Origin of the sequence: Gordonia sp. ABKF26, assembly GCF_041103195.1 — a bacterium.
In the GTDB taxonomy this organism is placed as follows: domain Bacteria; phylum Actinomycetota; class Actinomycetes; order Mycobacteriales; family Mycobacteriaceae; genus Gordonia; species Gordonia terrae.
This window is the reverse complement of sequence record NZ_JBGCVZ010000003.1, coordinates 515864-631206: the sequence shown is the minus strand read 5'-3', so window position 1 is coordinate 631206 and position 115343 is coordinate 515864. Positions and strand designations below refer to the sequence as shown.

The window sequence follows — 115343 nt, the reverse complement described above, 5'->3', positions numbered from 1 at the left end:
TGCTGCTGCCCACCCTGACCCCCACCGCGCCGGACGACCCTGCCGTGATCCGCGTCGGCGACGACAAGCTGTCGCGCGAAGACCTGGTCGGGGCGGCGACCGCGGTGGCCGAACGGATCGCCGGCGCGCGCACCGTCGCAGTCCTGGCCACGCCGACCGTGGAAACCGTGCTCGCGGTGGTCGGCGCCCTGATCGCCGGAGTCCCGGTCGTCCCCGTTCCGCCCGACTCGGGTCCGCGCGAGTTCGAGCACATCCTCGCCGATTCCGGCGCCCAGGCCTGGCTCGGGCAGGCCCCGGCCGAGCCGACCCTGCCGGTCATCCCGGTCCGGCGGTACGCGAAATCGTGGCACCGACACCCCGAACCGCACGCCGACTCAACGGCGCTGATCCTCTACACGTCCGGAACGACCGGCCTCCCCAAGGGCGTGCCGATCACCCGCCAGAACATCGCCGAGGGGCTCGATGCACTCGCCGACGCCTGGCTGTGGACAGCCGATGACACTCTGGCGCATGGCCTTCCGCTGTTCCACGTCCACGGACTGATCCTGGGGGTCCTCGGCCCGCTGCGGCGCGGTGGGCGACTGATCCACACCGTCGCGCCGACGGCCGACGCATACGCCGCCGCTGCCGGTGCAGGCGCGAGCATGTTCTTCGGGGTGCCGACGGTCTGGAACCGCGTCGCCGCCGAACCTGCTGCCGCGCAGTTGCTCTCGTCGGCACGGGTGCTCGTGTCGGGAAGCGCCCCGCTACCCGTTCCGGTCTTCGACCGCATACGCGAACTCACCGGGCACCAGATCGTCGAGCGCTACGGCATGACCGAGACGCTGATCACCGTCAGTACCCGCGTCGACGGGGAACGACGCCCCGGGTGGGTGGGAGTGCCTCTCGCCCATGTGGAAACCCGACTCCTGGACAACGGCGAGCCACTACCGCACGACGGCGAGAGCGTCGGCGATCTCCACGTCCGTGGGCCGATGTTGGCGTCGGGGTATCTCAATCGCCTGGATGCCACCGCCGAATCGTGGCTTCCCGACGGGTTTTTCGCGACCGGGGACGTCGCCGTCATCGGCGCGGACGGGATGCACCGGATCGTCGGCCGACGTGCGACCGACCTCATCAAGTCCGGCGGGTTCCGCATCGGAGCCGGTGAGATCGAGACCGTGCTGCTCGCCCACCCGGCGGTCCGCGAGGTGGCCGTGATCGGCGTACCCGACGACTACCTGGGACAGCGCATCGTCGCCTATGTCGTCGGCGACGAGGTCGCCGACACCGAACTCATCGAGTTCGTCGCCGGCGAGTTGTCGAATCACAAACGGCCGCGCGAGATCCGGTTCGTCGAGTCCCTTCCGCGCAATGCGATGGGCAAGGTGCAGAAAAAGCTGCTGGACTGAGCCACTCGTCTCTGAAAACCGCCCGGTGGGCCCGACCCGGCAACGCGCTGCGGGGTGTCCGTTTTCCAGGGGTGGTTTTCAGATCGCGATGCAGTTGTCCACAGGCGCCGCCGGCCCCGATCGCTGACCGGCGACATGATCGACACTGTCTCGCATGGACTTCGACGAGCTCATCGAGCGGTTCGGCGGCGTGGTCGCCACCCACCAGCTCCTCGCCGCAGGTGAGACCACCGCGTCGATCCGAGATGCCCACCGTTCCGGCACGCTCACGTCCATCCGGCATGGGTGGTACCGCACTCCCGCCGCCGATCCGGAAGTGGTCGGCGCCGTCGCGGATGACGGCGTCGTGTCCTGTGCGAGTGCGCTGCGGCGCCATGGCCTCTGGATACCCGAACATCCCATAGCGCTCCACTCTCGTGTGACACGCCATCAGCGTCGACGGTCCCACGACCGATGCCGCCGATACGGCCGGCCCACCCCCGCCCGCGGCGCCGTCGACGATGTGGCGACAGCACTGCAGTACGCCGCCCGGTGTTTCGACGTCGAGGGTTTCGTCATTCTCTGCGACTCCGCGCTCAACAGCGGCAAGATCACACCCGAACGCCTCCGTGCCGAATTCGACGACGCGCCGATGTTCATCCGGCGCGCGATCGGCAAGACCAATCGCCTCGCGGCGTCGGGAACCGAGACCGCGGCCCGACTACGGCTCGAGAGTGCCGGACTGCGGGTCGCTGTCCAGCATCGGGTACCCGGGGTCGGTTGGGTCGACCTGGTGGTCGGACAGCGCCTCGCGCTCGAGTTGGACAGCGTCGAACACCACACCGGTGTCGAGAAGTACGAAGAGGATCGTGCCCGAGATCGCAAGTTGATCGCGCACGGTTACTTTCCGTTGCGACTCACCTACGCGCAGGTGTTCAGGGACTGGGCCACCACCTACGCCGACATCGCGCAGATCATCGCGGGCGGTTATCACCGCAGCCGATCACCGGCCTGGCGGACGCCCCACTGAACTCCGCCCGTCAGAAACGGACAGTCTGCGATGTGTCGCCGAGAGCCTCCCGCCGGGCGGTTTTCAGAGGCCCCGACGTCACTGAGCCCACGACCGTTCTGCCAGCCACTCCGTGATGATCGCGACCGCCTCCTTCAGGTGCGGGATCTGTTCGCGCCCCGAGTAGTAGTGCGTCGCACCGACTATGGTGTGCAGCGTCTTGTCGGGATGACCGACCGCGTCGAACAGGCGGCGGGTGTGACTGGACGTGCACGCATTGTCGGCGGAGTTGCCGATGACGAGTGTCGGGATCGCGAGGTCGGCCGCGCAGCGCGGGCCGTCGCCGTAGGCGTCATCGAAACTCCACTGCGACAACCAGCTTCGCAGGGTGGTGAACCGGGCGAGGCCGACGGGACCCATGTTCACGATCCGCGGATCGCCCAGGTAGCAACCGAGCTCGCGGTCGTTGGGGTCGACGGTGAGATCCAGCCACCGCGGATCGGCCATCGTTCCGTGGACGATGAACCCGCGCTCCATCAGCGGTTCGCCGTGATCGCGGAGGTCGGCGAGTTGTTCCTTGACCCAGGCGGTGATCCGGCGGTTGCGCGCGATCTGCGCAGCGCGGTACCGGTCGAGGAACTCCGCCGAATACGGCGGTTGATTCGGATTCGACGGATCGTACAGATCCAGCTCCGGGTCGCGGTGGTGCGGATCCGACTCGTCGAGAATCGACGGATCCATCCACTCGGTCAGGGTTCCGTGTCGCGACACGTGCGCGGCGAGCAACATCATGCCGTCCGCGGCGGGCAGGTCGAGGGCGGTCAGGTCGGGCGGTTCACCGGCAGGCGTCTCGGTCACCGTCGCGTGCTGGGCCTGCTGCTGGTAGTAGAGCGACAGCGCCCCACCACCGCTCCAACCGGCGAGGATCACCTTCTCGTAGCCCAGCCGTTCGCGCGCATCCCGTACACAGGCACCGAGGTCCTGTACGACCTTCTCCATGATCAACGCACTGTCGACGCCGCGATACCGGCTGTTGCAGTAGATGACGTGATGGCCGGCGCGGGCGAGCGCATTGGTCATCGGCAGGTAGGCCCCGCCCCCGATCGGATGCATGAAGACGATGACGTTCTTCGACGGCACACCCTTGGGCCGGAGCAGGTAGCTCTCGAGAACCACGCTCTCGGTGACCCCGCCATAGGTGTCCTGGTATGCCGAGAGGTCGTCGAAGACAACCAGATAGGGGATGCGGTCGTATTCATGCCGGGTCGGGTCGGTAGCGGTGCTCATACTCGCGACCCCTCGCCGGACTGAGCGGCGTCAGGCAGGGCGGAGGCGAGCATTGCCGGTGCGGCGATGAGTCGACGACGCGTGTCGATCGAGATCACCTGCCATTCCACCCGATCGAACTCGTCGAACTTGCGACGGGACCGTTCCCGCGCCCGCTCGGGGATGCCGTGGTGCATGCCCTGGGGTGCGTGGGAGATCAGCCCCGGCGGCATGCCGACGCCGAACATGCTGCCGCCGTGGAAGAATGCGATCTCGTCGAAGTCGGTGTTGCGGTGGTACCAGGGCAGTCGTTCGGCGCCCTTGCGCGCCTCGGCCGGGCGCGGCAGGAAGTTCATCACGTACACCCCGGTCGCCTGCATGAACAGATGGACCGTCGGCGGTAGGTGCACGGTCTCGGAGGTGATGACGTCGTAGTCCTCGATGTTGAAGGCAAACGGGAAATTGTCTCCGCGCCAACCCTCTACGTCGAGCGGATGGAAGGGGTAGAACAGCGAGGTCTGCCCCTCACGCTGGCGGAAGCGCACCTCGTACTCGTCTCGACCGTCACCGTCGAAAGCCTCGGCTTCGGGAACGACGACGAGCGACGAATCAAAGGGAAAGAACCTGCCGAGGACGCCGGGCTCGGGGACCCGGAACTCGTCGACCGCCTCGATGACGAGGAGCAGCGACGGGCCATCGGGTATCTGGCGGTAGGTGCATCCCTTCGGGATGTACACGTAATCACCGGGGCGGTAGGGCAGTCGGCCGAACTCGGTCTCGAAGTAACCGGCGCCCTCGTGGACGAAGACGAGTTCGTCGCCGTCGACGGTCCGAAACCAGAATGGAGCGGCTTCGTTTCGACGACTCACCGAGATTCGGCAGTCCTCGTTGTGGAACATCAGGAGCGGTTCGCCGGCGGGGTCGGACTGATCGGTGGGTGTGAGGTCGGTGACGATCCGGTCGACGCCGGTGTGGGTGCCCACCGCGCGGAACTGCGTCGGGTCGTTGCGGCGGTACAGGTGCGCCGTGCGGCCGGTGAATCCATACCTACCGAGCTCATCGTCTTTCAGGTCGTCGACATCTCGGTGCACCTGCCGAGGCGTGCGCCCCTTGCGGTGCTGGATGAACGATTCCATGCCGAACTCCTGTCTCTGCGATTTTCTGATGCTAGATTCAGTTTCAGGGGATGACAAGGGTCACACTCGTTCGAGATCCACGTGCCGCGACCGTCGGACCACGTGGTTCGATGAGGAACCGGTGCGTGGAAGGAGCTCACGGTGCCGCCGACCAACAAGGGACGCCAGACCGAGGCCGCGTTTCTCGACGCGGCGCGTCGGACGTTCGCCGAAAAGGGCTACCTGAACACCAAGATCGCCGACATCTCCGCGGCCGCGGGACGTTCGACGGGTTCGTTCTACAACTATTACGACAGCAAAGATCGGTTGCTCGAAGCCCTCCTCGACCAGTTCTCCGAGGAAGTGGTCGAGCAATCGCTCGCGACCAGACACACCGACCCGGAGGCGAGCGTCCGCGCGGCCGTGACCGCGTACTGGACGACCTACAAGAAGTACCTGCCCGAGATCATCGGGCTGTTCCAGATGTCGATGCTCGACGACGACTTCCGCGCCCGATGGCACGCCAACCGGGTGTCCGGCGTCAAACAGGTGCTGTCCGGACTGCGCGGCGCCGAACGCGCGGGCTACGCGGTCGGTCTCCCGCTCGAGCCGCTCGCGTCCGCCCTCGTCGCGACCCTCGAATCCACCTGCTGGACCTGGCTCGCGGTCCGCGGGGACGAGGCCGGACCCGTCCCCGACGACGACACCGCCATCGACATCCTCACAGCCATCTGGTACCGGACCGTGTTCGGGGCCGGCCCCGCAACCTCTGCTCCACTGGCCCGCCCTGCTCCCTGATCCGAAGGAGCACAAAACCGCTGGTCCCCCATCCGAGAGAACCACACCCACTGCTCCCCGAGGTGCGAGGAGCGATAGCCGCCGGGCCGAGCAAGCGACGAAGGAGCGCGTCGAGGTCGACGAGATGGTCCTATAGATTGTCAAGCGCTCCGAGGTCGGTGGTGAAGGCTTTGTAGAGTTCGCGGGCGACGTAGCGTTTGAGGCATCGGATGATTTCCTTCTTCGTTTTCTCGTTGCCGCGTCGGGCGAGGTAGGCGCGGGTGGGGTCGTGGGATTTCATCCGTCCGACGACGATCATGTGCAACGCGCTGTTAGCCGCCCGGTCACCGCCACGGTTGAGGCGGTGACGCACGGTCTTGCCCGACGATGCCGGTAACGGCGCGACACCGACGAGTTTGGCGAAGGTGGCTTCGGTGCGCATGCGTTCGGCATTGTGCCCGATCGTGATCAATAGCCGTGCGCTGGTGATCGGGCCGACCTGAGGCAGGCCCAGCACGGTAGGCACCAATGGTTTCAACAGCTTGTTGAGTTCGCGGGTCAACGTGGTGACCTCGCGGTGGGTCTGCCGGTACCGCCCGGCGATGGACTTCGCCGCGAACACAAACGCCGCGCGCGGATCGGTCAACGACGCCGGGGCCGTGAATGATTCGACCAGTGCGAGTCGTTGAGGCGTGGTGGTGCGGGTTTTGAGTTGATCAGCGAACTCATCGGGTGCCGTGGTGCACAGGTCACGGAGTTGGTCACCGAGTTCGGTGCGGTGATCGACCGCCATTCTCCTTGCCACGTACAGCATTCGGATCGACTCGACAACGCCTGTGGTGTCTTTGGCGTGGCCAGTGGCCCGCCCGGTCAGCACAGCCATCGCCGCGGCGTAAGCATCGAGCTGGTCGGACTTGCCCTGGGCTCGGCGGGCCCGCACGTCCGGGGCGTTGACCTCGATCACCTCGATACCGGCGGCGGTCAACTCGCGGGTGAGTCCCGCGCCGTATGAGGCGCTGGATTCGACCCCGGCTTGTTCGAGGCGACCGTGGGTGCGGGCCCAGTCCAGCAGCTGCTGGTAGCCGGCAGCCGAGGCGGGGAATTCGAGATCGGCCAACGGCAGGCCGAGGGTGTCGATGATCGCTGCGTGGTGGGTTTGCTGATGGGTATCAACCCCGAGTACGACCACTTGCGTAGCCGTTGCTGTCTCGGTCATTCTGGCGGTGTCTCCTTCACTGCGGTGATGGATGACCTCGCCGGGGCGGGTGGACACGACAGTGAGGAGTCACGGGCTCAAGCCCGAACACGGCCCTTATTAGGTCACACCCGCCCCGGTCTCCCAAGGTCGTTGTGTTGCGGTGATCGCCAGCGCAGTGAGGCCGACAGATCTCGTCCATGACAGCACCGTCAGCCACGAAGCAGGTCAGGCCTCAACCCATGACGACCACCACACCCATTCTCACTGCCACGAAGGGCCTGGTGAGGCGGCGGATTCTAGGGGTCCTCGCAACACCGGTTGGTTAGACTGGCACAAGTAAATCACGCAGACGCTCGGCTGGGGTTCTCCAGTCGAGCGTTTTGCGTGGTCGGCCGTTGAGTCTGTGGGCGACGAGTTCGAGGTCCTCGGCGCTGTGTACCGACAAGTCGGTTCCTTTCGGGAAGTATTGGCGCAGTAAACCATTGGTGTTCTCGTTAGAGCCGCGCTGCCATGGTGAATGCGGGTCGCAGAAGTAGACCGACACACCGGTGGTGACGCTGAACTGCTTGTGCGCCGCCATTTCACAGCCCTGATCCCAGGTCAACGACCCCCGCAGATGCTCGGGTAGAGAACCGATCAGCGGGATCAGCACGTCGCGAACCTCCTCGGCTGTATGCCCGCCAGGCAGATGCCCGAGCAGGACGTAGCGAGTCGTGCGTTCGACCAGCGTCACGATGGCCGATTCCGAACGGGTACCGACAATCAGGTCACCCTCCCAGTGGCCCGGTACCGCCCGGTCCTCGACCTCAGCCGGCCGATCGGAGATCATCACCATCTCGTCGACAAACCGGGCTGCGCGGCGCTCTGGAGACCGGCGAGGCTTACGACGTGTGCGTCTGGTGCGCAACGCGTCGGCGACTTCACGGCGCAACCCGCCGCGGGCCTGAACGTAGATCGCCTGGTAGATCGTCTCGGTACTCACTCGCATTGCCTTGTCATCGGGGAACTCGACGATCAAAGCGTGACAGATCTGTTCGGGAGACCACTGCTGGGCAAGTTTGTCACGGACGTAATCCCGAAGCGGCCCAACGGTGACGAGTTTGGACTCCTTCGGCCGTAAACATGTACTCGCCCAAGCCGTTTGAGCCCGACAGGGACGGTATACCCCTGACACCGAGTACGCATCGATCTCGCGTTTGATCGTCGACGCCGCCCGCCCCAACCGGCGTCCGATCTCGCGCAACGAGTCGCCGCCACGGTGCATATCAGCGATCTGTTCACGCTCAGACAAGCTCAGGAACCGAGGATGCAGCTGGGCGTCGATCTTGGCCACCGACGGCCGTTGCCCCGCTGAGTCGTACGTCGTCATACCGGTCTTGTAGTCGATGCGGCGACCATCGGGATGAAGGCGCGCGTGAGCACGTTTGCGTATCCCTTGATCCCAATCCTGCGCAGTCCGGATATTGACGCCCACCTGCTGGGCGGCGTCGCGACGACGAACACCAGTCGCCCGCAACTCGTCATAGCGAGCGCGCCCGGGATGCCCAGAGGTCCCCGGCTTGCCACGCCCGCGTAACCCGGCTCGACGGACCCAGCCAGACGCAGTACTGCGATTGACACCCACACAACGAGCGGCAACCGTGACACTCCCGCCTTCGCGATCCAGCGCCTCGAAGAACCGATCCTTCAACTCTGCAGAAACCACGATCCCCGCAACTCCCTGAAAAGCCAGGGTGTTGCGGGGATCGCTAGAACCCGCCAGGCCTTGCGAGGCCCTTCGAGGCTCGCTTCGCTCGCACCTCAGGGAGCAGGGAGTGGGCCCCGCTTGCCGTCCCGGACCGAGCCGACGATGCTGGAACGCATGCCCATCGAGGTCCGTCCCGCGGAGAACTTCGACGACATCGCCACGATGGTCGGTCCGAAGAAGCCGACGTCGAACGTCTGCTGGTGCCTGAGCTACCGCATTCCCAGCGCCCAGAATCAGCAGCTGGTCCGCGAGCAGCGCGGCGAGTTCGTCAAAGAGTTGTGCGACACCGGGGTTCCGCTGGGTGTGCTCGCCTACGACGACGCGGGCGAGGTCGTCGGTTGGGCGGCCGTATCGCCGCGCGCGGACACGACCTTCGCACGGAACCGGAAGATCCCACACGTGGACGACCTCCCGGTGTGGTCGGTCTGGTGCATCCGCGTCCGCCCCGGCCATCGCAAACAGGGAATCTCGCACGCGCTGCTCGCCGGGGCCGTCGACTACGCGCGGTCGAACGGTGCGCCGGCGATCGAGGGATACCCCGTCGACAACAAGGGCGCCAAAGTCGATCTGACGATGGCGTACGTCGGGACCCGCGGCCTGTTCGAGAAGGCCGGCTTCGTGCGGGCCGCCGACACCTCGTCGGTCCTCGCCGGGTTCCCGCGCGTGCTCATGCGGTTGTCGCTGGCCTGATCGAGGCCACCACTCAGATCAGGTCTGCCAGTTCGGCGGTGGGAACGTGGATCCAACCCTCCCGCGCGGCGACCGGCCGGTCGGCGGCGGCGGGTCGCGTGGTCCGGCCGAGCTCTGCGGCGCGCGCGATCAGCGCGGTGATCACGGCGTCGAACGCGTCGTCGTCGCGGGCCATCCGCTCGGCGTGATCGCCGAGTTCGAGCCACGGTGCCGCCGCCTGCAGGGCGAGCACCAGGTCGGCGAGAACCGGTGCGTTGGCGGCGCGTTTGTATCCCCGTGAGGTCAGTCCCCAACGCTTGAGTGCCCCGGCGGGATACGCCTCGACCGCCCACCCGTCGACGCGGTTGTCGACACCCAGGTCCGCGAGCAGGCCGGCGCATCGGAACGCGACATGCGCGATCTGGTCGGCCGACACACTGAGCGGGCGACCCGCGCCGTCGTCGATGATCCGAAGATCGGTGCGACGCAAAGCAAGTGGACGACGACGAGCGATGTCGTCGAGCCCCCTCCCCGGCGACAACCGGTTACCGTGATGCGCGACGACGAAGTCGACGAACTCATCGGGCCAGCCGAAGGGCGAGTCGATCCCGATCCGGGTCGCCCCGTCCGTGCGGCGCCGGATCGCGGCGTCGTCCGCGCCCACGACGAGCTCGGTCAGCACCGCCCGGCCAGAAGACCAATCCACGCATGCGACAGCAGTTTTCGCCGGTGACGCGGACAGGTCGACGCCGACCGTCCGCATCACCGGGATCACTGCGCCGGGTCGACTCAGAAGTTGCCCTCGAGGAACTCGGCGTAGGCGGGCAGATCCAGCTGTCCATGACCCGACAACCCGATCACGACGACCTCTTCCTTGTCGCTGTCGGCAACGTGCGCGGCGCAGGCCGCGATCGCGTGCGTCGACTCCGGGGCCGGGACGATGCCCTGGGTCCTTGCGAACTGCACACCCGCGGTGAACGCGTCGTGCTGGGAGATGGCGACGCCCTGCACCAGTCCGAGCTCCACCGTGTGACTCAGAGCCGGGGCCATGCCGTGGTAGCGGAGACCACCGGCATGGATCGGATCGGGCACGAAATCCATTCCGAGCGTGTGCATCTTGAGCAAGGGTGTCAACCCGGCCACATCGCCGTGATCGTAGCGGTACTCCCCCTGCGTGATCGACGGACATGCGGCGGGCTCGGCGGCGACGACCCGCGGATTCGAGCGCCCGTGCAGCTTCTCCCGCAGGAACGGGAACGACAGCCCGGCGAGGTTCGAACCGCCCCCGGCGCAACCGAACACGACGTCGGCGCCGTCGGGCTCCACAGAGTTCAGCTGGTCGACGGCTTCCTGCCCGATCACACTCTGGTGCAGCACCACATGGTTGAGCACGCTGCCCAGCGCGTACCGGGTGTCGGGATTCGCGGCGGCGACCTCGACGGCCTCACTGACGGCCATGCCGAGGCTCCCGGTCGTGTTCGGATCCTTGGCGAGCATCGCACGCCCCGACTCGGTCAGCTCCGAGGGACTCGGGTGGATGGTGCCACCGTAGGTGCGGATCAGGAACCCCCGGTAGGGCTTCGAGCTGTAGGAGGCGCGGACCTGCCACACCTCGACATCGATGCCGAACTGCGCGCCCGCGAACGCCAGCGCGCTGCCCCACTGACCGGCCCCGGTTTCCGTGGTCAGTTTGGTCACGCCGTCGAGGCTGTTGTAATACGCCTGTGCGACAGCCGAATTGGTTTTGTGGCTGCCGACCGGGCTCACGCCCTCGTACTTCACGTAGATCCGCGCCTTGGTGTTCAGCGCCTCTTCGAAACGGCGCGCGCGGATCAACGGCGACGGCCGCCACATGCGGTAGATCTCGCGCACCGGCTCGGGGATCTCGATGTAGGCCTCGGTGGAGACCTCCTGCGCGATGAGTCCGCTCGGGAACAGCGCGGCGAGATCGTCGGGACCGACCGGCTCCTTGGTGCCCGGATGCAGGTGCGGTGGGATCGGGGTGTCGAGCTCCGCCGCGAGGTTGTACCAATGCGTAGGGACGCCCACCGTGATCAGATCCGGATTCTCGGCACCGGTTCGAACATGCGTTGTCATGGGTCACCACTCTAATCCTCGCGCCCACGCCGGTGACCGGTGCCGAACGATCCCCGCGCCTCACGCCCCGGGAAGCCGATACTCCTGCCGCGGCCTGCCCGTGGTGCCGTACTGCAGCGACATCGTCAGGCGCCCGGCGGCGACGAGGTTCGCCAGGTGCCGGCGCGCGGTCGGTGCCGCGATGCCGATCTCGCGGGACACGTCGTCGGCGAACAACGACGTACCGGCGTCGAACAACGCCAGGATGCGCTGTTCGGTCGACGAGCCACTCTCCGCACGGTCCGCGGCGCGGGTGCCGAAGCGCAGTGCCGACAGCGCGGAGTCGACGGCGTGCTGGTCGACGTTCGCCCCCGCCAGCACCCGCCGGTACTGGGCGTAACCGGCGAGGCGGCGCGCGAGGTCGGCGTCGTCGAAGGGTTTGATCAAGTAGGCGAGCGCACCGGCACGCATCGCGGTGCGCACCGCTGACGCGTCGGTCTCGGCGCCGACGATGAAGCAGTCGCAGTCGAGCTCGGCGACCAGGTCGATGCCCGAACCGTCGGGCAGATAGACATCGAGGAGCGCGAGATCGATGTCGGGGTGCTCGGCCACCGCCTGCCGGGCGGCACCGATGCTCCCCGCACGCGCCCGGACGGTGAACCCCCGCACCGCGTCGACGATCATCGAATGCAGTGCGGCGACCCGGAAGTCGTCGTCGACGATCAGGACGCCGAGGTCATCGGTCATGAGAGGCCTCCCGGCTTGTCGGTGTCGTTCGATCCAGCGGTGGCGCCGAACTCGTCGAGGCCTTCGAATGCCTCGGAACCGTCCGTCGGCGCGAGGACGCCCGGCAGTCGAGCGACGAACACGGCCCCGCGCGGTCCCGCGTCACCGTCGTGAGCCGCCCCGCCCGCATCGGCGACCCACACGTCACCACCGATCCGACGCGCGATCTGGCGGGCCAGGGCGAGGCCCATCCCGCGGCCGCCGGGGACGAGCGCGCCCGACTTGGTCGTGGCGCCCTCGGCGAAGACGTCGTCCGGCTCGTCGAAGGAGATGCCCGGCCCGGAGTCCCCGACGGTGACCAGGATGGTGTCGCCGTCGGCGATCACCTCGACCTCGACCTCGCCCGTAGCGGGGCCGGGCCCGACTGCATCGACCGAACCTGCAGCCTCGATGGCGTTGTCGACGAGGTTGCCGAGCACGGTGGTGACGACGACGGGCTCGGTGAGGAAACCCTGCAGCCAGGTCTGGTCACCCAACCGCAGGGTGACCCGGCGTTCGCGTGCCTGGGCCGCCTTGGCGTCGAGGAAGGCGTGCAGATGTGGTTCGCGCACGTTGTCGAGCCCGGCGAGCAAGGGCCCTCCCGGCCCGGTCCCGGTGACCTCGTCCAGGTAGGCGAGCGCCTCGTCGGCGTGCCCGTGCCGGAGGAGGCCCGCGAGTACGTGCATCCGGTTGGCCGTCTCGTGGCGCTGCGCACGCAGGGCGGTGCTCATCGATCGGATCGAGTCCACCTCGCGGCTGAGCGCCTCGACGTCGGTGCGGTCGATCACCGACAGCACCATGCCGAGGTCGCGTCCGTCGGCGCGCACGCGATGTGAGCTCACCAGGACGACCCGCTCGCCGACACTCGCGGCGAGTGGCTCGTCGGTCGGTGTGGCGAGGACTGCGGCCACCCGCGGAGTGAGGCCGAGTTCGGCGGCCGGGGTGCCGACAGGCGCATCGATGTCGAGCAGTCCGCGTGCTCTGTCGTTGACGACCCGGACGATGCCGTCCGCATCGACGGCGAGCACGCCGTCGGCCATCGAATGGAGCACCGCACCCTGCTCCCGGACGAGTTCGGCCAGTTCGTCAGACTCCAATCCAAGGGTGAGCCGACGCCAGCGCCGGGCCAGCAGTGCCGAACCCACTGCGCCGATGCCGAGTGCCGTGAGTGCGAGGAGCGAGGTCGCGATGATGTCGCTCCGGGTCTCGGAGCCGAGCCGTTCGGTGGAGACCCCGACGCTGATGAACCCGACGACGGTGCCGTCTGCACTCAGCACCGGGACCTTCGCGCGGACCGACTCACCGAGGGTGCCCCGGTCGGTGTTGACCTCGTCCGATCCGGACAGCACCTTCGACGGGTCGGTGGAGACCGTCTTGGCCAGCTCCGACGCCTCCGGATGAGCGAGACGAATGCCGCGATCGTTGCCGATGACGACGAACAGGGCCCCGGTTCGGGCCCGCACCGCCGCGGCCTGCCGCTGGAGGGGTCCGTCGAGCAGGTCGGCCGCATCCACCTGGGTGCCGGGATGGGCGGCCACCTCGCTGCGGACCTCGGCGTCGGCGGCGACCGACTGGGCGATCGCCAGCGCGCGCTGGGCATACTCGTCGCGCACCCGGTCGTCGGCTCCGGCGATGAGCAGACCGAACCCGACCACGAGGCTGACCGCTATCACCGCCAGCTGCAGGAGCAGCACCTGCGTCCGCAAACGCATGACGTCAGCCTAGTGCTGTGTCGTCGGGCATGGCGGGCGCGCCGACACGGCGACCCGTCGGGGACGGATCGCCGTGTGCGGGTGGAGGTGGACCCTCGTCACCGGATGCCGGGTCAGAACGGGACGGCCCCGACCAGGACTCCGACGGCCAGCATCACGAGGGAGACGACCGTGGCCCGCCACAAGACCTTCTTGTGATGGTCGGCGAGGGTGACCCCGGCCAGCGCGACCAGCAACAGGATCGCCGGGACGAGGGGGCTCTGCATGTGCACGGTCTGACCGGTGATCGACGCGCGGGCCATCTCCGTGGGGTCGATGCCGTAGCGGGTCGCGGTCTCGGACAGCACGGGCAGCACTCCGTAGTAGAAGGCGTCGTTGCTCATCAGGAAGGTGAGCGGGATCGACAGCACGCCGATCACGATGGCCATGTGGGGGCCCATCCAGTCGGGAATGCCGTCGGCGAGCCAGTGTGCGATGGCATTGACCATTCCGGTGCCGTTGAAGACGCCGGTGAGCACGGCGGCGGCGAGGACCATGGCGACGACCGACACGATGCTCGAGCTGTGCCGGGTGATGGCCTCCTGCTGCTGCTTGATGTGCGGGAAGTTGATGGCCAGGGCGATGCCGGCGAAGACCATGAACAGTACGGGGATGGCCACGATGTCGGCGCCGAGGATGGCCAGCAGGGCGACGGTGAGGCCGGCGTTCACCCAGAAGAGCTTGGGACGCAGGGTTTCCCGGTTGGGGTCGAGGACGCCCGAGAAGGATGCGTCGCGGTCGTCGTCATCCGGGTTCGCGACGGGGCGGCGGAGGTCGTGGTCACCGGTGGGGGCGTCGTCGTGACCGGCCGAGCCGGTGCCCGCCGAACCCGAACCGCGTGCCCGACGACCTCTGGGCGGCAACCCGGTTCCGCCACCGGCGGCGACCAGCGCCTCTTCCTTCGGGGCGAGCAGCGAGTCCCTGATCTCCAGCTTGCCGATGCGGCGACGTTCGAGGACACCGAGGTGGTACGCGAAGAGCAGCACGACGACGAGGGCAGCCGCCAGCGCAGGGATCATCGGGACGAACACATCGTTGGTGTCGATGTTCAGCGCGCTCGCGGCGCGGGCGGTGGGACCGCCCCACGGCAGGATGTTCATCGTGCCGTTGGTGAGTCCGGCGACGACGGTGAGGACGACGGGGCTGACACCGAGCTTCAGATAGAGCGGCAGCAGTGCGGCCGTCGTGATGATGAAGGTCGTCGAACCGTCACCGTCGAGGGATACGACGCCGGCGAGCACCGCGGTGCCGACCACCAGACGTGCCGGGTCGTCGTGCACCGCGCGGACGACCGCCCGAACCACCGGGTCGAAGAGCCCGACGTCGATCATGATGCCGAAGAAGATGATCGCGAAGAACAGCATCGCCGCCGTCGGGGCGAGGTCCTTGATGCCGTCGGTGATCATGTCGCTGATGTCGAGACCGGCACCGGCGAACAGGCCGAATGCGACGGGGACGAGGATCAGCGCCACGACGGGCGTCGCCCGCTTGGTGATGATCAGCACCATGAAGGTGGCGACCATCCCGAGGCCGAGTGCTACCAACATTGTCTTGCTCGTTTCTGAAGCGGATGTGAGGACGACCACATCGGTGGTCACAACAGAAGTGTTGGCGTAGCGGCCATCACAGTCACGCTTGAGCGCATAAGAATCGTTGTGCGCTTTTCGCGCGCCCCCGATCCGTGACTGCGATGCGTGGTCACCATGCGGACATGGCGCGCTCTGTTGCCACGAAATCCTCAGTCGGGCAGCATCGGCGCGTCGTCACCGTGGTTGCGACCGATCAGGACCGCGCGGGTGACCGAATCGCGCCCGAACCGGTCGCGCAGGAGATCCATCGTCGCGTCGAGTTCCTCGGCATGATCGGTGTCGAAGGGCAGGGCCAGCTGGATGTTGTCGTGGTCGTCGAGGTTGGTCAGCGACAGCCCGACCAGGGTGCAGCCGCGCTCGCGGATGATCGGCATGGCGTCGGCGAGGAGTCCGCGCGCCGAGGCCATGACGATGTCGGTGCGGTCGGTCGGCTCCAGCAGCGTCCGGGATCGGGTGGCACGGGTGAAATCGTCGAAGCGCAATCGCAGAATGACTGTCCGACAGACCCGTTCGGCCGATCGGAGGCGTTTGCCCAGACGCTCGACGATCGCGGTGACCGTCGCCTCGAGGTCGGCCTCGGATTTCGGGCGCCGGCCGAGCGCACGTTGCGACCCGATCGAGCTGCGACGCTTGCCGGTTTCCACCCGGCGCGGGTCCTGGGCGAGCGACAGGGCGAAGAGATGCCGTCCGGCCCCTGAACCGACGATGCCGCGCAACGACCGCTCCCCCAGCTCGGCCAGCTGACCCACCGTCTCGACTCCGGCGTCGTGCAGCTTGGCCTCGGTCACCGGACCGACTCCCCAGAGCCTGCGGACCGGAAGCGGATGGAGGAAGTCGAGCTCGGTTCCCGGTTCGACGATCAACAGGCCGTCGGGTTTGCCCACCGCACTGGCGACCTTGGCGAGGAACTTGCTGCGTGCGCCGCCGACCGTGATGGGCAGTCCGGCCTCGTCCCGGACGCGGCTTCGGATCGTCGTCGCAACGTCGCGTGGCGTACCGCTGATGCGACCCAGCCCGCCGACGTCGAGGAACGCCTCGTCGACCGAGATCCCCTCCACCACCGGTGTCGTGTCGTGGAAGATGTCGAAGACCTCACGGCTGGCCTCCATGTAGGCCTCGAATCGTGGGGCGACCACGACCGCATCGGGGCAGAGCGCACGCGCCTCGTGGCCGGGCATCGGCGACCGCACACCCCGGGCCTTGGCCTCATAGCTCGCGGCGAGGACCACACCGCCGCCGACGAGAACGGGCCGACCACGGAGCGAAGGGTCGTCCCGCTGCTCGACTGACGCATAGAAGGAGTCGAGATCGGCGTGCAGGATCGACGCGTCACGCCGCTCCCGCCGCTCGATGTGCATAGAACACATGTTCGCATGGCCGTCGGACACGCACCAGCGTGGTGACTCACAGACCCGCCACCTGGGGCTCACACCCGAGCGGGCTGCGTCGTCAGAGACGCAGAGCATCGGACGATGCCGTGAGAGGAGTAGTGAGACGTGAGGATCTTCATCGCCGGAGGCCGTGGCCGCGTGGGCGGACCGTTGGCAGAGGTGCTGCAGCAGAGGGGCGTCGACGTCGTCCTCGGTGGCCGCAACGACGGGGTCGATGCCGTCACCGGTCACGGACTGGCCGAAGCGCTCGTCGGGGTCGACACGATCGTCAACGTGCTCAACACGAACCAGTTCGACGCCGAGGCGGCCATCGACTTCTTCGAGACGACGACACACAACCTGACCGCGGCGGGCGAGAGCGCGGGAGTCGGACGCCACGTCGTGTTGTCGATCGTCGGTGTCGGTGCGGGGGACGCTTCGGCGAACGGCTACTACGCGGGCAAGGTCGCGCAAGAACGAGCCCTGCGGGAGGGACCCATCCGCTCGACGATCGTTCGGGCGACGCAGTTCCACGGTTACATCCCGGTTCTCGCCGAGCAGTTCGTCCACGACGGCAAGGTCGTGGGGTCGCCGTCGCTCATACAACCGGTGGAGCTCTCCGAGGTGGTGGCACTCCTCGCCGAGGTCGCGACGAGTCCGGAAGTCGACGACGTCGTCGAGATCGCGGGACCGGACCGCTTCCACCTCGACGACCTGCTGCGCGCCACGCTCGCGGCGAACGGTGACCCACGCGAGGTCATCACCGCGGACGACGACGGCGCACCCGATGCTCTGGTCCCGCGCGGTCCGCATCGCACGGGGACCGTTCGCTACCCCGTCCCGGGCATCCCGACGGTCGACTGACCGCGAATGACGTTCCCGAGCCCGTCGCGGACAGTCCACGACGGGCTCGGCGAACGGTCCGCGCAACCGGTGGGTGGGCCGCTCACACGGCTTCGTGCATCCAACTGGTGAGTTTGTCCGGGTTGACGACGAACCAGACGTCGGCGATCCGGTCGGCGACGACACGGAAGTTCACCACTCCATACAGCATGTCCTCGGAGAACAATCGGTATGCGAGACCGTCGGGGGTCGCCACCGGATCGAACCGCAGGTCCGGTTGTTTGACGAGGACCCCGAGGATGAAGCGCGCGACGTTCTGTGGCCCGAGCACGGGACGACGCGCGGCGTTGACGACACCACCACCATCGGTCCGCAACTCGACGTCGGGTGCGAGCACCTCCAGCAGTTCGATGAGGTTTCCGCCGCGGCTGGCCGCCAGGAACTTCTGCACAGCCGCGTCGTGGGCGGACCTCGGCACGGCCACCGACCGCTGGGCGCGAACGTGCCGTCGCGCGGTCGATGCCAACTGACGGGTCGCGGCGGACGACCGCCCCACAATGGCAGCGACCTCGTCGAAAGGCATCGCGAAGACGTCGTGCAGCACGAAGGCCACGCGCTCCGCGGGTGTCATCGCCTCGAGCACCACGAGCAGGGCCGTGCTCACCGATTCGTCGAGGGTGACCCTCTCGGCGGGGTCCGTCAGTGGGGCGGTCCCGGCGAAGAGGTCTGCCGGGACGGGTTCCGGCAGCCACTCTCCGACGTAGCGTTCACGCCGGACTCGCGCGGAGCCGAGCAGGTCGAGGGCGACCCGGCTGCCGACTCGGGTCAACCAGGCCGCCGGATTCTCGATCTGGGCCCGCTCGTCCTCGGACATCCGATACCACCGCAGGTACGTCTCCTGCACCACGTCCTCGGCGTCGGCGAGCGTGCCCGTCATCCGATACGCCATCGCCTGCAACCGTCGACGTTCGTCCTGCACATCGCCCAGATGTGCCGGTACCGCGTCGATCCCGTCGCTCATGACCGGATCATGCCACCTCGGCGGCCGGCTGCCTCTGCCACGACGCGCCGGCCAGGCCGGTGAGGTGGGGCTACTCACAACCGCGAGGCCTCACATCCACATGCCCCACGTCGTCAGAAGTGTTGAGAACGATTCGAGGAGGGTCACAATGAAGACCAGGGAACATCAGTTGTCGACGTCGGTGCTCGTCATCGGTACCGGGGGTTCGGGTCTGCGGGCGGCCATCGAACTCGCGGAGAACGGCGTCGATGTGATCGCCGTCGGCAAGCGACCGCGGATGGACGCGCACACGTCCCTGGCGGCGGGCGGTATCAATGCTGCACTGGCAACGATGGACTCGGCCGACACCTGGCAGCAACACGCGGCCGACACCATCAAGGAGAGCTACTACCTGGCCGACCCGCAGACGGTGGAGATCGTCACGCGTGGCGCCGAGCGCGGCATCCGGGACCTCGAGCGCTACGGGATGGGGTTCGCCCGCGAGGACGACGGCCGGCTCTCGCAACGGTTCTTCGGCGCACACACATACCGCCGGACCGCGTTCGCCGGCGACTACACCGGTCTGGAGATCCAGCGAGCGCTCGTCCGCCGCGCACGGCAACTCGACCTGCATATCCTGGACACGGTCTACATCACCCGAATCCTGGTCCGCGACAATGTCGTGTTCGGCGCCTACGGCTTCGACCTCGAGGACGGGACCCGGTACCTGATCCACGCCGACGCCGTGATCCTCGCAGCCGGTGGGCACACCAGGATCTGGCGGCGGACCTCGTCGCGGCGCGACGAGAACACCGGCGACGCCTTCCGGCTCGCGGTGGACGCAGGCGCGCGGATCCGTGATGCGGAACTGGTGCAGTTCCATCCGTCGGGTCTCCTCGAACCGGAGAATGCCGCGGGCACACTGGTTTCCGAAGCAGCTCGCGGCGAGGGCGGCATCCTGACCAACGCTGTGGGCGAGCGGTTCATGGCGCGGTATGACCCGGAACGAATGGAGCTCTCCACCCGAGATCGGGTCGCGTTGGCTGCCTACACCGAGATCCGTGAGGGCCGAGGGACACCGAACGGTGGTGTGTGGCTGGATGTCTCACACCTGCCCCGGGAGACGATCATGACCCGCCTGCCCCGCGTCTATCAGGCGCTGCTGGAACTACAGATGCTCGACATCACCGAATCGCCGATCGAGATAGCGCCGACCGCCCACTACTCGATGGGCGGGGTGTGGGTACGTCCGCAGGACCACGGTACCGGGGTGGACGGTCTCTACGCCCTCGGCGAGGCCGCCAGTGGTCTGCACGGAGCCAATCGGCTCGGCGGCAACTCGCTCATCGAACTCCTGGTCTACGGGCACCTCGTCGGTCGTGCGGCAGCCGCGTACTCGGCCGGGCTCGACGCGCAGCGGCGCTCGCCGGAAGCGGTTGCCGAAGCCCGGTCCGAGATCGACGCGCTACTCGCCGCCGACGGGCACGAGAACGTGCGGGCACTGCAGCGGGCGATCCGCACGACCATGACAGACCACGCCGGCGTCGTACGAGACGAGACGGGGCTGCGAAAGGGACTGACCGAACTGGACGAGATCGAGACCCGGATGAGCGACGTCGGTGTGCATCCCGACATCGCGGGCTTCGCAGACCTCGCCCACGCCTTCGACCTGAAGTCCGCGGCACTCGCCGCGCGCGCCACGATGGAGAGCGCGATCGAACGCCGTGAAACGCGCGGGTGTCACAACCGCAGCGACTACCCGGACCTCGATCCGAGCCTCCAGATGAACCTGGTCTGGTCGCCCAATGGGATCGTGCGCGAAGCCATCGCACCGGTTCCCCCAGAGATCGCCGACCTGATCGGCGAGGTGTCCACCGTCGGCAAACTGGTCGAGTAGCGCACCCACGGAGGAACCGGGAATCCCTGCCGGCTCACACCCGGCAGGGAACGACCCTCATCCGGTCAGGTCCCCCTCGATGTAGCGCTGGAGATTCGGCGCGATTGCCGCGACCGCCTCATCAGGGGTCATCGACGCCATCGGTTCGACGGCCCAGATGTACCGCATCATCGCGAAACCCGTGATCTGCGTGGCGATCATGCCACTGCGGAGGCGGAGCTCCTCGTCGTCGGCGCCCAGACCCGACACACCCATCAGGCTTCGTTCGACGATCATCCGGAGTTTGGCCCGGGTGGACTCTTCGTGCGCGGCCGTCTGCAGCACCGCCCGAAGGATCGGTCCGATCTCCTCGTCGGCCCAGCTGTCCATCATGTAGCGCAGCAGCGTCGCCCCGAGTTCGTCGCGCGGCGCCTCCCAGGTCCGGGCGACCCCCTCCAGCCACACCGCGGGCGGGTTGGTACACGCGTCGAGCAGGCCCTCCTTGGACCCGAAGTAGTGGTACACCAGCGCGTGATCGACGTCCGCGTCCCGCGCGACTCCACGGATCGTCGTCCCAGACCAACCGGTCGTCGCGAACGCGTTGCGGGCCGCCGCCAGGATCCGGCCCGAGAGCACCCCGCGCTCGTCCCGCGGCCCGGGTGTCGCCCGGCTTCTCGACTCCGCCTTAGCCATGAGTCTCACCATAGCGTGAAATTTCTCTTGCCCCTCGTCAGAGTTTCACCGTATGGTGAGACAATCTTCCGCAACGACCACCTCCGAGGTATCCCATGGCAGAGACAGCGCGGGACAGCGCCGGTACACCGTTCGCCGGGGCAGCCCCGCAGCCGGCCGACGCCGCGGCACCCGACAGACCGTGGCGCCGCCCGGGCGCCGGGCGCTACGCACTCACGCGGCTGCGTGGAATCGCCTGGCCGCCGGTCGAGGTCGTCGAGCCCGATGCACAGTCCCTGGTGGTCGAGCGGGATGTCGAGGTCGGCACACGAGACGGAACAGTGCTGCGGGCCAACGTCCACCGCCCCGTCGGCGATGGGCCGTTTCCGGTCGTCCTCTGCGCGCACCCGTACGGCAAGGACAATCTCCCGACGAGGAAGCGGTTCGTCAGGGGTTACACGTTGCCGTTCCAGTACCGCGCCCTCCGGCAGACCGCGCCGGTGCGCTTCTCTGCGCTGACCAGTTGGGAGTCACCGGATCCCGCGTTCTGGACCGCGCAGGGATATGCGGTGGTGAACGCGGACCTGCGTGGCTGCGGTCATTCCGACGGCGTCGGCCGCCCCTTCGCCGACCAGGAGGGCGAGGACGTCCACGACCTCATCGAATGGGCCGGCATCCAGCCGTGGAGCACCGGCCGGGTGGCGATGATGGGGGTCTCGTATCTCGCGATCACCCAGTGGAAGGCGGCGGCGACCCGGCCCCCTCATCTGGTCGCCATCGTCCCCTGGGAGGGCTTCTCCGATGCGTACCGGGATCTGTTGCGTCCCGGCGGAATTCGTGAGACGGGCTTCGTCAAGATGTGGAGCCGGGGCGTGAAGAGCAACCGCCTGGCCTACGACATCGGCGCCGAGTCCGCCGAACATCCCACCCGCGACGATTACTGGCGTTCTCTCGTACCCGACCTGGCCGCCATCGAGGTACCGGCACTGATCTGCGGAAGCTTCTCCGACAACAATCTCCACAGCCCCGGATCGATGCGCGCCTTCGAGAACATCAGCTCCACCGAACGACACCTGTACACCCACCGCAGCGGCAAATGGGCCACTTTCTACTCCGACGAGGCGCAGCGATCTCAGATCGACTTCCTGGCACGACATCTACGCGCAGATGACACGGCGCCTGCGTTGCCGACCGTCCGGCTCGAGGTCCGTGACAGCCGGGACTCGGTGGTCGAGGTCCGCGACGAGTCCCAGTGGCCACCGGCCTCGACGCAGTGGACATCGCTGCACCTCGGCCACTCCGGACTCACACCCGATGCGCCCGAGGCCGGTTCGATCTTCTTCGATCCGGCGAAGACCGGAGTGCGATTCGGAATCACGTTCGATGCCGACACCGAGATCTGCGGATCGGCAACTCTACGCCTGTTCGTCTCCGTCGACGACGCGGACGATGTCGACCTGTACGTCGGCATCGAGAAGTGGCGCGGCGCAGAGTATGTCCCGTTCGAGGGTTCGTACGGGTTCGGCCGCGACCGAGTGACCACCGGCTGGATGCGAGCCTCCATGCGGGACCTCGACCCCGAGCTGTCGACACCCACCGCGCCTGTCGCCGGGTACGAGCAGAGGCGCCCACTCGCCGCCGGTGAGGTCGTGCCGGTCGACATCCCGCTCGGCCCGTCCGCCACCCTGTTCCGCCGAGGCGAGCAACTGCGACTCGTTGTCGCGGGACGGTGGTTGTGGCCGCGAAATCCGCTGACCGGGAACGCACCCGCAGCGTACGAACGCGGATCGCGCGGACGGACCACGGTCCATTGGGGTGGCGATACGCCATCACGACTGCTGGTTCCGGTGACGGCGGTCCGGCCCGCGCACTGACACGACATGCGGCATATGACGTCGACCACTTTATCGGGAATCGTTCTCAACACGGCTACGCTGACATCATGGCCCGACCCAGCATCGCCGAGACCTTCAACTCGGCCAGTTCCGACTTCGATCTGGTGACGCCACTTGTCTGGGGCCCGGCCGGCGAGACGTTGGTCGCGCGGGGGCGGACCGCCCTGGGCGACCGGGTACTCGACGTCTGTTCCGGCACCGGAGCGAGCGCACTGGCCGCGGCGCGCGTGGTCGGCCCCGACGGACACGTCACAGCAGTCGATTTCGCCGCGGACCTGGTCGACCGCGGGCGGATCAGCGCCTTTGCGGCGGGACTGCGCAACATCGATTTCCGGGTCGAGGATGTGACGACCCTCGCCGGTCGAGGTGACGACACCGGTGGGTACGACGTTCTCACCTGCGGTTTCGGGGTCTTCTTCCTCCCGGACATGGACGCGGCCGTGCGCGATCTCCTGACGCTCCTGCGCCCGGGTGGGCGGATCGCGGTCGCGGTCTGGCACGACGATGCCCTCTATGACTTCACCGGGGCCTACTTCGACGAGGTTGCGCGGGTGACCAAGACGCCTCCGCCGCCCGGGCCGCGCGCACCGTCGGATGGTCCGCCGCACCCGATCACGCGCATCGACACCGAGGAGAAGATCACAGCGTGGTTGGAATCCATTGGTGCCGTGGAGGCTTCAGCATCCGTTCTGGAGTTGCGCATTCCGCGCACCGACGAGTTCTCGTGGTCGATGGTCCTGGGCAGCGGGTTGAGGGGTGCGCTGACAGGTATGGACGCCGACGCCATCGCCGACGTCCGGGCCGGCTTCCTGCAGCGTCTGGTCGACGAGGGCATCACCGAAGTCGACTGCGACACGCTGATCGGAGTCGGCCGGCGCCCCGAGAACTGATCTCGACGCGCACCGTTCCTGCCGCCCCCCCGCCGGCCGAGCAACGTCGGAGCCGGCTCAACCAGCAGAGAGCGACTCGGCGCAACCAGTGGGGGTAGGGCCGGCTCAACCGCAGATCGTGTCACTCCGTCATGGCCGCGAGGTCCATGTAGGAGACCTCCCATGCGTGACCGTCGAGGTCGCGGAAGCTCCGCCCGTACATCCACCCGTGGTCCTGCGTCTCCTGCCACGGACTGCCACCGGTCGCCAGCGCCTTGTCCACCAGAGTGTCGACGGCGTCCCGCGACTCAGCCGAGATCGCCATCAGGACTTCGCGTTCGGTTGCGGTGTCGCTGATCCCACCGGTGATGAAGCCCTGGAACTTGTCCGGGGTCATGATCATCATGAATGACGATTCGTTGACGACCAGGCACAGCGTGGTGTCGTCACAGAAGTCGTCGTTGAACGCGAACCCGAGGCCGGCCCAGAACTCCCGCGTGGCCGGGATGTCGGTGGCGGTGGTGTTGACGAACAGCATGCGGGACATCGGATCTCCGTTTCGTTGGGGCGGCGCCCCGAGGTGGGACGGTCAGAACGGTAGACAGGTGCAGCGTCGAAAACTCATCGGCGGGGTCATCGACGCCGGGTTCACCGTGAGCGGCGGTGCCGCGATCAGATCTCGGGCCAGGAGTGCTCCAGGCCCACCAGGATGAAGTCGACCTTCACGTCCACCGCACCGCGTTCCAGCCAGGCCTCGCGGGGTTCGATGATCGAACCGGGCTCCACGACCTCCTTCACCTGGTCGAAACCCGAGACGCCGCCGTCGTCACGGTTCCGCCAGGATTCGACGCCCAGGTAGCAGGCGAAGACCGTGTCGCCGACGAAGTCGAGCGCGAACATGGCCTGTTTCGGTGATTTTCCACTCCGTGCGAGACACCGCGCGTACTCCGCGATGACGTGTTCGATGCGGGTGAACGCGGGCGCATAGCTGTACACGACGCGACTGAGGCCCGGGAAATCATCACAGAGCCGCCAACACTCGTCGGCCCACAGCCGCAAAACCGCCTGCCAGTCGGCGTCGGCATCGGGAACACGGAAGGTCGCGGCGATGTGATCCAGGGTGGCGACGACGATGTCCTCACGCGAACCGTAGAGCCGGTAGATCGCGGCGGTCACGACGCCCAGGCGCTTGGCGACGCCGGCGAGGGTGAAGCGGTCGATGCCCTCCTCGAGCACCGCGGCTATCACGTCTTGTTCGGTGAAAGCCGGCTTCCGGCCGACCTTCTTGCCGGCGGTCTTGACGCCGGTGGTGGTCGTTCGGGCCTGTCGATCCATGCTCCAACACTAATCGGTCAGCTGTCACTGATTGGTCAGCTGCCAACCCTGCGCCCGCTCCAACCGCTGCCAGAACTTCGCGTAGGTGCCGCCCCCGGCGAGCAACTCCTCGTGCGTGCCCTGCGCCTCGACACGGCCGTCGGCTCCGAGCGCGACGATCCGATCGGCCCGCGCGATCGTCGAGAGCCGATGAGCGATCACGACGACCGTCGCCGTCTCCCGAAGCTTCTCGACCGCCGCCACGATGTTCGCCTCGTTCTCGACGTCGAGCGCCGACGTCGCCTCGTCGAATACGACGATCGGGGCCTTCTTGAGCAGCGCCCGGGCGATCGCAACGCGCTGGCGCTCGCCACCCGACAGTGCGCGGCCGCCCTCACCCACCCGGCTGGACCAGCCGTCGGGCAGACGGTCGGCGATCTCGGTGACGCCGGCGAGATCGGCGGCGGCCCGGATCTCCGACGTCGTGGCATCGGCGCGACCGACGCCGACGTTGGCCTCAAGAGTGTCGTCGAACAGATAGACATCCTGGAACACCATCGAGAGCTGACCCATGAGTTGCTCGGTCTTCTGCCCGGTGACGGGCACGCCACCCACGAGCACACGCCCGCTGTCCACATCGTAGAAGCGGCAGATGACCCGCGCGATCGAGGACTTCCCACTGCCCGAAGGTCCGACCAATGCGACCATCGAACCCGCCGAAACCGTCATGGACACGTTTCGCAGGGCGGGCTCGGCATTCGGGCCGTAGGAGAAGGTGACGTCGTCGAGCTCCACCGTCGCCGGCGCGGAAAGAACAGGGGCCGTGCGGGGTTCGGGCAACGCCACGGCGGTGAGGACTTCGTCGAGACCGTCGAGCATCGGTCGTCGCGATTCCAGGGCCATGGCACTGGTGGTGATCGCCTGCAAGGTCGAGGTGAAGCGCAGAGCGAGTCCCATGAAGGCCAGCGCCGGGATCGGTTCCAGATCACCGTCGACCGCGAGCGACCCCGTGACGGTGATGAGAAGGACGATCACACCTTGCGTCACGACCCCGCTGAGCAACATCCCGATGGTCTCGAGCCACAACCCCCGCATCTTTGCCGAATACGCCTGGCCCAGGGCATTCTGCAGCGGCGCGTGGTCGTCGCTGCGTCCGCACGATCGGATGGACCCTTGGCACTGCGCGTATTCCACCACCTGGTTCGCGAGGAACACCTCGCGAGACTCGTGCATCGAACGTCCCCGCCGCATGAACGCGGTCGAGGCAAGGGTGATCGCGGCGAAGACAGGCACGGCGACGGTGAGGATCGCTCCCAACGCCGGACTCCACAGCCACGCCGCGACGATGATCACCGCGGCGGACGTACTGCGAGACACCAACGGACCGAACATGTGCGCGAAGATCTCGCCGGCCGACATCAGCTCGGTGGACACCATCCGGGAGAGCGCCCCGGCCAGCGGACGCGCGAACCAGCCGAGTGGTTGCTTTGCGACCTGGTCGCCGACGAGCCGGTGCAGGCTTCTCAGGAAGTCCAGTGCCACCGCGTAATTCGCCTTCTCGGCGAAGTAGTTGAGACCGAAACTGGCCACCGAGAGGACACCGAGGACCCATAGCCAGCCCGCCAAGCCGAGTCCCCACACCGCTGTCCCCTGGGCGAGTGCACTGACCGTCGGCAGCAACGATGCCAGCGCGAGACCTTCGACCGCGCCGACCATGACGCTCGCCGCGATCGCCGGGCGCATGTTCTCGGGGCGAGAGACCATCCGCTGCATACGCGGGACTATGTCGAGCAGAGGCAGACTCATGACCGGGCTCCTTCGATGGTGTCGGCGTCGGTGGTGTGCGTGTCGTCGAGTCGGGCCTGCGCACCGGTGGCTCGCCAGAGGTGCGCGTACGCCGGGTCGTCGAGCAGCTCCTCGTGCGTGCCGGTGGCAACCACTCGGCCGCCATCGACCACCACGATCTGGTCGACGCCCTTGATGACCTCCGGTCGGTGCGCGATGACCAGGACGGTGCGGCCGCGCGCAAGCGATGAAAGCGCCTGCTGGATCTGATGTTCGGACTCGGGATCGGTGAGAGCTGTCGCCTCGTCGAGAATCAGAACCGGCGCGTCGACGAGCAGTGCCCGCGCGATCGCCACACGTTGCGCCTGACCTCCGGACAACCCGGAACCGGCACCGTAGACGGTGTCGAAACCGTGTGGCAGTGAATCGATGTCGTCGAGAATCCGAGCCGCCGCCGCGGCCTCTCGAATCTCGGCTTCGGAAGCACCCGGACGCCCGAGCGCGATGTTGTCCCGAATGCTGATACTCATCAGCTGCGGATCCTGGAGCACGAAACCCACATGCGCGTACAGGTCCGTGACCTCCCGGATCGGGATACCGCCGAGCGTGATGCTGCCCGATCGAGGGTCGTCGAATCGCGCGAGCAACGTCGCCAGGGTCGACTTGCCGGAGCCGGATGGTCCGATGAGGGCAGTGACCGAGCCCTGCCGAAGCGTGAAACTGACGTCGTCGACGGCGAGCGCCGCATCCGGGGCGGAATCGTACGCGTAGCTGACGCGATCGAAAACCACTTCGTGCGAGGCCGGTTGGCGACCCTCCTCGTCAGAGGCCGACGGCAGTGTCGGGGTGTCCAGCAGTTCGACGAGGCGGAGCGCGGACGCACCCGCGATCTGCTGCGACCACGTCGAGTGCATGATCGTCTCGAGTGCGTACGGGATCAGCAAGGCGATGAGAGCGGTGGCGAGGACGTCGGCGGTGGTGACGACATCGTGATGGACGAGCACGGCCCCGACACCGAGGTTGACCAGTAACACGAGCGGCACCGCCAGGAACGAGGTGCCCAGTGCGGCCACGCGAATGAGCGGGCGGACCCAGTCGACGTAGAAGTCGTAGAACTCATCCGCCGACTCCTGGTAGCTGCGATGCGCACGTCCCACACGACCGAAGGCCTTCACCACGGCGATGCCGGTCACGAACTCGACCATCCGCGCCGACACCGAGGACAACCGTTCGTCCATCTCGACCGTCTTCTCCCCCATGCCGCGCATCGACAGCATCATCGATGCGGCGTACAGCGGCAGCGTCGCGATGGCGAGCAGACCGAGTCGCCAGTCGATCACGAAGGCGTACACCATGAGTGCAGCAGGCATCACCACGGCGTTGGTCCCGTCGACCGGCTGGTGGGCGATCAGGTGATGAATGGTGCCGATGTCGTCCTGAACCGCTTTGCGTACGCGGCCGGAGTTCGTGGATGTGAACCATGCCAACGGCACTCGGGCGAACCGTTGGATCAACCGGCGTTGAACCCGGTGGCCCAACTTGATGTCCGCGACGTGGGTGACGAGAAGCGCGACGAAGTACACGAACAGTCGCAGTGCGAAGGTGACGACGAGGATGCGTACCCACCTGGCGACCTCGTCGCCGTCCACCGCGACACCCGAGTTGTACGCGTCCAGAAGGACGTCACCGATGTGCACGAGCGCGATGTAGGGAACCACGGCGAGGATGCCGGACATCGCGGCCAGTACACGGCCCATGGTCAGGTACCCCGCCACCGGCCGCAGCAGGTCTTTCAGCGCACGGGACCCGGCCTTGAGCTGGTCTTTCTGTGCTGCTGCTGTCGGTGGCTCGCGGGGCGGATCGTCCGAAGTCATGGCTTCGGAGAACGCGGTGGTCGTCATGGCGGTCCCGTCGACGCGGCAACCCGACGCAGCTCCGCGGCGTGGCCGCGTCCGCCGAAGTTAGGGTTGCCATACTTATTAGTGAACGCCGTTCACAATAGGGGGCACGGGTCGGCGACGCAAGACCTCGAATCCACGAACTCGTAGCGAGGCCGCGGGGACGGCGCTCGGCGCTTGCGGGAACGGTGCGCGTCGGCGCTGTGAACCGCGCGGGTCAGGGAAAGCGGATGAGGCCGGGGACATCCGACGGTGCGGTCCACCCGTCGCGGGCGAAGTCGGCCCAGATCCGACGCAGCCGGCTGCCGTCCGCCGCGGCCCGTTCGGCGTCGTGGCCGGCCAGGATCGGGGCGCCGGTCCAGATCTCCGGGGTCCCGAACAGCAGCGGGATGTCCACCGTGTGCCCTGAGCGCAGTGGGTGATCGGCTGCGCCCCAGTCGATGACGTACTGGGCGGCCTTTCCGCCGGCCCGTCGGTGACGCCGCGCGAAGCGATCGGCGGCCGACGTGTAGATGGCACGGGTGAGTTGCTGGACGAGGCACTCGTACAGCCGGGTGCCGACCACGGGTATCGCAGGCAGCGACGACACCCCACCGATCGCGGCGGTGAAGAACGCGGCCTCGCGGCTGTTCCACCCGATCAGGAGCTCGACGTCGCGGGCGCGCTGCTCCCACACCGCGTCCACCTCGCCCTCGGGCGGCAAGGGATGGTGGCCGTACTGCGGACCGAAGGACATGAACGCGGGAAGGCCGTGCTGCAGCACCGCTTTGAGGCCCATCATCGATTCCTGGACGGCCAGGACCTCGTCGACGGTCGCCGACTCCGACACCTGGTGCGACGCGGCGAACATGTCCGCATGCAGCCGCTCGCGCCGGCGGGTGATGCCGAGTGGCGCACTCTGCACGATGGCGCGGTGGAACAGACCCGACACGCCGTCGGCCGCCATCAGCTGTGCGATCGCGTCTCCGCCCGCCGACTCGCCGAAGACGGTGACGGTGTCGGGATCGCCGCCGAACGATGCGATGTTGCGCTGAACCCAGCGCAGGGCCTCGATCATGTCGAGCAGGCCGAGATTCGCCGGGCGACTGACACCGTCCCCGAGGAATCCGAACAACCCCAGGCGGTAGGTCACCGATACGACGATGACCCGCTGCTCGGCCACCAGCGCCGCCGGATCGTGGCACGGCGCATCGGCGGCGCCGATGATGTACGACCCACCGTGAATCCAGACCATGACCGGAAGCACCTCGTCGGGGCGACGATCGGCCGGCACGGTGACCGAGACATATTGCGCATGCTCGTCGCCGACCATCTCGCCGAGTGCGGCGTCGCCGAAGGTGCTGTGGACGATTCCCTCACCGTCGCGCTGGGGACAGGCCGGCGACCACGACGTCGCGTCGATCGGCTCGTCAGCGGGCGGCTGCGCCGACGGCGCTTCGAAGCGCGCCGCGTGCGCGTAGCGGATACCGGTGGCGCGCAGGACGTCTCCGTCCACACGAGCGATGATCGTCCCCGCGGGACACTCGACGGTCGGGCTGGTCAGCGGTAGGTCAGGCACGGTGGGACTCCTCGGTGCGGCGTGGGGTCGCCTCGACCTGGTAGCGGATGAGTCGAGAACTGTTGAGCACCACCACAACCGACGACGCGTTGTGCAACACTGCGGCCAGTACCGGGGACAGTGCGCCGCCGGCACCGATCACCAGCCCCAGCGCGTTGACGGCGATCGACATCCCGTAGTTCTGGCGGATCACCTCGACCGTGTGCGTGCCCAGGTCGCGGATGTCGAGCAACTTGCGCAGATCGTCACCGGCCAGTGCGACATCCGCGGTCTCGACCGCGACGTCCGTACCCGCCAGGCCCATGGCGATGCCGATGTCCGCAGCGGCCAGTGCGGGGGCGTCGTTGACGCCGTCCCCCACCACGGCGACCACGTGACCGAGCGCCTGCAGTTCACGCACGACCGCGAGTTTGTCGTCGGGCGTGACCTCGGCGGCCCACCGCTCGATGCCGAGCTCTGCCGCGATGGTCGCGGCGGTGACCGGGTGATCGCCGGTGAGCATGGCGATCTCGGTGACTCCATCGGCGCGCAGCGCGTCGAGGACCTCGCGCGCCTCGGGACGCAGCTCGTCGGACAGGCTCACCAACCCGACCAGGGTGCCGTCGACGGCGAGCAGGAGCGGGGTCTCGCTCGCATGTCGCAGTCGATCCACCCAGTCGATGGCGGCATCGGAGATGGCGACGCCGTGCCGGTCGAGAAGCGACGGGTTGCCGAGCAGGAGCACGCGCCCGTCGTCAGCGCGGGTGCGCATGCCGAGTCCGACGATGACCTCGCACTCGGCGTGCGTCGGGATCTCGATCCGACGCTCCTCCGTGGAGCGGATGACCGCTTCGGCGAGCGGATGACGCGAATGGATCTCGGAGCTGGCGGCATACGCGAGGATCTGTTCGGGCTGCCAGGCGTCGGAGAAGGACACCACGTTCGTCACGACCGGACGGCCGACGGTCAGCGTGCCCGTCTTGTCGAAGACGACCGCCGAGATCCGCCCCGAGATCTCCAGGTGCGATCCGCCCTTGATCAGGATGCCGCGGCGGGCACCGTTCCCGATGGCCCCGCTGATGGCGGTCGGGGTGGACAGTCCCACGGCACACGGGCACGCGATGAGCAGCATCGTCATCGCTCGACGGAGATCGCGCGTCGCCAGCAGGGTCAGCGCCGACAACGCGAACGACGCGGGTACGAAGCGTCGGGAGAAGTTCTCCCCGACCGTCTGGATGGGAGCGCGGTCGCGCTGTGCTTCCTCGACCCGGCTGATGATGCGACCGATCGACGTGTCGTCCCCGACGGCGTCGGCCTCGATCACGACGCGGCCGGTGAGCACCACCGAGCCCGCCTGTACGCGATCACCGACGTGCTTGGTCACCGGAAGGTTCTCGCCGGTGAGCGCGGACTGATCGACCACCGCCTCGCCGTCGACGACCACGCCATCGACCGCGACGGCGACCTGCTCGTGCACGATCACCGCATCACCGACGTGAAGGGCGTCGATCGCCACCTGCACCTCGGTGCCGTCGGCGAGGCGCACCCACGCGGTGTCCTGGGTGCCGCGAAGCAGGTCGGTGATGGCGCGACGCGTGCGGCGCAAGGTGAGGTCCTGGAGAAACTCGCCGATGTTGAGCAGCCACAGCACGGTGAGCGCGACCACGTTCTCACGAAGCAGCAGGCTCGCGATGGTCGCCGCCGAGACCAGCGCATCGGTACCGGCCCGGCCCCCGCGCAGGGATCGAAGCGCACCCCGGAGGAACGGGTAACCAGAGAAGATCGTGACACCGGTGGCGACGGTGCGGGATGCCGGACCGAGCAGCGGCGGACGCCGGAAACCGTAGCGACGAAAACCGAGCAGGACCAGTGCCCCGGCGCCGATGCCCATCCGCAACAGGTCGGCGTTGGTGACGTCAGCCGAATGCGGCGCGCGATCGGGCACATTGGCGAAGTCTGCGTGCGTGGCCGCCGCGATCGCGTGATCGATGGCTTCCGGGTCGGTGTCGGCTCGGAACCACACGACGACCGAGGCCGTCCGCGGATAGGCGTGCACGGCCCGTACGCCCGTCACCCGGGCGACACTCTCCTCGACGGCCACGGCACGACGGTCAGCAGCGGCCCGATCGGGAATCCGCAGCCACGGGACCGTCATGCGGACCCGTCCCGCCGCCGACGACCGGACGACGATGTCGATCGGTGGCAACTCCGGCGAGTACGTCGGCGCAGACGTGCTCACGACTCAGTGATCGTGATCGTGGTCGTGCGCGACCGCCGTTCCCGGCGGGGTCGACTCCTCGCCCAGGCGTTCCTTCGCCTCGGCGACGATGTCGGCGGTGTTGAGCCGCATCGACTCGGCGACCTCTTCGGCCTTACGGGTTCCGCGGATACCCCACGTGGTGGCGACGACCGCGCCTTCACGCAGCGGAGCGCGCCGGGCGACGCTGCGGACGGCGTCGTAGGCAACGGCGCCGACGAATCCCGTCGCGACCGTCGCGCCGGCCTTGGCGAGCAATGCATGAAGGGCCATGTGGAGTCCTCGCTATCCGATGTGCAGCGCACGTGGTTACCGGACACCACGCTACATGCGTGCACCGACGCTCGCCTGCATGAAGGAAATGGTTGCAAGACATGCACATTCACTTATCGATACGTGAGCTAAGCCCGGTTCGAGAGCCGGCCGCCAATTCGATGTGCACGCCCGACTGCCGCGTGCGCCCGTTGCTGCCGATGCCGCCATCGGCCGCGCAGTTGATTCTCGCACCTGCCGTGACCATCTCAGTGAGTATCGGAACGGAGCAAAAGACTCCGCAACCATCCGTCCGTTCCGGTGCGGACTCCGACCGCGTTCGAACGATCACCACTACTCTTGCCCTCATGACCAAGCGAACCGAACCGGACGCCGAGATCGACATCAAGCCCCGTAGTCGCGACGTCACGGACGGCTTGGAGAAGACCGCTGCCCGCGGCATGCTCCGCGCGGTGGGGATGGGCGACGACGACTGGGTGAAACCGCAGATCGGTGTCGGTTCGTCGTGGAACGAGATCACGCCGTGCAATCTGTCGCTCGACCGGCTGGCCAAGGCCGTGAAGGAGGGTGTGCACGAAGGTGGCGGATATCCGCTCGAGTTCGGCACCATCTCGGTCTCCGACGGCATCTCGATGGGCCATGAGGGCATGCATTTCTCGCTGGTCTCCCGCGAGGTGATCGCCGACAGCGTGGAAACCGTGATGAGTGCCGAACGACTCGACGGCTCGGTCCTGCTGGCCGGATGCGACAAGTCCCTGCCGGGCATGCTCATGGCCGCGGCCCGCCTCGATCTCGCGTCGGTGTTCCTCTATGCCGGGTCGACCCTGCCCGGTTACGCGACGTTGTCGGACGGCAAAGAGCGTCAGGTCACGATCATCGACGCGTTCGAGGCCGTGGGTGCGTGCTCGCGCGGACTGATGAGCCGCGAGGACGTGGACACCATCGAACGCGCCATCTGTCCCGGTGAGGGTGCATGCGGCGGCATGTACACCGCCAACACGATGGCCAGCGCCGCCGAGGCACTCGGGATGTCCCTGCCGGGCAGCGCCGCTCCCCCGGCCCCCGACAAGCGCCGCGACCAGTTCGCACGGAAGAGCGGGATCGCCGTGGTCGAGATGCTGCGCCGCGGGATCACCGCGCGCGACATCATGACTCGCGAGGCCTTCGAGAACGCGATCGCGGTGGTGATGGCGTTCGGCGGCTCGACCAACGCGGTGCTTCACCTTCTCGCCATCGCCAACGAGGCCGAGGTCGAACTGTCTCTCGACGACTTCATCCGCGTGGGCAGCCGCGTACCGCACCTCGCCGACGTCAAACCCTTCGGCCGACACGTGATGACCGACGTCGATCGCATCGGCGGTGTGCCGGTGGTGATGAAGGCGCTCCTCGACGCGGGGCTCCTGCACGGCGACTGCCTGACGGTGACCGGATCGACGGTGGCCGAGAACCTGGCGCACATCGCGCCGCCGGATCCGGACGGTCAGGTCCTGCGCGCCACGAAGTCGCCCATCCATCCCACCGGCGGCATCACGATCCTCAAGGGTTCGCTGGCTCCCGAAGGCGCCGTGGTGAAGTCCGCAGGCTTCGACTCCGATGTCTTCGAGGGAACGGCACGGGTGTTCGATCGGGAACGCGCCGCGATGGACGCGTTGGAAGATGGCACGATCACCGCCGGGGACGTCGTGGTCATCCGGTACGAAGGGCCCAAGGGCGGACCGGGGATGCGGGAGATGCTCGCGATCACCGGTGCCATCAAGGGCGCGGGCCTCGGCAAGGACGTGCTGCTGATGACCGACGGACGGTTCTCGGGCGGCACCACCGGCCTGTGCGTGGGTCACGTCGCACCGGAAGCGGTCGACGGTGGACCGATCGCGCTGGTCCGCGACGGCGACCGCATCCGACTCGACGTCGGCCGCGGACTCCTCGACCTCCTGGTCGACGACGACGAACTCGCGTCACGTGCACAGGAATTCACTCCCCTGCCGCCGCGCTACACCCGCGGGGTGCTGGCCAAGTACTCCAAGCTCGTCACCTCCGCGTCGCAGGGGGCCGTCTGCCGCTGAGACGGTGGAGCCGGCGGGCGGGACCCTTTGGTCTCCCGTCAGCCGGCAATCGTGCTCGTCTGCGTGTGGCCACCGGCCGGCCTACGCGGAGCACAGACTCAGGCCGTGTGCGGGATTCGATAGGGCGCGGTGCCGCCAGCGTCGACCACCTGAGTGGTACCTGTCACGTAGCGAGCCTCATCGGATGCGAGGAACAGTACTGCGTTGCTGATGTCTTCGGGCTCCACCCATGGCACTCGGAGGCCGTTCATGTGGATGAAGCCTTCGGCGGCCTTGTCCTTGTCCATGTCTTCCACCCCTGGGAAGAAGAGGTTGTAGATCGCCTCGTTGTTGATCATCGGCGTGTTGACCGTGGTGGGATGGACTGAGTTGACCCGGATGTTGTGCGGCGCCAACTCGACCGACAGGACTCGCATCAATCCCGTCACCCCGTGCTTGGCGGCGGTGTAGTGCGCGAGGTTCGCATAGGCGATCAGGCCGGCAACCGAGCTTGTGAGGATGATTGAACCGCCCTGCCCCCGTTCGATCATCGACGGGATCGCGGCCTTGGTGGTCTTCCATGTTCCGGTCAGGTTGATGTCGAGCATCTCCTGCCACTGGTCCTCGGTCAGCTCCCACGCCGGGCCGTAGCTGGCGATTCCGGCGTTGGCGACGAGACTCTGCAAGCCGTCGAGATCGCGGATATCGGCCTGGCGATGGAGGATTCGACGATCGTGTTGCTCGACCAGCTTCGCGGTCTCTTCGAGATCGCTTAGCTCGCCGGTCGCGTACGGGGCGGAAGTCACCGGTGCGCAGATGTCGGCGGCGATGATGTCCGCACCTTCTTGCGCCAGTCGGATCGCATGCGCGCGGCCCTGGCCGCGGGCGGCGCCGGTCACCAGTGCCACTTTGTTCGTCAGTCGTCCCATCGTGGGTCCCTTCGAGGATTGAGAGCGAATGCGCCTGCGGCGCACGACACGACGCGACGATAACGTGATGCTCATCACCAACAATGTCCCATTCTGGGACAGACTGCTGCCCTTCGAAGGCACATAAACACAGCGGCGGACTGTAGCGGGATGGGACAACTTGCCATCGAGTCCGGCTGCAATTCTGATCTCGCCATTCGGTGACAGGCATCACATCCTCCGTAGATGTGAGCACTCACTCGCCGCGGTCACCCCTGAGATCGCGCGATTCGATACAACACAACCCGGCGCACGCGCCGCTTTTCGACAAGGAGTGCATGTGAAGATCCACATGACCAACCTGATCCAGAACTACAACATGGCACGTCCGGACTACGACGTGTTCAAAGATCAGCTCGAGCTGTCCATCCGTGCCGACCAGGACGGCTACGAGAGCATTGGCTGTGTCGAGCATCATTTCGACCCCGGATACTCGATGTGCCCGGACAACACCCAATTCCTCTCCTACCTCGCCGCAGTCACGAAGAACGCGAAAATGCATACGACCGCGGTGATTCTGCCGTGGAACGACCCGATGCGTGTGGTCGAGAAGATCGCCCTGCTCGACAACCTCTCAGACGGCCGTGCGATGTTCGGTATGGGACGCGGGCTGGCACGCCGCGAGTACGAGGGATTCGGCCTGGACATGAACGAGTCCCGGGAACGATTCGACGAAGCGGCCGAGTTGATCATGCGTGGTCTGGAAGAAGGGTTCGTAGAGAACGACGGGAAGTTCTACAAGCAGAAGAAGGTGGCTGTCCACCCGAAGCCGTTGGGCACCTTCAAGGGTCGAACCACCATGGTTGCCATGAGTCCCGATTCGGCGGTCGCCGCCGGCAGGCTCGGAGTTCCGATGCTGGCGTTCATCCAGGGGCCGATGGAGACCATGCACATGCCGATGATCGAGGACTACCGCAAGGCGTTCAAGGACACCCACGGTGGTGAGGCTCCGCCGCCGATGATGATCGATCTCACCTACTGCCACAATGATTCCGAGGAAGCCCGCCGCGTCGCGTACGAGGCCTGCGTGAACTATTACATCACCTGCGTCGAGCATTACGAGTTCGGTGGACGCCACTTCGAGAACACCAAGGGTTACGCCTCCTACGCCGCGGCCAAAGAGGCCATCGACGCGATGGGTATCGAGGGCGTCGCCGACGTCTACGCCAACGGACAGATCTGGGGCACACCGGAAGAGCAGATCGTCAAGCACGAAGAGCGCAAGGCCATCGTCGGCGACTACGAGATCATCTCGGTGTTCCAGTACGGCGGTATCCACGGCAAGACCGCAGCCGACAGCTACGACCTGTTCACACGCGAGGTCAAGCCGAAGCTTGAGAAGCTCTGACCATCAATTCGAGGAGGAATACAATGCCTAGTCCTGAACTGACTCGCGCACGAGACCTACTCTCGCACTTGGTTTCCGAACCCGAAGCGACGATGGACGACTTCCGTCGGCTCTACGAGGAAGTGCTGGCCAACTTCAAGGTTCCTGCCGACGGCGAGGTCGAGGCGGTCGACGCCGACGGTGTTCCCTCGTACTGGGTGAGTGCCCCTGGGGCGGCGCCGGATCAAGCGGTGCTCCTCATCCACGGCGGCGGCTTCTGCATGGGCAGTGCATCCGGCTACCGGGAGTTCGGATACCGCATCTCCCAGGCCTCCGGAGCGCGCGTCCTGGTCGTCGATTACCGACTGGCGCCGGAGCATCCGTTCCCCGCACCCCTTGATGACGTCGTCACCGCGTACCGGTGGGTACGTCAGCAACCGGGCATCGCCGGCGTCGCACTCGTCGGCGATTCCGCCGGCGGTAATCTCGTCGTTGGCGCTCTGGTCAAACTGCGCGAGGATGGTGACGTTCTTCCCAGCGCGGCGGTAACCTGCTCCCCCCTCGTCGATCTGGCAGGCGAGGGCGCGTCGCTGACCGAGCGCGCTCATCTCGACCCGCTTCCGGCGGCAACCCTCGTCGAGGCGATGGGAGGCGCATATCTGGCCGGCAAGGACCCGAAGGCCACACCGTTGGCGTCGCCCCTCTATGCCGATCTGCGCGACCTGCCCCCGCTGCGCGTGCTTGTCGGCACCGACGAGGGACTTCACGATGATTCGATCCGACTCGTGGAGAACGCTCGGTCGGCGGGGGTCGACGTGGAATTCGAGATCGGTGAGGAGATGGTGCACATCTGGCCGCTCTTCGGCTTCCTGCCGCAGGCGCAGGAATCCACCGCCAAGTTCGGGCAGTTCCTACAGAAGCACCTCAGCTCGTCCACCGCGAAGGTCTAACGCCCAGATCGGCCCCGGACCCGCGGGTTCGGGGCCGATCTGCGTCCGGAGCGGGTCAGAGCCGCTCCCCCGTTCCTCCGATGGACTGACAATGGTCAGGTCACGGAAAGAACCGGTACACCGCGCGCGCTACGCAACCGGGTTTCGTGGAACCTTCGACCTCGATGATCGCGTCGGCGACGAGCTGAATGGCACCCTTGATCTCGGTGACCTCGGCGACCGAAGCGGTGAGCCGGACCTGCTTGCCGACCGGGACCGGGGCCGGGAACCGCACCTTCTCTAGCCCGTAGTTCACGACCATCGACACCTCGCGTACCCGGAGCAGCTCAGCGAATAACGGCCCCACCAACGACAGCGTGAGGTAGCCGTGCGCGATCGTGCCGCCGAACGGACCCGCCTGGGCTCGCTCGGAGTCGACGTGAATCCACTGCTCGTCGCCGGTCACCGCACCGAAGGTGTTGACGTCCTCCTGACTGATGGTCTGCCACGGCGTGGCACCCAACGACGAACCCACAAGGGCCACAAGACCGTCGGGCGAATCGATCACCGTTGTCATCGAATGCTGATCCTTTCTCGAAACGGGTCAATCAGATCTCAACGGGCGGTATAACCGCCGTCGACCGGCACGACTGCTCCGGTGATGAACGACGCGGCCGGCGAGGCAAGGAAAGCGACTGCCGCCGCGACCTCATCAGGAGTTCCAAGGCGGCCCATGGGATGCAACGCTTCCAAGTTCTTCCGCACGTCGTCTTTGGGATTCCGGAGCAGCGGAGTGTCCACGAAGCCCGGCGCGACGACGTTCACCCGGATTCCCTGGCTTGCATAGTCGAGGGCAGCCGTTTTGGTGAGCCCGATCAGACCGTGTTTGGACGAAACATACGGACTTGCGCCGGCGATGCCGATCAGGCCGGTGACCGATGCAATGTTGACGACGCAGGCGCCGGCCGACATGACCCCGAGCTCCGCACGCATACAGAGAAAAGCCCCGTCGAGATTGACCGACAATAGCCGGCGCCACTCCTCCACATCTGTTCCCGCCACCGGCGCCTTGACCGGCATACCTACACCGGCGCTGTTCACCGCGATGTCGAGCGACCCGAAGCGCGCGGATACTTTCTCGACCATCCTGGTGACCTGGTCAGGATCGGTGACGTCGACGGTGATGGACATGGCCTCGTCGAGATCGTCGGCGTCGGCCGGCCTCGGCCGGAGGTCGGCTAGCACGACGTCAGCTCCTAGTGCGGCCAGGTGCCGTGCGCTGGCAGCGCCAATACCCGAACCACCACCGGTCACCAGGGCTACCTTTCCGGCAAGGTCGAGATTCATGCTGCTCCTAGTCGTCGATCGAAGCGCGTCGCGGGGCGCGCGGCGCACTGGTCCGCGGACACGGTAAATCGCTGAGGCAGGCAGAGGTTGTAGCAACGTGCGACGGTTTTCGCCCGGATCGAGAGATCGCGCATGTATCGCGATCGCACCCTGAGCTGGGCCAGCGCTCCTTGAACCAACCCTTCTTGACACTGGGGTCAGTAGTGGGCCACTCTGGGTCCGGCAGGTGACCGCCATCACTTGCGCATGTATCGACGCCGACGATGCGGAGGGCTGGGTCGTGAGGACTGCCGCGAGAGACACCCACAACGACGACGCGGTCTGGACAAAGACCGAATATCCACGAATGTCGCGCCCCGCCAGCCCGGACTCCGCGGTCTTCAAGCGCGTTCGGGAGACCGTTCTCTCGCGCGGCTCTGCGGACGCAAGGGATGTCGAGGCAGCCGGGATCGCCCCCCGCGTGCTCGACTCGTGGCGGCGCTCGCTGCGGTACGGCCTCGACGCGACCTCGCCCAGGCCCCCTCTGTCCGTCGGCGCCCGGGACCTGAACACCTCGTTCATCGACACCGTCGACACGGTGTTGAGCAAGCGCGAGTCCGTGTTGGAACAATCGATGTGTGGGCTCTCCCTTACTGATGCCGACGGCATGATCCTGCGACAGTGGGTGCGTGACCCGCAGCTCTCGGCGTGGCTAGAAAAGCGCAGCATCGTGCCCGCCGTCCAGGTCGACGAGACGTCGATCGGCACCAGCAGCGGGATTTGTCTCCTAGACGCACGGCCGGCCGTGATTCGAGGTCTCGAGCACTTCGCAGAGGATTACGCATCGGTCACTTCCGTCGGCGCCCCGGTGATTCATCCGGTCACGCGCCGAGTTGTCGGGTCCCTGAACCTGACCAGTCGTTTCGAGGACACAAGTCCCGTCCTGCTCTCGTGGGTGATGGAGATCGTGCAGGACATCCAGCACACGTTTCAGGAGTCGGCGTCGCGTCGTGAACGAGTTCTCCTCGACGCCTACCTGCACGAAAATCGCGATGCTCGGCATCCGGTTGTCGCCCTGAACGATCAGACGATCATCACCAACGCGACGGCGGCTCGCCTGCTCACCTCGGTCGACCAGGCGCTGCTGTGGGAACACGCCTCCCGCGCCATCCGCGATCAGGTCTCGGCTCCAAGGTCGTTGGTCCTGACCGATGGAACGGTCGTCTCCATCCAGTGCCGCGAGGTCACGAATGCATCCGAATCCGCCGGCGCCGTCCTGATGATCCGTCCGGTCCTTGATCGCAAGTCGCGCAGTAACCCCGGCGCTGCGCCCGCCCGGGGGCTGCCGGGACTCGTCGGCGAGGGACCCCGGTGGCGCGAGCTGTGCCGACAAGCGGCCGTTGCCGGCACTGGACCGATCCTCATCGTCGGCGAACGAGGAACCGGCAAGGTCGCCGTTGCGACCGCCATGGCTGAACCCTCCACGGAGGTGACGGTTCTCGAAGCCGCAAGCACCGCGCTCGAGGGAGAGCAGGCCTGGCTCCGCCAGTTGCGCCTCGCGCTGAACTCTCCGACCGGACGGACAGTGATTCTGCGTGGCTGCGACGAGCTACCCGAATCGACCGCCCTTGCCGTGGCGAAGCTCATCCGTGGCCATCGCGACAACACAGTCCGGATCTTTGCCACCGCACGACGATCAGACGACGTTCAGTCCGCACTGCTCGGGTCCGAGTTCGCCACCGTACTGACAGTTCCCGCCCTTCGAGATCGTCTTGAAGACCTTCCCGCACTACTGGACACACTCACGGCTCGCTGCGCTCGACGACTCGGACGGGATCACTCCCAGGTGAGGTGGATGGCTGACGCCGTTCAGGCACTGTCCAGGCTCGAATGGCGCGGTAATGTCTCGTCGCTCGAGACCGTGGTGCTACGGGTGCTGCAGCACAACCACAACGGATACATCAATGCCGGCGACCTGCCGACCGACGTCGTCGCGAACGCCTCGCGTCGCAAGCTCGTCGGCCTCGAGCAGGTCGAGGCGAGCGCAATCATCGAAGCACTTCGCGCTGCGGGTGGCAACAAGAATCGTGCTGCCGACAATCTCGGCATCGCCCGGTCGACCCTGTACCGAAAGATCCGTTCCCTGGGCATCGACTTGTCGACGTCTGCATTCTAGATTTCAGGGCCAGACCACCCGCGGTTGGACAGGCCTGTCGAACGGTGGACGTCGGCAGCGCACGTCGCTGTGCCACGATGGGACATTCGATACCGCCTCTGCGCAGCTAAGTTCGACGCAACGAGGAGGTGATCCGGTGTCACAGAACGCGAACGCATCCACCGGCGCATCGCAGGAATCGACGGGCGATGACGGAACCGTAAGATATGCGGTCATTGGTGCCACGGCGACAATCACTCTCGACCGGCCAGCTGCCCACAACGCGCTGAGCGTCCGGATGATCCGCGAACTCGTCGAGGCCTTCGACGCGGCAAACAGCGATGATGACGTCCGCGCCATTGTCCTCAGCGGGGCCGGCGATCGCGCCTTCAGCGCTGGTGGCGATCTGGCTCAACTCATACCGAGACTGACCGCCGGCGAGCTCGACATCCTTGTGCCCGACCCATCCAAACGGTTCTTCTCAGATGTCTTCACCCCCGTGATCGCGGCGGTAAACGGCATCTGCCTGGCCGGCGGACTCGAGATCCTTCTCGGTACCGATCTCCGCGTCGCCTCCGATGAGTCCATCTTCGGTGTGCCGGAGGTTCGCTGGGGTCTGGTCCCCGGAGGCGGAACACACGTCCGGCTCCCTCAGCAGGTGCCGTGGGCTGCGGCTATGAAGCTACTTCTGACCGGCGAGCACATCGACGCGCATGAAGCGCGCCGGATCGGCTTGATCACCGAGGTCGTTCCTCGAGATCAGGTGCAGACGCGGGCAATGGAATTCGCGGAGATGATCGGGCGCAACGCGCCGCTGGCGGTGCGCACAGCGAAGGAGATCGCCGTGCGCGCTCTGGGCAATGAACCGAAGTTCGCGCTCGAACTCGCACTCAACGAACGCGTGTTGCGGTCCGACGACGCCGTCGAAGGTCCTCGTGCATTCACCGAGAAGCGGACGCCCCGCTACTCCCGATCCTGACACTCAAGGAGACCACCACCGATGCAAGCGGACATGCCCACCGTTCACCCCGACAGCCAGGACCTGGTGGCGTCGGTTTTTGAGGCGGTCAAGGGAATCTCGGCGAGCTTCCCCCGGTCGCTGTTCCTCCAGCGCGCCAGGGAAGGCGGTCATGCTCGCGAACTCTGGGACGCGCTCGTCGTCGCCGACCTCCTCGCCATCGGCGTACCCGAGTCCCTGGGTGGGGCCGGCGGCGGACTCACCGGCACAACAGCGGTAATGGAAGCGCTTGCCAGAGCGGGAATTCCGCCGTTGCAGTACAGCCTGACGACCTTCTCACGCGAAGCCATCCTTCGCCATGGGACGAGTCAGCAGATCGAGGATCACGTGGTCGCCACGATCACCGGTAAGCGCAAGATCTGCTTGGGTGTCACAGAACCTGAAGCCGGCACCAATTCCTTCGCCGCTCGAACCAGCGCGCGCAAGACAGCGGATGGAACCTACCGGATCTCGGGACAGAAGGTATTCATTTCCGGCGCCGATGAGGCCGACCACATCCTGTTGCTCGCCCGTACGGCGCCGCCTGGTGAGAAGTTGAGTCGTCGCAATGGTTTCGGCCTGTTCATCGTGGACATGGGCCTACCCGGCATCGAACTGCGCAAGCTCGACATCGAGTGGTACGCGCCCGAGAGCCAGTTCGAGGTCTTCTTCGACGACGTCGAGGTGCCCGCCGAAGCGCTCATCGGCACCGAGGGACTGGGCTTCGACCACATCTTGTCCTGCCTCAATCAGGAGCGCGTCACGGTCGCCGCCTGGGCCCTCGGGCTCGGCGACTACGCGCTCAACAAGGCGGTCGACTACGCGAAGATTCGTGCACCCTTCGGAACACCGATTGGCGCCCATCAGGCTGTGCAGCACCCGCTCGCGCTGGCGAAGGCTGAGATGGAAGCCGCCCGACAGGTCATGTACTCGGCCGCCGCCACGTACGACAACGGAATCGACGCAGGCGACCAGGCGAACATGGCAAAACTGCTGGGTAGTCGTGCGGCACTGTCCGCCGTGGACAGCGCCATCCAGACGCACGGTGGTTCAGCGTTCGTCTACGAGACCGACGTCGTGACCATCTGGCCCATGGTGCGAATACTCCAAATCGCCCCGCTGAACAACGAATCGATCCTCAACTACATCAGCGAGCGAGTTCTCGGACTCCCTCGCAGCTGACAGCCTGGAGAATGACGTGATCACTGTCAAGACACTCGACGAGCCGGCACCCGTGCTCAGGAAAGCGTTCGGCTGCTTCCCCACCGGCGTGGCCGCCGTCTGCGCGGAATCGGCCGACGGGCCGGTCGGAATGGCGGTGAGTTCATTCACCTCCGTATCACTCGAGCCACCGCTGCTGTCGGTGTGTATGCAGAACAGTTCGACGACCTGGCCGGTACTCCGGCAGCAACCGCGGCTGGGTCTCAGCGTGCTGGCCGAGACCCAGATCTCCGCGGGTCAGCGACTGTCGAAGAAGACCGGTGATCGGTTCGCCGAGACTGCTTGGCGGACAAACGAAGACGGTGCTCTATTCGTACTTGGGGCCGCAGCCTGGTTCGATTGCACGATCTACGCTGAGGTCCCGGCCGGCGATCATACCGTCGTCCTCCTCGAGATCTGCAGCCTCGAGACCCAGCCCGAGCTGGCTCCGCTGGTCTTTCATGCCAGCCGCTTCCGACGGCTGCACGAGGTCGATCTGGTGGTCGAGTCATGACCAGGAAGCCAGAACTGGCCGAGTTCGCTCTACGGCGATCACGGGCAGAGAAGGCGATCGCCGCGCTCGCTCGTGGCGAACAGATCATCGTTGTCGATGATGTGAATCATGCAGAGGCTCAAGGGTTTTTCGTAGCTGCCGCTGCGCAGACGACCAGTCCGCTCATGGCGGCCATGGTGCGCTACTCCTCGGGCTTTGTGTGCGTCGCCCTACCCGGTGACACCTGTGACCGGCTCGATCTGCCGGCGATGGAGGGCGTGACGCCGGACACCGATTCCGATATGCGGGCTTGCGTCACCGTGGATGCCATCCACGGGACATCGACCGGAATCTCTGCGCACGACCGCGCGCGTACCGCGGCTCTGCTCGCTGACCCCCACGCCGCCCGTGACGATTTCACGCGCCCAGGACATGTGGTGCCGGTACGTACCGCAGCCGCGGGACTGAGCGCCTGCCGTGGGATCGCCGAAGCGGCATCGTTTCTCACGGAGAAAGCGGGACACGGCCCGGCCGCATCGTTCGCTGCAGCGGTCGGCGGGACCATCGAGACCGGTCTACCCGGCCCCGCCGAACTCATGGCATTCGCGACTGCGCGCCGGCTCAGCCTAGTGTCTATCAGCGATGTTCATCTCCACATGCTTTCCACCGACCCGGTTGTCACACGCGAGCTCTCCACCCGAGTGCTGGGTCAGGAAGTGGTCACCTATGTCGGGACGATGCCATCAGCTCGTTTTCAGGTACTGATCACCGGGACACCGGACCAGTGCGATGAGGTACCGCTGTACTTGCACTCATCCTCGCAGGACTCTCGGAACACCGACAGCGCGTCCGATGTCGACGTCGTCGAACGATCGATGGTGACTGCCGGACGGGGGATCGTCGTGCACGTCCAATCGGCTCGACCGTTGACCCGGCCGGAGTCACCAGAGTTCTCCCCTGTGCCATTTGCCGTCGCCGACATCCTGCACGATGTAGGAATCCGGGCGGTATGCCTCATCAACGGGGACACCGAGCTACGAACGGTACTGCAGCTGCGCGACATCGCCGTGCGAAACGTACTTCGCGCAACACCGGCGACCTGGGAAAGCGTGCGCGCACTACACGCGAGCTGAATTGCGCACTGCCCCGGGTGCCCTGTCGTCATGGCAGAGCATCCGGGGCGAACAACCGGGATCGATCTGAACTGTCTGCACCTCGAGGAGCCGATCGATCCAGTCCCACAAACCGCTACAGAGCACCCAGCGTCTGGTCCCCCGCCGGGAGTGGCTTAAGGACCGTCACGTCAAGCGGCTCTGCCAGCAGGTCGGCCACTTCTCCGTTGAGCGCGGCGAACGCTTCACCGGCACCGTGCTCCTGCAGTTTCTCGCCACTGGACCACTTCTCGATGATGACGATTCCTTCCTTGCCCCGCACTGTCTGGTGCGCCGCGTACAACTCACATCCCGCGTCTTGTGCGTGCGTGGCGGCGACGGCTCGAAGCACGGCCGCCTCGACGTGCTCAGACTGTCCTGGGCGGGGCACGAATCGTGCTACGACAATAACGTTTTCAGACGAGACCACAATAAACTCCTGGGCCAGAGGGACGCCTCACGGCGGCGGCTGTCGGCCGCGTCTGATGGTAGGGCCACGCCGAACGCACTGTGATGTTGCAATGTGCGCCAACTCGCGCGGCGTCCTGAAATGACACACCGTTACGCCGCTGAAGGTACCTACGCTATGACATAGCCAGCCCGCGGAGGCTGAAACAGCCAAGAACCTCGCCGCCCATCTCGAGCAATCTCCGAGATGGGCGGCGATTCCATTTCCGTGGGCTGCGCCCGTTACAGGCCGCCCAGACCACAAACCTGGTCAGCTGGATACCGGGGCCGGCGCTTTGCGACCCGCGGTCGACGCGATGGCCCAGATACTCAACAGACCGGCAATCGAGATGAAGACACCGACCGGCAGGAGTGAACCGGTGGCTTCGAGCAGACTGGTCGCAATCAGTGGGGAGAATCCTCCTCCGATCACAGCGCCGAGCTGATATCCGATCGACGCACCCGAGTACCGCACCTCGGCGGAGAACATCTCGTAGTAGAAGGCCGCCATCGGCCCGTAGAGAGCACCCAGCGTGAAACCGGGAACGATCACCGCGAGGAACAGCAAGATCACGCTTCCGGTCTCGAGCAGAAGAACGTACGGGATCGCAGTCGCGGTTGTTGCCACCGCAGCCCACAGCAGGACGATCCGGCGGTCGTGTCGATCGGACAGCGCCGCCACCACCGGAATGGTCACTACGGTCGCAACACTGGACACCAACACGGAGATGAGTGCCGTCGTGCGGTCGATGTCGTGGGAGGTCGCGTAGGAGATCGTGAACACGATGAGCACGTAGTAGTAGACCTGGATGATCAGAATCATCCCGCCGGCCTGCAGGATCTGCTTGGGGTGGGTACGCACCGCCTCGATGATCGGCGAGCGCCTGGGTTCGGCCGCGGTGCCCGCCTCAGCGGCCCGTCGCTGTTGCAGCTCACGGAATTCCGCGGTGTCCTCGATCTTGAGCTGCATGTAAATCCCGGCGGCGACGACAACCGCCGACAGCAGGAACGGGATGCGCCAGGCCCAACTGACCAGGGCCTCCTGACTCACCGCAGCCACGACGACCAGAAACACCACGTTGGACAGGATCACCGCGAGCGACGGACCGATATGAGAGAAGCTGCCGTAGAAGCCTCGCCGGTGCGGCGGGGCGTTCTCGGTCACCAGTAGCATCGCGCCGCCGTACTGCCCGCCAACAGCCAGGCCCTGAGCGGCTCGGAGGATCACCAACAGAATCGGCGCGAGAACGCCGACCGTCGCATAGGTCGGCAGAAGTCCGATCAGGAACGTCGCGATACCCATGATCATCATGGCGATGACGAGCAGCTTCTTACGTCCGATGGTGTCGCCGAAGTGACCAAAAATGATGCCGCCCAGTGGCCGGAACAAGAATCCGACACCGAACGTAGCGAAGGCCGCGAGCGTACCGAGCGCAGGGTTGACCGACGGGAAGAACACCTTGTTGAAGACCAGTGCCGCCGCGGTCCCGTAGATGTAGAAGTCGTACCACTCCAGTGTGCTGGCGCCCAGCGCGGCGACGATGACCGTCCGCAAATTGCGCGGCGGAGACGTCGTCTGTTGGCCAGTGTCGTTGCCTGTCAATGAAACTCCTTGTATAGCGCGGCCGACGTTCGAACGCGCGCATCTTCGATAGGGATGGGTGTCAACCTATGTGCCGGGAATCATGTATCGGTGTGCCAATCTGGAACACCCACGTTGAACCGGGCGGTGTTCCTCTGGATGCGACAGGACCCCTTCTTCGCGATCGCGAATCGCGTCAGAAATGCCCGCAACTGTCCCAATTTGGGTCACCAGCACTGAGCCGCGTCTCTTTGGTCTTCGAAGACCCGTACACGTCCGAGCGCTTGGAATGTCCGATCGAGCCACCAGATCGCAAGAACGGTACACACCACATGAGCGACAACATCTATCGCGTCGTCGAGGTAGTCGGTTCTTCCACCGTCGGAATCGAGGATGCGATCAGCGGCGCAATTGCCCGAGCTGCAACCACTCTGGACGACCTCGACTGGTTCGAGGTCACCGAGACCCGGGGCCACATCAGTGAGGGCAAGGTCGCCCATTACCAGGTCACGCCGAAGGTCGGTTTCACAGTGAGAAACTCCTGAGTCGTCCCGCATCACGCCACCCGAGAGGACTGTTATGACCACTGACACCATGTCGGCCACGCCCACGGTGGGTCGACCGACATCGCTGTTGTGGCGTTCTGGTTCGGCGCCGCGCTTCTCGTGCCGATGGGGCAGGCCACACGTCCAGATGTCGTCGTTGATCAGCTCATCTCGCTCGGCGGCCCGACTGCCGCGACTCGATGTCCTGCTCGACAAGTCGGCCGAGTTCGACCTCGATCTCGCCACGGACCTGGCGCTCGCCGGCCGCGGACGGTGCCGCACCGCGGACACCTACCGTGATGTCGCGCCGGCACTCATCTCGATTTTCGAGTAGAGGCTCTGCACACCGGTTGACGAGCGGCAGGCTTCGATTCACCGATCGAGTGGATAGGCGTGGGTGAGAGCCTCGCGCACGCCGTCCACGAAGTTCGCTGGGCTCTCCCACGCGGCGAAATGACCTCCGGAGTCGTGAAGGGACCAGGACCGCACATCGTAGAACCTGGCGAACAGTGATCGCTCCGGCGGCAGCAGACCGTGGCTGAACATGCTCACCGTTGTGGGAGTCGTGATGTACCGAACATCGAGCGGTGGAGCCGAATAGGGGTCGAAGGAGGTACCGATCGCCCCGGTGTACCAGTACAGGCTCACCCAAGTCAGGAGATCGTCGAGGGCGAAGGCGGATTCGACGTCGCCCTCGTGATCGGACCAGCCGTGCAGCTTTTCGACGATCCATGACGCCAGTCCGGCAGGCGAGTCGGCGAGCGAATGTGCCAGGGTGTGGGGTTTGGTGGCCTGCTCCACCAGGTACCCGGCCTCGACCGCGCGCCATCGTCTCGCATCCCGATAGTAGTTCTGCTCGCTGTCGGTCAGGGTCGCGCGCACCGCGTTAGTCACACGGATGGCCGGCAGGTCGGTCAGGTGTAGCGCTGCGACCGGGGCGGGGCTCATCGCAAGGTGAGTGGCGACAACACTGCCCACATCGCCGCCCGACACGACATACCGGGTGTATCCGAGTGCTTTCATCAACCCGGCAACCTGGCCGGCCATGAGCTCCGGAGTCGCCACCCGATCGGATACACCGGTCGCGCCCGGAAAACCCATCAGGCAAGGAACGACGACGTGGACGTCGTCGAGCAGCGGAAGGGCGCGTTCGAATCGCAGGAACGAGTCCGGCCAACCATGCAACAGCACGACCACCGGCGCGTCCGGATCGTCCGAGCGTTGATGAATAGCTGTGACGGGCACGTCGTCGACGTTGGCCCGCACCCAGGGATAGGACCGGATGCGTTCCTCCGGAGCGCGCCAGTCGAACGTCGTCGACCAGTGCCGCACCAGCGTCCGCAGAAAGTCCGCGGGCACTCCACGGCTCCACCCGTCGGCACTCGACAGAACTGCGGGGCGACTCCGTTCGAGGCGTGCCGAGAGATCGACAATGGCTTCGTCCTCGACTGGCTCCCAAATCCATTCCTGCACGCCTGGCTGTGGTCCCGCTTGTTCTGTGGTCGACCGCTTCTCGGGAGCATTTCTATCGCCCACTGTCTGTCCTTTTCGAGAGGTTGTGGTTGTCCGGTGTGCCATTCCGACCTACACATGATGTCGGCATCGGCCGAGGACTACCGCTACGGTGCGCTACCCCTGGCCTGGGTCACGAGGCCGCCGGTGTTGTGGTCGAAAATGGCCCGGGAGCAACGTACTTCGCCGAAGGCACGGCATCTCGTGCCGCTCGGCGACCTCGGTCCGGCGCAGGCGGTGGCTCTCACTGACGCGGGGCTCATCTCCTACCACGCGATCAACCGGGCGGTGCCGCGTCTGGGCGCCGGGGCCCACGCTGTAGCCGTTCTGACCTGTACGAGGTCGTCGATCTCGCTCGCACGGGTCATCTACACGTCACGGTCGAGACGCACACGCTCGACGGGGCTGCGGCGGCACATGACCGCCTTGCTCGTGGAGAAGTGCTGGCATGCGCAGTTATCGTGCCGCACGAGTGACCGGACCGACCCTGCGGCGCGCAATGGCGCGCCGCAGGTCGATTCAGCGGAACGATTGCTTGAGGTGCGGCCGGTCGATTTTGTTGGTTGCCGTGCGGGGAATGGCGTCGACGATCTCGATCCGTCGAGGACGTTGCAGGCCCCGCAGATTGGGGTCGGTCTCGCAGTAGGCCGCAATGTCCGCGGCGGTGACGTCGGGCTCGGTGGGCACCACAATGGCCGTCACCTGCTGGGACAGGCGCTCATGTGGCGTCCCGATGACCGCCACCTCAGCGACGAGTGGGCACGCGGCCAGATGTCCCTCGACCATCTGCGGGTACACGTTCTCGCCGCCGCTGATGATCATGTCGTCGGCGCGGTCGACGTAGTAGAGGTACCCGTCGGAATCGGCTCGCACCAAATCGCTTGTGCGAAACCAGCCGTCGACGAACTTCGTCGCATTGACCTCATTCAGACGCCAGTAACCCGGGGTCACTGCGTCACCGCGGACCCACAGCTCACCCGTCTCGCCGACCTCGACGTTTCGGCCCTGGTCCTGCGGGTCGGTGGACACGACACGGACCTCGACGATCTGCGCCAGCGGTTTGCCGAGGCTGCCCTCGCGACGGTCCTCGTCCAGAGGTTCGGTGATCGACAGCCCCATCTGCTCGGTCTGCCCGTAGATATTCGCCGGCACGATCCCGGTGGCGTCGGTGAGCTGTCGCAGGCGGCTCAGCGGGAGCGCGGAGCCGCCGATCGCGCACACTCGGATCGAGGGCAGAGGATGCTTCTCGTCGCGCAGCTCGTTGATGATATCGATCATCATGGCCGGCACGAGCGCGACGATCGTCGGCTGACGGTTCGCGGCGTCGGTGAGCCATTCGCGGACTTTCCATCGCCGTAGCGTCACTGTCCCTCCCGCGAAGAGCAGCGGGAGGGTGATCAGTTGTAGTCCGCCCACGTGGAACAGGGGGGTGCACACCAGCGCATGATCGTTCTCGTCGATCGACCAGACGTCGCACTCCGCCTCGCACACCGCAGCGATGGCTCGGTGCGGTTGCCGCACGCCCTTGGGTCGTCCGGTCGACCCGCTCGTGTACATCAAGACGGCATCATCGGAATCGAAGCGGGGCACGACAGTTTCCCTCGCGTGCGACTCCAGCGCGGTGTCCCACGTGGCGAACGCCTTCTCATGCTCGCCCACGGAGATGATGCGTCCGGCGACGTCCAGACCGTCCAACGCCTGCACCAGCCGGTCGACGTCGTCTGCGGGGGTCACCACCAGTCGCACGTCTGCGTCTTCGGTCGCGTGCCGCAGGGCAGAGGGATGGAAGAGGTAGTTGTAGGGGACGAGGGTCGCGCCGGCTTGCCAGATGCCGATCATTGCGATGATCCATTCGGGCTGGTTGTGCATCAGCACACCCACCCGGTCGCCCGGGCGGACCCCCTGCTCGAGGAGGTAGGCGGTGAAGCGGGACGATCTGTCCACCAGCTGCCGGTATGTCAATGCGGTGTCGCCGTGGTGAATCGCCACCTTGTCGGGGTCCCGACGCGCGGATCGCCGGATGACATTCACGATGTTCACTTGCGTTGTCCTCCTGGGATATCGGCCATCGATCAGTACGAGCGCGGCAGACCGTAGGTCTCGGCGAGATTGTTGCGGACCATCTCGTTGCTGATCGGCGCGATGCGGAACTGGCGCAGATCCCGCCAGAATCGTTGCGCGTGCGTTTCTGACGAGATGCCCATTCCGCCGAGGACCTGGATGCCACGGTCAGCGGATGCGACCGCGAGTTCGGAGGTCACGACCTTGACGATGTTGGCTTCCTTGTGGCAGTTCACCCCGGATGCCTCACGCCACGCGGCATCGAATGTCAAGAGTTCGCACTGCTTCTGGGCGAGTGCGGTGTCGGCGATGTAGTGCTGGATGATCTGGTGCCCGCCGATGACCTTGCCGAAGGCGGTACGCGTTGACGCGTAGGAGACCGACTCCTCGAGGATGCCGTCGAGCATGCCCAGCGCCAGTGCGCCACTCATCACCCGTTCGTTGTTCAACGACGCGACAAGAACTTTGAATCCCTCGTTCTCGACGCCGAGCAGCTGCGAGTCGGGGACGAACACGTCGTCGAGGAACACCTCGCACGAGCCCATGGCGCGCATGCCCATCTTGGGGATGTAGCGCATCTCGATTCCAGGCGAATCCGTCGGCACCAGCAGAAGAGTGGTCGGCGGCCGCTTGCCGGGCGCATCCGGATCTCCGCTGCGCGCGAGCAGCAGCAGGTAGGTCGCCTGCTTCGCGCCGGTTGACCACATCTTCTGGCCCGAGACCTTCCATCCGCCCGGAACCTTCGTCGCCCGGGTACGCATGGCACCGAGCAGGTCGGTTCCCCCGCCGGGTTCGGTGACCGCGATGGAGAAGCGGATCTTTCCCGACGCGAGGGCCGGCAACAATTCCTTCTTCTGTTCCTCGGTGCCACCGTGACTGAGCGCCTTCGCGCCGGCGAACGAGGGAATACCCCAGACCCAGGACAATCCACCCAGGCTGCGGGCGAGCTCACGCGCGAGGACGGCGGTGTCCACGGCGTCACCACCCTGGCCTCCGTACGCCTCGTCGATACCGAGGGCATGGAACCCCGCCTCCGCCATCGCATCCCACAGCTCGAACGGGTACTGATACTCCTTCTTCTCGAGCTCGAGAGCGCGTTCCGGCGGAAAGTTCTTGTCCACCCAACCCCGTACGTAGTCGCGGAAGTCACGGCGGGCATCGTCCAAATCCAGCAGCATGGGTTGACCTTAGGTTTGTCGGGCTTCCCGTAGTTGTAGCCGTACAGGACACTTCCGGGAGATCAGAGGGGATGGGTTCAGACCCGCCACACCAGGTGGCCGGCTCGCGAGATGGGGATGACGGGAACGACCGCACTGCGACCGAGGCGTGTCACGGCGACCGCGAGCTCGGCGACCTCGACCGGGTCGATCATTGTGTCCGCGGGGACTTCTCCAGTCAGCGGCGCGGTCATGTCGGTGGCCACATAGCCCGGACACAGCGCGGTGGCGCTGACGCCACCAGACGACTCCTCGATGCTGAGCGTCTCGCACAACGACGTGAGGGCGGCTTTGCTCGCCCCGTACGCCGAGTTCAGCGGCTCGGCCGCGATGCCCGTCAGTGACGAGATCGCGATGATGCGGCTCGATCCCGTCTCTCCGGCGGTGGTTCGCAGGGTGGGTAGCAACTGCTGAATCAGCAGATAGGCCGACCGCACGTTGACATCGAAGAGCTTGTCGACTCGGCGAAGCGGGAACTCGGCGAACGGCCCGATGGAGCCCATACCCGCATTGAGCATCAGTGCATCGAGGCGTCCGTAGCGTTTTTCGTGCGCTGCGGCGAGAGCGAGGACGTCGTCCTCGGCAGCCATGTCGGCGGGTACTGCTTCGACCTCGATGTCGTGGGCGGCGCGCAGCGTCTCGGCCGCCTCGGCGAGGGTGTCCACTGACCGCGCGCTGATGGTGAGATTCCACCCCTGCTCGGCCAGTTTGCGAGCGATCTCGAGCCCGATACCGCGCGACGCTCCCGTCACCAGGGCGGCGCTGCTCATCGCGGCGCCATCCGGAGGGCACCGTCGAGGCGGATCGTCTCGCCGTTGAGCATGGGATTGTTGACGATGTGCGCGACCAGTTCGGCGTACTCGGCGGGATACCCCAGGCGCGACGGGTGCGGGATCTGCTCTTCGAGGGAGCGGCGGGCCTGATCGGTCAGCCCTTGCAGAATGGGGGTCGCGAACATTCCGGGGGCGATGGACACGACCCGGATCAGCGAGTCCGACAGATCCCGCGCGATCGGGAGCGTCATCCCGGCGATGGCGGCCTTCGACGCCGAATACGACGCCTGCCCGACTTGGCCGTCGAAGGCGGCGACCGACGCGGTGGTGACGATGACTCCGCGTTCGCCGGCGACCGGTTCAGTCGCGGCGATGGCCTCGGCTGCCAGCCGGATCACGTTGAAGGTGCCGACCAGGTTGATCGAGATGACCCGTTCGAACCGATCGAGGTCGAGGGGCCCGCGACGTCCGAGTGTGCGCGCCGGATCACCGATGCCGGCACAGTTGACCGCGATGCGGAGGGGGGCGAGTGAGGCGGCCGTCTCGACGGCGGCGGCGACCTGCTCGCTGTCGCGCACATCGGCCGGGGCGAAGGTGATGCCCCCGCCGGAACGCTTGGCCGCCTCGGCTCCCGGCGACCCGGGTAGGTCGAGGATGACGACCGCCGCGCCTGCGGCGCTGAGCTTTTCGGCGGTGGCGAGTCCGAGTCCGGATGCGCCGCCGGTGACGATGGCCGACGTGCCCGTGATGTTCACTGGTATTTCTCCTTGGTGAGGCGCGGGGTCATAGCGCGACCGTCGCGGTGCCGGCGACCACCGGCTTGATGTCGTTGCCGTCGGTGACCGGACGCACCCAGACGTCGCAGTCGACGAGGGTCTGGTCGTCGACCTTCCGGATGGCGGTCACGGTGCCGCCGGCCTCGACGCGGTCACCGGCGAAGACATTGGCGGTGAAGCGCGAGGTGAGGTTGCGGATGGCGGCGCGGGACCCGGTCCAGTTGGTCAGCATGTTGATGATGTACGCCATCGTCACGCCGCCCTGGTTGACGAACCGCTCGCCCAGACCGGCGTCGCGGACGGCGTCGAGGTCGAAGTGAATAGGGTTGGGGTCCTGGAATATCAGGGCCATGATGCGGATCTTGTCCGCCTCGATCGAGTCGACACGGAACACGGGGAGCGCGTCGCCGACACTCGGCATCGCCGGAGCTGTCATTGCGCACCTCGCTTGAAGATGAAACCGTTGACGACTTCGCCGACCGGGTCACCGGACGAGTCTGCTCGGTCGATGAACGCTGTTCGAACGGTCACGAAGTCGAGGAAGCCGCCGTGTCTGGTCTCCTTGCGACTGACCGGTTCGATCATCGCGGTGACGTCGATCGTGGCCCCGACTCGCAGCGGTCGGTGCGCGATGATTTCACAGTTGCCGAACAGCAACACGTCCTGCGGGCGCTGGCCGGCGAGGGTGCACAGTTCGTCTACGCTGATGCCCATCCCCCGCAGCGCCAGCACGAGTCCCCACAGCGGGTGGGCATCGCCGGTGTCGTCGCCGTCGGCGAGCAGTGCGTAGTCGGCCAGCACGCTCTGGAACGGTTCGATCGTGAGTGTCGCGCCGGGAAGCCGGCGGCCGTCGAGCGAGTCCTTGAGCGTAGTGATGTCGATCAGGCCCGCGGGAGACGAATCGGACTGAGCGGCAGTCACTGTCTGGTCAGTAGATGGTGTAGGCGCCATCGACGATCACCTCGTTTCCGGTGTGGAAGGTCAGGGACGGGTCGGCGAGAAAAGCTGCGACGTCGTGGAACTCCTCCGGCTCGGCCCACCGACGCACGGGGGTGCGTCCACTCGTAGCGCGGACGAATCGTTCGTCTGCCTGCAGGTGTTCGTTCATCGAGGTCTTCGTCCATCCCGGGATGAGGATGTTGCACCGCACCCGGTGCCGGGCGAGTTCCACTGCTAGCGTCCGTCCGAGGCCGAGTACGCCGGTCTTGCTCGCCCCGTAGGCGGCCATTCCGGTGCCGCCGTAGCGGCTGATGGTCGAGGAGACGACGATCATCGAGCCACCCGTGCCCTGGTCGACGAAACGGCGGGCGGCTTCGCGGGTGCACAGGAAGGACCCGTCGAGGTTGGTGGAGAGCACGTGTCGCCAGGTGTTGAACGACATGTCGACGATGGGGGTCTCCACCGAGATCCCGGAGTTCGCGACGAAGCAGCCCAGGGGTCCGAGCCGGCCCACGGTCTCGTCCATCGCAGCGACGACCGCGTCTTCGTCGGTGACATCGCAACTCACCGCGAGGGCCTTCGTGCCGAGGGCTTCGAGCTCGGCCACCGTCTGGGCGTTGCGTTCGGCGTTGCGTGCCCAGATCGCCACGTTCGCACCGGCTTTCGCCAGACCGACGGCGAGGGCGCGTCCGATCCCGTTGTTACCGCCGGTGACGACCGCAGTGAGTCCGGTCAGATCGGTCATGTCCGCACCTCGGGAGCCGGGACGTCGATCAGATCGGCGAGGGCGGTACGGTGCGCGGCGGCGGTACCGAGGCCGATGGCGTCGGCCTTGGCACGCTTGAGATAGAGGTGCGCGGGATGCTCCCAGGTGAAGCCGATACCGCCGTGGAGCTGGATGCATTCCTCGGCCGCCTGTTGGGCGACCTCCGAGCACGTCGCCTGCGCGAGCGCCACCGCGACCGGCAGGTCCGGCGAGCCCGTGGCCGCACATTCCGCGGCGTAGCGGGCGACGGCCCGGGCCTGGGTGATGAGCACCCACACATCGGCGAGCCGGTGCTTGAGTGCCTGGTAGGACCCGAGTAACCGGGCGAACTGGCGGCGGGTCGCGAGGTATTCGACGGTGAGGTCGAGGCACCGCTCGGCGAGTCCGAGTTGCTCGGAAGCCAGCAGCACCGCACCGATGTGCAAGGCCTTGACAACAGCCTGGTCCAGTTCGGAACCCGCGTCGGCGATCTTGCGCGCCGGTGCGTCGTCGAAGGTGATGTCCGAGATCGGACGGGTCATGTCCAACGAGACCGACTCGGTCACCGTCGCGTCATCGACCGTCACCTGGAAGAGGCCGGCGGCGGTCGGGACGAGCAGGATGCCGGCCGAGCCGGCGTCGACGACGCCGGACACCTTGCCGCGCAATCGATCACCGGACACCTCGACCGATGTCTCGACCGCTCCGGACGGGGCTGTCGCGAACGGAATGGTCACCACCGCTGTCGCCTCGCCCGACGCGATCTGGGCGAGCAGCTCGGTGACGCGCAGTTCGAGCAGCAGGGCGGTGGCGATCCCGGCCGAACCCAGGAACGGGACGGGCGCCACGGCCCGGCCCAGCTCCTCGGCCACGACCGCGGCCTCGCGCCAGCTGCCCCCGGCGCCGCCGAGGTCCTCGGGCACCGGCATCGCCGCGCATCCCAGTTCGCCGGCCAGCGTGCCCCACAACCGGGTGTCGATGAGCTCGGCGCTCTCGGTGCGGGCGAGCACGTCACCCCACTGGCACCGCTTGTCGAGCAGCGACCGCACGCTCTGGCGCAGGTCGTCCTCGATGTCGGTGTAGAGGAGGTTGCCGGTCTCGGGTGTTGTGACCGTCATCGGGGTAGGTCCTTCCACGGGGTGTCCTTGTCGGCACGTGCCTCCGGCGGGAGCCTCAGGACGCGCTCGGAGATGATGTTGCGCATGATCTCCGACGTGCCGCCCTCGATCGAGTTGCCCTTGGCACGGAGGTAGCGCCAGCCCGCGGGGCTCTCGGAGTGCTCCACGATGACCGGGCGCCGGGCCGAGTAGTCGCCGAAGCGCAGCGCCTCGTCCCCCAGAAGGTCGAGTTCGAGTGAGGCGATCTGCTGGTTGAGCCGCGCGTAGGTGAGCTTGGAACCCGAACCCTCGGGTCCCGGCTGCCCGGCCGCCTGCTGCTGGCCGAGCCGCTCGGCCGTCAGACGGGCGACCTCCGCCTCGACCCAGAACCGAAGAACCTCGTCGTGCAGCGCCGAAGTACGTAGTTCGGGCCGGTCGCGCCATACGCGGACGAGCTCGCCGATCGCGCCGCTCTCACGCGGCACGGTTCCTGCGGCGATGGCGACGCGCTCGTTCATCAGGGTGTTCTGCGTGACCGCCCAACCCTGCCCGACATCACCGAGCCGCTGGGAATCCGGGATCTCCACCCCGTCGAGAAAGACCTCGTTGAACTCGCTCTCGCCGGTGATCTGACGCAGCGGACGCACATCGACACCGCTCGCGCCCATGTCGCACACGAAGAACGTGAGCCCCTTGTGCTTGGGTACCGAGGTGTCGGTCCGGGTGACGAGGATGGCCCAGCTCGCCTCATGCGCCAGCGATGTCCACACCTTCTGCCCGTTGACGATCCACCGGTCATCCTTCAACACGGCGCTGGTGGCGACGTTGGCCAGGTCCGAGCCCGCGCCGGGTTCGGAGAACAGCTGGCACCAGATCTCCTCGCCGGTCCACAGGGGACGCAACCAGCGGTTCTTCTGCTTGTCGGAACCGAAGCGGACGATCGTGGGAGCGGCCATACCGAGGCCGATGATGTTGCGGTGGGGCTCATTGGTGGGGGCACCCGCCTGCGCCAGCAACCGATCGACAGTGACCTGCAGGGACCGGTCCAGCCCCAGCCCTCCCAGGCCTTCTGGGTAGTGCACCCAGGCCAGTCCCGCGTCGAACTGGGCACGCAGGAACTCGAGCCTGTCCGTGCTCGACGGATCGTGGGTCTCGAGGAACCGGGCGACGAGGTCGGTGACCTGGACGTTCCCGCTCATCAGATCTGCTCGAAGTGGGCGATGTCCAGGATCTGTCCGGTGCGTTCGTCCGCCCAGACCGCCCGAACCCGCGCACCCGGCTTGAGCTGATCGGTGACGGTCGCCGGGTCGGAGAGATCGAGACCGCTCACGTAGTGCATCAGCAAGGTACTGGCGCCGTCGAGGCGGATACCGGCGATCGCGTACGGCGGCTTGGGTCCCCCGCGGAAGCTCTGCCAGGCCACGGTGAACACCTCAACCTCGCCTTCCGGCGACAACTCCTGCCACCGGTCGGTGGCCACGAAGCACGCCTCGCAGTACGCCTGCGGCGGCACGAAGACTCGATCGCACTCCGGGCAGCCGTTGGCGAGGATCTTCTTCTCGGCCAGGCCCTGCATGAAACGACCCCAGGTCTGGCCCAGATGCACGTCGTAGTCGAGGTCCCAGTGGACCCGCTGCGTCGTGATGTCGGTGGTCGTGGTCTCGGTGGTGGGGCTCATGAGCGCTCGTGCCTTTCGAGGACTGCAAGGTTTTCGAATTGGAAGAAGGTGCCACCTGTACCGTGCGCCAGGCCGCGGCGGGCCCCGGACACCTGCATCGCCTCCGGGGCATCGCCCATCAACTGCAGGGCGACGTAGACGTAGGGAGCCAGTTCGCCGGCGACGCCGGCATTGGTGCACAGCGGCCCACCCGAGAGGTTGACGGGGATCGTCCCGTCGATACGGGTAGCCCCGGAACGGATCAGATCGATGCCGCCGCCGGGAGGCGCGAAACCCAGCGCCTCCAGTTGCATCGGTTGCATCGGCGCATAGGGGGAGAACACCTCCACCACGTCGAACTCGGTCACCGGGTCATAGATGTCGGCCAGCCGATAGACCTTTCGCGCCAAGATGGCGAGATTCTCCATCGCGGCGAAGTCACTCTTGCCGCCACCCAGATAGGGATCGCTGCTGGTGGCCATCGCACCGATTAACACCGGAGTCGGCCGCACCTCGGCAACGGCCTCCTCCGAACAGATCAGCAACGCGTTCGCCGACGTCGACACCGGGCACACCATCGCCATGGTCATCGGCGACGACAGCGGGCGCGAGGTGACCACATCCTCGACGGTCAACGTGTTGCGCAGGTGCGCATAGGGATTGCGTGACGCGTGCTCGTGATCCTGCACTGCGCTGGCGGCGAAGTCCTCGACCGTCGCGCCGAAACGGCGCTGGTAGGCGCTGGGGTAGAAAGCTCCCATGTGGTAGGCGCCCATACCGAGTGGCTGTTCGACGATCATCGGCGAGTTGGTGTTGATCGCCGACTGCAGGTCGACCGCACCGTAGAAGGTGGGGCCACCGATGCATAGCACCCGATGCCGGTCGCCGGACCGTACCTGACGGGCGGCGACCTGCATCAGGTTGCCCCCGGTGGTGCCGCCGGTGTTGACGACCGAGACCGGAATGTCGGTGCCGAGACCCAGCTGACGGGCAATGTGCTTGGCGCCCAGCACCGTTCCCTCGAAACCGTCGATGTCGCCGATCACGATCGAGTCCAGCGCGGCTGGACTGATGCCGGCGTGGTCGATGGCCGCCCACACCGCCTGCTGGATCAGCTCGATCGCTGACGAGGTCTGTTTACGCGGAGAGGTTGCCTCGGTGATGCCGACCCCGCCGATGAATGCTCGCGTGGACATCAGATCCCTTCCACGACCAACACCGTGGCGGTGTCGGCGATCGTTCCGGTCAGCGGATCACTCGACTGGGCGACGCCATGGGCTGCCGTACCCTCGTCGAGGGCGTGCACGACCTCGAGGAGCCGCAGCGCGCCGTTGGCCACGCCGGGGTACGAACTACGCACGCCGCCCGACGGATTCACCGAGACGCCAGACCCGGACAGACCCAGCGCGCCGAGGATCGGTTCATGCAAGGCGGGGGTCGGTGCGGTCAGTTCGACGACCTCGATCTGGTCGGTCGGCCACGTCACCCCGGCGCGGGTGTAAGCCTCGGCCGCAGCCCGACGGGTCGGTGCTGCCGGGTCGGTGAGCCAGGTTCCCGCCGGGGTGGTGTCAGCACTGCCCTGTCCCCATCCGGTGAGGATTGCGCGGGCGGTACGTGCCCGGCGCGCACGGGGCAGAGACCCGAGCACCATCGCGATAGCTCCCGTCGAGTCGGCGGGCAGCATCAGTTCGGTCAGCGGCCCGTTCACCAGGTCCGACGACGCGACGTCGGCCGCCGAGACAGGATGTGCTCGGGTCGTCCTCGGTGAGGTTGCACCTCGGGAGATCTCGTCTGCGGCCAATGCCGCGAGGCGATCGGGGTCGATTAGCCCCGCCTGCACGGCGTGTCCGGCGTGCAGGCCCCACACGGTCTCCGCCGACAGGGCGACCGGCCGGTCGAAATGAGGCTCGAAGCCGTAGTTCGAGATCTGCTGGATGAACGCCCGCCGGTCCGGAGCGGATACCTCCGGGTTGTAGACGCCGACGGCGACCACGACATCGGCATCGTTGGCGGCGATGGTCTGTGCCGCGGCGACGATTGCCTGTCCTGCATCGCCTTCGAGTCGGTAGGACTGGCCGAGGTAGCCGCCCGAGGCGGCGTTGGTCAGGCCGCTGGAGATACTGCGGCCGTCGTAGATGTCGAGGGATGCGGTGATCGACAGGTCGACCTCTTGCTTGCGAATACCCGCCTCGCGCAGTGCTTTCGACACGGCTTCGAAGACGAGCTCGTCGAGAACAGCATCAGACTCGGGTATCAGAGGTGTCGAGGCGATGCCGAGTACCGGCACGGGGTCGGCGGCCGCGGCCGATGGGTTCAATCTGGTCACATCGACACCCCGCCATCTACAGGCAGGACGATCCCGGTCACGTATGAGGCCTGCTCGGAAGCCAGGAAGCCCACCGCCGGCGCCATTTCCGCGGCGTCAGCGAATCGACCGGCGGGCACGGAAGCTGTCATCTCCGCCAGTTTCTCCGGGGGCACCGCCGCGACCATCGCCGTTGAGGCGTTGGGCGAGATGGCGTTACAGGTGATGCCGAATCGCGCGACTTCTTTGGCCACCGATTTGGTGAAGGCGATGATGCCGCCCTTGGCGGCGGCATAGTTCGCTTGTCCCACGTTGCCGTGCATACCGGTGTAGGAGGTGACGTTGACGATGCGGCCGGCGCCTGCAGTACGCATGTGCGGGACGACCGCGCGGGTCACGTTGAACGTGCCCGTGACGTGGACGGCAAGCACTGAATTCCACTGCGCGTCGGTGAGTTTCCAGACCACCGCGTCCCGAGCGATCCCGGCGTTGTTCACCGCGACGTCGATGCCGCCGGACCAGCTGGCCACATCGTCGATCGCTGAACGCACCGCATCGGCGTCGCTGACGTCGACAGCCGCGAGGTGGACACCCTCGGTGCCGCCCCACGCCCGGTCGAGCAGGTTCTTGTCGTAGTCCAGCACCGCGATACGCGCACCTGCGGCACGGAAGTAGTGGGCGATCTCGTAACCGATGCCCTGAGCTCCACCGGTGACCAGGACGGTCGATCCTGTGAAGTCCGGGGTGATTTGTCCGATGCTCATCAGATCCTCTCGATGATCGTCGCGTTGGCCATTCCGCCGCCCTCACACATCGTCTGCAGGCCGTACCGACCGCCGGTGTCCTCGAGGTGGTTCACCAGGGTTGCGAGCAGTCGAACTCCCGACGCGCCCAGCGCATGCCCCAGCGCGATGGCTCCGCCGCGCGGGTTGAGCTTCTCCGGATCGGCCTTGAGGTCGTGCTGCCACGCCAGCGGCACCGGGGCAAAGGCCTCGTTGACCTCGTAGGCGTCGATGTCGTCGATGCTCAGGCCCGAGCGCGCCAGGACCTTCTGGGTGGCCGGAATGACACCGGTGAGCATCAGCAGCGGATCGCTGCCGGTGACGGCGAAGTCAGTGAACCGTGCGCGCGGGGTGAGTCCGAGTTCGCCTGCCTTCTTTTCGCTCATGATCAGGACCGCCGACGCGGCATCGGTCAGCGGTGAGGAGTTGCCGGGCGTGATGCTCCAGTTGATCTCTGGAAAACGCTGATGCAACTGATCATCGACAAACGACGGCTTCAGCCCGCCGAGGCCCTCCGCGGTCGTCGAGGCACGTAGCGTTTGATCGGTGTCGTGCACCTGCCCGTCGACGGTGATCGGTACGATCTCGCGCTTGAAACCCCCGGCCTCGGTCACCTGCGCGGCGCGCTGATGTGAGCGCGCGGAGTACTCGTCGAGCGCGTCGCGGTCAAGGTTCCAGCGCGCGGCGATCAGTTCGGCCGACACTCCCTGTCCGATCAGTCCGTCCGGGTAGCGGGCCGACAGCGGGCCGCGGTTGGGATCCTGGTCGACTGAGCTGTAGCCCATGGGGACACGGCTCATCGATTCCACTCCGCACGCGATCGCGATGTCATAAGCACCGGCGAGCACACCCTGCGCGGCGAAATGGACGGCCTGCTGGCTCGAACCGCACTGACGGTCCACCGTGGTGCCCGGCACGGACTCCGGGAGCCCCGCGACCAGGCCGGCGTTGCGTGCGATATTGAGAGTCTGCTCCCCCGCCTGGGACACGCAACCGGCGATGACATCATCGATGGTCGCGGGGTCGATGTCATTGCGTTCGAGGAGCGCACTCAAGGTCTGGGCCAACAGGTTGACCGGGTGAATTCCCGACAACGCGCCGCCTGGCTTTCCCTTACCCGATCCTGTTCTCACAATATCGACGATCACTGCTGACCCCATGTGGTCACATCTCCGTTCACAATCGCGGATCGAGGCTTGTGCCTCACCATGCGAACTACGTTAGGAACGGCGGCGGGCCGTCAGGTGTCGCAATGCGCAACACGCCTGTGGCACGGGTCACGGCTTGACTACTCGCGCAATCTGTCCGCACCTGCACTGAGAACTGTTCGTGGACAACTGATCCGCTGGGCGACGGGCCCCGGCGATTGCCGGCAACGCGGAAGGGCGGCTAAACCATGAGGCGAGGTGTCGTGCCCTGGCCGTAGGCGCGTGCCTGCATTGGGGGCGCTCCACACTGCGCGCCGCGGAGGTGGCGCCAGGAGAGGGAGTCGACCTGCTGGCCCCGCCGGAGACCGAAGCTCAAGCCACCGTGCGGGTCGTGACACCAATCTCACTCAGCGAGCGCCACGACACCTCGGACCAACAGATCGAGCACCTCTTCTTTCGACATCGTTTGGTGCTCAAGCCATTCCGATGTCGCGGCGCTGATCATTCCCTGGAACGCGCGGACACGGGCTCGGGAGACGCGCGATGGTTCCATCCGGGTGACGGAGAGTAGGCGATCCTCCCATGACACCAGACTTCCCCGCAGTATCGCAGCGATCTCCTCATCAGCAGATTGCTGGGCCCGCATCAAGGCAGCAAAGGCTGCCGCGTTGGCTTCCACGAGATTCAGCCATCGTGAAAGCAGGTCCCGGGCAGCGGTAGAGACCGGCACGTCCGTCTGCTCCACCGCGCACGGCAGCTGTGCCGGCATCTCGGCGAAGCGTCGCAAGACCTCCACATACAGCTCACGCTTGTTGCCGAAGTGATAATTGAGGTTCGTGCGCGTGGTACCCGCTGCTCGCGCCAAGTCTTCGGTCGAAACCGCATCGTAGGATCTGGCGGCAAAGATGGACTGCGCAACCGCGATCATCTGCTCTCGGCGGTCGTCGGCCTCCAACCGAACACGCCGGGCATTCGGACTGCTCATCACCATGGGAGATACCGTAACTGCAACAGCTTCGGCGGGTCCACCACCTGCGGGGACGGCCACTGGGCCCGGCCCCGGCAGGCGATGGAGCGGCCTAGCTGTAAGACCCGGGCAGGTTGTGAACGTGTAGGCGTTCGATCGGGGTGAGTCCGCCGATACCGCTGTGGGCTCGGTGGTGATTGTAGTGGTGCAGCCAGTCGTCGTAGGTGGCTGTGCGGGCGGTCTCTGAGCTGTAGAACTCGGCGTAGGCCCATTCCGAGGCCAGGGTGCGATTGAAGCGCTCGACCTTGCCGTTGGTTTGCGGACGGTAGGGACGGGTCTTCTTGTGCTTGATCTCGACGCCGAGAGATTCCCCGAAAACCTTCGATCGGTAACACGATCCGTTGTCGGTCATCACTCGCCGCACGGTGATGCCGTGCCCTTGGAAGAAGGCCATCGCCCGGTCCCAGAACTGCGCGGCGGTCTCTTTGCGTTCGTCGGTGAGGATCTCCGAGTACGCCAGCCGGGAATGGTCATCGACGGCGTGGTGCAAGTACGCGTACCCCGGGCGGTGTTTCTTGTTGTGCCGGTTGCCGATCGTACGCCCGAGTTTGCGGTGCCCACCGCCTTCAGGGATGCGGCCGAGCTTCTTGATGTCGACGTGGATCAGGTCGCCGGGAGCGTCGTGTTCGTAGCGGCGTGGCGGGGTCCGGCGTACCGGAAGACCGGTGGCCTGATCCAAGTGACGCAACAGCGGCATCCGATACCGGCGCAACACCGCCTCAACGGTCGATCTCGCCAGCCGCAGGTGCGCGGCGATACGTGCAGCGCCCCAGCGACGGACAAACCGCAGCTTGATGATTCGACGTTCACGGCGCACCGCAAGTCGGGTGGGTGAGCGGCGGGGCCGGCTGAAGTGATCTGCCATGCCGGCCTCACCGGTCTGCCGGTAGCGGTCAGCCCACTTCTTGGCGGTCGCGGTGGAGCAGTTGAATCGTTCCGCGGCTCGTCGCAGAGGCCAACCCTGGTCGACGACGCACTGAGCCAGGGCCAGACGGCCACGTTCGGTGAGAAAAGCATTACGGTGGGTCATGAGGGCCTCTTGGTGATCGGCGTGTGTGTGGTAACCACATCGATACCGGAGGCCCTCACCTGTTGACCGGAACCACGCCGTTCACAACCTCCCCAAGAGTTACACCTAGCCCCGCAGCTGAACGTCGACGGCTTCTTCGAAGCTGCGGAGGTCGAAATAGTCGCGCCACCCGCTGATCTTTCCGTTGTTCAGATGCACGACGCCAAGCGCCGGTAGCTCGAATGACTTACCGGTAGGAATCGCGGTCAGGAGGTCGACGCGCTCGGTGAACACGACGCCGTCTCGCGACGCTATGTGGAACGTGTCGATCTTCTCGATCCGCAGGACCTGAAATAGTCCTGTCAACGTGGCATGCACCTGATCAAGTCCGTATGCCGGCGGAAGTGGCATGTTCTGATACATCGTATCGTCGGCAAAGTACGTGATCAGACGATCCGCATCGTTGGTGCTCAGCGCACCCATGAATTCGAGAACCAACTCTTCGTCACGTCCGTCGGCGCGTGTCGTTGTCGCCGAAGTCGGGTCGGCCCACCGGGGGCGCTCAATCGAATGTGTCACCGCGGATTCTCCTCGTTGTTCAGACCTGCAAGCCGTAGCCACGCTATGCCGCCTGGATCACAGTGGATGTCCCAGATCACTACACTGCTGCCGCCATCGCTCGTTGCGAAATGCGACGACCACCGACATGCCCAAGCAGTAAGGCTCGTACGAACAGCAATCGACCAAAGGAGTCCCTGTGTACATTGTTGTCGAGCCGTCCGAGAAGCCCACGGTCCGTGAGGCCGACGACCTCAAACACCTCTCGATCGCCGCCAGCTCGCGCCTTCAAGTCCCTGACGTGGTGGAGAGTCTGCGAAGCATCGGACTCGACCCTGAGCTGTCCACGCAAGACCACCTGCGTCTCGACTCAAGACGCCTGCGCGACATAACGAGCCGCGCGCTCGGCGACGGGCATTCACGCGACTGGTATCGGGAATTCGATGCAATGCTCTCGTACGCAGCAGGCAAGGGCTGGTATCGACCGGACACTGGGATGGTGGACGTGCACGTCGACTGGTACGACGCGCCGGCCGTTCAGCCAGGTAACCGAACGAGCGCTCGAGAGTAGGCGACTCTGTCGGGTGCGTACCTCTGTTGACGTGCGGCATCACTGTTGACGTGATGTCAGTACGTTGGCATCATGGCCGTGTCGCACCTCACATCCGTCGGGATGTGGCGACGCTGTGACACCGGCGACGACGCTGGCGTATGACGTGGGGAGAACTCATCGTGGCGATTGATGAACGTACTCGGGCCCTGCTCCGCGAACGAGAACTCTTTCTTGAGGGCGCCGATCCTGCCGCTCGGGGGATCGTTCGTCCCGCCATCGCGCATTCATGGAAACGTTCCCGGCTGTACGGGCTCGAACCGGACCGTAGCCGCCCGACCTTCCGATCTGATACTCGATCGTCCGAGCAGTTACTGACGGTGGGTATCCCAGTCGTGGAGTCGAAGCGTGGTGCCCTGATCGACTCGTCGAGCAGTCTGGCCTTGACGGATTCGAGCGGTTATGTGGTCGCGCGGTGGGTGGAAGACCGCGGCTTCTCCCGACGTCTGGACCAGCACGATGTGCTACCCGGCTTCTCCTTCGCCGAAACAACCGTCGGAACCAATAGCGGCGGGATGGTGTTGGAGACGGGCCGCGCAGCTCTTGTCGCCGGGCCTGAGCACTTCTTCGCTGAATCACTGGAACTCACCTGTGCAGGCGCACCGATTTACCACCCGAACACCAAACGCCTGGTCGGAACTCTCAATCTCACGTGCCGTTACAGCGATACCAGCCCGATCATGCTGTCGTGGGTCTCTGAAGTTGCCGCTCAGATCGAGCAGGCTTTGGCCACCGTGGCGAACCGACACGAGCAGTTGTTGTTCGAAGCGTTTCTGGCAGACAACCGCGATAGTCGACATGCAGTGATCTGCCTCGATGAGCGAACCATCATCAGCAACGCCGCTGCTGCCCGGCTCATCGGCCCATCGGACCAGTCAACTCTCTGGGAGCTAGCCGCGAAGTCGCTTGACATTGAACGCCGCGAGACGGTCGATAGCACAATCTCGTTGGCCGACGGGGCGACTATCGACGTCGATGTTCACCCCGTCACGGACGGGTCCTCCACTGTCGGCGCGCTGATGCGCCTCAAGGTGGCCACTCACCCATCCCGAACCGAGCAGTCGTCGGGATTCGTCAACCTGATCACCGACCTGGTTGGAACATCACCGGCCTGGCGAGCGACCTGTCAAGCCGTGACCGACACCGCAAGCCGCGCTCTCCTTCTGACCGGAGACCCGGGTGTCGGAAAGTTCGCAATCGCTCGGGCCCTCGCTGATGACTCGGACACCGAGGTCGTAGACGCGTTGCTCCAACGAACTCGCAAAGCGGAATGGACGGGGTTGATCAGCGAAGCAATCGCCCGCGAGCCCAAGTTGCTCATCATTCGACACATTCACGAACTGGACGTTGACGGCCTACGGGACACCGCCACCGCGGTGGCAGCGGCTCGATCGGTCGGAGTTCGTGTCGTGGCAACCACGAATGCGACGCCGACCCAGTTGACGCCGGTCGTCGAGTGGTTCGACCGTATAGTCGAGGTGCCCTCGCTGGCCGAGCGCACTGGTGACATCCCCTTGCTCCTGGAGGCCGCGACCGACGCGTGCACCGCTCCAGGCACACGAGTGCATTGGATGCCGGACGCCGTCCAAGCCCTGAGCCGAGTGCGCTGGGAGCGCAACATCAGCGAATTGAAGGTCCTTGTCGAAGAATTGGTGGCACAGGGCAATCGCCGCTACATAAACGCGCATGACCTGCCAATCGCCTATCGAGTGCAGGCCGCGCGTCGCCAACTGCACGGTCTCGAGCAGATCGAGGCGAAAGCCATTCTGAACGCTCTCCGCGACGCCGGCGGGAACAAACGTCTGGCCGCTGATCACCTGGGCATCGCGCGGTCTACCCTCTACCGCAAGGTTCGAGCACTCGGTATAGATATCGAGTCGATGAATTTCTGACTCTGCGCTGTGCGCTCCGGCCAGTTCAGTCAAGCGCGTACATAGTCCGTCCGGTGTCGCACTTCGCGACATCTCTCCTCCCGCCAGAATCGTCACACTGTGGTGCAAGACACACGTTTTGGACATCGAGCGAGGAGTGGATAAATGAGTCGAGTTGCCGGCAAAGTTGCCTTGATCACCGGCGCCGCGCGCGGTCAAGGCCGCGCACACGCGGTCCGTTTGGCGAAGGAAGGTGCCGACATTGTTGCAGTTGATGTCCCGGACGAGATCATCGATGTCAGCTATCCGTCAGGCACAGCTGAGGAACTGCAGGAAACGTGCCGTGCCGTTGAGGCTCTCGACCGGAGAATCATCACCGTGCCGGTCGACGTGCGAAATGCTGACGCGCTGCGGAGCGGCGTCGACAACGCCGTCGCCGAGCTCGGCAGGCTCGACATCATCTCGGCCAACGCTGGAATTGCGAGCAATCCGCATCTCGCACACGAGATTCCGGAGACAACCTGGCAACAGATGTTGGACATCAACCTGACTGGCGTATGGCACACGGTCAAGGCAGGCGTTCCCCATCTCCTTGAGGGAGGCCGTGGCGGTGCGATCGTCCTCACCAGCTCGGCCGCCGGCTTGAAAGGCTACGCCCACATCGCGCACTACGTCGCAGCCAAGCATGGCGTCGTTGGTTTGATGCGAAGCCTGGCCAACGAGCTAGCGCCGCATGGAATCAGAGTCAACTCGATTCATCCGACCCAGGTTGATACGCCGATGATTCAGAATGAGGGCACCTACCGGATCTTCCGTCCGGATCTGAATCATCCCACGCGCGCCGACTTCGAGCCGGCATCTGCCTCGACCAATGCGTTGCCAGTGCCGTGGGTCGACCCCGAGGACGTGAGCAACGCGTTGCTGTTCTTGGTCTCCGACGAGGCTCGGTACATCACTGGGGCAACACTCCCCGTTGATGCGGGCTGCCTGATCAAGTAGACAACGACTGCTCCCCGCCTGCCAGTTGGGCAGGCGGGGAGCTGGAGCGCTGTCAGGGTCGAAGTCATCATCGTCGCTCAGCCACCGCGGCGTCACCCTTTGGCGACGCTCCACGAGCACACGCCCCGCGCAGATCAGGCGGATCAGATTGGCGGATTCGGATTAAACGTCGAGAGAACAAGGTGGCCACTGTCAACTGGCAACTCGACCCCCGTGATACGCCGCGCCGCGTCCGATGCGAGGAATACCACCGCCCCACTGATCTCGTCGGGGTCGATCAATCCACCGAAAGCATGCCAGTGCCGTGCCGCGGCCTCATGGTCAGCGCGCGTCGAACCCGGCTTCCCTCCCGTCATGTCATAGCAACCCTGCCAGTTCGTCATCGCCGTATCGACGAAGCCCGGCAGGATCGCATTGACTCGAATGCCGTACTGTGCGAACTCCAAGGCGGCCGACTTCATGAGCCCCAGGGCGCCATGCTTGGCCGCGGTGTAATGAGCCGCGCCGGCTTGAGCCTCGACACCATTCACCGATGACGTGATGATGACCGAACCAGATCGCTGCTTGATCAGTTGAGGCGCAACCGCTTTGAGCGTTCTCCACACACCGTTGAGGTTGACGTCGACGGTGTCGAGCCATTCGTCTTCAGTGAGATCCCACAAAGCACCTCGAGTCCAGATGCCATGGTTGATGACGACGATATCGATGCGGCCGAGGGTCTCGACGATTCGGCTGATCGCAGCGTCCAGCGATTCTGACGATCTGGTGTCGGCCTTGTGATATTCGACATTTACATTAAGTGCGCCTACCGATTTGGCCGCCAGCGTCAGGTCTTCATCGGTGGCCAAGCCGTATTGAACCGAGGCGATCTGATCACAGATGTCCAGAAGCGCAACGTCCGCTCCCTCCTTGGCCAACGCGTGCGCGTGGGCCAAACCCTGACCGCGCGCTCCACCGGTCACAAGTGCAACTTTGCCGTCCAGCAATCCCATCTTCCACTTCCTCTCATGCTGTTGAATCTCGCACTTCTGAAAGTAGGAATTTGGCGGGTCACAGCATGTCTGAGTTTGCTACACACACCGCTTGGCGGGCGGCTATCACCGTGGACTCGGTGACGAACGGCGCGGGAGCCGCGGTTATCTCGGCTCCCGCATCCGCACGTCGTCGCAAACCCGCACATCTCTATACCGTGGCGCTACGCTCGGACTCGAACCGTCTGCGCGCTTCTTCCTGACCCGCTGCCGTGGCCACCGCGCCCGCTCGGTTGCTGTTGACGACCTGGTCGAAGCCCCGCTGACGTGGGCCACGTGATCCGTTGAAAGCCGGGGCGACTCGCTCCGCAATGAGTTCGAAACTTCTCAGTGCTGCTGGCTTAGGAGCCCATTCTCCGTGGAGAACCAGGAACTTCCCGAAACCTCCGGACTTCTCTTGCAGACGCTCGACCTGCGCGATCGCCATGTCCGGGGTGCCGATGACGGCGAGTCCACTCTCGTTGACGGCGTCTATGAGTGTGTCGACGTCTGGGGCAGGCTCGAAACCGGGAGTCACGTGCGACAAGTAGTTCATCAGATCAAGCAGTCCGTGCCGACAGTCGTCGCGAGCCTGTTGCTCTGTCTCGGCCACGTGCATCAATCCGGTCAAACGCCACTGATCGCGCGACACATTCTGTCCGTTCTCCCGAGCGAGCTGTTCGGCGAGGTCCCAATGCCTGGCAAGCAGTTCGACACCAACTGGATTGGTGGCAGCCAGCGAGAGAATTCCCGCGCCGTACTTACCGGCCAACTTCGGCCCGGTTGGAGACACGGTGGCGGTGACCGCCTTCTGAATGTCGGAGTACGGGGCTACGTGGAGGTACGCGTTCTTGAGCGTGTACCAGTCAGTTTCCTCGGTGACAGTCTCTCCGGCCAGGAGCCGATGGATGACATCAAAGGCTTCCTCCATTTTTCGCCGGTTCTCCACGGGATCGATACCGATCATATGTGCGTCATCAGCGAGCTGCCCGGGGCCAGCTCCAAAGATCGCGCGCCCGCGACTCAGATGGTCCAGCAGCACAAGCCTGTCGGCGACCATGAAGGGGTTGTGGTACGGCAGCGACACCACACCGAGGCCCAGTTTGATGCGCGCTGTCCGTTGAGCAGCTGCCGCCAGGAACATCTCAGGAGAGGCAACGATCTCGACGCCACCAGAGTGGTGCTCCCCTATCCAGAACTCAGCAAATCCGAGCCGGTCCATGTGCTCCACGAGTTGAAGATCTTGGTGGATCGCCGTGTTCGCGTCTGTTTCAATCTTGTGCCAGGGTGCGAGAAATGCTCCGAATTCCATTGGCTGTCAACTCCTGATCGGGTGCCCGAGTAGCGGACGGTCGTGCCGCGCCTCCCAGACTGGGCTGAAAACCTGTCGCCGGATGTAGCGCATTGAGACACCGATCACCGCACCCACATCACCGTTCAAGGTCCTGACCCGGCCGCCGACGACGCCCGTGTCGTTCACATCGACCCTCACTGAGATATCCGCACACGTCGCAGCGACAACAGTTCGATCCGGGTCGACACTCGACGAGCTCGGATCAGCCGCCGGTTCACGTCCGGAACAGCGTGGTTACGAGGCCGAACTGACGCCCAGAGCCGCGGGTTCGCGCCCGCACCGATTGACGCACCGTCGCTGACCAGGCCTACCGCCCCGACCGTCGCCCCGGATCAGTTGACTGCGCGGATGCCGATAAGCAGTGGTTGACATCGATCAACACTGCCTTGGTCGCGGCCACGTCTTCTTGGGAGAGACACCCCAACGAATACGTCGACCCAACACAGCTGGAGGTCCTTGACATTTGTCTGGACAGTTGTCTAGTTTGACGTAGGTCACACTCAGCGGGTCTGGAGGAGCATCATGTCCGACGATCACGAGCCTTTCTCTCACGAGATTCGTGTCGGCACTCTGCTGTTCCGCGCGACTCGCAACTCGACGGCGCAGCGGGGATCAGAGCAGACCCCCGTGGTGTTGCTGCATGGGTTTCCCCAGTCGCAGGCTTCGTGGGATCGCGTCATGCGCGAACTCGACGAGGTCGGCATCCCTGCGCTGTCGTTCGACCAACGCGGCTACTCACCCGGAGCGCGCCCCCCGGGTGTCGACGCTTACCGCATCGACCACCTTGTCTCCGACGTCGTCGATGTGTGCCGGCGGTCCGGGTATGACCGCGTGCAACTCGTCGGCCACGACTGGGGTGCAACGGTCGCATGGGAAGTCGTCGCACGGCATCCCGAGCTCGTGGAGTCGTTGATCGCACTGTCGGTGCCACACCCGGCCGCATTTGCGTGGGCGACCGCCCACGACCGCGAACAGATCGAGCTGTCGTGGTACGTGGACTTCTTGAAGAACGACCCCTCTGCAGTGCCAGCCCTGGCTGGTGACGACGGAGCCGGACTTCGCGCCGGCTACGGCGAGGTCATCGATGAGCCCACGGTGCAACGCCATCTGCAGGTGCTCCTGCAGCCAGGCGCTCTCGACGCCGCCATCAACTGGTACCGGGCCGCCACCGAGAATCCGCTGACCGGGTCGATCGCGGTACCGACGACACTGCTGTGGGGCGACGCCGACCAGGCGGTCGCGCGGGCGGGTGTGGAGCGGTCGGCAGAGTTCGTCGCAGACGACTACCGCCTCGTCGAGTTGCCGGGGATATCGCACTGGATACCGGAGCACACGCCCGGACGGGTTGTCGAGGAGATTGTGAGGCGGCGGGTTCCGATTCTGCCGAGAGTCGCACCCTGAGCAGTCCGTGGGTCGGACACAGAGACGGCAGACGCCGCACCGGAACGGCCGATCAAGCCCACATAGTCAAGTGCCACAGCATAATCCAGCACCGATCGACAACGATCAGCGCCCAGGACGGTTCGACGAGAAGAGGAGCGTGAGCGCGTGAAAGCCCTACAGAACGTCGGTTCGGGTCGAGTGGCGATCGTGGATGCCGAAGAACCCGCTCTCGCTCCCGGAGAGGTGGTGGTCAGCGTCCGCGCTGCCGGCGTCTGTGGGTCCGATCTGCACGGTGTGGGGGACCAACTGTACCCGTCCCCGCTCATCATCGGCCATGAGTTCGCAGGCGTGACCGAGGACGGAAGACGCGTAGCGGTGAACCCCCAATTACCCTGCGGCGATTGTGAATCCTGCTCAGCCGGACGACCACACCTGTGCGGGCACAACACCATCATCGGAATTTCTCGCGCGGGAGGCATCGCCGAGAGAGTCGCTGTGCCGGAGGGACGGCTGGTCGTTCTGCCCGACCATGCATCGTGGAAGGCGGCCGCCATGTCGGAGGTGACAGCGACTGCACTGCACGCCATCAACCGCGCCGGCGACGTGGCGGGCCGGACGGTGGGCATCATCGGGGGCGGCCCGATCGGCATCACCGCAGCCCTGTGCGCTCAGCGCGCCGGCGCAGGCAGCGTCGCGATCTCCGAGGTCTCGGCCAGTCGACGAACGGTGCTCGAATCACTGGGAATCGCCTCGGTGGTCGGCGCACTCGAGCCCAACAGTGTCGATGTGTGCGTCGACGCGGCCGGAGAGCAGGCCACGCAGGCCATGTCGATCACCGCGTTGCGCCCCGGTGGCCGGGCGGTCTGGGTGGGAATTCATGGCGACGACGTCGTGCTCCCTTTTGGTTCCTACAGCGTCGTTGTGGGCGAACGAGACGTGATCGGTTCGTTTGCCTACGATGACGACGAATTCGCCACTGCTGTAGAACTTTCCGCAGATTGGAACTGGAGTTGGGTGACGTCTGTCCCGCTCGAGGAAGCGGCTGCCACTTTCACCGCCCTGAGACAGGGCAGCACCGACATCGTCAAGGTCCACTTCGTGTCAGGGGTGCGGTGATGTGCAACACGGTTCCGGAAACATCGGACACTGCCGTGGCAAGCGTGAGGTTGCCGGCACTCGCCGTGCTGGGCTCGGGAGTCAGGTCACCCTCGGGGCGAACAGTATCCATGTCTCAACTGGATCGAGGATCGTTGTCATGATTGATTCGCGCCACCTGCCCGCCGACAAGGCCCCGGCATCCGAGCGTTCCGACACAACACAGAAGAAGACCTTCTGCTGCATCTGTGAAGCGTCCTGCGGGTTGACCGCAACAGTTCGCGACGACCGGGTCATCTCATTGGCTCCCGACCCGGACCATCCGTCCTCACGAGGCTTCGCCTGTTCGAAGGGCGTGCAGTTTCACGAGGTCCTCGCCGACCCCGACCGCGTCGTGCATCCGATGCAGCGCATGCCGGACGGATCGTTCGTCCCGCGGACGTGGGACCAGGCGCTCGACGACATCGGAGCTCGATTGCGCGCGATTCGTGACCGCCACGGGGCACAGTCGATCGGCGTCTCCTATGGCAACCCGGTGGCATGGAACTTCAACGGCAGCACGGCCATTGCCGGTCTCGCCGAAGTGCTCGGCACCAAACATCGATTCTCGTCGGCCTCGGTCGACGTCAACAACTACTTCGCCGCAGCCGACATGCTCTATGGCAGCACGATGGTCAACCCGCTACCCGACTACGCCCACACCGACTTCGCGTTACTGGTCGGCACCAATCCAGTCGTGTCGAAGGGCAGCCTGGTCACCACCGGACGCATCCGAGACACTCTGGTCGACATCCCTCGCCGGGGTGGACGCGTCATCGTTCTGGACCCGCGCCGCACCGAAACCGCCCGATTGTTCGAGCACGTACCCATCCGGCCGAATGCTGATCCCTGGCTGCTCGGCGCGATGCTACGGGTGCTCTTCGACGAAGATCTCGTCGATGAGGCGGCGATAGCTCGACAGACCGTCGGCATCGACGGGTTGCGCACCCTGGCCCAGTCCTTCGACGTGGATCGGGCCGCGCGTGAATCCGGTGTGCCGGTTGCGACTATCGAGTCGCTCGCACGAGACCTGGCCGCCGCCCGACGCGCCAGCGTGCACGGTCGGTGCGGCGCGTCGCTGGGGCAGTTCTCGACGCTGACCAAGTTCCTGCTCGACGCGCTCGCGATCGTCACCGGCAATCTCGACCGGCGCGGCGGGATGGTGTTCGGCGATCCGATGGTCGACCTCGACGGCATCGGCGCCAAAAGCGGTGCCTTCGGACGCAATCGGTGGCACACCCGCGTGCACGGCATCGGCGAGGTCAACGGCACTGCGCCACTGGCATGTCTGGCAGAAGAGATCACCACGCCGGGCGAGGGGAGGCTGCGCGCTCTGATCGGGTTGTCGAGCAACATCGTGACGAGTTCCCCGGGCTCTGCCCGTACCGCTGCCGCGTTGGATCAGCTGGACTTGATGGTGTGGTTGGACCCGTACGTCACCGAGACCAGCCGCCATGCACACTGGATCCTGCCGCCGGCGCTCTGGCTGGAACGCGAGGGAATGCCCATCTTCACCCAGGGCCAGTCGCTGATACCGAATGCGCAGTGGGTCGGGCCAGTCGTCGCACCGCGCGGAGAGGCTCGCAGCGATGCGTGGATCGTCGACCAGATTGCTCGCCGTCTCGGCATCCTGCCGTTGGCAGTGCCCGGCGGTCAGCTACTGGCCAAGCTCGGCCTCCGCATTCAGCCACACACCGTCATCGATCTCACGATGCGAATCGGAAAGTACGGCGACTGGTTCGGACTTCGCCCGAAGGGCCTGAGCCGCAAGAAGCTGATGGCCATTCAGGGCGCGGTGAAGCTGGCTGACGACTGCGCCGTGGGCGTGCTCGACAAGAAGATATTCCACCCCGATCACCGAGTGCACCTGGATCAGCCCGACATGAAGACGGAGACCGAGAGGCTGGTGGCTTCGACTGATGATGCGCTGTACCCGATGCGATTGTTCAGCGTTCGCACGCTGCGGTCCCACAACACCTGGTTGCACAACGTGCCCAGGCTGATGACGGGCGGTGAGCGTGAATGCCACGCGATCATGTCTCGCTCCGATGCGGCGGCGGCGGGGGTGTACGACCGCGACTCGCTGACCATCACCTCACAGTGGGGTGAGATCACGGTACCGGTGGTCGTCAGCAATGAGGTCATGGACGGGACAGTCGGCCTCACCCACGGATTCGGCCACGCCGGCGGATGGCGACGAGCGGTGGCTGCCGGCGGCGCGAACTACAACGTGCTGACTCCCGACGATCCGCGGTACATCGATCAGCCATCGGGGAATGCGTTCCTCAACGGGATTCCCGTCCGTGTCGAGAATGCGAGCGTCCGATGACGTATGTGATCACCCAGAGCTGCTGCAACGACGCCAGCTGTGTGCAGGCGTGCCCGGTCGGGTGCATCCATCCCACACCATCGGAACCGGGCTATCTCACTTCCGAGATGCTGTACATCGATCCCGGCGCATGCATCGACTGCGCAGCGTGCGTCGATGCCTGCCCGGTGAACGCTGTCTACGCCGAAGACGAACTGCCCGTTGATCTTCGCGACTACGCCGCCATCAATGCCGAGTATTACCAGTCAGAAGCGGTCGACCATCGACCCGAGCCGATACCGGACCTCAAGTCCTTGCCGGAGTCGGAGGAGCCGCTACGCGTGGCCATTGTCGGAGCTGGACCGAGTGGCTTCTATGCCGCGGCCGAATTGCTCGACCACGGCGCGGGCCGCGTCAAGGTCTCCATGTTCGAACGCCTGCCGGTGCCCTTCGGGCTGGTCCGGCACGGTGTGGCTCCCGATCATCAACACACCAAAGAGATCTCACAGTTGTTTCGACGAGTGGCGGCGCACCGCGACTTCGCCACTTTCTACAACGTGGAGATCGGCACACAGGTGACCCACGCTGAACTCAGCACCCACCACCACGCCGTCGTGTACACCAACGGAGCCGCGCACTCTCGCCGACTCGGGATTCCTGGTGAAGAGCTGCCAGGGAGCAGTTCGGCGACGGACTTCGTCGCTTGGTACAACGGGCACCCCGACTACGCCGACACCGCTTTCGACCTCTCCGGCCATCGGGCCGTCATCGTGGGCAACGGCAACGTCGCACTGGACGTGGCCCGGATTCTGCTGATGGACCGAGAAACACTGGCCAGAACCGACATCGCCGACCACGCGCTCCGATCGTTGGAGATGAGCAACATCCGCGAGGTGGTCCTGCTCGGACGGCGCGACCACACCCATGCCGCGTTCACCACGCCCGAGCTATTGGGCCTCGCTGCGCTCGAGGACATCGACATCGTGCTCGATGACCCCGATCTGCAGAGCGCATTGCAGGCCACGGATTCCACGGGGCGCGCGAAGGCGCAGGCACTCACCGACGCGGTGCTCGCACAGGCAGGTCGGTCCCGCTCGTCGGGCAAACGCATCGTCTTGCGATTCTTGGCGTCCCCGGTGGCGATCGTGGGAACCGAGCGAGTCGAGTCGGTGACCGTGGCCCGCAATCGCATGATCGCCGACGACCACGGCAGCATGATCGCCGAACAGACCGCGGAGGTCGAGACCATCGAAACGGGCCTGGTCTTGCGATCCATCGGCTACCGCGGTCGCGCGGTCGCCGATCTGCCTTTCGACGACCGCTCGGGGACGCTACCCAACGAGGAAGGGCGGGTGATCGACCCGACCACCGGCACATGGGTCAAGGGCACCTACGCAGCCGGTTGGATCAAACGCGGGCCCTCCGGAGTCATCGGCACCAATCGTGCCGACGCCTTGGACACAGTCGACGCTCTCCTCGACGACTACCGCCGAGGTCTTCTGGTGGCGCCGGCGACCACCGACTCAGATCTCGTCGACCTCATCCGGGCGCGCCGACCCCAGAACGTCGATCGCTTGCAATGGCAACGCATCGACGACCACGAAACGTCGGCGGGCCACACGCAGAACCGGCCCCGTGTCAAGCTCACCGACACACGCGACATGCTGCTGGCCGCGCGAAATCAGACCGGTGACGGCCAGGATGGTCAGCTGTGATCATCGCGTCGCCCGCGACGCCTCTCCCATCCCGGCACTCCGACGCCGCAGAAGTCCTCGCCACCGAATCCGGGTGACGACCGGCTCCGTGGCACCGATGGCGTCGTCGACATCGAGCCGGCCCTTCCTCGCGCAAAGGGCGGCGCGGACGGAGCCGTGAAGTCTGAGATTTTCCCTTCCACGGGCGAGGCTGGGGCCGGCCGAAGTGTTTGTGTGATCGCGGCGTGGGTATTGCTCGGCGTACCAGTTGCTCCAGAAACGTGGCCTCTGTTGATGATGTGGCCCCCTCGACCGGCGTCGGCAAGGCATGGGTGTCTGCGAGTCGGATTGCTCATCATCTGCCGCAACCGGTCCGGGGCCCACCGATCACTCCATCTGCGAACTCCGGCACCGCCGGTCCGCCTCCCAACGAGTTCGAGGAGAGCCTGTGTACCTACACACTCAGCAATTGATCAACGAGATCGCCGTCGACGAGCCCGATCCGGCCGCCGCGAACGCCCTACAGGAGGGGCTGGGCGGGCAGTTCGGCGAGATGCGCACGATGATGCAGTACCTGTTCCAGTCCATGAACTTCCGCGGTGATCCGGCGTCGAAGCCGTACCGGGATCTGCTGCAGGGAGTCGGGACCGAAGAGATCAGCCACGTCGAACTCATCGGCACCACCATCTCGCGCTTGCTCGACGGTTCGCCGGAGTACAAGGGCAAGAAGACCGATCCGGTCGACAAGCCGGGTGAGAAGGGGTCCACACCCCTCAAGATCGCGCTGGACACCAGCAACATCCATCACTACCTCGTCGGTGCACAGGGTGCTCTGCCAGTCGACGCCGCCGGCAATCCCTGGTCGGGGTCCTACGTGTACAACAGCGGGAACCTCGTTCTCGATCTGCTCTACAACCTCATGCTCGAATCCACTGGGCGACTGCAGAAATGTCGAATCTACGAGATGACCGACAACAAGACGGCCCGTTCCACGATCGCCTACCTGATCGTCCGTGATCAGGCGCACGAGAACGCCTTCGCGAAGGCCCTGGAGAGCCTCGGGGTCAACTGGGGATCGATCCTGCCGATCCCGAAGACCAATGCCGAGCGGTACCCGGAGGTCAAAAAACTGGTCGACCAGGGATTGCAGAGCGTGCAGTTCACTTTCAGCGCCGACAACCAGAGCGACGCGGCGAAGCTGTACCGCGGTGCGTCCCCCAGCGGTGACGGGACCGAGCTGAGCACCGAGATCATGCCCGAGGGATTCCCCATGACCATCGCCCCCGAACGACGCGAAGAGTTCGCGCCCGGACTGGACAAGGATCTTCTGGCGCTGATCCAAGCGACCGCCGAGGTCGAGATCGCGGCCGCCGACGACCCCGGCAAGAAGTAGCCACACCCGGCGGGCGGCGCACGGCCTCCGGTGCCGCCCGCCGGCGTGAGGGTCCGACATCGGGTTGTGTTTTGTCCCGGTTTCCGGGACAAAACACAACCGGATTGCAGACGGCCGCCGCTGGAAGCACCTAGAGTCCCAGACATGGCGAAAGACCGCGGCGCCCCGACGCCGGCATCCGGCAGACCCTCCATGTTCTCGAGAGTGTCACTGCCGCAATGGATTGCGCTCGGGCTGACGATTCTGGCGGTGGTCTTCATCGTCCAGAATCGGACCACCGTGCGTATCGAGCTGTTCTGGGTGAGCGTCGAGTCGCCGTTGTGGTTCATCCTGGCCGTCGTCTTCGTCGTCGGCTGGGTCGTGGGTGTGCTTGCCGCACGCGGCCGCTACCGTCAGCGCCGGCCGCACTGAGTTTCCGGGCTGTTGACGGAACCCGATCTGGTTCTACGACGACCGGCCGGCGGGCAGCGCCCTTCGTGGAGTGAGGTGACCCAGCAGCCAGGCGTAGATTGCGTCGCTGTTCAGCAGGGTGAAGTGGTGCGCGCCACCGATATGGAAACCCTCCTGGAACTTCAGACCACGACGCCGGCGTGTGTGCTGCCCGCGCCCACTCGGTGCGAGCACCAGGCCGTCACCGAGCAGGCGACCCAGCGGATTGTCGGGGTCGCGGGTGATCGTCGCGGTGACGAAGAGATGCCGAGCGCCGTCGAGCAGCGGGACGTCGGCCCCCGGCGGTTGCGACCACGCGTCCGGGTCGTGACCGATCCAGTCGTCGTCGGTCAGGCTGCCGTGGAACAGGTCTCGCACGCCCGCGCTGCGCCGTCGCAGCAGTGACCCGATGGGACGCGTGACCGGCGTCCGCCGCAGGGCGTTGGTGGCCAGATGGACGCCGCGGGCCAGGGGTGCGCCGAGATGCGGCGTGCCCAGGCACACCGTTTCCGACACCAGGCCCGTCCAGTAGTCGCCGCGCTGATCGGCTGTGTGACAGGCACTTCGGATGACGAGCCCACCCATCGAGTGGCCGATGAGGGTCAACCGCGTCACCGGGGTCGGCCAGAGCAGCACGAGGGCGTCGAGCAGGTCCGCGAGGGCACGACCGTTCTCGCTGATATGACGCCCGGTGTTGTAGCGGACCTGGACCTCGGTGGCGCCGAGGTCGCCGGTCAGTCGCTCACCGTACGTCGGTTGGTCGCCGAGCGCCCATGCGAACTCGGATTCCATCAGTCCGTGCAGGAATACGACGACGTGCCCACCCGCATCGGGGAAACCGTCGCGGAGCGACTCTGCGTCGAGTGCCACCGGCCGGCCGTCGACGCGGATCGACATGTCGGTGGTCAGAGGTGAGCCCGCGGTCTCCAGCTCGTCGCCGATGAGTCCGTTGAGGATGCCGAGCAGCACTGCACCGCGGTGGGTCTGCGACGGTGCGCGACCCTCAGACCACGGCGCGTATTCGGCCGCCGACCGACCGGCGTCGAGCGCCGCGGCAATCGAGGTGTAGGCGCCCTCACTGATGGCGTCGTGCACCATGCGCGCCGAGTCGACCGAGCTTCCCAACACCGGCCGGAGCATCCGGAAGACACCACCGGCGATGACACGGTGCATGGATCCGACTCCGCGCGCCGCAGCGCCGGCTTCGTAGAGCCCGAGGTCGGTGAGCGCCCGCAGCTCGGCCTCACGCGTGGTCGTGGCGGTCATGCCCCGAGTGTACAGGTGTGCACTGAATTCGCGGTGCGATCGCAGCGCACCCCTTCAGCCGACGCTGCCCGATCAAGTTGCGGCTCGCCCGGCTCTCGGACCACACCGCAACTCCGATCTCAGGCTGGACGGCGTCGGGCCCGGAACACCACGTCGTGCGTGTGGTGACCGCCTCCTGCCGCCCGCCCACGCTCCCGCGTCTCATCGGTCACGATCTCCCAGTCCTCTCCGAGCAGATCCGCGAAGTCGCCGGGCTGCACGTAGGCGTCGGGGTCGAAGCCGTGCGCCCGAACGCCCTCGGGGGCGTGCGCGACCACCAGTAGGGACCCGCCGGGTCCGACGGCCTCGACCATTCGGCGTGCGGCGTCGATGTTCTCCTTCGGGATCGGGAAGTAGTGCGCCGTCACGAGACCGACGTCGGCGGCGGGCACGTCATCGGCGATCACATCGGCACGCAGCCAGGTGATCGACGGTCGCGGGTCGATCTCGCGGGCCCGGTCGACCGCGACCTGTGAGATGTCGAGGGCCGTGACCTGCCATCCACGGTCGGCCAGCCACCGGGCGTCGGCGCCCTCGCCCGACCCGACGTCGAGTGCGGTGCTCGGGTCGAGGTCGGACACCTCGGCGACGAGTGCGGGGTTGACGTCGGACGTCCAGAGCCGATCCGCGCCGCGGTAGCGCGCATCCCAACCCTCGGCAGATCCCGGATCGTGGGGCTTCGCGGGCTGGGTCATGGTGTCGGGGCTGCTGTCGTCGGTGGCCATGCCCTCGACTGTGGCATGCGAGATCGCGGGTCGCCAGAACGGTTGCCGATGCGGCAAGAATCGACCCGGGGTCCGGGTCGACCCGGGTCTCCCGTCACGTCCGTCGACGAACCTGCCGACAGCGGGCAGACTGGTCGACATGGCCTTCCCCATTCGCATCGGTGTCCAACTCCAGCCCCAGCACGCACCCGAGTACTCGCTGATCCGTGACGCGGTCCGCCGCGCCGAGGACACGGGTGTCGACGTCGCGTTCAACTGGGATCACTTCTATCCGCTGTACGGCGCCCCGGAGGGCGAACACTTCGAGTGTTGGACGATGCTCGGCGCGTGGGCCGAGCAGACCTCCCGCGTGGAGATCGGCGCGCTCGTGACCTGCAACTCCTACCGCAATCCGGAATTGCTCGCCGACATGGCCCGCACGGTCGACCACATCAGTGGCGGCCGCCTGATCCTGGGCGTCGGAGCCGGCTGGTTCGAGAAGGACTACGACGAGTACGGATACGACTTCGGCACCGTCGGGTCCCGTCTGAACGATTTCGGCGCGGCGCTGCCGAGGATCAAATCGCGTCTGGCCAAGCTCAATCCGGCTCCCACCCGCGACATCCCGATCCTGATCGGCGGCAGCGGCGAGAAGAAGACCCTGCGCTACATCGCCGAGCACGGCGACGTCTGGCACGGTTTCAACGACGTCGAGCAGTACCGGCACAAGGCCAAGGTGCTGGCCGACCACTGCGCCGCCGTGGGGCGCGACCCCGAGACCATCGAACGGTCCTCGGGTGTCCAGTTCGACGGGGACACCGACGCCCTCCTGCGCGACGCGGACGCGCTCGCCGACGAGGGCGTCACCTTGCTGACCGTCGGCGTCACCGGCCCCGACTACGACCTCACCGCACTCGAGGCGCTCTGCCGCTGGCGCGACTCGCGGAACTGACCCGCGTAGCGTGCGGCGTCGACGACACCGCACGTCCGCACGGCTAGGTTTGTGATCATGCATCGAGTGCCGGCACTTCGGGAACTGCTGACACGCGTGGCCTCGGCGGCCGCGCTGGTGGGATTGCTGGGCTTGATCGTGGCCCTGGCATCACCCGGCGCGGCGTCGGCCGAACCGCCGACCCGGCTGCCCACCTACGTCGTCGACTCCGCCGACGCGATCACACCGGAACAGCGCACCGAGCTCGAGGCGGCGATCGACGCGCTCTACAACGACCACGCGGTCCAGATGTGGATCGTGTATGTCCGCGACTTCGACGGCCTCACCAGCGAACAGTGGGCCGATCAGACCGCCGTCGCCAGTGAGTTGGGTGATCACGACGCCCTGCTCGCCGTCGCGACCGAGGACCGGGCGTACCGGTTGTTCGCCCCCGACAGCGTCGGCGGCCTGGATCAGTCCACGCTCGAAGAGGTGGCCAACGACGACGTCGTCCCGCAGCTGCGCGACGGCAACTGGGCGGGTGCCGGGCTCGCGGCGGTCAACGGGCTGTCCGGAGCGCTCGAGCCGAGCCACACCGGCGTGATCGCGGCCGGGGTCGTCGGCGGGGTGATCGTGCTCGGCGGCGGCGGCGCCTACCTCTACTCACGACGACGGAGGCAACGTCGGATCTCCGAAAGCGTCGAGACCCTGCGTGAGCAGGAACTGACCGTGGACCAGTTGGCCGCCCAGCCCGTCGAGGTGCTCGACCCGTGGTCACGCGAAGTGCTCACCGACCTGGACAACGCGATCCGGACCAGCAAGGAAGAGCTACAGCTTGCGGTGGGCGAGTTCGGGGAGGTCGAGACCGCGCCGTTCACGGACACCGTACGACGGGCCGAGGAGGCTCTGGCACGGGCGTTCGCATTGCGGCAACGGCTCGACGACAACGTCCCCGAGACCGACGACGAGCGCCGCTCGATCCTGGTGCAGATCATCACCACGAGCACCGAGATCGACGGCGTGCTCGACGATCAGGTCGAGAACTTCGACGCGATGCGCAATCTGCTCATCAACGCGGACTCGAGGTTCGATTCGATCACCCAGCAGTTGATCGGCCTCCGCGCCCGGCTGGAATCGGCGTCCCAGCAGCTCACCGACCTCATCGGCAAGCACGGCGAAGCCACCCTGACCTCCGTTCTCGACAATGTCGATCTCGCCCGGTCCCAGATCGACTTCGCCGAGGCCACCGCGGACCAGGGCCGCGCCGCGATCGCCGCGCCGGTGGGTCAGCAGGGCCCGGCGGTTGCCGCGATCCGATCGGCGGAGGGTTCGATCGAGCAGGCGACCGTGCTCCTCGACGCCATCGACCACGCGGATGCAAACATCGCCGCCGCCCGCTCCCGGATGCCTGCGCTCATCGCCGAGGTCGAGGAGGAGCTCGCCGAGGCGGACGCCCTGGCGGAGGCCGGTGGACCGTCACTGGTGAGCGCGATCAAGACCGCGCGCACGGCGGTTGCCGGCGCGCGCGGCAACTTCGACGCCGACCCCCTGGGCACCTTCACCGCGCTGGTCGACGCCGACGCCGACCTCGACGACGCGCTCGCGGCCGCTCGCGATGCCGCTGCCGAACGCATCCGCCGCGCGCAGGTCCTCACGGCCGCACTCGAGTCGGCCGGCGCGAAGGTGACCGCGGCCGCGGATTTCATCGGCACCCGCCGCGGTGCCATCCAGTCCACCGCTCGCACCCGGCTCGCCGAAGCGCAACGCCTCCTCCAGTCCGCCACGGACCTTGCTGCCACCGATCCACCCGCGGCGACGGAGACGGCGCGTCGTGCCGGTTCGCTCGCCGATCAGTCCTTGATGGCCGCCCAGGGTGACGTGGTCAGCTGGCAACAGTCGCAGCAGCGGCACCCGACCGGCGCGTCCACCGCCGGCGCGGTCCTCGGCGGCATCCTCGTCGACAGTTTCCTGCGCGGCACGATCGGCGGTCGCGGAGGGGGATTCGGCGGCGGCTTCGGCGGCGGCTTCGGGGGAGGCGGCTTCGGCAGCGGTGGCCGCAGTCCGGGATCGTTCGGCGGCTCCGGGTCCTCGGGCCGGATCGGCACCGGCGGTCGCTTCTGAATCGCCGGCGCCGGGAGCGAAGCGAGCGGGCCGAATCAGAACACCGGCGCCGGGAGCGCAGCGAGCGGGCCGAATCAAAAGCCGCGATGTTCCACGTGGAACCAACAGGGGTGTTGGGTTGCCGTTCACAATCGGGTAGCCATCGGTTCGCTTCGCCCTCCTAACGTGCTCCTCGTCGTGCGCCGGCCCCGTGGCGCGACCATGCTTTCAGAGGAGCCCGTGTGCGTATTCCGTTGCAGCTGTTCATGTCCACCGGTGAGGATGCCGGGCGCTCGTCTCGCGCCTACGTGACCTGCCGCTACAAGTGCGGCGACGCCTGCCGGCACGATCCGGGCAACTCGAGCGACAACACCTACTTCCGGGACGTCGTCCGGACAGCGGTGTCGCGTCGCAGCGTCCTGAAGACCTCGGCCGGCGCCGCCGTGGCCGTCGGCGCAACATCCCTCCTCGCGGCGTGCGGGGATTCCGGTTCGTCCGACCCGGCGTCGTCGAGCGGCACCCCGTCCGGAGATGCACTGCCCGGCATGAAGTTCGATGCCGTGGCGCCGAACACCGAGGACGCCGTGGTGATCCCGGACGGATATCGCCAGGAGGTCGTGATCAGGTGGGGCGACCCGATTCTGCCCGGCGCACCCGAGTTCGACTTCGCCAACCAGACCCCGGAGGCGCAGGCCGGGCAGTTCGGGTTCAACAACGACTTCGCCGGGCTCATCCCGGTCGACGGGGTCGCCGACCATCACTACCTGGTCGCCAACCTCGAGTATCCGACCGAACCGTTCATGTTCACCGGGTACATCGACGGCGAACCCACCGAGCAGCAGGCCAGGATCGCGATGGCGTCGGTCGGCATCGCGATCGTCGAGGTCACCTCGCAATCCGGGAGTGGTGCACTCAAACCCGTTGTGGGTCCGCGTAACCGGCGGCTCACCGCGTCCAGCCCGTTCCGCCTGACGGGTCCTGCCGCGGGCAGCGAGTTCGTCAAGACCGCAGCCGACCCGGCCGGGACGACCGTCCTGGGGACCTTCGCGAACTGCTCCGGCGGACTGACCCCGTGGGGCACCATGCTCTCCGGCGAGGAGAACTTCAACAACTACTTCGCCAACCCGAGCACGATCACCGAACCCAAGGCGGCGGAGCGACTCGAACGCTACTCCTTCGAGGACGACGGGGACGAGCACCACTGGGGACGGTTCGACAAGCGCTTCGACCTGGCTGTCGAGCCGAACGAGGGCAATCGCTTCGGCTACATCGTCGAGGTCGACCCGCATGATCCGAATGCCGTTCCGGTCAAGCACAGTTCGATGGGCCGGTTCAAGCACGAGTCGGCGAACATCTACGTGGTCGGCAGCGGCCCGGACAAGGGCACCGTCGTCGCGTACAGCGGCGACGACGAGCGTTTCGAGTACATCTACAAGTTCGTGTCGAGCCGGAAGATGAAGTCCGGACTGTCGAAGACCGCGCGTGAGCACAACATGGGCATCCTCGACGAGGGCACGCTCTACGTCGCCACCTTCACCGGCGACTCCCCCGATCCGGTCGACGGCTCCGGCACTCCGCCCGCCTCAGGGAAATTCGCGGGCAAGGGATCGTGGAAACCGCTGTTGACGGTCAACGCCGACGGTTCGGCACGCTCCTACGTCTCGGGGATGTCACCCGCTGAGGTGGCGGTCTTCACCCGTCAGGCCGCCGACACCGTCGGCGCGACCAAGATGGACCGGCCCGAGGACATCGAGCCGAACCCGAAGACCGGCAAGGTGTACTGCGCACTGACGAACAACGACGACCGAGGCACCGACGGGAAGGCCGCCGCCGACGCCGTGAATCCCCGCAACGAGAACAAGAACGGCCAGGTTCTGGAGATGACCGACGACCACACCGGTACCGAGTTCACCTGGGAACTCCTGCTGGTGTGCGGTGATCCCGGCGCCGCCGACACGTACTACGGCGGCTTCGACAAGACCAAGGTCAGCGCCATCTCCTGCCCCGACAACGTCGCCTTCGATCCGCACGGAAACCTGTGGATCTCGACCGACGGCAACGCGCTCGACAGCAACGACGGCCTGTTCGCGGTTGCGCTCGACGGCGAGCGGCGCGGCGAGACCAAGCAGTTCCTCACCGTGCCCAAGGGCGGTGAGACCTGCGGCCCGATCATCGACACCGATCGCGTCCTCATCGCCGTCCAGCACCCGGGCGAGCTCGACGACCACTCCGCCGACAACCCGGCGTCGCACTGGCCCGATGGCGGTGACTCCCAGCCGCGACCCGCCGTCGTCGCCGTGTGGCGGGACGGTGGCGCCGAGATCGGCGTCTGATCACGGCTTCCCGATCGCGGCGCCCCTGAACTCTCCATCCGGGTGAGTTCGGGGGCGCCGTCGTCTGCCGGGATCGCTCGACTGCTCACCTTCATCGGCACGACCCGACCCGACGCGCCGGGGGTTCGTGACAGTCGTCAAGTTTTTTCTTGACGACTGTCAAGCTTTCGACTTAGTGTGGCGTGCGACACAGATCGCATCGACTGTGTTTCGCTCTCCGCCGGCGCTGACGGCTCGCGGCGGTTCCTACTGGAGGTGTCAACGATGACGAGTTATGACCTGACCGGACGAACCGCGCTGGTCACCGGCGGCGCGCAGGGTCTCGGGGCCGGAATGGCCGAGGCTCTTGCCGCTGCGGGTGCCTCCGTCGCGATCGGCGACGTGAACGCCGACGGCGGTCGGCAGACCGTCGAATCCCTACGCGCGCAAGGCGCGAAAGCCGAATTTGTCGCTCTCGACGTCACCGACGACTCGGCCTGGGAGGCGGCGGTGGCGTCGACCGTCGAGGCCCTGGGAGGTCTCGACATCGTCGTGAACAACGCCGGCATCGAGGTGACGAACCTCCTGGTCGACCTCGATGCCGGAGAGGCGTCGAAGATGCTGGACGTCAACGTCTTGGGTACGGCCCTCGGCATCAAGCACGCGTTCCGCGCCATGCGTCCCGGCGGTCTCGCGGGCAAGGGCGGCGCAGTCGTGAACATCGCATCCGTCGCTGCGACAATCGCTTTCCCGGGGATCAGCGTCTACTCCGCGACGAAATCGGGGATCGATCGCCTCACCCGCGTCGCGGCCGCGGAGTCGGGCAAGCTGGGGTACGGCGTCCGCGTCAACTCGATCTATCCCGCGCTCACCCCGACCGCGATGGGCAACAAGCTCGCCGTCGAGACCGCCGCGCTGGGTCTGTTCGAGTCGCCGGAGGCGGCTGCACAGGCCGTCGCGGAGCTGACTCCCCTGGGCCGGCTCGGCCAGGTCGACGACATGGCCGACGCCGTGGTCTTCCTCGTCTCCGACGCCGCGAAGTTCATCACCGGCGCCGGCCTGCCGGTCGACGGCGGGATGGGGATGTAGCAAGCTCATCGAACCCCGCACGTCACAACGCTTTCCACGAACATCCGAACCAAAACCGTTTCCAGACACGAGGAGTCCCACCATGCCCACTGACAAGCGCGTCGTCGTCTACGGAGCGTCCGGTTACACCGGTCGGCTGATCTGCGAATATCTGCGCGAGTACAACATCCCGTTCCTGGCGGCGGGTCGCGACCATGCCCGGCTGAAGAGCGCGGTCGAGGCGGTGCCCGGCATCGACACCGTCGCCTACGACATCGTCGAGGTCGAGCACACGGTCGAGGCACTCACCGAGGCGTTCCGCGGCGCCGACGTCGTACTGAACACGGTCGGACCGTTCGCCCGCTACGGTCACGAGGTCGTCCAGGCCTGCCTGGAGATCGGGGCCCATTACACCGACACCAACGGTGAGCAGAACTGGATGATCGACGCCGAGGCCCGGTACGGTGCCGAATTCGCCTCGCGCGAACTGGTGTTGACCCCTGGGCTGGCTCAGATGTACTCGATCGGCGAGATCGCGGCGAACATCTGTCTGGAGAACCCGGGACTGGACACCCTCGACATCCAGGTGTTCTGGAAGGGCCACCCGACGGTCGCGTCGACCAACACGATCCTCACGAATGCCGCGTTCGCGAAGGCGTACTACCTCGAGGAGAACGAGTACGTCGAGTGGCCCGCGGACGAAGGTCTGTACACCGTGAGCGTGCCCGGCCAGCACGATCTCGGGCTCGCGCTGCCCTGGGGCGGAACGTCACACCCGGTGTGGTTCAAGAACGATCCGCGCGTGGCCACCGCCAAGGCGCTCGGTGGCGTGTTCAATCGTCCGCTGATGCAGGGCGTTCCGGTCCTCGTTGCGGCTGCGCTCGAACAGATGGAGGGCAAGTCCGAGGAGGAGAAGTATCGCATCATCGACGAGCAGTCGGCCGCCATCCGCAGCGAGATGCCGCCGCGGGAGAATCCGCGCCTGAACACCTCGCTCGACTCGGTGTACGCGTCGGGACCTCTGGGTCGGGCGCACTGTGTGATCCACGGCAACTCCAACTACAAGCAGACTGCGCTCCTCAACGCGCATGCCGCCAACGAACTGCTGCAGGCACGTCCCCGCCGCGTCGGCTTCGTGTCCAGCTGCCAGGCCTTCGGGCACCGCGAATTGCTCGGTACACTGCGGGCTTTCGGTCTGGTGCTGGACCCGATCGTCTCCGTTCACCGCTGAGGTCGGCGTGCGACTCTCGGAGTACCTCGACAAGGGCGCCTCGATGGGACGCGATGCGCCCTGCCTCACCACCGGCGGCGTCACCGCGACCTACGGCGAGGTTCAGGACCGTTCGTCCGCGATCGCGGGAGCGTTGCAACACAACGGGATCGAGGCGGGCGATCGGGTCGCCGTCCTGTCGTCGAACGACCCGCTGGCATTGACGTGCGTCTTCGGTATCTCGCGCGCCGGCGCGGTGTGGTGCCCGGTCAATCCCCGAAACGAGGCCGACGAGAACCGGCAGCTGTTCGACCTCTTCGGGTGTCGGCTGCTGTTCTTCCAGGCGAAGTTCGCCGGGTTGGTCGAGAAGATCAAAGATCAGCTACCTCAATTGGATCGGCTCGTGTGCCTGGACGGCGACGTCGCGTGGGCGACCTCCTTCGACTCCTGGCTCGACGCGCACCGCGCGGAGCCGGACGAGAGCCGACGACCCGACGGCGGCCTGTGCATGCTGGCCGGTACCGGCGGAACGACCGGGCGTCCGAAGGGGGTGCGACTGACCGAGGACAACATGATGACCTCGACCGCGCTGGCGCTGATGAGCTACCCCTTCGGCGACCGGCCGCGCTACCTCGCGCTGGCCCCACTGACCCACTCGGCGGGGGTGCTGACGTTTCCCATCCTCAGCCTCGGCGGCGAGGTCGTGATCATGCCGGCACCCGACATCGGCGAGTTCCTGGCGCTGATCGAGCAGCACCGCATCACCCACGCGTTCCTGCCGCCGACAGTGATCTACGGGGTGCTCGACCATCCTGATCTCGACAGTCGGGACCTGACCTCGCTGCGATGTCTCTGGTACGGCGCAGCCCCGATGTCGCCGACCCGCCTCGAGGAGGCGCTGACGCGGATCGGTCCGGTTCTGGGCCAGCTGTTCGGACAGACCGAGGCACCCAACATGATCGCGACCCTGGCGCCGGCGGAGCACTTCCACGACGACGGCTCGATGGCGACCGAGCGGTTCAGCTCGGCCGGCCGGCCGACACCGCTGACCACGGTGGCGATCATGAGCGACGACGGAACGCTGCTGGGTCGCGGGGAACGAGGCGAGATCGTCGTCCGCGGTCCGCTGGTCATGGACGGTTACCACCAGAACCCCGCGGCCACCGCCGAGGTCAGTGCACACGGCTGGCATCACACCGGAGACATCGGCTACCTCGACGACTCCGGCTACCTCTTCGTCGTCGACCGCGCCAAGGACATGATCATCACGGGCGGCTTCAACGTCTACTCGGCCGAGGTCGAGCAGGCGCTCCTCGCGCACCCGGCGGTCAAAGACTCGGCGGTGATCGGTCTACCCGATCCCAAGTGGGGCGAACGGGTGACGGCCGCCGTCGAATTGCGCGCCGGGCAGCAGGTCGACGCCGCTGACCTGATCGTGTTCGTGAAGGAACGGATCGGCAGCGTCAAGGCCCCGAAGGAGATCGAGATCTGGACCGAGCTGCCGCGGTCGAAAGTCGGCAAGATCCTGAAGACGGAGGTTCGCGGCGCGTTCGGCCGGTGACGCTCAGCCCGCCGGACTGGACGAGTGTCAAGTCCGGCGGGGTGGGTACACTGAGGCCTCGTAACTCCAACGATTTCTCCAGCAAGGACGGCGAGATGACGCAGGTCGTCGACCGGCAGGCCCGTATCGAGGCCCGCTCGCGCGACAAGTTCCAGGCGAAGCGTGACGAGCTCGCCATGGCAACTCTGACGACGCTTGCCGAACTGGGTTACGCACGCACGAGCCTGCGGGAGATCGCCCAGAACTCCGAGTACTCGCACGGGGTGCTGCACTACTACTTCACCGACAAACTCGACCTCATCGCCCACGCGGTCCGGCAGTACGAAGCCGTCTGCGTGACCCGCTACGACGAGGCCGTCGCCAACGCCACCGATGCCGCGCACCTGCGCGACGAGTTCGCCGACACGTTCTTCGCCGGCATGCACTCCGAGGCCTCCATCCACCGACTCTGGTACGACCTGCGCAACCAGAGCATGTTCGACGACTCGTTCCGCTCCGACGTCATCGAGATCGAGAGCCGGCGCGAAGAGATGATCTGGCGCGTGGTCGAGCGGTACTGCGAGTTGTCGGGAACAACACCCGTGGTGACACCCGCAGTCGCGTACATCGCACTCGACGGCATCTTCCAGCGCGGTCTGCTCAGCGAGATCGACGGCAGGCCGGAGGGCGTTGCAAACGCCCGACTCGACCTCATCGCCTTCTTCGACGTCGTGGGGCACCTCTGACCGTCTGACCACTCCGTTCGCGCGTTCGTGCGCAGCATCACAACCCCCTGCCCTAATACTTCGAAGTCCTAAGTATTAGACTCTCTAAACGTGTCCGCTTCCGAACCCGCGCAGCTCGCCCAGACCCTGCGGCCGACGATCACCAGGCTGTACCTGGCACTTCGCCGACGCGCACCGTCGGTCGAGCTGACCGCCGCGCAGACCTCAGCCCTGAGTGTTCTCGCCGACCACGGGTCGATGCGCATGGGTGAATTCGCCGACCGCGAATCCATCCGCATGCCGACAGCGACGTCGGTGATCGACGGACTCACGAAACACGAGCTGGTCGACCGCAGCCCCGATCCGACCGACCGTCGCGCCGTCCTCGTCGGCCTCACCGATCACGGACACGCCTTGGTGAAGCAGATCCGCAAGGAGCGGGACGTCATCCTCACGGGTGCGCTCGCCGAGCTCACCGATGAGCAGCGCGACGCCATCGCCGCCGCGGGTCCCGCCCTGCAGGCGCTGCGCGACCGACTCGACAACCATTCCGCCTGATCTGGCAAAGGACCCCATGACCGTCACCGAACACACCCCGAGCGACACCCTCGCGAGCACGGCTCAGACCGAGCCGTCGATGCTCGCGTCCTTACGAGCGCAACCGCGTGCCGTGTGGATCACCGCATTCGCCGCCGTCATCGCCTTCATGGGCATCGGCCTCGTCGACCCGATCCTGCACAGCATCGCCGAGGCGCTGAACGCCCCGCCGGAGAAGCTCACGCTCCTGTTCGGCGTGTATGTCGGCGTCCAGTGCGTCGCGATGCTGCTGACCGGTTGGGCCGCATACCGTTTCGGGCCGAGGCGCACGCTCACCGTCGGGTTGGGACTCATCGTCGTCGCTGCCGGCGTCTCGGCCTTCGCCGACAACATCGACCAGCTCATCGCCTACCGCGTGATCTGGGGTCTCGGCAACGCGCTGTTCCTCGCCACCGCACTGGCTTTCATCGTCCAGTCGGCGGTCGGGAACCGGAACAGCGCCATCATGATGTACGAGGCCGCGCTGGGCATCGGCCTCGCGGTCGGACCGCTCCTGGGCGCCACACTCGGTGAATGGACCTGGCGCGCACCGTTTGCCGGGACCGCACTACTGATGCTGGCCGGCGCTGTTCTCTGTGCGGTCATGCTCCCCGCCGACGGCCCGCGATCCGAGCGCGTCCGGGTGCGGATCGTCGACCCGATCAAGGTCCTGCGCAACCGCACCCTGTTCGTCACCTCCGTCGGGTCCGCGTTCTACACGGGCGCACTGTTCACCGTGATCGCCTGGGCACCCATCGCGATGGGACTCCGGCCCATCTATGCGGGACTGGTCTTCTTCGGCTGGGGTCTGCTCACCGCGGTCGCAGGCGTCTTCGTGGCACCGCTCCTGGCGCGGCTCGTCGGCGAGAAGGCCGGGGTCATGGTGGCCATCTCGACGTACGGGCTGGTCATGGTGCTCGCCGGGGTCGGCACGGCCACCGGACAGGTCTGGCTGATCGGGCTGGCCGTCATCCTCTCCGGCTTCCCGTCCGGCGTGCTCAACACCCTCTTCACCGACGTCGCGATGTCGGCGGTCGGCGGCGACACCCCGCGTTCGGTCTCCAGTGCCGGATTCAGCTTCCTGCGCTGGATGGGCGCCGCCATCGCAGCGGTCCTCGTTGCGTACCTCGCGAAGTGGACCGGCTCGGAGGCGACTCCGTGGTGGTTCGCCACCGGGTACTGCGTCGTCGCCCTCGGCGCGGTGTCGCTGGCGAAGGTCGCCCACGACCGCAAGGTCGCCGACGACGCCGCCCTCATCGGGGCCGAGGAGTTCTGAGGCTCAGGGGGCGGGGATCGGCCTGACGTTCCGATGCCCCTGGATGCACACCACCGCGGTGAGCACGGCGGCCAGCCCCATCGCCCAGGACATGTGCGCGTAGCGCAGCAGCACAGCACCGACGACCGCGCCGGCGAACAGGGCGAGAATGGCCGCCGACCGCCTGTTCCACCAGCCGCGCCACCCTCCGGTGAAGAGGTCCGCGGACAGTTGGGTGAGCGTCGACGTCACGACGACGGTGGTCATGTCCTTGATCGCGAGCTTGCGCGCCACACACGCCTGCACACCCATGACCCCGGCGGTGGCACACGCCGCCACGATCTCGAAGTGCGCCGAGTCCGCGACCCGGGGAACCGCGAACAGCGCGGTGAGAGTCACCAGAACCGCGCTACCCATCCCCAGTAACCCGGTGGTGAGCGACGTCCACGACGTGTCCTGACGCCGGAGCAGGAACCCGGCGACGGCTGCTGCCAACGTGAACGTCGCCAGTGCCGCCAGCGGCCCGGCCACCGGCAGATCATCCGCGCCGGCCGCGCCCATGCCGAGGATCACGACGTTGCCGGTCATGTTGCCGACGAAGACGCGGTCGAGACCGAGGTAGCCCACCGCATCGACCAGTCCGGTGACGAAGGTCAGAACGACCATGAGAGACACCGCGTGGACGGGTCCCCGCCTGCTTGCCTGGGCAGATCTCGACAGGGTTGCGCCCGCGGTCATCTGGTGAAGGAACCGCGGTCGTTGTGCTCCCATGGGAGTTCGTGCTCGCTCGGCGATTCGTCGAGCAGTTCGACGATGAAATGGGTGACGCTGCGGTCCTCCAGATTTCGGATGCGATGTGGTTTCAGAGGCAGTTCGCGCCCCACCGTCTTGTAGAGGACAAATCCCGCCTGGGCGACCTGGCTGATCCCCCACTCGTCGTCACCCAGGTCCTGGCCCTGCGCGGTACCGGGTTCGGGCCACACGACGACGTGGTCATGGTGATGCTGGTGGAAGTCGAACATCCCGTGCGGCTCGAGCGTCATGGACCAGACGCGCACGCGGTCGTTCTCGAAGAGAAGTGTGTCGCCGGGCGTCGGCGGGATGTCGCGATCTGCGGTGGACATGGGACCTCCTGTATTGGATGCTATTTTTGGAGAATAGCATCTTCTTACTGGAAGGCTCCCCAACTCCGATGAAACGTCAGCAGGGCGCCGGCGACCCGAGAAACATCACAGCCTGGGGCATGGTGCCGACTCCCTTCACCCGGACCGGCGATGTCGACCACGCCTCCCTGCACCGCGTCGTGACACACCTGCGCAGTTGTGGCTGCGACGGTTTCATCGCGCTGGGTGCCATCGCCGAGCCGGGCACCCTCAGCCGAAGTGAGAAAGTCGATATCGTGCGGACCATCGCCGTGGCGGCGGGTAGCGCACCGGTCGCCGGTGCGGTTCTCGCACTCGAGCCCGAGCGGTTCGACGCCGACCTGAACGCTCTGAGCACACAGACCCGAGACGTTCTCTCCGCGATCATGATCCCGGTGAACAGCCCCGATCCGGACCTTCTCGAGGCGGCGATCGAACACGCCGGCCTCGCCTCTGGACTCCCGGTCATACTCCAGGACCTGCCCCGGTTCTCCGGTGTCCACATCGACACCTCCGACCTCGCCGCGGCGGTGTCGGCGAGCTCGTGCTGCATGGCCGTGAAGTGTGAGGCGCCACCGACGTACGAACGGATCCGGTTTTTGTCGGAGCACACCTCCACTGCCCTCATCAGTGGGTTCGGCGGCCTCGGCCTCGTCGACGACGTGATCGCGGGTGCATCATCGGTCGCAATAGGATCCACCCCGACGCGGGAGGTCGTCGAGGCGATGAGGCGGGCGCTCGACGGCCGTTACGAAGAGGCATCCGCGATGATCGGAACGGTGGCGTCGCGAATCCACTTCGAGACCCAACCAGGCGCGAATGTCGCCATCCGCAAACGATATTGGCAACGGGCCGGCGTCATCGAGACACACGTGGTACGACAACCGACCCGCGGATTCGGTCCCGAACTCGAAGAGCATTCGCTCGTTCACCACCCGGCGGTCTCGCCGTTCGGCCTCACGACCTGACGTCGTCCAACAGGCGGGTGGTGACGTCGATCAACGAGTCAGCGTACTCGTCCGGGCTCGGAAAGCCGTCGTAGGGAACGGTTCCGGGGGCCAGATGACCTAACGAGATGACCCGCATGAGCAGACTCTGCACGATGACTTCATAGGCCGTCGCGACAGCCCGCTCGTCATGGACGCCTTGAGCTCTCAGGCTGTCGACGAGAACCGATCGAATCTGCTCGTGGAAGGCGAAACCCCGACTCCGCAGCCGCTCATCGTGGGCGGAGTGGACGAAGATGAACGCGTACAGGCGTTCCGCGCCGAACAGGGTGCGGCTCAACGTGCCGATGTAGGCACGCAGAATCGCCTCCGGCGTCGGCCGCGTCTCCGCGAGACGTCGCTCGATCTCGTCGGCGAGGTCGGAGAGCGCCTGGTCCTTGACCGCGTACAACAACGAGTCCTTGTCCGGGTACCGGCCATACACTCCCCCGACGGACACCGCCGCACGGGAGGCCACCGCCGCCATCGTGAAGTCCTGGATTCCGACGTCGGTGATCACCTCGATGGCGGCCTGCAGGATTCGTGCCGCCGATTGCCGACTACGGCTCTGTTGTGGCTCCAGCGCGGGGCGAACGGTCATCGAATCGCCTACTCCTTCCAGGACTGTCGCAAGAACGACACCGCGTCCTCGGTCCGTGTGTCGTCGGAGAACTCGGCCGCTCCGTGATCTGCGCCCTCGACGATACGGAGCGTGCTGCGGAAGCCGGCCTCCTGGAGTGCAGTATGCAGGTTGATCGACTGCGCGTGTCCGACGCGCGTGTCCGCGTCTCCGTGGCCCAGGAGGTAATCGGGCCGAACGCCCGCCGTGAAGTGCGCCGCGACGGCGGGCACGACGGCGCTGCTAGCGGCGAACAGGTCGACGATGTCGGACAGGTCAGCAGCCGCCCGTGCTCCCGTCGGTGAGGCGTCGGCTCGCAGAGATCGCGCATCGGCCACACCGTAATGCGCGATGACTGAACGAACGACCGCCGACTCGCGGCCCTCGTCGACGCCACGCCCCACCAGCCTGTCCCCGGTCACAGCGGCGATGCCGGCGAGCAGCGCGCCCGCGGAGCTTCCCCACAGCGACACCCGCTGGGGGTCGAGATTCCACTCGTGGGCGTGCCGGCGTAGCCAGCGCACGGCGGCCCGCACGTCTTCGACCGGTTCGGGGAAGCCGACTTCGCCCGCCAGTCGGTACGACGCGGATGCGACCGCGATCCCGCTGCGGGGCAGGGAGTTCCACGGTCCCATCTCGCGCACTCCGCCGACGAAGCTGCCGCCGTGGATGTAGACCACCACCGGCCACGGACCGCCGGTGGTCGGAAGATGGAGATCGAGCCGCAGGGGTCGCCAACCGGGTATCGCCGCGAAGATCAGGCCGCGGTGACTCGCCGTCGCAGGCAGTACACCCACCGGAGGCGGTGACAACAGTTCGGGAGGAGTCACCGACTCGTAGTCGATCGAGGGTGCGACGTCGGCGATGGTCCGGGGCATGGTCGTGACTCCTAGTCGAGGACGGACAACTCGTTGCGATTGCCGATGTGCTTCTGCCGCGCTGCGCCGTAGACCGCCGCGGCGATGGGGAGAAGTGGCATGAGCAGGACGATCAGCTTCGTACTACCTGTGACATCGGAGTAGTTGGCGATGATGACACCGAGGACCACCAGGAGGCACAGGCCCGACACGATGGGCGCGACGAGGACCGCCCAGACATTCGCCCGGGGGAGCTTCCCCAACCGGGCCGCCACGAGGATGCTCACGCAGCATCCGAGCATGAGGGCGGTCAACGAGATGCTGGTGACACCCGACACCATCGGAAAAAGGTTGACGATGGGATCGGCACCTGCGACGACGAAGGGTGCGAGAACCACCACCGAGATTCCCGTCTGCACCGCTCCGGCCACGGATGGCGTTCCCCATCGCGGATGCACCGACGCCAACACCGATGGCAGCAGGTCCGCGCGGCCGAGGGCGAAGTGATACCGGGCCGCCATGTTGTGGAACGCGACGCTGGCGGCGAAGAAGCTGATGGTGACCAGGACGGACAACAGATTCCCCGACCACGAGCCGAGATAGATGTCGGCGGTCGCGAAGACCAGCGCGCCCGGGTCCTCGGCGGCGACCGCCTTGACGTCGTCGAACGCCGCGACCAGCGACCAGGTGGCGACGACGAAGACGCCCACGAGCAGTGCGATAGAGGCGTACGTCGCGATCTTGATGCTCTTACGCGCCGCCCTGGCCTCTTCGCCGTAGATCGCGGTCGCTTCGAATCCGACGAACGACAGGACACAGAACGCCAGCGTCAGCGCCACGTTTCCGTCCAACATCGCACCGGGTGAGAAGACGTCGAACGACCAACCCTCCGGACGCTGGACGGCGACCGCGACCGCGAGGACGAGCAGCATCACGAACTGCAGGATCGACACGACGGTGATGAGGTGTTTGGCGACCTCGACGCCGCGCCGGCCGAACCATGCGGTCAGGACGAGCACGACGGCTGCGTAGAGGTACCAGGGCGCATCGAAGCCGAACATCGATTCGATCGTCAGGCCGAGGAAGTACCCTGTCGCCGCGGCCATTCCGGCCGCCGCCATGTTGTAGGCGGTGGTGGCGACGAACGCCGCACCGGAGCCGACGAGACGTCCGAGCCCGAATCCGATGAAGGCGTAGTACGCACCGGCATTCGTGACGTACCGAGCTAGGGTCACGAACGCCGAGGCGAACACGGTCAACGCGAGTGCGACCACCACCAGAAGTCCCACGGTTCCGGCGCCGACACCGAACCCGAGGCTCAGGGAGAGATTCGACGCCATCGCGGTGAGGGGCGCGGCGACGGCCACCACCATGAACGTCAAGCCGAATGCGCCGATCGTGTTGCGCTTGAGATGTTCGGTATGCGGGACTGGTGGCCGGCTGGTCTGTGAGGACATGGTGCCTTCGATTCCTGTGGGTTGGGGCCGGTCGCTCGAGTCTGCGAGCCGGGCCGTCGAACGGACTGCAGCGGTATACGCGAATCCGAATTCGTGTTAGAACTATTGCATCCAATTCGAATCACCGTCAATGGCGAAAGTGATTCGTAACACATCGGAAACACGCCACCGCACGGAGCGAGCTGGTGGTTCCGCACTCGGAGGAGACCCACACGATGCGAGTTCTGATTTCTGGCGGCTCGGTGGCCGGCCTGACCGCGGCGGCTCTGTTGAGCCGTGACGGTCACGAGGTCACCTTGTTGGAACGTGCTTCCGGACCGCGGCAGGGCGGGGTCGCCGTCGACGTTCGCGGACCGGCGCTCGATGTTGCTCGGAGGCTGGGCCTTCACGAACTGTTGCTCGACCATCGCGTCGACTACGAGGACCGCTTCTCGTTCGTGGACAGCGCGGGGGTGCCCCAGGCCCTCGTGACGCCCAACACCGATGTCTACGACAGCCCCGACGACATCGAGATCTCGCGCGACCGGCTCGTGGACATCCTGTCCGATGCCGTCCCCCGAGCGGTCACCACGTTGTACGGGTCCTGGATCGATGAACTCGAGGACGAGGACTCTCATGTCACCGTCGGGATCCGGGGTGCCGAGACCCGGCCTGAGGAGTTCGATCTGGTGATCGGGGCCGACGGTCTGCACTCCGGGGTTCGACGACTGGCCTTCGGGCCCGAGCACCGCTTCGTACGTCACCTCGGTCTGTATGTCGGCGTGATCCGGAGCTGCTCGACAGATCTGGGCGTTCGGGACACGACGGTCTACAACGAGCCGGGGAGGATGGTGATGGTCCGCGGCGACGGTCGGGAACAGTCCGTCATCCTCGGATACCGATCCCCACTGATCGACTACGACTACCGCGACGTCGACGCGCACCGAAGAATGCTCTTGAACGCTTTCACCGGCGACACGGGCTGGAGGTTCGGTGAGATCCGCAACGAGATCGCGTCCACCCCGGACCTCTACTTCGACGCCGTCAGCCAGACCGTCATGGACTCGTGGACGACCGGACGCGTCGCACTCATCGGCGATGCCGGGTACTGCGCATCGTTCTTCTCGGGTATGGGCACCACCCTCGCCATGACCGGCGCAGCCGCATTGGCGCGGGCCCTCGCCGAGGAGGCCACGGTGCCGAAGGCGCTGCACGCCTACTGCTCGACGATGCGTCCCGTGGTCGACGCCGCGCATGCGTTGGCCGGCGAGGGTGCCGACATCCTGTTCCCGACGACGGATGAGGACATCACCCTCCGCAATCGCCGATACGCGCTGAAGGTCTGATCGCCGCATGTCCCGCCCGGCGCCGACGCTGCCGTAAGATTGGCGCTCGTCCCGACGAGCCTGGGTGGAGGACGAGCAGGTGCTGGTGGAACCTACCGCTGACGAGCCGCTGTCGATGAGCGACTCGTTGGTCGCCGAACTCCAGCGCCGAATCCTCGACGGTCAGATCGCCGTGGGCTCGTGGCTCCGGCACGAAGCACTCGCCGAGGAGTTCGGTGTTAGCAGAACCCCTGTCCGCGAGGCTCTCCGGGTGCTCCAGGCACAGGGGATCGTCACGATCGTCAAGAATCGCGGCGCGCTCGTCGAGGGGCTCTCCGGACGCGACATCCGCGAACTCGGCGAGGTGCGTGCGGAATTGGAGGGTTTGGCGGCCGCGCTCGCCGCGGAGAACATGTCCGACGACCTGCTCATCGTCGTCAACACGGCGTGGGACGCCTTCGAGTCCGCACTGGACGCCGGCGACACCGATCGCACAGCCCTCGAGGGAACGTGGCGAGAAGCCAACCGGCGCTTCCATTCCGCCATCCTGAACGGATGCGGCAACCGTCAGCTGGGCATCACGATCAGAGAGGTCAGTCGTCGACTGCCGACCAACTCGTCGTTCGCGATCTACGCCAGGAGTTCGAGGCTGCTCCGGGACAACCTCGAGCAGCACCACGACATCGCCCGCGCGATCGAGGCGCACGATGCCCGTAAGGCGCGCGAAGCCATGTCGTGGCACATCCGATCGACGGCCGAACATCTCGCCCGATGGGTCGAGGACCAGGACCGGGCCTGACCGGTCTCTCCAGGCCACACCGGCCCGAGCAGTGATTGCATCCAATTGGCTCCGGTGTGCATACTGCTTGCATGACCCTGGCCTCCTCGACCACTCGCTTCCGTACTCCGTCTCCTGACGTCAGCAGGCCTACCCTGCGCGGGTGGTTCGGCATGGCCGCGTCGACCCACTGGATGGCCACCGGCGCGGCTCAGTCCGTGCTGGAGCGCGGCGGCAACGCATTCGATGCGGCTGTGGCCGCGGGTTTCGTGCTCCACGTGGTCGAACCCCACCTCAACGGCCCGGGAGGCGACCTGGTGGCTCTCATCGCACCCGCCAATCGAGGCCAGGCCGAAGTCGTTGTGGGACAGGGGCCCGCACCCCGGGGCGCCTCCATCGAGGCGTTCACCGCCATGGGGATCTCCGAGGTCCCCGCGGCGGGCGCCCTCGCCGCAGCGGTACCCGCGGCCGTCGAATCGTGGCTGTCGATCCTCGAAGAACACGGCACATGGCACCTGGCCGATGTACTCGCCTACGCGATCGACTATGCCCGCAACGGAATCCCGTGCAGCCCCAAGCTGGCCGGAGTCATCGAGACGATGGCCCCACACTTCCGCGAGCACTGGCCGACCTCGGCCGAGGTATGGCTGACCGACGGCATACCGGGCGAGGGGGACCTCATCCGGAACCCCGCGTACGCTTCAGTCCTCGACGAACTGGCGGCTGCCTCGTCCGCGACGTCTCGAACCGAAGGCATTCGACGCGCCCGAGAACTCTGGCGCGGGCCGATCGCGCGGTCGATCGTGTCGTTCGCATCGCGGCCTCATCGACACTCCGACGGGCGGGATCACGCCGGGGTGATCACGGCACACGATTTCGCCGAACTCAACGTCCCGCGCGAAGAACCGCTCGTCCGGAACTTCCACGGGGTCGAGGTGGTCAAGGCGGGGTTCTGGTCCTCGGGACCGGTGTTGCTCCAGGCGTTGGGCATCCTGGAATCGGCCGGCCAGACCAGGAGCATCGATCCGTCGACCGTCGAGGGCATCCACACCATCACCGAGGCGATGAAGCTGGCGATGGCCGATCGCGACGCCTACTACGGCGACGCCCGCGCCCTGCCGGACATCGTCGCCGAGTACCTTCTCTCCCCCGAATACTGCGCTCGACGTGCGGGCCTGATCTCCGACGAGGCCAGCGGCGACTTCCGTCCGGGCCCGGTTCCCGGATGTCGGCCCTTCATCCCTCCCGTGTCCGAACCCGACGATGTCCCGACAATCGGGACCGGTGAGCCCACCGTCTCGCGAGATGGCGAAACACGGGGCGACACATGCCATGTCGATATCGTCGACCGCTGGGGGAACTTCGTCTCCGCGACTCCGTCCGGCGGGTGGCTGCAATCCTCGCCGGCGATTCCCGGCCTCGGTTTCTGCCTCGGGACGCGGCTGCAGATGACGTGGCTGGATCCGACCTCGCCGTCGGCGTTGACGCCCGGCCGCCGCCCGCGGACCACGCTCAGCCCCACGATGCTGTCGAGTGCCGGAACGCCCGTCGCCGCGCTGGGTACGCCGGGGGGAGATCAACAAGACCAATGGCAGTTGCTCTATCTCCTGCGCACCGTTGTCGGCGGCTACACGCCCCAGGAGGCGATCGACGCGCCCATGTTCCACACCACGGCGATCACCAGTTCTTTCTGGCCTCGGGTGAGGTCGGAGCGCGGTCTGGTGATCGAGGACCGCGTGGATCCCGGAGTGCTAGACGGTCTACGCGAACGGGGACATGACGTCGCCGTGTCATCCGGATGGTCGCTCGGCCGCCTGTCCATGGTTGGACGAGATCCGTTGAGCGGCATGCTCAGCGGAGCCGCCAATCCCCGCGGGGGTCTCGGATATGCCGCCGGCCGGTGATGCGGTGAACCGCGCGTAGTGGCTTCACGGGGCACCTGTGGCCGGCGACTCGCCTGTCGCGGCCCGTCTCAGCAACTGATGCGTGCGATAGGGGACGAGTTCCTGCATGGCGAGGCTCACGTTGGTCCGCTCCACCCCGTCGACGTCGAGGATGAGTCCCGCGACGCGGTACAGGTCGTCGGTGTCTGCGGCGACGATTCGGATGAGAAGGTCTGAGGGGCCGGATAATCCGATCACCTCGACGATCTCCGGGATGCCCGCGAGGCTCTCGGTGACCTCCGCGAGTCGGCGCTGATCGACCGTGGTGATCACGAAGGCGAGCAATGGCAGACCGAGGCTGCGCGGTGAGACCCGCCGGTCGTAACCCCCGAGCACATCGTCCCGATCCCACCGATCGAGCCTGGACTGCACGGTGTTTCGCGATACCTTCAGCCGGGCCGCGAGATCCACGCCGGTGGCTCGAGGGGTATCGCACAGGGCGAGGAGTAGGCGCGCGTCGGTGCGATCGAGATCAGGCATACCGCTCAGTGTGCCACACCACATACCCATTCCGCCTGAGCATGATGCGCAATCAGAAATAGAGCGGTTGCGCATTCAGTGCGTCGATGTTTGTCTCGAACGAACAGACTGCCCAATGGCACCAACCGTTCTCAGGAGGAACCATGGCGTTCGAACTCCATGCCACCCCCGCCCAGCTCATCACCGCGGACGGGACTCGCGTCGAGGACGACGACCTGTCGCCCGCGATCGTCGACATCGACGGCGAGGCCCTCCGTGATCTCTACGAGGATCTCGTCGTGGTTCGCCGGATCGACTCCGAGGCAACGGCTCTGCAACGCCAGGGCGAGCTCGGACTGTGGGCTCCGCTGCTCGGCCAGGAAGCCGCACAGGTGGGATCCGCACGGGCACTCGACACGTCCGACTTCGTCTTCGCCAGCTACCGCGAACATGGCGTCGCCTACTGTCGCGGCGTCGATCCCACGCATATGCTGCGGTTCTGGCGCGGTTCGACCCACTCGGGATGGAATCCGCTCGAGTACCGGATGACCACTCCGGCAATCATCGTCGGATGCCAGGCCCTGCACGCGACGGGTTACGCCATGGGTTCGGCACTCGACGGAGACACCGCCGCGACGATCACCTACTTCGGCGACGGCGCCACCAGCCAGGGCGACATCTCCGAAGCCTTCCTGTTCGCGGCCAGCTACCGGGCCCCGGTGGTGTTCTTCTGCCAGAACAACCAGTGGGCCATCTCCGAGCCGGTGTCGCTGCAGACGACCGTGTCGATCGCCGAACGCGGCCGCGGGTTCGGCATCCCGTCGATTCGCGTCGACGGCAACGACGTGCTCGCCGTGCTGGCGGCCACACGACTGGCGCTCGCCAACGCGCGAGAAGACAACGGGCCCAGCCTGATCGAGGCGGTCACCTACCGGATGGGCCCGCACACGACGTCCGACGACCCCACCCGCTACCGGGACGCCGCCCTCGACGACGAATGGAAGCAGAAGGATCCCCTCGATCGGGTGCGCGCTCTGCTGGAGCGCGAAGGGCTCGTCGACGACGCGTTCCTCTCCCGCATCCAGAAGCGGGCGGACACCACCGCCGCCGCATTGCGCAAGGGCTGCCTGGAAACCGTCGAACCCGAACCCATGTCCCTGTTCGATCACGTCTATGCCGACCCGCATCCGCTGATCGACGACGAACGCGCACAGTACGCGAGCTATCTCGCCGGATTCGAAGGATCGACACGATGAGCAACACCACCACGCTCCCCCTGGGCAAGGCACTCAACGCCGGTCTGCGGCGCGCGCTCGAGGACGACCCACGAGTCCTGTTGATGGGTGAGGACATCGGGGCGCTCGGCGGGGTCTTCCGCATCACCGACGGACTGCAGAAGGACTTCGGACCGCATCGTGTGGTCGACACGCCGCTCGCCGAGTCCGGCATCCTCGGAACGGCGGTCGGGCTGGCCATGCGCGGCTACCGGCCGGTCATCGAGATCCAGTTCGACGGGTTCATCTACCCGGCCTTCGACCAGATCGTGTCCCAGGTCGCGAAGCTGCACTACCGGACGAGCGGTAACGTGAAGATGCCGCTCACGATCCGCGTCCCCTACGGGGGCGGCATCGGCGCCATCGAGCACCACTCCGAATCCCCCGAGGGCTACTTCGCCCAGACCGCGGGTCTGCGCGTGGTCACGTGCAGCACCGCCGCGGATGCGCATCTGATGATCCGGCAGGCGATCGCATCCGACGATCCGGTCCTGTTCTTCGAGCCGAAGCGGCGCTATTGGGAGAAGGGTGAGGTCGATCTGCAGGCCCCCGCCGACTCCTACCCACTGCACCGTGCGCGGACCGTCGTCGAGGGCGACGACATCACGTTGCTGACCTATGGACCTCTCGTCACCACAGCCCGTCAGGCCGCGAAAGTCGCTGCCGAAGAGGGCACTTCGGTGGAGGTGATCGATCTGCGGTCACTGTCACCGCTCGACATGGACACCATCGAGAACTCCGTGCGCAAGACGGGGCGACTGGTCGTGGCGCACGAGGCGCCGGTCTTCCTGGGTATCGGCGCGGAGATCGCCGCCCGCGTCACCGAGCGATGCTTCTACCACCTCGAAGCCCCCGTTCTGCGTGTCGGCGGCTTCGCCATCCCGTACCCGCCAGCCAAGCTCGAGGAACACTTTCTCCCCGATGTCGACCGCATGCTCGATGCGGTCGACAAATCTACGGCCGCGTGACGGCAGAGGACCTGACGATGAGCACCATCAACACCTTTCATCTGCCGGACCTCGGTGAAGGACTCACCGAGGCCGACCTCGTCACCTGGACGGTCGGGGTCGGCGACACCGTCGAACTCAATCAGGTGATCGCCGAGGTCGAGACAGCCAAGGCCTCGGTGGAACTGCCGTCCCCGTACGCCGGGACCGTCGTCGCACTGCACGCCGCCGAAGGCGACACCATCGACGTCGGCCGGCCCATCATCGAGATCGATACCGCCGGGGAACCCGTCGATCGATCTGACGTCGAGGCCGAGTCCGCGGCCGCTGCCTCCGAAGGGGAAACGGAACGTGTCCCCGTCCTGGTCGGTTACGGGGTCGCCGGCGAGGGCACGAGCCGCCGGCGTCGAACCGGGACCACCCCGCTGGTCGACGACGCACCGTCCCCCGACACCGCCACCCGGGACATCACGCCGGTGACCACCGAAGGTCGCCGACGTCCGCTCGCGAAACCGCCGGTCCGGTTCCTGGCCAAGCAGAACGGGGTCGACCTGGCCGCGGTCACGCCGACCGGCCGGCACGGAGAGGTGACCCGTGCCGACGTGGCCGGGTACCTGTCCGACCGGACGGCGCCGTCCGCAGACGACTCCCACGTCGCTGCCGACGTCGTCGCAGATTCACCCCCGGCCACACCGCATCTCGAGGAAACCCGCACGCCGATCAAGGGCGTACGCAAACACACCGCGGCAGCGATGGTCTCCTCCGCGTTCACCGCGCCGCACGTCACCGAGTTCGTGACGATCGACATCACCGAGACCCTCGAACTACTCGATCGTCTTCGCGCCCACCGCCGGTTCGCCGAGACCCGACTGACTCCCCTCGCACTGATCTCCAAGGCGTTGCTCATCGCCTTGCGGTCGAACCCGAGCCTCAACTCGTACTGGGACGAGGACGCACAGGAGATCGTCACGAAGCACTACGTCAATCTCGGCATCGCGGCCGCCACGCCGCGCGGACTGATGGTGCCCAACATCAAGGGCGCAGAACGCATGTCGCTCCACGAACTCGCGGGGGCGCTGGTCGAACTGACCACCACGGCGAAGTCGGGCAAGACCCCTCCGGCCGACCTGGCGGGCGGGACCATCACGATCACCAACGTCGGAGTGTTCGGCGTCGATTCCGGTACGCCGATCCTCAATCCCGGTGAGGCGGCCATCCTCTGTGTCGGCGCGATTCGTCGTCAGCCATGGGAACACCAGGGCGAGATCGCCCTTCGCTCGGTCACGACCCTGAGTCTGTCCTTCGACCACCGGCTCGTCGACGGCGAACAGGGTTCACGTTTCCTCGCCGACATCGGACGCATCCTGTCGGACCCGTTCGAACTGATCGCGCTCGGATGACCGGGCGCAGACCGAAGACAGGAGAACCCTCATGACCCGCACCCCTGATGTCGTCGTCCTCGGCGGTGGTTCAGGCGGTTATGCCTGTGCGATCCGTGCCGCACAACTCGGGCTCGCCGTGACGCTGGTCGAGTCCGCCAAGCTCGGCGGCACGTGCCTGCACCGGGGTTGCATTCCGACCAAGGCGCTCGTCCACGCGGGCGAGGTCGTCGAGACCATTCGGGACAGTTCGCGATTCGGCGTGCTGGGATCACTAGACGGCATCGACATGGAACGGGTCCACTCGTACAAGAACGGAGTCGTCGGCAAACTGTTCCAAGGGCTCCAGGGCCTGATCCGGCACCACGGCATCGAGGTGGTCTCCGGCCATGGCCGGTACGTCGGCAACAAGACCGTCGACGTCGACGGCGAGCCGATCGAAGCGCGACGCGCTGTGGTCCTGGCGACCGGTTCGCAACCTCGGACCATTCCCGGCCTCCCGATCGGCGACCGGATCATAACCAGCGACGACGCCCTCGAGCTGTCGCAGATCCCCTCGCGAGCAGTCATTCTCGGCGGCGGTGTGATCGGGGTCGAGTTCGCCGGTCTCCTCGATGCACTCGGGACCGAGGTCACCGTGGTCGAAGCGCTCCCGCGACTCGTCGCGTCGGAGGACGAGTGGTCGTCGAAGAGACTGGCTCGGGCTTTCCGCAAGCGCGGGATCGACGTCAGAACGTCGACGAAGGTCCTCGACGCGCACCAGACCGGAGCCACCGTCACCATCAGCACGGATGCCGGGGAGAAGATCGACACCGACCTCCTTCTCGTCGCAGTGGGTCGCGAACCCCGCACAGTCGACAGCGGTGTCGCCCAGGCGGGCGTCGCTCTCGATCGAGGCCACATCGTCGTGGACGATCAGCTGCGAACGAACCACGACGGGGTGTGGGCAGTCGGAGACGTCGTCGCTGGACTGCAACTCGCGCATCGCGGTTTCCAACAAGGTCTGTACGTCGCCGAGCAGATCGCCGGTCACAATCCGCCCCCGCTCGACGAGACCGGAATCCCGCGTGTCACCTACACGAGTCCCGAGATCGCGTCCGTCGGGCTCACCGAGGCGCAGGCCCGAGAGAAGTACGGCGACGTCACCACCGCCGAGTACGACCTCGCGGGCAACGGCAAGAGCCAGATCCTGGGCACCGCAGGAGGAATCAAGCTGATCCGCGCTGGCAACAACGACCAAGACGGCCCGGTCGTCGGCATCCACATGGTCGGGGACCGTATCAGTGAACTGGTGGGTCAGGCCCAGTTGATCGTCAACTGGAATGCCCACCCGGAGGATGTGGCCGCGCTCATCCACGCCCACCCGACCCAGTCCGAGGCTCTCGGCGAAGCGCATCTCGCACTCGCCGGCCAGCCGCTCCACGCCCATGGCTGACACGATCTGCCACCCCATCGAAGAAGGAACCACCTTGTCCGTCACCGTCGACACCCGCCACGATGCCCCCGACGCCGCCGTGTTCGGCCGCACCGACGCCATCCCCGGGCTCCCCCATGAACAGGTGGTCTTCTGCGAGGACGCGGCCACCGGCCTCCGAGCGATCATCGGTATCCACTCCACCGCACTCGGTCCCGCGCTCGGTGGGACCCGATTCCACCCGTACCCTGATCAGGGCGCAGCGCTCACCGACGTACTCCGACTCTCCCGCGGAATGACCTACAAGGCGGCGGTCGCGGGGGTCGATCTCGGCGGCGGGAAGGCCGTGATCATCGGTGATCCGGCGCGGGACAAGACACCCGAGCTGCTGCGGGTCTACGGCCGCTTCATCGACACCCTCGGTGGTCGGTACATCTCCGCGGGTGACGTCGGCACCGGCACCGAGGACCTCGACATCATCGGTGAATTCACCGACCATGTCGTCGGACGATCCGCGTCGGCGGGCGGCTCCGGGAACAGCGGGCCCATGACCGCTTTCGGTGTGTACCAGGGCATGCGGGCCGCGGCCGCGGCAGCCTGGGGGTCGCCGGATCTGGGCGACCGTGTTGTCGGCGTCGAAGGCGTCGGAAAGGTGGGCGCCGAACTCATCTCGTTGTTGCTGGCCGACGGGGCACGCGTCGTGGCCACCGATGTGAACCACGAGGCGTTGGCCGCGGTCGCGAACCGGTTCTCGGGGGTCGCGACATCAGGTGACCTGTTGGGCGAGGCGCTGGACGTCTATGCGCCGTGTGCCCTCGGCGGAACCCTGCATCCGCTGTCGCTGGAACGCATGACCGCGTCGGTGGTGTGCGGGGCCGCGAACAACCAACTCCTCGAGCCAGGCGTCGACGAACTGTTGCATGATCGCGGGATCACCTGGGTGCCCGATTATGTCGCGAACGCCGGCGGGTTGATCCAGGTCGCGGGTGAACGAGAGGGAGTCGAGCCCGACGCCGTGCGCAGCCGCGTGGCGACCATCTACGGAACGGTGACCGGGATCTTCGAACGCGCAGCCGCGGAATCCATCGCCCCCGGCCGTGCCGCCGATCGGATCGCGCAGACGCGTCTCGCCGAGGCCCGCGCCATGTGAGCAGACCGCGTCATCAACCCCGGCGCGCCCGAATCCCGTCCACGTACGTCAGTCGCCCGGTACCGTGCGCGGGATGACGGATTCCAAGGTGATCGTCGCCATCCGGGGCGGTGGACCCGCACGCGCCAACGTCAACGCCCTGGTCGAGCGCTGCGCGACAGCGGGCGCCACGCGCGTCCAGGTCAACATCTGCGACGACCTGGTGTCGGGCGCCATGCGCATCGACGAGCTCGACCCGCCGATCGGCGCGGTGGTGTCGTTCTGGGCGCTCGAAGCGGCGACGGTGCTCGACGCCATCGATGAGGCAGTCGACGGTCCGATAGCCGCGTGGGAGGTCACCGCGCGGACACCGCTGAATCCGGACCTTCCCGCCGACGGGTCGCGCATCGACGCGCTGTCCAACATCGCGTTCCTGCGCCGCCCTGACGACCTCGACCGCGACGAGTGGCTCCGTCGGTGGTTGGACGATCACACCCAGGTCGCCATCGACACCCAGGCCACGTTCGGATATGTCCAGAACATCGTGGATCGACCGCTGACCGAGAACGCCCCGCCGGTCGCGGCCATCGTCGAAGAACTGTTCCCGATGGCGGCGGTCAACGACATCCACGCGTTCTACGGAAGCGACGGGGACCAGCGGGAACTCGAGCGCCGGATGACCTCGATGCTGGAGAGTGTGTCGCGGTTCGGCGCGGACCGCCACCTCGACGTGGTGCCGACGTCGCGTCATGACTTCGACCTCAGCCGGTCGCGGACCTGAATCAGGCTGTCACACAGCCGAGTCCGGGAACGCGATCACCGACAGGAAGCGCACCGGCAGTTCGACGAGTTCGACGGGCCCGTGCGCCCCTTCACCGTCGAGCTGTAGCGAGTCGCCCGGTTGCATCCGATACACCGACCGACTGTGCGCGTAGTCCATGACGCCCTCGAGGACGTGCAGGAACTCGGTTCCGGCGTGCTGGAACAGCGGCTGGGTGACCGACTTCTCGGTCAGGGTGACGAGCAGGCACTCGAGGCGCTTGTGCTCGCCACGTAACGAACCCAGCAGCTCGTACTCATGCCCCTCCCGGGAGCCCTCACGAATGATCTCCGAACCCTCACCGGCTTTGACGAACACCGCCGACCGCTCCATCTCGGCGCCGCGGAACAGCGAGGTGACCGACACGTCGAAGCCGTTCGCCAGGCGGGCGAGGGTGCTCAGACTGCAGGAGGTCTGGGCGTTCTCGATCTTCGACAGCATCGCCTTGGAGATGCCGACGCGAGTGGCCATGTCCCCCACCGACAGCCCCTGCTGGCGTCGCAGGCGCCGCACGTTGTGCGCGATCGCGGTCTCGAGCTCCAGCTCCTCGACCGACTGGTCGACGGGCCGCTCCCGCGCGGTGCCGGATTGATTCCGGATCAGAGGGTCGTCCGTCACGCTGACAGCATAGAGAGAAACATCGTTTCCTGACAGTTGACACACGATGACACCCTGTGGGCGGGGAGATCAGCGCATCTCGCCGGCTCCCTCATACGGATGCAGACTCACCAGCAGGTCGTTCTCGGCGAAGCGCGAGTAGCGGAAGTCCCGCGGGTCGACGTTCTTCAGGGTGGTCGAACCGGTGAGGAGCAGATCGGCGACGAGCTTGCCGACGGCCGGCGAGATCTTGTAGCCATGGCCGGAGAATCCGGTGGCAAGGAACAGGCCGTCGACCGGTGCGGGACCGATGACGGGGTTGTAATCCGGCGTGACGTCGTATGCACCGACGTAGCTGCTGGTGATTCGTGGGTCGGGCATGTCGGGGAGTCGGTGGCCCATTTTCATCACGATCTTGTCGATCGTGCTCGAATCCGCACGATTCGCGTAGTTGTCGGGATCGATGTATTGCGGCGCGGCATGATCCGAGTTTCCCACCAAGAGTTCACCGTTCGGTTCCCGGCACACATACGACAGTCCTGCGAGATCAGACAGGACCGGCACGACCGGGGTCGGTTCCCCCTGATCGACGAGAACCAGCTGGGCGCGCTGGGCCAGGACGTCGACGGGCACTCCGACGGGTTCGGTCAGCGCGGGTGTCCATGGTCCCGCTGCCACAATGACGGAGTCGGCGTAAATGAGCTCGCCGTCGGCCATCTCGGCCCCGATGACACGACCGCCGGCGCCGGTCAGCAGCCGGGCCACCGGCGAGGACTGCCTGATCTTGACACCCAGTTGGCGGGCGGACGCACCGAACGCCATTCCTGCCATGTAGGCCTCACCGCGTCCACCAAGTGGCTCGTAGGCGAAGGCCGCGAAATCGTCTAGGTGCAGTCCCGGCCAGAGCTCGGCCATCTTGTCGTGGGCGATGAGCGAGACGTCGATGCCCAGTCCTTGCATCATCGCGACATTCGCCTCCAGCGGGGCGACATTGTTCTCGCCGACACCCACGACGTACCCGCATTGCTGGAAGGACATGTCGTCGCCGAATATCTCGGTGGCGCGCGTGAAGATGTCGATCCCGTACCACGACATCGCCGCCAGCGATGGGGTCCCGTAGTGGCAGCGCACGACGCCGCTCGACTTTCCGGTCATCCCGGAACAGAGGGTGTCGCGTTCGACGACGAGGACGTCGCTCACGCCCTGGTCGGCCAGCGACCAGGCGATGGCCAGGCCCTCAAGTCCTCCGCCGACGATGAGGAATCTTGTTGTGGTGATGGTCATGTGGGTCACGCTTTCGGGGTCGGGGGGCCGGGTGGAGGGTCGGTCGGGGTGGAATGCTCAGGCGTTGGCGGGAGAGGTGAGCAGGTCTTCGAGGACGGTGGCGAGCGCATGCCCACCGGCGTCGGCATCGGGGTCCTCGACAAACTCGTCGGGCGAATGCGAGACGCCGGTCGGGTTCCGGACGAACAGCATGGCGGTGGGAAGCTCGTCCTTGAGAACCCCGGCGTCGTGCCCGGCTCCGGTGGGCAGGATCGGAGCGTCGGGCAGCAAGCCGGCCAGGCGCCCCCGCAACCCGGGATGGAAGTCGACCCGCGGGCTCATCGACGCTTCGGCCAGCGTCACGGTGCAACCTTCGGCTCGCGCGTGTCCCCCTGCAGCATTTGCGATTTCGGCGACCAGCGCGGCGACGACGACATCGTCGGAGTGGCGGACGTCGAGCCACACGTCGACACGCGAGGCGATCACATTGGAACCGCCCGGCACCGGATCGAGTTTGCCGACGGTGGCGCGCGCACCGTCGACGGATCGGGCGAGGCTGCGCACGTCGAGCACGGTGGCAGCCGCGGCCACCATCGGATCTCGACGGTCTGTCATCAGGGTGGTGCCCGCGTGATTCCCCTGGCCGCCGAACGACAATCGCCAGCGGCCGTGCCCGAGGATCGAGGATCCGATCGCGATGGCACGATCCTGATCGACAAGGCCTCGACCCTGTTCGACGTGGAGTTCGACGAAGCAACCGATCTGGGCGAGGCGTTCGTCGTCGCGGCCGATGCCACGGATGTCGAGGCCGTTGCGCGTGGCGAGGTCGGCGAAGGACGTGCCATCCGAATCGACGAGGGCCGCAGCACGTTCCGGGGTCACCGCTCCGGTCATCAGTTGCGAGCCGAGACAGGCCAATCCGTACCTCGAGCCCTCCTCCTCGGGAAACACGGCCAGCGCCAGCGGGCGTGCCGGCGCGATCCCGCGGTCTTGTAGGACATCAACGGCGGCCAGAGCGGAGGCGACGCCGAGCGGGCCGTCGAAGGCACCACCGCCGGGCACCGAATCCAGATGACTGCCGGTAACAACGGCGTCGGACAAGGCCAGCCGGCCCGGGTTCCACCAAGCCCAGGTGATGCCATTGCGGTCGGTCTCGACATCAAGGGACCGTTGCGCGGCCGCAGCGATGAACCACTCGCGCAGCTCCAGTTCAGCCGATGAGTACACCGGTCGGCTGTATCCGCCGCGTGCGTTGTCGACGCCGATGTCGGCGATCTCGGCGAGCAGTCCGCTCACCGATGGAGGGTGTGCGCTGGATTCGGTCACGCGGGTGACTCCTCATCGTTGATTGGCGACCGCCGAACAACGTCGGCCGATGAACTGATGTGCACGACCGCGACGGTCGCGGCGCCGGAGATCTCGTTTCTCTGCCTTCCCAAGAGCACGGTGTCCCAACGGCATAGTTCCGCACCGTTGACCCGAAGCGCCCCGGTGAGGACCACCCACGCACGACCGTTACCCGGACCGACCGCGACCCGCCCACGGATGTGTCGCAGGTTCAGTGCGCCGACGACAACGCCTCGACGGGTCATCAAGTTGAGCAGATAGGTCGCGCCACGCACAGGCCCGGCTTCGACGTCGTCCTCGCCGGCGAACGAGACACGGTCCAGCAGCCCGAGGGTGCGCGAGGTCCCGTTGATCGTCATGTCCACCGGGTCATCACCGACGACCACAGCGGCGCGGTCGACGCCGGCAAACGTCGAGAAAGCGGATCGCTTCTCGATGTCGGCCAGGCTGAGGGCCCAGTCAGGCTCGTGCCCGCCGCACCCGGCGGCGATGCGACGGGTCGTCCCGCCACCATTGCGCCACGAGGTCACGTCGAGCGACGACAGCGGGATGACCTCCGCAACAGTGGAGTCGATGGTTGTATTCGTGCCGTGCGCATTCGATGCGCGGTCCAGCGTCATGTCGATGATCCATTCCGAAGTGGTCGATTGCAGCGACACCGTGGTCGGCCTCGTGCCGGCAGGAGTGGGAATCCTGGAGTGCCGATGTGGCCTACGACGGCGATCACCGCCGGGTTCTCACGCCGCGCACAGTGTCATTCGCACGACGTCAGAAGCCGGCCCCCGGAATCCAGTTCGTTCCGGCGAGCGGCACCCGGGCCATTGCCGACGCCTCGATCGAGATGGCGACGAGGTCTTCGGGCTCCAGATGCTGCAGATGCGCCTTGCCGCACGCACGGGCGATCGTCTGGGCCTCCATCGTCATCACACGAAGGAAGTTCGCGAGACGCTTTCCGCCGAGCACGGGATCGAAGCGCGCCGACAGTTCGGGATCCTGCGTGCTGATGCCCGCGGGGTCGCGCCCGTCTTGGAAGTCGTCATAGAAACCGGCGGCCGAACCCAGCGCCTCGTACTCCTCGGAGTATCGAGGATCGTTGTCGCCCAGCGCGATCAGCGCTGCGGTACCGATGGCGACGGCATCCGCGCCGAGCGCCATCGCCTTGGCGACGTCGGCGCCGTTGCGGATTCCGCCCGACACGACGAGTTGGACCTCGCGATGAACACCCAACTCCTGCAAAGCCTGCACCGCCTGCGGGATGGCGGCGAGCGTCGGGATGCCGACATGTTCGATGAAGACGTCCTGGGTCGCCGCCGTTCCGCCCTGCATGCCGTCGACCACGACGACATCGGCACCGGAGTGCACGGCGAGCTTCACGTCGTAATAGGTGCGGGTGGCACCGACCTTCACATAGATCGGCTTCTCCCAGTCGGTGATCTCCCGCAGTTCGTTGATCTTGATCGCGAGGTCGTCCGGACCGGTCCAGTCGGGGTGGCGGCAGGCGCTGCGCTGGTCGATACCCTGCGGCAGCGTACGCATCCCGGCGACGCGCTCGGAGATCTTCTGTCCCAGCAGCATTCCACCGCCACCGGGCTTTGCGCCCTGGCCGAGCACGATCTCGATCGCATCGGCTTTGCGCAGGTCGTCGGGGTTCATCCCGTACCGCGACGGAAGGTATTGGTAGACCAGGTTCTTGGACTGCCCACGCTCCTCCGGCGTCATCCCGCCGTCACCGGTGGTGGTCGACGTACCGACCTCTGACGCGCCGCGTCCGAGAGCTTCTTTCGCCCCGGCCGACAGCGCACCGAAGCTCATCCCGGCGATCGTCACCGGGGTGGAGAGATGCAACGGGTACTTGGCATTTCGGCTGCCGAGGACGACGTCGGTGTCACAGCGTTCGCGGTAACCCTCGAGCGGATACCGGGACATCGACGCGCCGAGGAACAGCAGGTCGTCGAAGTGTGGCAGCTTGCGCTTGGCGCCCCAGCCGCGGATGTCGTAGATGCCGGTCTCGGCGGCGCGCTGGATCGC

At 66.2% G+C, this 115343-nt stretch carries 103 protein-coding genes and 2 pseudogenes (2 of these 105 running past the window's edge); 48 read left to right on the top strand and 57 right to left on the bottom strand.

Features of this window, described 5'->3' with window-relative positions; translation table 11 throughout:
• Nucleotides 1–1391: the 3' portion of an acyl-CoA synthetase gene (locus AB4Z55_RS03410; protein ID WP_369519142.1), read on the top strand. 1 nt of this gene lie to the left of the window's left edge; the window shows 1391 of its 1392 coding nt (coding positions 2–1392); its start codon straddles the left edge of the window (only 2 of its three bases are visible, at nucleotides 1–2); its stop codon occupies nucleotides 1389–1391.
• A gap of 154 nt (nucleotides 1392–1545) precedes the next feature.
• Complete coding sequence (locus AB4Z55_RS03405) at nucleotides 1546–2400, top strand: hypothetical protein (RefSeq protein WP_248644067.1); 855 nt, start codon at nucleotides 1546–1548, stop codon at nucleotides 2398–2400.
• Between the two features lie 78 nt (nucleotides 2401–2478).
• Here the strand turns inward: AB4Z55_RS03405 and AB4Z55_RS03400 are convergent, their stop codons facing one another.
• Entirely contained in the window at nucleotides 2479–3666 is a 1188-nt protein-coding gene (locus AB4Z55_RS03400; protein WP_248644068.1) for an alpha/beta fold hydrolase, read from the bottom strand.
• Complete coding sequence (locus tag AB4Z55_RS03395) at nucleotides 3663–4781, bottom strand: homogentisate 1,2-dioxygenase (protein WP_369519141.1); 1119 nt, start codon at nucleotides 4779–4781, stop codon at nucleotides 3663–3665. Before AB4Z55_RS03395 ends, AB4Z55_RS03400 begins: the two co-directional genes overlap by 4 nt.
• A 141-nt stretch (nucleotides 4782–4922) precedes the next feature.
• On the opposite strand from AB4Z55_RS03395, the gene AB4Z55_RS03390 reads away from it, so the two are divergent.
• Nucleotides 4923–5558, top strand: a complete 636-nt coding sequence (locus AB4Z55_RS03390) for a TetR/AcrR family transcriptional regulator (protein WP_004021116.1) — start codon at nucleotides 4923–4925, stop codon at nucleotides 5556–5558.
• A gap of 130 nt (nucleotides 5559–5688) precedes the next feature.
• Here the strand turns inward: AB4Z55_RS03390 and AB4Z55_RS03385 are convergent, their stop codons facing one another.
• Together AB4Z55_RS03385 and AB4Z55_RS03380 are read right to left on the bottom strand one after the other, a co-directional pair.
• Nucleotides 5689–6753, bottom strand: a complete 1065-nt coding sequence (locus AB4Z55_RS03385; RefSeq protein WP_369519140.1) for an IS110 family transposase — start codon at nucleotides 6751–6753, stop codon at nucleotides 5689–5691.
• Between the two features lie 304 nt (nucleotides 6754–7057).
• Nucleotides 7058–8104: an IS30 family transposase gene (locus AB4Z55_RS03380; RefSeq protein WP_369520975.1), complete on the bottom strand. Its 1047-nt coding sequence runs from the start codon at nucleotides 8102–8104 to the stop codon at nucleotides 7058–7060.
• Nucleotides 8105–8596: 492 nt separating this feature from the next.
• Here AB4Z55_RS03380 and AB4Z55_RS03375 point away from each other — a divergent pair, with 492 nt between their 5' ends.
• Nucleotides 8597–9172 carry a GNAT family N-acetyltransferase gene (locus AB4Z55_RS03375; protein WP_064569678.1) on the top strand — a complete coding sequence of 192 codons (576 nt, stop codon included), beginning with the start codon at nucleotides 8597–8599 and terminating at the stop codon, nucleotides 9170–9172.
• 13 nt (nucleotides 9173–9185) lie between these two features.
• Here the strand turns inward: AB4Z55_RS03375 and AB4Z55_RS03370 are convergent, their stop codons facing one another.
• The 6 genes from AB4Z55_RS03370 to dinB form a co-directional block, all read right to left on the bottom strand.
• Nucleotides 9186–9914, bottom strand: coding sequence for a DUF429 domain-containing protein (locus AB4Z55_RS03370; protein WP_369520974.1), 729 nt, complete (start codon nucleotides 9912–9914; stop codon nucleotides 9186–9188).
• 26 nt (nucleotides 9915–9940) lie between these two features.
• Nucleotides 9941–11248 (bottom strand): TrpB-like pyridoxal phosphate-dependent enzyme, encoded by a 1308-nt coding sequence (locus AB4Z55_RS03365; RefSeq protein WP_239402983.1) that lies wholly within the window; start codon nucleotides 11246–11248, stop codon nucleotides 9941–9943.
• A 60-nt stretch (nucleotides 11249–11308) separates the two neighbouring features.
• Nucleotides 11309–11974: a response regulator gene (locus AB4Z55_RS03360; protein WP_239402984.1), complete on the bottom strand. Its 666-nt coding sequence runs from the start codon at nucleotides 11972–11974 to the stop codon at nucleotides 11309–11311.
• On the bottom strand, nucleotides 11971–13704 hold the full coding sequence (locus tag AB4Z55_RS03355) for a sensor histidine kinase (RefSeq protein WP_248644073.1): 1734 nt from the start codon (nucleotides 13702–13704) through the stop codon (nucleotides 11971–11973). The genes AB4Z55_RS03360 and AB4Z55_RS03355 overlap by 4 nt, the downstream gene beginning before the upstream one ends.
• A 113-nt stretch (nucleotides 13705–13817) precedes the next feature.
• Complete coding sequence (locus tag AB4Z55_RS03350) at nucleotides 13818–15422, bottom strand: CitMHS family transporter (RefSeq protein ID WP_369520973.1); 1605 nt, start codon at nucleotides 15420–15422, stop codon at nucleotides 13818–13820.
• A 59-nt stretch (nucleotides 15423–15481) separates the two neighbouring features.
• Nucleotides 15482–16690: a DNA polymerase IV gene (gene dinB / locus AB4Z55_RS03345; RefSeq protein ID WP_369519139.1), complete on the bottom strand. Its 1209-nt coding sequence runs from the start codon at nucleotides 16688–16690 to the stop codon at nucleotides 15482–15484.
• Nucleotides 16691–16828: 138 nt separating this feature from the next.
• On the opposite strand from dinB, the gene AB4Z55_RS03340 reads away from it, so the two are divergent.
• On the top strand, nucleotides 16829–17566 hold the full coding sequence (locus AB4Z55_RS03340; protein ID WP_354562489.1) for an SDR family oxidoreductase: 738 nt from the start codon (nucleotides 16829–16831) through the stop codon (nucleotides 17564–17566).
• Between the two features lie 82 nt (nucleotides 17567–17648).
• On the opposite strand, the gene sigJ is transcribed toward AB4Z55_RS03340, so the two are convergent.
• Nucleotides 17649–18566, bottom strand: coding sequence for an RNA polymerase sigma factor SigJ (sigJ, locus tag AB4Z55_RS03335; protein WP_004021107.1), 918 nt, complete (start codon nucleotides 18564–18566; stop codon nucleotides 17649–17651).
• A 148-nt stretch (nucleotides 18567–18714) separates the two neighbouring features.
• Here sigJ and AB4Z55_RS03330 point away from each other — a divergent pair, with 148 nt between their 5' ends.
• A complete protein-coding gene (locus AB4Z55_RS03330) occupies nucleotides 18715–20442 on the top strand; it encodes an FAD-dependent oxidoreductase (RefSeq protein ID WP_354562488.1) in 1728 nt (575 codons plus the stop codon).
• 57 nt (nucleotides 20443–20499) lie between these two features.
• Here AB4Z55_RS03330 and AB4Z55_RS03325 read toward each other — a convergent pair whose 3' ends face one another.
• Nucleotides 20500–21114, bottom strand: a complete 615-nt coding sequence (locus AB4Z55_RS03325; protein ID WP_354562486.1) for a TetR family transcriptional regulator — start codon at nucleotides 21112–21114, stop codon at nucleotides 20500–20502.
• A 95-nt stretch (nucleotides 21115–21209) separates the two neighbouring features.
• Between AB4Z55_RS03325 and AB4Z55_RS03320 the strand changes: the two genes are divergently transcribed.
• Together AB4Z55_RS03320 and AB4Z55_RS03315 are read left to right on the top strand one after the other, a co-directional pair.
• On the top strand, nucleotides 21210–22967 hold the full coding sequence (locus AB4Z55_RS03320) for a CocE/NonD family hydrolase (protein WP_369519138.1): 1758 nt from the start codon (nucleotides 21210–21212) through the stop codon (nucleotides 22965–22967).
• Between the two features lie 68 nt (nucleotides 22968–23035).
• The gene (locus tag AB4Z55_RS03315; RefSeq protein ID WP_369519137.1) at nucleotides 23036–23878 is read left to right on the top strand and encodes a class I SAM-dependent methyltransferase; all 843 of its coding nucleotides are present in this window, start codon (nucleotides 23036–23038) and stop codon (nucleotides 23876–23878) included.
• Between the two features lie 121 nt (nucleotides 23879–23999).
• On the opposite strand, the gene AB4Z55_RS03310 is transcribed toward AB4Z55_RS03315, so the two are convergent.
• From AB4Z55_RS03310 to AB4Z55_RS03280, 7 genes are all read right to left on the bottom strand, one after another.
• Nucleotides 24000–24404 (bottom strand): VOC family protein, encoded by a 405-nt coding sequence (locus tag AB4Z55_RS03310; RefSeq protein ID WP_369519136.1) that lies wholly within the window; start codon nucleotides 24402–24404, stop codon nucleotides 24000–24002.
• A 125-nt stretch (nucleotides 24405–24529) separates the two neighbouring features.
• Nucleotides 24530–25192 carry a TetR/AcrR family transcriptional regulator gene (locus AB4Z55_RS03305; RefSeq protein WP_369519135.1) on the bottom strand — a complete coding sequence of 221 codons (663 nt, stop codon included), beginning with the start codon at nucleotides 25190–25192 and terminating at the stop codon, nucleotides 24530–24532.
• Nucleotides 25193–25216: 24 nt separating this feature from the next.
• Nucleotides 25217–26977 carry an ABC transporter ATP-binding protein gene (locus AB4Z55_RS03300; RefSeq protein ID WP_369519134.1) on the bottom strand — a complete coding sequence of 587 codons (1761 nt, stop codon included), beginning with the start codon at nucleotides 26975–26977 and terminating at the stop codon, nucleotides 25217–25219.
• Nucleotides 26974–28830 (bottom strand): ABC transporter ATP-binding protein, encoded by a 1857-nt coding sequence (locus tag AB4Z55_RS03295; RefSeq protein WP_369520972.1) that lies wholly within the window; start codon nucleotides 28828–28830, stop codon nucleotides 26974–26976. The genes AB4Z55_RS03300 and AB4Z55_RS03295 overlap by 4 nt, the downstream gene beginning before the upstream one ends.
• A gap of 241 nt (nucleotides 28831–29071) precedes the next feature.
• Entirely contained in the window at nucleotides 29072–30412 is a 1341-nt protein-coding gene (locus AB4Z55_RS03290; RefSeq protein ID WP_369519133.1) for a carboxylesterase family protein, read from the bottom strand.
• A complete protein-coding gene (locus AB4Z55_RS03285; protein WP_369520971.1) occupies nucleotides 30405–32546 on the bottom strand; it encodes a heavy metal translocating P-type ATPase in 2142 nt (713 codons plus the stop codon). Before AB4Z55_RS03285 ends, AB4Z55_RS03290 begins: the two co-directional genes overlap by 8 nt.
• Nucleotides 32547–32633: 87 nt before the next feature.
• Entirely contained in the window at nucleotides 32634–32921 is a 288-nt protein-coding gene (locus AB4Z55_RS03280; protein WP_004021099.1) for a DUF1490 family protein, read from the bottom strand.
• A 347-nt stretch (nucleotides 32922–33268) separates the two neighbouring features.
• Here AB4Z55_RS03280 and ilvD point away from each other — a divergent pair, with 347 nt between their 5' ends.
• Nucleotides 33269–34984 carry a dihydroxy-acid dehydratase gene (gene ilvD, locus AB4Z55_RS03275; protein WP_369519132.1) on the top strand — a complete coding sequence of 572 codons (1716 nt, stop codon included), beginning with the start codon at nucleotides 33269–33271 and terminating at the stop codon, nucleotides 34982–34984.
• A 98-nt stretch (nucleotides 34985–35082) separates the two neighbouring features.
• On the opposite strand, the gene AB4Z55_RS03270 is transcribed toward ilvD, so the two are convergent.
• Complete coding sequence (locus AB4Z55_RS03270) at nucleotides 35083–35892, bottom strand: mycofactocin-coupled SDR family oxidoreductase (protein ID WP_369519131.1); 810 nt, start codon at nucleotides 35890–35892, stop codon at nucleotides 35083–35085.
• 319 nt (nucleotides 35893–36211) lie between these two features.
• On the opposite strand from AB4Z55_RS03270, the gene AB4Z55_RS03265 reads away from it, so the two are divergent.
• Nucleotides 36212–37279, top strand: coding sequence for an LLM class flavin-dependent oxidoreductase (locus AB4Z55_RS03265; protein WP_369519130.1), 1068 nt, complete (start codon nucleotides 36212–36214; stop codon nucleotides 37277–37279).
• Nucleotides 37280–37347: 68 nt separating this feature from the next.
• Complete coding sequence (locus AB4Z55_RS03260; protein ID WP_369519129.1) at nucleotides 37348–38208, top strand: alpha/beta hydrolase; 861 nt, start codon at nucleotides 37348–37350, stop codon at nucleotides 38206–38208.
• 100 nt (nucleotides 38209–38308) lie between these two features.
• On the opposite strand, the gene AB4Z55_RS03255 is transcribed toward AB4Z55_RS03260, so the two are convergent.
• Complete coding sequence (locus tag AB4Z55_RS03255; RefSeq protein WP_369519128.1) at nucleotides 38309–38764, bottom strand: MaoC family dehydratase; 456 nt, start codon at nucleotides 38762–38764, stop codon at nucleotides 38309–38311.
• A 38-nt stretch (nucleotides 38765–38802) separates the two neighbouring features.
• Nucleotides 38803–39534, bottom strand: a complete 732-nt coding sequence (locus AB4Z55_RS03250; RefSeq protein WP_369519127.1) for an SDR family NAD(P)-dependent oxidoreductase — start codon at nucleotides 39532–39534, stop codon at nucleotides 38803–38805.
• 346 nt (nucleotides 39535–39880) lie between these two features.
• Between AB4Z55_RS03250 and AB4Z55_RS03245 the strand changes: the two genes are divergently transcribed.
• From AB4Z55_RS03245 to AB4Z55_RS03225, 5 genes are all read left to right on the top strand, one after another.
• Complete coding sequence (locus AB4Z55_RS03245; protein ID WP_369519126.1) at nucleotides 39881–41689, top strand: sigma-54-dependent Fis family transcriptional regulator; 1809 nt, start codon at nucleotides 39881–39883, stop codon at nucleotides 41687–41689.
• A 136-nt stretch (nucleotides 41690–41825) separates the two neighbouring features.
• Nucleotides 41826–42647: an enoyl-CoA hydratase/isomerase family protein gene (locus tag AB4Z55_RS03240; RefSeq protein WP_369519125.1), complete on the top strand. Its 822-nt coding sequence runs from the start codon at nucleotides 41826–41828 to the stop codon at nucleotides 42645–42647.
• A 21-nt stretch (nucleotides 42648–42668) separates the two neighbouring features.
• The gene (locus tag AB4Z55_RS03235) at nucleotides 42669–43847 is read left to right on the top strand and encodes an acyl-CoA dehydrogenase family protein (protein ID WP_369519124.1); all 1179 of its coding nucleotides are present in this window, start codon (nucleotides 42669–42671) and stop codon (nucleotides 43845–43847) included.
• A gap of 16 nt (nucleotides 43848–43863) precedes the next feature.
• Nucleotides 43864–44379 carry a flavin reductase family protein gene (locus AB4Z55_RS03230; RefSeq protein ID WP_369519123.1) on the top strand — a complete coding sequence of 172 codons (516 nt, stop codon included), beginning with the start codon at nucleotides 43864–43866 and terminating at the stop codon, nucleotides 44377–44379.
• On the top strand, nucleotides 44376–45491 hold the full coding sequence (locus AB4Z55_RS03225) for a 3,4-dihydroxy-2-butanone-4-phosphate synthase (protein ID WP_369519122.1): 1116 nt from the start codon (nucleotides 44376–44378) through the stop codon (nucleotides 45489–45491). The genes AB4Z55_RS03230 and AB4Z55_RS03225 overlap by 4 nt, the downstream gene beginning before the upstream one ends.
• A 115-nt stretch (nucleotides 45492–45606) precedes the next feature.
• On the opposite strand, the gene AB4Z55_RS03220 is transcribed toward AB4Z55_RS03225, so the two are convergent.
• Both AB4Z55_RS03220 and AB4Z55_RS03215 read right to left on the bottom strand, forming a co-directional pair.
• Nucleotides 45607–45939 (bottom strand): putative quinol monooxygenase, encoded by a 333-nt coding sequence (locus AB4Z55_RS03220; protein WP_369519121.1) that lies wholly within the window; start codon nucleotides 45937–45939, stop codon nucleotides 45607–45609.
• A 288-nt stretch (nucleotides 45940–46227) separates the two neighbouring features.
• Nucleotides 46228–47559 (bottom strand): MFS transporter, encoded by a 1332-nt coding sequence (locus AB4Z55_RS03215; protein ID WP_369519120.1) that lies wholly within the window; start codon nucleotides 47557–47559, stop codon nucleotides 46228–46230.
• A gap of 311 nt (nucleotides 47560–47870) precedes the next feature.
• Here AB4Z55_RS03215 and AB4Z55_RS03210 point away from each other — a divergent pair, with 311 nt between their 5' ends.
• Nucleotides 47871–48083 carry a dodecin gene (locus tag AB4Z55_RS03210; protein WP_369519119.1) on the top strand — a complete coding sequence of 71 codons (213 nt, stop codon included), beginning with the start codon at nucleotides 47871–47873 and terminating at the stop codon, nucleotides 48081–48083.
• A 34-nt stretch (nucleotides 48084–48117) separates the two neighbouring features.
• On the top strand, nucleotides 48118–48417 hold the full coding sequence (locus AB4Z55_RS03205) for a hypothetical protein (protein WP_369519118.1): 300 nt from the start codon (nucleotides 48118–48120) through the stop codon (nucleotides 48415–48417).
• Between the two features lie 38 nt (nucleotides 48418–48455).
• On the opposite strand, the gene AB4Z55_RS03200 is transcribed toward AB4Z55_RS03205, so the two are convergent.
• Nucleotides 48456–49661 carry an epoxide hydrolase family protein gene (locus tag AB4Z55_RS03200; RefSeq protein ID WP_369519117.1) on the bottom strand — a complete coding sequence of 402 codons (1206 nt, stop codon included), beginning with the start codon at nucleotides 49659–49661 and terminating at the stop codon, nucleotides 48456–48458.
• 126 nt (nucleotides 49662–49787) lie between these two features.
• Here AB4Z55_RS03200 and AB4Z55_RS03195 point away from each other — a divergent pair.
• Nucleotides 49788–49895: pseudogene (locus tag AB4Z55_RS03195) on the top strand (NAD(P)-dependent alcohol dehydrogenase); the annotation flags it as partial.
• A 219-nt stretch (nucleotides 49896–50114) separates the two neighbouring features.
• On the opposite strand, the gene AB4Z55_RS03190 reads toward AB4Z55_RS03195, so the two are convergent.
• The 17 genes from AB4Z55_RS03190 to AB4Z55_RS03110 all read right to left on the bottom strand — a co-directional run bounded on the left by AB4Z55_RS03190 (nucleotide 50115) and on the right by AB4Z55_RS03110 (nucleotide 65710).
• Complete coding sequence (locus tag AB4Z55_RS03190) at nucleotides 50115–51635, bottom strand: class I adenylate-forming enzyme family protein (protein ID WP_369519116.1); 1521 nt, start codon at nucleotides 51633–51635, stop codon at nucleotides 50115–50117.
• Nucleotides 51636–51667: 32 nt separating this feature from the next.
• The gene (locus AB4Z55_RS03185; protein WP_369519115.1) at nucleotides 51668–52834 is read right to left on the bottom strand and encodes an acyl-CoA dehydrogenase family protein; all 1167 of its coding nucleotides are present in this window, start codon (nucleotides 52832–52834) and stop codon (nucleotides 51668–51670) included.
• A 77-nt stretch (nucleotides 52835–52911) separates the two neighbouring features.
• Nucleotides 52912–53643 (bottom strand): SDR family NAD(P)-dependent oxidoreductase, encoded by a 732-nt coding sequence (locus AB4Z55_RS03180; RefSeq protein WP_369519114.1) that lies wholly within the window; start codon nucleotides 53641–53643, stop codon nucleotides 52912–52914.
• Nucleotides 53640–54401 (bottom strand): SDR family NAD(P)-dependent oxidoreductase, encoded by a 762-nt coding sequence (locus AB4Z55_RS03175; RefSeq protein WP_369519113.1) that lies wholly within the window; start codon nucleotides 54399–54401, stop codon nucleotides 53640–53642. Before AB4Z55_RS03175 ends, AB4Z55_RS03180 begins: the two co-directional genes overlap by 4 nt.
• 28 nt (nucleotides 54402–54429) lie before the next feature.
• Nucleotides 54430–54858: a MaoC family dehydratase gene (locus AB4Z55_RS03170; protein WP_369519112.1), complete on the bottom strand. Its 429-nt coding sequence runs from the start codon at nucleotides 54856–54858 to the stop codon at nucleotides 54430–54432.
• Nucleotides 54855–55343, bottom strand: coding sequence for a hypothetical protein (locus AB4Z55_RS03165; RefSeq protein ID WP_369519111.1), 489 nt, complete (start codon nucleotides 55341–55343; stop codon nucleotides 54855–54857). The genes AB4Z55_RS03170 and AB4Z55_RS03165 overlap by 4 nt, the downstream gene beginning before the upstream one ends.
• Nucleotides 55344–55350: 7 nt before the next feature.
• Nucleotides 55351–56106 carry an SDR family NAD(P)-dependent oxidoreductase gene (locus AB4Z55_RS03160; protein ID WP_369519110.1) on the bottom strand — a complete coding sequence of 252 codons (756 nt, stop codon included), beginning with the start codon at nucleotides 56104–56106 and terminating at the stop codon, nucleotides 55351–55353.
• A complete protein-coding gene (locus AB4Z55_RS03155; protein ID WP_369519109.1) occupies nucleotides 56103–57224 on the bottom strand; it encodes an acyl-CoA dehydrogenase family protein in 1122 nt (373 codons plus the stop codon). The genes AB4Z55_RS03160 and AB4Z55_RS03155 overlap by 4 nt, the downstream gene beginning before the upstream one ends.
• On the bottom strand, nucleotides 57221–58402 hold the full coding sequence (locus AB4Z55_RS03150) for an acyl-CoA dehydrogenase family protein (RefSeq protein ID WP_369519108.1): 1182 nt from the start codon (nucleotides 58400–58402) through the stop codon (nucleotides 57221–57223). The genes AB4Z55_RS03155 and AB4Z55_RS03150 overlap by 4 nt, the downstream gene beginning before the upstream one ends.
• Nucleotides 58402–58881, bottom strand: a complete 480-nt coding sequence (locus AB4Z55_RS03145) for a Zn-ribbon domain-containing OB-fold protein (protein ID WP_369519107.1) — start codon at nucleotides 58879–58881, stop codon at nucleotides 58402–58404. The genes AB4Z55_RS03150 and AB4Z55_RS03145 overlap by 1 nt, the downstream gene beginning before the upstream one ends.
• Nucleotides 58878–60056 (bottom strand): thiolase family protein, encoded by a 1179-nt coding sequence (locus tag AB4Z55_RS03140; RefSeq protein WP_369519106.1) that lies wholly within the window; start codon nucleotides 60054–60056, stop codon nucleotides 58878–58880. Before AB4Z55_RS03140 ends, AB4Z55_RS03145 begins: the two co-directional genes overlap by 4 nt.
• A complete protein-coding gene (locus AB4Z55_RS03135; RefSeq protein WP_369519105.1) occupies nucleotides 60056–61186 on the bottom strand; it encodes a hypothetical protein in 1131 nt (376 codons plus the stop codon). Before AB4Z55_RS03135 ends, AB4Z55_RS03140 begins: the two co-directional genes overlap by 1 nt.
• Nucleotides 61183–61929 carry an SDR family oxidoreductase gene (locus tag AB4Z55_RS03130; RefSeq protein WP_369519104.1) on the bottom strand — a complete coding sequence of 249 codons (747 nt, stop codon included), beginning with the start codon at nucleotides 61927–61929 and terminating at the stop codon, nucleotides 61183–61185. Before AB4Z55_RS03130 ends, AB4Z55_RS03135 begins: the two co-directional genes overlap by 4 nt.
• Nucleotides 61929–63107 carry an acetyl-CoA C-acyltransferase gene (locus AB4Z55_RS03125; RefSeq protein ID WP_369519103.1) on the bottom strand — a complete coding sequence of 393 codons (1179 nt, stop codon included), beginning with the start codon at nucleotides 63105–63107 and terminating at the stop codon, nucleotides 61929–61931. The genes AB4Z55_RS03130 and AB4Z55_RS03125 overlap by 1 nt, the downstream gene beginning before the upstream one ends.
• A 391-nt stretch (nucleotides 63108–63498) precedes the next feature.
• Nucleotides 63499–64086, bottom strand: a complete 588-nt coding sequence (locus AB4Z55_RS03120; protein ID WP_369519102.1) for a TetR/AcrR family transcriptional regulator — start codon at nucleotides 64084–64086, stop codon at nucleotides 63499–63501.
• Nucleotides 64087–64174: 88 nt separating this feature from the next.
• The gene (locus AB4Z55_RS03115; RefSeq protein ID WP_369519101.1) at nucleotides 64175–65152 is read right to left on the bottom strand and encodes an IS481 family transposase; all 978 of its coding nucleotides are present in this window, start codon (nucleotides 65150–65152) and stop codon (nucleotides 64175–64177) included.
• Nucleotides 65153–65257: 105 nt separating this feature from the next.
• A complete protein-coding gene (locus AB4Z55_RS03110) occupies nucleotides 65258–65710 on the bottom strand; it encodes a limonene-1,2-epoxide hydrolase family protein (RefSeq protein WP_369520970.1) in 453 nt (150 codons plus the stop codon).
• Nucleotides 65711–65888: 178 nt separating this feature from the next.
• Here AB4Z55_RS03110 and AB4Z55_RS03105 point away from each other — a divergent pair, with 178 nt between their 5' ends.
• The 3 genes from AB4Z55_RS03105 (at nucleotide 65889) to AB4Z55_RS03095 (ending at nucleotide 69169) form a co-directional block, all read left to right on the top strand.
• Nucleotides 65889–66260, top strand: a complete 372-nt coding sequence (locus tag AB4Z55_RS03105; RefSeq protein WP_369519100.1) for a hypothetical protein — start codon at nucleotides 65889–65891, stop codon at nucleotides 66258–66260.
• Between the two features lie 161 nt (nucleotides 66261–66421).
• On the top strand, nucleotides 66422–68191 hold the full coding sequence (locus AB4Z55_RS03100; RefSeq protein ID WP_369519099.1) for a sigma-54-dependent Fis family transcriptional regulator: 1770 nt from the start codon (nucleotides 66422–66424) through the stop codon (nucleotides 68189–68191).
• A gap of 144 nt (nucleotides 68192–68335) precedes the next feature.
• Nucleotides 68336–69169, top strand: coding sequence for a mycofactocin-coupled SDR family oxidoreductase (locus AB4Z55_RS03095; RefSeq protein WP_369519098.1), 834 nt, complete (start codon nucleotides 68336–68338; stop codon nucleotides 69167–69169).
• Between the two features lie 143 nt (nucleotides 69170–69312).
• On the opposite strand, the gene AB4Z55_RS03090 is transcribed toward AB4Z55_RS03095, so the two are convergent.
• Entirely contained in the window at nucleotides 69313–70161 is an 849-nt protein-coding gene (locus tag AB4Z55_RS03090; RefSeq protein ID WP_369519097.1) for a mycofactocin-coupled SDR family oxidoreductase, read from the bottom strand.
• 190 nt (nucleotides 70162–70351) lie between these two features.
• Nucleotides 70352–71491 carry an LLM class flavin-dependent oxidoreductase gene (locus tag AB4Z55_RS03085; RefSeq protein WP_369519096.1) on the bottom strand — a complete coding sequence of 380 codons (1140 nt, stop codon included), beginning with the start codon at nucleotides 71489–71491 and terminating at the stop codon, nucleotides 70352–70354.
• A 564-nt stretch (nucleotides 71492–72055) separates the two neighbouring features.
• Between AB4Z55_RS03085 and AB4Z55_RS03080 the strand changes: the two genes are divergently transcribed.
• The 7 genes and pseudogenes from AB4Z55_RS03080 (at nucleotide 72056) to AB4Z55_RS03050 (ending at nucleotide 79856) form a co-directional block, all read left to right on the top strand.
• Nucleotides 72056–72934 (top strand): alpha/beta fold hydrolase, encoded by an 879-nt coding sequence (locus AB4Z55_RS03080; protein WP_369519095.1) that lies wholly within the window; start codon nucleotides 72056–72058, stop codon nucleotides 72932–72934.
• A gap of 147 nt (nucleotides 72935–73081) precedes the next feature.
• Nucleotides 73082–73420, top strand: a pseudogene (locus AB4Z55_RS03075) (alcohol dehydrogenase catalytic domain-containing protein); the annotation flags it as partial.
• 48 nt (nucleotides 73421–73468) lie between these two features.
• Nucleotides 73469–74032 carry a zinc-binding dehydrogenase gene (locus tag AB4Z55_RS03070; protein ID WP_369520969.1) on the top strand — a complete coding sequence of 188 codons (564 nt, stop codon included), beginning with the start codon at nucleotides 73469–73471 and terminating at the stop codon, nucleotides 74030–74032.
• Nucleotides 74033–74171: 139 nt separating this feature from the next.
• On the top strand, nucleotides 74172–76379 hold the full coding sequence (locus AB4Z55_RS03065; protein ID WP_369519094.1) for a molybdopterin-dependent oxidoreductase: 2208 nt from the start codon (nucleotides 74172–74174) through the stop codon (nucleotides 76377–76379).
• Nucleotides 76376–78073 (top strand): FAD-dependent oxidoreductase, encoded by a 1698-nt coding sequence (locus AB4Z55_RS03060; protein ID WP_369519093.1) that lies wholly within the window; start codon nucleotides 76376–76378, stop codon nucleotides 78071–78073. Before AB4Z55_RS03065 ends, AB4Z55_RS03060 begins: the two co-directional genes overlap by 4 nt.
• 427 nt (nucleotides 78074–78500) lie before the next feature.
• Nucleotides 78501–79445 (top strand): manganese catalase family protein, encoded by a 945-nt coding sequence (locus AB4Z55_RS03055; RefSeq protein ID WP_010843872.1) that lies wholly within the window; start codon nucleotides 78501–78503, stop codon nucleotides 79443–79445.
• A gap of 144 nt (nucleotides 79446–79589) precedes the next feature.
• Nucleotides 79590–79856: a lipopolysaccharide assembly protein LapA domain-containing protein gene (locus AB4Z55_RS03050; protein ID WP_369519092.1), complete on the top strand. Its 267-nt coding sequence runs from the start codon at nucleotides 79590–79592 to the stop codon at nucleotides 79854–79856.
• Nucleotides 79857–79889: 33 nt separating this feature from the next.
• On the opposite strand, the gene AB4Z55_RS03045 is transcribed toward AB4Z55_RS03050, so the two are convergent.
• Together AB4Z55_RS03045 and AB4Z55_RS03040 are read right to left on the bottom strand one after the other, a co-directional pair.
• The gene (locus AB4Z55_RS03045; RefSeq protein WP_369519091.1) at nucleotides 79890–81140 is read right to left on the bottom strand and encodes an esterase/lipase family protein; all 1251 of its coding nucleotides are present in this window, start codon (nucleotides 81138–81140) and stop codon (nucleotides 79890–79892) included.
• Between the two features lie 119 nt (nucleotides 81141–81259).
• Nucleotides 81260–81904, bottom strand: coding sequence for a class I SAM-dependent methyltransferase (locus AB4Z55_RS03040; protein ID WP_369519090.1), 645 nt, complete (start codon nucleotides 81902–81904; stop codon nucleotides 81260–81262).
• A 139-nt stretch (nucleotides 81905–82043) separates the two neighbouring features.
• Between AB4Z55_RS03040 and AB4Z55_RS03035 the strand changes: the two genes are divergently transcribed.
• The 9 genes from AB4Z55_RS03035 to AB4Z55_RS02995 all read left to right on the top strand — a co-directional run bounded on the left by AB4Z55_RS03035 (nucleotide 82044) and on the right by AB4Z55_RS02995 (nucleotide 93621).
• The gene (locus AB4Z55_RS03035) at nucleotides 82044–82835 is read left to right on the top strand and encodes an LLM class F420-dependent oxidoreductase (protein WP_101820508.1); all 792 of its coding nucleotides are present in this window, start codon (nucleotides 82044–82046) and stop codon (nucleotides 82833–82835) included.
• Between the two features lie 57 nt (nucleotides 82836–82892).
• Complete coding sequence (locus tag AB4Z55_RS03030) at nucleotides 82893–84935, top strand: TPM domain-containing protein (protein WP_354562475.1); 2043 nt, start codon at nucleotides 82893–82895, stop codon at nucleotides 84933–84935.
• Between the two features lie 221 nt (nucleotides 84936–85156).
• Nucleotides 85157–87247 (top strand): PhoX family phosphatase, encoded by a 2091-nt coding sequence (locus AB4Z55_RS03025; RefSeq protein WP_239403000.1) that lies wholly within the window; start codon nucleotides 85157–85159, stop codon nucleotides 87245–87247.
• Between the two features lie 264 nt (nucleotides 87248–87511).
• Nucleotides 87512–88315, top strand: a complete 804-nt coding sequence (locus AB4Z55_RS03020; protein WP_101820533.1) for an SDR family NAD(P)-dependent oxidoreductase — start codon at nucleotides 87512–87514, stop codon at nucleotides 88313–88315.
• Between the two features lie 82 nt (nucleotides 88316–88397).
• Nucleotides 88398–89525 carry a DUF5938 domain-containing protein gene (locus tag AB4Z55_RS03015; protein WP_165629353.1) on the top strand — a complete coding sequence of 376 codons (1128 nt, stop codon included), beginning with the start codon at nucleotides 88398–88400 and terminating at the stop codon, nucleotides 89523–89525.
• Between the two features lie 7 nt (nucleotides 89526–89532).
• Nucleotides 89533–91065, top strand: a complete 1533-nt coding sequence (locus AB4Z55_RS03010; RefSeq protein ID WP_354562474.1) for a long-chain fatty acid--CoA ligase — start codon at nucleotides 89533–89535, stop codon at nucleotides 91063–91065.
• Nucleotides 91066–91160: 95 nt separating this feature from the next.
• The gene (locus AB4Z55_RS03005) at nucleotides 91161–91790 is read left to right on the top strand and encodes a TetR/AcrR family transcriptional regulator (protein WP_239403002.1); all 630 of its coding nucleotides are present in this window, start codon (nucleotides 91161–91163) and stop codon (nucleotides 91788–91790) included.
• Nucleotides 91791–91880: 90 nt separating this feature from the next.
• On the top strand, nucleotides 91881–92327 hold the full coding sequence (locus tag AB4Z55_RS03000; protein ID WP_354562473.1) for a MarR family transcriptional regulator: 447 nt from the start codon (nucleotides 91881–91883) through the stop codon (nucleotides 92325–92327).
• Between the two features lie 16 nt (nucleotides 92328–92343).
• Complete coding sequence (locus AB4Z55_RS02995; RefSeq protein ID WP_239403003.1) at nucleotides 92344–93621, top strand: MFS transporter; 1278 nt, start codon at nucleotides 92344–92346, stop codon at nucleotides 93619–93621.
• Nucleotides 93622–93624: 3 nt separating this feature from the next.
• On the opposite strand, the gene AB4Z55_RS02990 is transcribed toward AB4Z55_RS02995, so the two are convergent.
• Together AB4Z55_RS02990 and AB4Z55_RS02985 are read right to left on the bottom strand one after the other, a co-directional pair.
• Nucleotides 93625–94266: a YoaK family protein gene (locus AB4Z55_RS02990; RefSeq protein ID WP_239403004.1), complete on the bottom strand. Its 642-nt coding sequence runs from the start codon at nucleotides 94264–94266 to the stop codon at nucleotides 93625–93627.
• A gap of 68 nt (nucleotides 94267–94334) precedes the next feature.
• Complete coding sequence (locus AB4Z55_RS02985; protein ID WP_239403005.1) at nucleotides 94335–94724, bottom strand: hypothetical protein; 390 nt, start codon at nucleotides 94722–94724, stop codon at nucleotides 94335–94337.
• A 68-nt stretch (nucleotides 94725–94792) separates the two neighbouring features.
• On the opposite strand from AB4Z55_RS02985, the gene AB4Z55_RS02980 reads away from it, so the two are divergent.
• Nucleotides 94793–95710 (top strand): dihydrodipicolinate synthase family protein, encoded by a 918-nt coding sequence (locus AB4Z55_RS02980; protein ID WP_354562471.1) that lies wholly within the window; start codon nucleotides 94793–94795, stop codon nucleotides 95708–95710.
• Here AB4Z55_RS02980 and AB4Z55_RS02975 read toward each other — a convergent pair.
• The 3 genes from AB4Z55_RS02975 to AB4Z55_RS02965 are packed head-to-tail and all read right to left on the bottom strand — an operon-like array spanning nucleotide 95700 to nucleotide 98661.
• Nucleotides 95700–96329 carry a TetR/AcrR family transcriptional regulator gene (locus AB4Z55_RS02975; RefSeq protein ID WP_239403007.1) on the bottom strand — a complete coding sequence of 210 codons (630 nt, stop codon included), beginning with the start codon at nucleotides 96327–96329 and terminating at the stop codon, nucleotides 95700–95702. The two genes, AB4Z55_RS02980 and AB4Z55_RS02975, sit on opposite strands and share 11 nt — an antisense overlap.
• A gap of 8 nt (nucleotides 96330–96337) precedes the next feature.
• Nucleotides 96338–97225, bottom strand: coding sequence for an alpha/beta hydrolase (locus AB4Z55_RS02970; protein ID WP_354562469.1), 888 nt, complete (start codon nucleotides 97223–97225; stop codon nucleotides 96338–96340).
• Between the two features lie 11 nt (nucleotides 97226–97236).
• Nucleotides 97237–98661, bottom strand: a complete 1425-nt coding sequence (locus tag AB4Z55_RS02965; protein WP_354562467.1) for an APC family permease — start codon at nucleotides 98659–98661, stop codon at nucleotides 97237–97239.
• A 215-nt stretch (nucleotides 98662–98876) separates the two neighbouring features.
• Here AB4Z55_RS02965 and AB4Z55_RS02960 point away from each other — a divergent pair, with 215 nt between their 5' ends.
• The 3 genes from AB4Z55_RS02960 (at nucleotide 98877) to AB4Z55_RS02950 (ending at nucleotide 102647) form a co-directional block, all read left to right on the top strand.
• Complete coding sequence (locus tag AB4Z55_RS02960) at nucleotides 98877–99986, top strand: FAD-dependent monooxygenase (RefSeq protein ID WP_354562466.1); 1110 nt, start codon at nucleotides 98877–98879, stop codon at nucleotides 99984–99986.
• A gap of 64 nt (nucleotides 99987–100050) precedes the next feature.
• Complete coding sequence (locus AB4Z55_RS02955) at nucleotides 100051–100764, top strand: GntR family transcriptional regulator (RefSeq protein WP_369519089.1); 714 nt, start codon at nucleotides 100051–100053, stop codon at nucleotides 100762–100764.
• A 71-nt stretch (nucleotides 100765–100835) separates the two neighbouring features.
• The gene (locus AB4Z55_RS02950) at nucleotides 100836–102647 is read left to right on the top strand and encodes a gamma-glutamyltransferase family protein (RefSeq protein ID WP_239403012.1); all 1812 of its coding nucleotides are present in this window, start codon (nucleotides 100836–100838) and stop codon (nucleotides 102645–102647) included.
• 24 nt (nucleotides 102648–102671) lie between these two features.
• On the opposite strand, the gene AB4Z55_RS02945 is transcribed toward AB4Z55_RS02950, so the two are convergent.
• Entirely contained in the window at nucleotides 102672–103166 is a 495-nt protein-coding gene (locus AB4Z55_RS02945; protein WP_239403013.1) for an Lrp/AsnC family transcriptional regulator, read from the bottom strand.
• A gap of 143 nt (nucleotides 103167–103309) precedes the next feature.
• Between AB4Z55_RS02945 and pdhA the strand changes: the two genes are divergently transcribed.
• The 6 genes from pdhA (at nucleotide 103310) to AB4Z55_RS02915 (ending at nucleotide 110069) form a co-directional block, all read left to right on the top strand.
• Nucleotides 103310–104401 (top strand): pyruvate dehydrogenase (acetyl-transferring) E1 component subunit alpha, encoded by a 1092-nt coding sequence (pdhA, locus tag AB4Z55_RS02940; RefSeq protein WP_354562464.1) that lies wholly within the window; start codon nucleotides 103310–103312, stop codon nucleotides 104399–104401.
• Nucleotides 104398–105387, top strand: coding sequence for an alpha-ketoacid dehydrogenase subunit beta (locus AB4Z55_RS02935; RefSeq protein WP_239403015.1), 990 nt, complete (start codon nucleotides 104398–104400; stop codon nucleotides 105385–105387). The genes pdhA and AB4Z55_RS02935 overlap by 4 nt, the downstream gene beginning before the upstream one ends.
• 17 nt (nucleotides 105388–105404) lie before the next feature.
• Nucleotides 105405–106766 carry a dihydrolipoamide acetyltransferase family protein gene (locus AB4Z55_RS02930; protein WP_354562462.1) on the top strand — a complete coding sequence of 454 codons (1362 nt, stop codon included), beginning with the start codon at nucleotides 105405–105407 and terminating at the stop codon, nucleotides 106764–106766.
• Between the two features lie 31 nt (nucleotides 106767–106797).
• Complete coding sequence (lpdA, locus tag AB4Z55_RS02925) at nucleotides 106798–108180, top strand: dihydrolipoyl dehydrogenase (protein ID WP_354562461.1); 1383 nt, start codon at nucleotides 106798–106800, stop codon at nucleotides 108178–108180.
• Between the two features lie 34 nt (nucleotides 108181–108214).
• A complete protein-coding gene (locus AB4Z55_RS02920) occupies nucleotides 108215–109309 on the top strand; it encodes a Glu/Leu/Phe/Val dehydrogenase (protein ID WP_239403018.1) in 1095 nt (364 codons plus the stop codon).
• A gap of 73 nt (nucleotides 109310–109382) precedes the next feature.
• Nucleotides 109383–110069: a hypothetical protein gene (locus AB4Z55_RS02915; protein WP_354562459.1), complete on the top strand. Its 687-nt coding sequence runs from the start codon at nucleotides 109383–109385 to the stop codon at nucleotides 110067–110069.
• 9 nt (nucleotides 110070–110078) lie between these two features.
• On the opposite strand, the gene AB4Z55_RS02910 is transcribed toward AB4Z55_RS02915, so the two are convergent.
• The 5 genes from AB4Z55_RS02910 to AB4Z55_RS02890 form a co-directional block, all read right to left on the bottom strand.
• Nucleotides 110079–110771 carry an XRE family transcriptional regulator gene (locus tag AB4Z55_RS02910; protein WP_239403020.1) on the bottom strand — a complete coding sequence of 231 codons (693 nt, stop codon included), beginning with the start codon at nucleotides 110769–110771 and terminating at the stop codon, nucleotides 110079–110081.
• Nucleotides 110772–110795: 24 nt separating this feature from the next.
• Nucleotides 110796–111989: an FAD-binding oxidoreductase gene (locus AB4Z55_RS02905; protein WP_239403021.1), complete on the bottom strand. Its 1194-nt coding sequence runs from the start codon at nucleotides 111987–111989 to the stop codon at nucleotides 110796–110798.
• 57 nt (nucleotides 111990–112046) lie between these two features.
• Nucleotides 112047–113294 carry an allantoate amidohydrolase gene (locus AB4Z55_RS02900; protein ID WP_239403022.1) on the bottom strand — a complete coding sequence of 416 codons (1248 nt, stop codon included), beginning with the start codon at nucleotides 113292–113294 and terminating at the stop codon, nucleotides 112047–112049.
• The gene (locus AB4Z55_RS02895; protein ID WP_239403023.1) at nucleotides 113291–113935 is read right to left on the bottom strand and encodes a HutD family protein; all 645 of its coding nucleotides are present in this window, start codon (nucleotides 113933–113935) and stop codon (nucleotides 113291–113293) included. Before AB4Z55_RS02895 ends, AB4Z55_RS02900 begins: the two co-directional genes overlap by 4 nt.
• A 148-nt stretch (nucleotides 113936–114083) precedes the next feature.
• Nucleotides 114084–115343: the 3' portion of an FMN-binding glutamate synthase family protein gene (locus AB4Z55_RS02890; RefSeq protein WP_239403024.1), read on the bottom strand. Its footprint extends 72 nt past the window's final position; only the last 1260 of its 1332 coding nucleotides appear in the window; its start codon lies off the right edge, out of view; its stop codon occupies nucleotides 114084–114086.

Excerpts from the sequence above, each read along its gene's own strand:
- AB4Z55_RS03255 (WP_369519128.1), bottom strand. The coding sequence starts at position 38,764 with ATGACAACGGTGATCGATTCGCCCGACGGTCTTGTGGCCCTTGTGGGT.
- AB4Z55_RS03385 (WP_369519140.1), bottom strand. The coding sequence starts at position 6,753 with ATGACCGAGACAGCAACGGCTACGCAAGTGGTCGTACTCGGGGTTGAT.
- AB4Z55_RS03170 (WP_369519112.1), bottom strand. The coding sequence starts at position 54,858 with ATGACAGCTCCGGCGATGCCGAGTGTCGGCGACGCGCTCCCCGTGTTC.
- AB4Z55_RS03315 (WP_369519137.1), top strand. The coding sequence starts at position 23,036 with ATGGCCCGACCCAGCATCGCCGAGACCTTCAACTCGGCCAGTTCCGAC.
- AB4Z55_RS03155 (WP_369519109.1), bottom strand. The coding sequence starts at position 57,224 with ATGACGGTCACAACACCCGAGACCGGCAACCTCCTCTACACCGACATC.
- AB4Z55_RS03200 (WP_369519117.1), bottom strand. The coding sequence starts at position 49,661 with ATGGCACACCGGACAACCACAACCTCTCGAAAAGGACAGACAGTGGGC.
- AB4Z55_RS02965 (WP_354562467.1), bottom strand. The coding sequence starts at position 98,661 with ATGTCCTCACAGACCAGCCGGCCACCAGTCCCGCATACCGAACATCTC.
- AB4Z55_RS03030 (WP_354562475.1), top strand. The coding sequence starts at position 82,893 with ATGCATCGAGTGCCGGCACTTCGGGAACTGCTGACACGCGTGGCCTCG.
- AB4Z55_RS03115 (WP_369519101.1), bottom strand. The coding sequence starts at position 65,152 with ATGACCCACCGTAATGCTTTTCTCACCGAACGTGGCCGTCTGGCCCTG.
- AB4Z55_RS03300 (WP_369519134.1), bottom strand. The coding sequence starts at position 26,977 with ATGAGTCTGCCTCTGCTCGACATAGTCCCGCGTATGCAGCGGATGGTC.
- AB4Z55_RS03325 (WP_354562486.1), bottom strand. The coding sequence starts at position 21,114 with ATGGCTAAGGCGGAGTCGAGAAGCCGGGCGACACCCGGGCCGCGGGAC.
- AB4Z55_RS03250 (WP_369519127.1), bottom strand. The coding sequence starts at position 39,534 with ATGAATCTCGACCTTGCCGGAAAGGTAGCCCTGGTGACCGGTGGTGGT.
- AB4Z55_RS03035 (WP_101820508.1), top strand. The coding sequence starts at position 82,044 with ATGGCCTTCCCCATTCGCATCGGTGTCCAACTCCAGCCCCAGCACGCA.
- AB4Z55_RS03285 (WP_369520971.1), bottom strand. The coding sequence starts at position 32,546 with ATGACGGTCCCGTGGCTGCGGATTCCCGATCGGGCCGCTGCTGACCGT.
- AB4Z55_RS03310 (WP_369519136.1), bottom strand. The coding sequence starts at position 24,404 with ATGTCCCGCATGCTGTTCGTCAACACCACCGCCACCGACATCCCGGCC.
- AB4Z55_RS03020 (WP_101820533.1), top strand. The coding sequence starts at position 87,512 with ATGACGAGTTATGACCTGACCGGACGAACCGCGCTGGTCACCGGCGGC.
- AB4Z55_RS03120 (WP_369519102.1), bottom strand. The coding sequence starts at position 64,086 with ATGGTGATGAGCAGTCCGAATGCCCGGCGTGTTCGGTTGGAGGCCGAC.
- AB4Z55_RS03395 (WP_369519141.1), bottom strand. The coding sequence starts at position 4,781 with ATGGAATCGTTCATCCAGCACCGCAAGGGGCGCACGCCTCGGCAGGTG.
- AB4Z55_RS03355 (WP_248644073.1), bottom strand. The coding sequence starts at position 13,704 with ATGCGTTTGCGGACGCAGGTGCTGCTCCTGCAGCTGGCGGTGATAGCG.
- AB4Z55_RS03045 (WP_369519091.1), bottom strand. The coding sequence starts at position 81,140 with ATGACCGCCACGACCACGCGTGAGGCCGAGCTGCGGGCGCTCACCGAC.
- AB4Z55_RS02985 (WP_239403005.1), bottom strand. The coding sequence starts at position 94,724 with ATGTCCACCGCAGATCGCGACATCCCGCCGACGCCCGGCGACACACTT.
- AB4Z55_RS02935 (WP_239403015.1), top strand. The coding sequence starts at position 104,398 with ATGAGCAACACCACCACGCTCCCCCTGGGCAAGGCACTCAACGCCGGT.
- pdhA (WP_354562464.1), top strand. The coding sequence starts at position 103,310 with ATGGCGTTCGAACTCCATGCCACCCCCGCCCAGCTCATCACCGCGGAC.
- AB4Z55_RS03380 (WP_369520975.1), bottom strand. The coding sequence starts at position 8,104 with ATGACGACGTACGACTCAGCGGGGCAACGGCCGTCGGTGGCCAAGATC.
- AB4Z55_RS03280 (WP_004021099.1), bottom strand. The coding sequence starts at position 32,921 with ATGGCCCTTCATGCATTGCTCGCCAAGGCCGGCGCGACGGTCGCGACG.
- AB4Z55_RS03320 (WP_369519138.1), top strand. The coding sequence starts at position 21,210 with ATGGCAGAGACAGCGCGGGACAGCGCCGGTACACCGTTCGCCGGGGCA.
- AB4Z55_RS02895 (WP_239403023.1), bottom strand. The coding sequence starts at position 113,935 with ATGACGCTGGACCGCGCATCGAATGCGCACGGCACGAATACAACCATC.
- AB4Z55_RS03050 (WP_369519092.1), top strand. The coding sequence starts at position 79,590 with ATGGCGAAAGACCGCGGCGCCCCGACGCCGGCATCCGGCAGACCCTCC.
- AB4Z55_RS03090 (WP_369519097.1), bottom strand. The coding sequence starts at position 70,161 with ATGGGATTGCTGGACGGCAAAGTTGCACTTGTGACCGGTGGAGCGCGC.
- AB4Z55_RS02930 (WP_354562462.1), top strand. The coding sequence starts at position 105,405 with ATGAGCACCATCAACACCTTTCATCTGCCGGACCTCGGTGAAGGACTC.
- AB4Z55_RS03245 (WP_369519126.1), top strand. The coding sequence starts at position 39,881 with ATGTCGCGCCCCGCCAGCCCGGACTCCGCGGTCTTCAAGCGCGTTCGG.
- AB4Z55_RS03015 (WP_165629353.1), top strand. The coding sequence starts at position 88,398 with ATGCCCACTGACAAGCGCGTCGTCGTCTACGGAGCGTCCGGTTACACC.
- AB4Z55_RS03375 (WP_064569678.1), top strand. The coding sequence starts at position 8,597 with ATGCCCATCGAGGTCCGTCCCGCGGAGAACTTCGACGACATCGCCACG.
- AB4Z55_RS02950 (WP_239403012.1), top strand. The coding sequence starts at position 100,836 with ATGACCCTGGCCTCCTCGACCACTCGCTTCCGTACTCCGTCTCCTGAC.
- ilvD (WP_369519132.1), top strand. The coding sequence starts at position 33,269 with ATGACCAAGCGAACCGAACCGGACGCCGAGATCGACATCAAGCCCCGT.
- AB4Z55_RS02995 (WP_239403003.1), top strand. The coding sequence starts at position 92,344 with ATGACCGTCACCGAACACACCCCGAGCGACACCCTCGCGAGCACGGCT.
- AB4Z55_RS02980 (WP_354562471.1), top strand. The coding sequence starts at position 94,793 with ATGAAACGTCAGCAGGGCGCCGGCGACCCGAGAAACATCACAGCCTGG.
- AB4Z55_RS03405 (WP_248644067.1), top strand. The coding sequence starts at position 1,546 with ATGGACTTCGACGAGCTCATCGAGCGGTTCGGCGGCGTGGTCGCCACC.
- lpdA (WP_354562461.1), top strand. The coding sequence starts at position 106,798 with ATGACCCGCACCCCTGATGTCGTCGTCCTCGGCGGTGGTTCAGGCGGT.
- AB4Z55_RS03225 (WP_369519122.1), top strand. The coding sequence starts at position 44,376 with ATGACCAGGAAGCCAGAACTGGCCGAGTTCGCTCTACGGCGATCACGG.
- AB4Z55_RS03065 (WP_369519094.1), top strand. The coding sequence starts at position 74,172 with ATGATTGATTCGCGCCACCTGCCCGCCGACAAGGCCCCGGCATCCGAG.
- AB4Z55_RS03140 (WP_369519106.1), bottom strand. The coding sequence starts at position 60,056 with ATGTCCACGCGAGCATTCATCGGCGGGGTCGGCATCACCGAGGCAACC.
- AB4Z55_RS03400 (WP_248644068.1), bottom strand. The coding sequence starts at position 3,666 with ATGAGCACCGCTACCGACCCGACCCGGCATGAATACGACCGCATCCCC.
- AB4Z55_RS03205 (WP_369519118.1), top strand. The coding sequence starts at position 48,118 with ATGACCACTGACACCATGTCGGCCACGCCCACGGTGGGTCGACCGACA.
- AB4Z55_RS02975 (WP_239403007.1), bottom strand. The coding sequence starts at position 96,329 with ATGACCGTTCGCCCCGCGCTGGAGCCACAACAGAGCCGTAGTCGGCAA.
- AB4Z55_RS02945 (WP_239403013.1), bottom strand. The coding sequence starts at position 103,166 with ATGCCTGATCTCGATCGCACCGACGCGCGCCTACTCCTCGCCCTGTGC.
- AB4Z55_RS02960 (WP_354562466.1), top strand. The coding sequence starts at position 98,877 with ATGCGAGTTCTGATTTCTGGCGGCTCGGTGGCCGGCCTGACCGCGGCG.
- AB4Z55_RS03370 (WP_369520974.1), bottom strand. The coding sequence starts at position 9,914 with ATGCGGACGGTCGGCGTCGACCTGTCCGCGTCACCGGCGAAAACTGCT.
- AB4Z55_RS03150 (WP_369519108.1), bottom strand. The coding sequence starts at position 58,402 with ATGAGCGGGAACGTCCAGGTCACCGACCTCGTCGCCCGGTTCCTCGAG.
- AB4Z55_RS03365 (WP_239402983.1), bottom strand. The coding sequence starts at position 11,248 with ATGACAACGCATGTTCGAACCGGTGCCGAGAATCCGGATCTGATCACG.
- AB4Z55_RS02970 (WP_354562469.1), bottom strand. The coding sequence starts at position 97,225 with ATGCCCCGGACCATCGCCGACGTCGCACCCTCGATCGACTACGAGTCG.
- AB4Z55_RS02905 (WP_239403021.1), bottom strand. The coding sequence starts at position 111,989 with ATGACCATCACCACAACAAGATTCCTCATCGTCGGCGGAGGACTTGAG.
- AB4Z55_RS03145 (WP_369519107.1), bottom strand. The coding sequence starts at position 58,881 with ATGAGCCCCACCACCGAGACCACGACCACCGACATCACGACGCAGCGG.
- AB4Z55_RS03180 (WP_369519114.1), bottom strand. The coding sequence starts at position 53,643 with ATGAGCAGCGCCGCCCTGGTGACGGGAGCGTCGCGCGGTATCGGGCTC.
- sigJ (WP_004021107.1), bottom strand. The coding sequence starts at position 18,566 with ATGAGCGACGGGATCGACGCGGTACCGGCACATCTGGGCGATGTGCAG.
- AB4Z55_RS03360 (WP_239402984.1), bottom strand. The coding sequence starts at position 11,974 with ATGACCGATGACCTCGGCGTCCTGATCGTCGACGACGACTTCCGGGTC.
- AB4Z55_RS03270 (WP_369519131.1), bottom strand. The coding sequence starts at position 35,892 with ATGGGACGACTGACGAACAAAGTGGCACTGGTGACCGGCGCCGCCCGC.
- AB4Z55_RS03005 (WP_239403002.1), top strand. The coding sequence starts at position 91,161 with ATGACGCAGGTCGTCGACCGGCAGGCCCGTATCGAGGCCCGCTCGCGC.
- AB4Z55_RS03070 (WP_369520969.1), top strand. The coding sequence starts at position 73,469 with ATGTCGGAGGTGACAGCGACTGCACTGCACGCCATCAACCGCGCCGGC.
- AB4Z55_RS03085 (WP_369519096.1), bottom strand. The coding sequence starts at position 71,491 with ATGGAATTCGGAGCATTTCTCGCACCCTGGCACAAGATTGAAACAGAC.
- AB4Z55_RS03185 (WP_369519115.1), bottom strand. The coding sequence starts at position 52,834 with ATGCTGCTGGATTTGGACGATGCCCGCCGTGACTTCCGCGACTACGTA.
- AB4Z55_RS03295 (WP_369520972.1), bottom strand. The coding sequence starts at position 28,830 with ATGACTTCGGACGATCCGCCCCGCGAGCCACCGACAGCAGCAGCACAG.
- AB4Z55_RS03080 (WP_369519095.1), top strand. The coding sequence starts at position 72,056 with ATGTCCGACGATCACGAGCCTTTCTCTCACGAGATTCGTGTCGGCACT.
- AB4Z55_RS03160 (WP_369519110.1), bottom strand. The coding sequence starts at position 56,106 with ATGACCGATCTGACCGGACTCACTGCGGTCGTCACCGGCGGTAACAAC.
- AB4Z55_RS03040 (WP_369519090.1), bottom strand. The coding sequence starts at position 81,904 with ATGGCCACCGACGACAGCAGCCCCGACACCATGACCCAGCCCGCGAAG.
- AB4Z55_RS03060 (WP_369519093.1), top strand. The coding sequence starts at position 76,376 with ATGACGTATGTGATCACCCAGAGCTGCTGCAACGACGCCAGCTGTGTG.
- AB4Z55_RS03125 (WP_369519103.1), bottom strand. The coding sequence starts at position 63,107 with ATGGGGTCAGCAGTGATCGTCGATATTGTGAGAACAGGATCGGGTAAG.
- AB4Z55_RS03210 (WP_369519119.1), top strand. The coding sequence starts at position 47,871 with ATGAGCGACAACATCTATCGCGTCGTCGAGGTAGTCGGTTCTTCCACC.
- AB4Z55_RS02915 (WP_354562459.1), top strand. The coding sequence starts at position 109,383 with ATGACGGATTCCAAGGTGATCGTCGCCATCCGGGGCGGTGGACCCGCA.
- AB4Z55_RS02990 (WP_239403004.1), bottom strand. The coding sequence starts at position 94,266 with ATGGTCGTTCTGACCTTCGTCACCGGACTGGTCGATGCGGTGGGCTAC.
- AB4Z55_RS03305 (WP_369519135.1), bottom strand. The coding sequence starts at position 25,192 with ATGGATCGACAGGCCCGAACGACCACCACCGGCGTCAAGACCGCCGGC.
- AB4Z55_RS03095 (WP_369519098.1), top strand. The coding sequence starts at position 68,336 with ATGAGTCGAGTTGCCGGCAAAGTTGCCTTGATCACCGGCGCCGCGCGC.
- AB4Z55_RS03130 (WP_369519104.1), bottom strand. The coding sequence starts at position 61,929 with ATGAGCATCGGACAAATCACCCCGGACTTCACAGGATCGACCGTCCTG.
- dinB (WP_369519139.1), bottom strand. The coding sequence starts at position 16,690 with ATGCACATCGAGCGGCGGGAGCGGCGTGACGCGTCGATCCTGCACGCC.
- AB4Z55_RS03330 (WP_354562488.1), top strand. The coding sequence starts at position 18,715 with ATGAAGACCAGGGAACATCAGTTGTCGACGTCGGTGCTCGTCATCGGT.
- AB4Z55_RS03235 (WP_369519124.1), top strand. The coding sequence starts at position 42,669 with ATGCAAGCGGACATGCCCACCGTTCACCCCGACAGCCAGGACCTGGTG.